Source organism: Micrococcus sp. HOU01 (assembly GCF_035609305.1).
GTDB classification, from domain to species: domain Bacteria; phylum Actinomycetota; class Actinomycetes; order Actinomycetales; family Micrococcaceae; genus Micrococcus; species Micrococcus luteus.
In genome coordinates this window covers 227933-340140 of sequence record NZ_CP141211.1, presented here as the reverse complement: position 1 = coordinate 340140, position 112208 = coordinate 227933, and the positions used below count along the sequence as shown (strand labels likewise).

Genomic DNA, 112208 nt, shown 5'->3' with positions numbered 1-112208 from the left:
CGGGACCACCCCGAAGACCGTGGAGTCCGAGGTCGGGCCGATCGAGCTGGACGTCCCGCGAGACCGGGGCGGGTTGTTCACCCCGCGCCTGGTGCCCAAGGGCCAGCGGCGCCTCGGGGGCCTGGATGACATGATCATCAGCCTCTATGCCGGCGGAATGACGATCCGGGACATCCAGCACCACCTGGCCTCCACGATCGGCACGGACCTGTCGCACGAGACGATCTCCAACATCACCGACGCCGTGAGCGAAGAGGTCCTGGCGTGGCAGTCGCGGCCGCTGGAGGAGTTCTATCCGGTGATCTATCTCGACGCAATCCGGATCAAGATCCGAGAGAACAGCCAGGTCCTCAACCGTGCCGCCTACATCGCCGTCGGCGTGGACCTCGAGGGCATCAAGCACGTGCTGGGGATCTGGGTCCAGGACACCGAGGGCTCGGCGTTCTGGGCCCACGTCTGCGCCGATCTCGCCAACCGGGGCGTGCAGGACGTGCTGATCGTGTGCTGCGACGGGCTCAAGGGCCTGCCGGAGGCGATCGAGGCGACGTGGCCGGACTCGATGGTCCAGACCTGCGTGGTTCACCTGATCCGGGCCGCGATGCGGTTCGTGGCCTACCAGGACCGCAAGAAGGTCGCCGCCGCGCTGAAGCCGATCTACACCGCCCCCAACGAAGAGACCGCGAGGAAGGCGCTGGCCGAGTTCGAGGCCTCCGAGCTCGGCACGAAGTACCCGTCTGCAGCCGCGACCTGGGCGAACTCCTGGGAGCGGTTCATCCCGTTCCTGCAGTTCCCACCCATGCTCCGCAAGGTCATCTACACGACCAACAGCATCGAGTCGCTGAACTTCCAGCTACGGAAGGTGACCAAGAACCGCGGCCACTTCCCCTCGACCGAGGCGGCGGTGAAGCTGCTCTGGCTGGCGATCTGCAACATCGAAGACAAACGCGCCGCCGAACGCGCTCGGGACCGGGGCAAACCCGCCGGCCAGCGCAAAGCCCAGGGCCGGCTCGTCGAAGGTCAGGCCGTCACGAACTGGAAGCAGGCCCTCGCCCAGCTCGCCGCGGCCTACCCCGACCGGATCAACCCCTACCTGTGACCACCCCGCTTACACAGACAAGTTGACACGCCCTCATGCCCAGGACCGGCCGGTCAGCACTCCCTGATCCTGCCGGATCCAGGAGCCACGAAGAAGGTAACGGGAGCACTCCCCTGCGGCGGCGAAGGCCATCCTGGCGGTGGGCTCATCCCCGCTCGCGCGGGGAGCACTGGCTGCCACGACGGTTCCGGTGCCCCCGCTGGGCCTCATCCCCGCTCGCGCGGGGAGCACGCCGCCTCCGAGTAGAAGATGCACGGGCGGGCGGGCTCATCCCCGCTCGCGCGGGGAGCACACCCTGACCGCGACCGCGACCGGGAACTTCCCGGGCTCATCCCCGCTCGCGCGGGGAGCACTGGGTGCGGGCCTGGGACGCGCTCTCACCCGAGGGCTCATCCCCGCTCGCGCGGGGAGCACTCGCTGGCCGCTATGGGTGCCGGTGCCCTGGCGGGCTTGTCAAGGGCCATTGAGTTCTGCCCATAGGCGGCCAGTGTTTCTTCCCGCTGGTGGCCATCAGAACTGCCCACTGGTGGCCAGCTGGTTTGCCCGTTTGGGTGGTGGTGCTGGCCACCGTGATGGGATCAGTTCAGTGGCATGACTCCCTTCCCGGCCATTGCCTGGGTCATCCGTACGGAGTCTCCGGTGGTCTGGCAGACGTGGGCGTGGTGCAGGAGCCGGTCCACGGTGGCGGTGGCCAGAGTCTTGGGCATCAGCTCGTCGAAGCCGGCCGGGTGCAGGTTCGAGCTGATCGCTACGGAGCGTTTCTCGTAGGCGGCGTCCACGATGCGGTAGAGGCCCTCGGCGGCATCGTCGGCGACCGGCAGCAGGCCGATGTCGTCGATGACGATCAGGTCGGCGCGCAGGATTCGGGCGACGGCTTTGGTGATGGTGTCATCGGGCCGGTGGGCCCGGATCATCGCCCCGAGGTCCTCCAGGGTGAACCAGGCCACCCGCTTGCCCTCCTCCACGGCCTGCTGGCCCAGGGCCTCGAGGAAGAAGGTCTTGCCGGTGCCGGAGGGCCCGCAGACCACGAGGTTCTCTCTGCGCGAGAGCCATTCCAGGGTGCGCAGGGACTGCTGGGTCGGGGCCGGGATCGAGGAGGCGCCCGGATCCCAGGTTGTGAAGGTCTTGCCGGTGGGGAACCCGGCGGCCTTGCGCCGGGCGGCGAGCATGGATCGGGCCCGACCGGTGGTCTCCTCGACCAGCAGGGCCTTGAGGACCTCGGCCGGCTCCCAGCGTTGGGCCCGGGCGGTGGCCAGTACCTCGGCGGCGATACCGCGGGCGTGGGGCATCTTCAGCTGCCGCAACAGCGCCTCCAAATCGGCCGGCAGCGCCGGTGCGGCGGTGTTCGGGGTGTGGATGCTCACCGGGCTGCCCCCTCGGTGTTGGAGGTACCGAGGCCGGCCCAGCCGGCGGTGCCCTGGGTCAGGGACCGTTCCTCGGTGGCGGTGTGCATCCCGGTGCGGTGGCCGGCGGCGGTGAGCAGGGAGGCCAGGTCGCCGTGGGCGAAGCGCTGGTGCACCGCGGCCACCCCGAGGGCGCGGTCGACCTGGTCGGTGCCGGCGAGCTTGGCCAGGGTGACGGCCTCGGCCATCTTCTGACCGATCCGGCTGGTGCCGGCCGCGGCGGCCTCCACCAGCCAGGTCCTCGCTCCGGCCCCGATGCCCAGGAACTCGGCCTCCGCCGCCGAACGGGGCACCGGGGTGTAGTCCCCGGGCACCTTGTCCGTCTCGTGGCCGGGGAAGTGCGCGTCGTCGATGGCCGGGGACCCGGGCCGGGCCACCCGGTGCCGGGCGACCTCCACCGGCCCCTGCGCACCGGCGTGCATGATCACCACCATCGAGTCCGGTCCGGTGCCGTGATGGCGCACGAACACCTCGGCCCCGAGCAGGTGCGCGGGCACCGAGTACTGGGCGTTTTCGAAGGAGACCATCGGCGTGTTCTCCGGCACCTTCCGTCCCACCCCGTAGGCCACGGTGTGCGCCGTGGCGGGGATCCGATGCAACGCGCTGGTCTCCTCGGCGAGCATGTGGTCCGGGCGGCGCCGGGTCACCCGGTGCTCCCGGGAGTTCACCATGGCCATGAACCCCGCGCAGGCGGCCTCGAGCTCAGCGAACGAGGCGTACTGGTCCCGCAGGTTGGTGTCCTTCGGGACCAGGTCGGCCTTGGCCAGCTTCACCGCGTTCTCCACCCCGCCCTTGGCGGCCGGATCCGCTGGCTGGCAGGTCAGCACCTCCACGCCGTAATGCCGAGCGAACGCCACGGTGGCCTGGTTACGCACCGGCACCCCGGCCACATGAGAGACCGTCACTGTCTTCTCGTTATCCGTCAGCACATAGGTCGGCGCGCCCCCGATCAGCCGGAAGCACCGGTCCAGGGCGGCGAACACACTCGGAGCCGTCCTATCACGCAGGGCGATGACGATCCGGTAGCGGGACCAGGCCAGCCAGGCCACGAACAGCACCGTCTTGGCCCCGTCGATCGCCGGCCCATCGCCGAAGTCGTACTGCAGCCATGCGCCCGGCTCGGTGATCCAGGGCCGGTGCACCCGGCGCTTCCCGGCCCGCCAGGCGGCCTTCACCTCGGCCACCGCCCGCCGGGTGGAGCGCTCAGAGCCGGTGTAGCCCATTGCGGTGAGCTTGGCGTGCACGACATCGGCGCGGATCCTGCCCGTGGAGGCCTCGACCCATTCCTCGATCTTGGGCAGCCAGACATCGGTGACCTTCGGGCGGCTGGCTCCGGATCCAGGGGTCTGGCCGGCGTCGCGGGCCCGCACCAGCCGGGCCACGGTGTGATGGGAGCAACCGGCCAGCTCGGCGGCGCCCCGCAATGACTTGGTCAGGTCATAGGCACTGAGTATTTTCATGGTTTCTGCGGCATCCTTCATTCAGGGCCTCTTCCTCGCTGGATTCGATTCGACACCGATATCCAACCCGGGGAGGAGGCCCCCGCCGGCGCACGACGCGGCGGGCAACGAGCAACGCGGGCAAACCAGATGGCCAGCACCGGGCAGTTCCCGTGGCCATCACTGGGCAGTCCTCATGGCCGTCAGCGGGTCATTCCCTGGCCACCTATGGGCAGCTTTTCATGGCCGCTTACACGGGCTCATCCCCGCTCGCGCGGGGAGCACATGCCACTCCACGTACCGGAATCCTCGGACGCAGGCTCATCCCCGCTCGCGCGGGGAGCACCCAGGGTGACGGGCATGATGCCGGTCCTTTCCGGGCTCATCCCCGCTCGCGCGGGGAGCACGCGGACCCGAACCGGCTTCTCGACTCCCGCGCGGGCTCATCCCCGCTCGCGCGGGGAGCACTTGATCTTGTCGGTCATCTGGAAGGCGACCTCGGGCTCATCCCCGCTCGCGCGGGGAGCACGCGGACCCGAACCGGCTTCTCGACTCCCGCGCGGGCTCATCCCCGCTCGCGCGGGGAGCACCGTGGCGGCGTGTTCGAGGTGTCCGCCACGGGGGGGCTCATCCCCGCTCGCGCGGGGAGCACTGCCCGAACTGGAGGCCCCGGACCTTGCCGATGGGCTCATCCCCGCTCGCGCGGGGAGCACGGCCAGACCGTGGACGCCCGCTTCTTCCCCGTGGGCTCATCCCCGCTCGCGCGGGGAGCACTCTTCGGGGTGGGGCTGTTCATCGTGTGCTCCGGGCTCATCCCCGCTCGCGCGGGGAGCACGGCGTGGAGGACGCGGGCGAGGGTGTCGAGCTGGGCTCATCCCCGCTCGCGCGGGGAGCACGTTCTACGGTGACGCGGACCGTATCACTCACCGGGCTCATCCCCGCTCGCGCGGGGAGCACGGGCCGTTGCGACGGCGGCGGATTACCTGATCGGGCTCATCCCCGCTCGCGCGGGGAGCACTCATTCCACCTAGCCTGCGCCTCCGCCTGCGGGGGCTCATCCCCGCTCGCGCGGGGAGCACATCATCATGCACGGTGAGTGGCAGCCGGTCGGCGGCTCATCCCCGCTCGCGCGGGGAGCACGTTGTTCTCGGCCACGGTCAGGCCTCCTTCTTGGGCTCATCCCCGCTCGCGCGGGGAGCACCCGGCGGTCCCGCCGGACATGGGCGGGCGCTCGGGCTCATCCCCGCTCGCGCGGGGAGCACGAGGTCCAGTACCCGCACACGTCCGACTTCCAGGGCTCATCCCCGCTCGCGCGGGGAGCACACCCGCGTGGGCGCTACCGGGCAGACAGTCGGGGTGAAGCGCCCCGGGTTCGGTGGGGGCTCTCAACTCACGGAGGATGAGAGTCATGGCAGCACCGAAGAAGTACCCGGATGAGTTGCGTGAGCGCGCGACGCGGCTCGCGGTCGAGGCGAGGCAGGACCGCGCACGGAGGGCCGGTGCGCTGCAGCGTATCGGCGAGCAACTCGGGATCAACCCGGAGACGCTGCGGGGCTGGGTGAAGCAGGCCGAGATCGACGCCGGGCAGGCGCCCGGGGTGACGACCGCGGAGGCGCAGCGGATCAAGGCGCTTGAGGCCGAGGTGCGGGAGCTGCGGCGAGCGAATGAGATCTTGAAGACCGCGTCGGCGTTTTTCGCCGCGGCGGAGCTCGACCGCAAGCTGAAGTAGCCGAGGTGCCGACTGCGATGCTCGTCGAGTACATCGACGAGCACCGCGACCGGTTCGGGGTCGAGCCGATCTGCCAGGTCCTGCGTGACGCGGACGTTCAGATCGCCCCGAGCACCTACTACGCCGCCAAGGCGCGTCCGCCGTCCGCGCGGGCGGTCAGGGACGCGGAACTGACCAAGGACATCCGGGGGTCAAGCCCCTTGTGGTGGTGTAGCGGTTGGATCCTTCGTTGGGGTTGTCAGGCGCTGAGCTCGAGGGCAGTGTCGGTGTCCACCTCGCTTCCGGTGTCCTCGACGGGGGTGAGGCGGCAGCGGGCGAGGACCTCGAGGCCGAGGTAGCGGCGCCCTTCGGCCCATTCGTCGGTCTGCTCGGCCAGCACCGCCCCGACCAGCCTGACGATGGCTGCCCGGTTGGGGAAGATGCCCACCGCGTCGGTGCGGCGGCGGATCTCCCGGTTGAGCCGCTCGGCCGGGTTGTTCGACCAGATCTGCGTCCAGACGTCCTTCGGGAACGTCGTGAAGGCCAGGATGTCCGCCCGGGCATCACCGAGGTGCTCGGCCACCGCCGGGAGCTTCTCGCTTACGTAGTCCAGCAGCCGATCGAACTGCGCGTTCACCGCCGTGGCGTCGGGCTGGTCGTAGACCGAGTGGAGCATGGCCTTCACCGCCGGCCACATGGACTTCGGGGTGATGCCCATCAGGTTCGCCGCGTAGTGGGTCCGGCACCGCTGCCAGGTGGCGCCGGGCAGGTTGGCGGCGATGGCGTCCTTGAGCCCGGCATGGGCGTCACTGGTGACCAGGCGGACCCCGGCCAGGCCCCGGGCCACGAGGTCCGCGAAGAACTCGTTCCACGCCGCACCGGTCTCACTGGTCGCCACGCGCATCCCCAGGACCTCGCGGTGGCCGTCACCGTTGACCCCGGTAGCCAGCAGCACCACCGCGTTGACCACCCGCCCGCCCTCGCGGACCTTCATCGTCAGCGCGTCCGCGGCCACGAACGTGAACGGACCGGCCTCATCCAGGGGCCGGTGGCGGAAGGACTCCACGTGTTCATCCAGGTCCGCGGCCATCCTGGAGACCTGGGACTTGGAGAGGGCATTGATCCCCAGGGTCTTGACCAGCTTGTCCATCCGCCGGGTACTCACCCCGGCCAAGTAGCAGTCCGCCACCACGGTGATCAGCGCCGACTCCGCTCTCTTTCGGCGTTCCAGCAGCCACTCCGGGAAGTACGTCCCAGAGCGCAGCTTCGGGATGGCTACATCGACCGTGCCGACCCGGGTGTCCAGGTCCCGGTGCCGGTACCCGTTGCGCTGGGCGGACCGTGTCGGGGTGGGCTTGCCCCATTCGGCGCCGACCACCGCGTCGGCATCGGCGGAGAGCAGGGTGTTGATCATGGTCTGCAGCAAGTGGCGCATCATGTCCGGGGACGCTTCGGACAGGGCTTCGCTCAGCAGGCCGGCAGGGTCGAGAATATGAGGAGCGGTCATCGTGATGACTCCATTCGAGGGTGCTGTGAGAGGTTCACTCGAAGGATCACACGGTGGCCGCGTCCACGTCTGAGACGACGTGCCCGACCACCGGGCGCTACACCACTATGCGGGACTCAACTCATCCGGGTGGTCCACAAGGCGAACCTTGGCGTCTACGGCGCCCGGAAGATCCACGCGGCCCTGAACCGGGAGGGCGTCGAGGTCGCCCGTTGCACGGTCGAGCGGCTGATGCGCGCCGCGGGCATCCAGGGCATCCGGCGCGACAAGACCCGCAAGACCACCTTCGGGGACGGCGCGGAGACCGATCGGCCCGCCGACCTCGTGAAGCGCGCGTTCACCGCGACGGCACCGAACCAGCTCTGGGTTGCGGACCTGACCTACATCCGCACCCACGCCGGGTGGACCTATGCCGCGTTCGTCCTGGACGTGTTCTCCCGCCGTGTCGTCGGCTGGCAGGTGTCCACGTCGCTGCGCACCGATCTCGCCCTCGACGCGCTCGAGATGGGCCTCTGGGAGCGCCGCAGAGCGGGTCAGGACATCACCGGGCTGATCCATCACAGCGATGCCGGAGTCCAATACCGTGCGATTCGCTACACCGAGCGACTCGCCGAAGCCGACGCGGTCGCGTCCATCGGAACGGTCGGCGACAGCTACGACAACGCGATGGCCGAGGCGCTGAACTCGCTGTTCAAGGCCGAGTGCATCCGCAACCCGGTCATGCGCCCCAAGGGCGGGTGGGCGTCGGTCCGCGACGTCGAGATCGCGGTCGCCGAATACGTCGACTGGTACAACCACCGGCGCCTGCACGGCGAGATCGGACACGTCCCGCCCGCCGAGTTCGAGGCCGCCCACTGGGCATCCCACAAGCCCGTCAGCTACGTTGGAGAACAGGTTCCCCTCGGAGCCGGTTCCAGATAACCGAGCCTCCACGAAACCCGGGGCGATTCAAACACGCGCCCGATACGCACGCCCGTCGAGGGCTCATCCCCGCTCGCGCGGGGAGCACGCTGTCGAGTGCTGCACGGATGAGGCGTGCGGCGGCTCATCCCCGCTCGCGCGGGGAGCACATCCACAACCAACCGCCCTGAGCGGCACCGCCGGGCTCATCCCCGCTCGCGCGGGGAGCACGGCCCGGACGGGTCATCACCCGTGCCACGAGAGGGCTCATCCCCGCTCGCGCGGGGAGCACCCGCTGGGCATCGTCACCCCGGACGGCTACGAGGGCTCATCCCCGCTCGCGCGGGGAGCACGCCGACCCCAGCCACGCGGAGATCGTCTCCCAGGGCTCATCCCCGCTCGCGCGGGGAGCACGGCGACGCACGGTGGACCTGGACGGGCCTCGTGGGCTCATCCCCGCTCGCGCGGGGAGCACGTCACCGAGCCCGCCGCCGGCGGACTTGAGGCCGGCTCATCCCCGCTCGCGCGGGGAGCACCCCTGGGGCGGGAGCGTTCTCGAGCGGGACCGGCGGCTCATCCCCGCTCGCGCGGGGAGCACGCTGATGGCGACTTCACCGCCCTGGATGACCTGGGCTCATCCCCGCTCGCGCGGGGAGCACGGCGACCCATCGACCCACACCGCCCAGTCGTAGGGCTCATCCCCGCTCGCGCGGGGAGCACACGATTTGGCGTCAGTTCGCCACGGGTGGCGGCGGCTCATCCCCGCTCGCGCGGGGAGCACCCACCCAACAGCGCAGAGGGGGGACGGGACCACGGCTCATCCCCGCTCGCGCGGGGAGCACCGGTCCGGTGACTGACCCGGTGACTGGTGTGGCGGCTCATCCCCGCTCGCGCGGGGAGCACCCCTGCGAGGCGTGGATCTCCGGGCTCCACACGGGCTCATCCCCGCTCGCGCGGGGAGCACGCCCCGCTGGTCCCGGCCAGGCCGGTCGCCACGGGCTCATCCCCGCTCGCGCGGGGAGCACCGCCCGCGAGGCCGGCGCAGGTGGCGGCGATGCGGCTCATCCCCGCTCGCGCGGGGAGCACCCCGTGGACGTGTGCAACGACGGTTCCCCCGACGGCTCATCCCCGCTCGCGCGGGGAGCACCCACCCACAGGCTTATCGCCCGTGCCGCGAGAGGGCTCATCCCCGCTCGCGCGGGGAGCACTCGCCCGAGGGGCCCCAACCGAACCATGTGCCGGGCTCATCCCCGCTCGCGCGGGGAGCACACTTGAGAATTGGCCCAACCACTAGCCTACTGACTCATCAGCCCAGACGAATCATTCACTTTCGCGGTGTTGATCTCGTCGCCACGACGGTCGCAACGCACGCTGCCCTCGACGGGCAACACTCCATCCAGTCCGTCTCTGGGCCTCCATGGAGGGCGGGCCGTCCGGCAGTGGACGTCTCATCAAGGTGAGGCCCTCCACGTCAACTGGACGCCAGTGGTGGCGGTGCGTCTCAACGCGGAGCCGTTGCTCCGTGGCCGCCGAGTAGATCAACAACGCACGACCTTCTTTGATTGATTCTCTGGTCTTCTTCCAGAGCTCCTCCCGGATGCGGGCAGAGGGGTTCCCCACGAAAACGCCCGCATCGACTTCCATCAGCCACCGAGTCAGCTCGCCTCGCAGCCCTGCCGGGGCAGCTGTCAGAACGAGCACCATCACAATTCGTCCCCATAGCTCACGCCGCCCGGGACAACCTGGCCCCCTCGGCCGCTCCATAGCGAGAGCACTTCATCCTGCTCCCAACCCTCCATCAAGACGTCCTCACCGAGGAGCAGTTCCGTAACATCCCGGGCGATCCGTTCCATAAGCCTCAGCCGGACAACCGCATCTCGAACAGCCCGCCGGACGTCCGTCTCCACATCGGCGCCCGCGGTCGCCGCCACCTCGAATGCCGCTGGTATCGCGACGTCTGCCTTGTACAGATCGGCGATGTCGTACACGAATGACCTGTCATTGCCGGTGTGCACAAACCCGAGTCCGGCAGAGCAGCCGAGCGCCACCACGACGGCATGCACCACGCCATAGAGGGCCGTGTTGGCCACCGTGAGGGCACGGTTCGCGACGTCGCCATCATCGAAGCTCTCAGGGTCGTAGTCTCGACGGGTCCACTCCACGTCGAAACGCTCCGCCATCCGCCGATAGGTTTGTCTGACCCGCGCACCTTCGCGCCCCCGCAGTTGTTGCATCGTCATCGACGAAACGTCCTCTCCGGGGAAGCGCATCGCGTACATTCGACGCGCCACGGCAAGGCGCGAACGGGTGGTGGCGACCAACTCCGCCTGACGCATCAGCAGCCTCGTTGAACGTGCCAGGCCACGGCCGTGCGCGTAGTAGCGCACGCCGTTCTCCCCGACCCACACGACGGACGCACCGGAATCCCCCAGCAGAGACATCGCGGCGTGCGTGACCCGGGTGCCCGGCCCGAGCAGAAGGCAGCCCAGAGCAGCAGAGGGGATGTGGAGCACCCCGTCCTGGTCCGTCGCCGTGATTGCGTTCCCGTCACGGTGGATGGTCGCCCGTTCGAGATACACAAAAGAGAGGCGGTCCGTCACCCGTGTCAGTTCACGAGCCTCCATACGTGGGCGGGCCGGACTCATACTCAGCTCGCCACCGGCCGCAGCGTCATGAGACCGCACCCGTATCCCTTGGCCCGTCCCATGCCGTCCTGCAACGACTGCCGCAGACGGTCGGCGTCCTCGACCGTCAGGACTCCGTCGAACTGCACCACCCGCAACGTCACCCGATGGCGAGGCTTCTCTGCGCCCTCTCGGCCACGGCCGAAACGTTCATCCCGGCGCCGGGTCACTGTCAGCGCCGCCAGGCCACCTTCTCCAGCTCGGGGGACCGTGAAGCCCCAACCGGGAGCGCGGGCTTCCAACCACGCCATCTGTTGTTCCGGCGTGACGTGAGGGAGCAGGCGGCTGCGGCGTCCGTCTGCCTGCGCCTTGGCCTTCACAGGATTGGCTGCCAGGCGAAACGCCCAGTGCTGGCCCCGCGCGAGACGTCCCAAGAACGGGCCGTAGTCCGCAGACTGCCATGTCTGTCCCGCCCATCCAGCCTGTTCGACGAGATGTGTGAGGTCTGGCTCCACGGGGCTGGTGACGTAGAGGGTGTGCCGGTGTCCATCGCGATCCACGCGCCATAGCACTCGACCGTCCATGTCATCGTGCGCCTCAGGGGAGAAGCCGGCCATCACGGCCGCGTGCATGGCCTGCCGGTCTCCCAGCAGACGCCGCCCACCACGTGTGGCCCCATTGATCGACATCCTCGACAGCACGCTCACGCGCCCACCACCGCCTCCCAGAAGGGGTCCACCCGGTCCCGCCCCTCCATGTTCGCCACGACGTGCGGCTCCGGCATGTGCACCGACCGCCAACCGTACTCCCGGCGGGCCGGGTCGAAGCTGAGGGGGAGGTCCTGCACTCGCTCTTCGACCGGTTCACCTGGGCGGGCATCCCGATAGATCGACAGGGGCACCTGAGTCCCCCGGGTCTTCCGGTACCAGCCGGATGCCTGCCAGGCAACACTCCGCAAGGCCTCCTCGACCTCGAGATCACTCACCCCCAGTACCAGGTCTGGGCCAGCGGGACATGCGCGACGCCCCAGATACAGCGGATAGGAGGGCGCCGCGAGGGCACCTTCAAGTGACTCGATGAGTTCCACCGGCCCACTGATGGCGGCGACGAAGCATGCGTCCTGGAGGTAATAGCGTTCGCTCAGTCGCGCGGATGATCGTTTCTCCCAGTCGGTCGCCGTCTGGTAATCGCGGAGCAACGTTCCCGGCTGGTCCACCCGCACTCCGAATTCCAGTCCGGCGAGGTCCTCGACAGGGTCAGTCCGACGCCGGCCCTCTGAGGCTGCCAGCAGGCCCACTACCCCGGACTTCGTCGGAACCAGATGCGTCTCTCGACGCTGGTATCGGCTGGACGACCCCCACGCCTGTGACGGAGCCTTCAACTTCAAAAGCAGCGTCGTCACGCCATCGCCTCGCTCAGCTCCGCTTCGAGCTCCGTGAGCATGCTCTGACGATTCACCACGGGGCCCAGGGTCTCCACTGTGTCGACGAGGCTCGGCGGCGCGATCACCCACGTCCGGCGAGCGGGCGACGCGTACATGCCGTCGAGTGCGGCCGCCTCAGCGGCCAGGCGGGCTGCGGCCTCACGACGGCGGCCCCCTTCCACCTCGTTCGGCACCGGCTCCTCGAAGGCGTTGACCCAAGAGACAGGCCGATCTTCGCGCAGGGCAACGACCACAAGGTCGGGCAGGGTGGTGTTGGCGAAGGTGTTCTGCTTGCCCGTGGGCATGGAACGGATGAACGAGGTCACGAACGCCTGTGCCGCACGCAAGGCGGCCTCCTCTGAACCGAGGTTCGATGCCAACGCTTCCATGTTCACGTTGGCGTAGCGATAGAGGGTCGACGAGGTGAAGGTGACGGTGCCGATCATGCCGGCCCCTGCCTCCTCAACATCCTCCCGGGCGTCATCGACGGCCGTGAAGTAGTCGAACTCCGGTTCGGATGCGCTCACACCGATGGCATGGGCCACCTGAACCGAGGCGTCCACGTTGAAGTCGGCCGCATCGGCGATCATCCGCCCGAACATGGCGATGTCCACCGAATGCGCGTCGTCAAGGAGAGCCGCTGCCGCCTTCTTCGACCACGGCCCCTCCGGGGTGGCCACGATGGCCTCAGCCGCGGCGGTGATCTGCTTGTCACTCAGGAACATCAGATACCCCACCTCGGCGAACAGCGCTTCAAGCTGCTCTTCCTCGGCGGCTGCCGCCCTGCCCTTGGTCTTCTTCTCCGGCTTGAAGCCTGCAGCCTTCAGGAGGGCCTCCACCCGTCCCGCAGCCTCGGCCAGTGCTTCCCGCTGGGCCTCGTCATGGATGTCGGCGTCCGGGGTCCCCTGCAGAGCGAGAACTCGTCGGGCGATCTTCTCCACCACACGCTTGGTGCGGACGCCGAGTTCGTCTGGCCGCAGCAGCTCTGCGAAGTCCTTTCGGATCGCACGCTTCCACGCCTGCGAGGAGACGCGTTGCCGAGGCACACCCCCGAAGACGGCGGTCTTCGGGGCACCGGTGTCGTCCCGGTTGATGTTGTTCGGCGGCAGGGTCTGCAAGGCGTGGATGTCGATGTACAGGCTCATGATGTCCTCCAGGGGCTGGTCGTGAGGGAAGAAGGGGATGGGGGGTCAGTTGTCTGTGGTCTCGGTGCCGGGGGCCCTGCTCAGACCGGCGGCGTAGTCACGCCCCCACCGCAGCACCACACCCCTGCGATGCTCTGGGTGGCGCAGCCGCCGCAGGTCTTCCGCCAGCCGCCCGTAGTCCAGCGGGACCCCATGGGCGCCCAGCAGTGAAACCAAAGAACGCAGGTGATAGCGCAGAGCGCGGGGTGTCGATGCGACCATCACTGCATCGAGACGTGCTTTGATCGACCCGCCGTCGGTCGCTCGGCGGAGTCGGGCGACAGCGGAGCCGACGCTGACTCCCTGGACATGCATCGGGGCCCGCTGGGACTGCTGATGGGAGGCGAAGAGCGTGATCGCCACGAAGGCGGCCCATTCCGCAGGCGAGGGCGCGTCTCCACGCCCGACATCACGCGACGGAAGTTCGCCCAGAATGTCCTGGGCGACCGCGTTCCAGACCAGCGGGTTGTCTCCCGGTTCCTGGGCGACCGCCCGTCTGAGCAGGCTCAGGATGGCCCTCGCACCGGCCTGCGCATGGGAGTCCCCGCTCAGGATGTTGCGCTGCAGCCGGTAGGCAGCGGAGGCGACGGCTTTGTACAGCGTCGGTTCTTCCGTCTCACGGGAGGCCAGCACAGGGTCCGCCTCTCGGCCTGGTGTCGCGGGGGTGGTCATGGGGTCCTCCTTGAATCCTGGGGTGATCGTGGGCGCATCGGCGCTGGTCATGCCTGGCCACGTGGCTGGGCCGGCTCGGTTTCGGCTGCACGACGGGACCGCCGACCCTCCCCGTCGAGGGCCTTGTGCAGGCCCCGGACGAATGTGGCCCAGGCCGTGGGTGCGGAATGAAGGCGGCCGTCGGCGTCCTCCCGTCCAACGGCGGCGACCGGCCCCGCGCCGTTCACCAGAATCCGTCCATGCTCACGCAGATGCCTCTCGACGGAACCGAACCACTGGTCCCGGAGCTGAAGCAGGTCGGTCCCGGGCCGGACGCGGAGCAACCACTTCTTGAACGGCTCCGTGAGACCGGCCAAGGCCGCCTCCGTGGCCGCAGGAACGAACGCATACTCCCCGCCGGCGGCCTCGTGAAGGTTCCCGGCCAGTCGGCCAAGCCCGACGGCAGCATCCATCGTCAGCTCCGCGGCGGTGACGACCGTGTCCGCCACCGCGGGGTCGGAGTCCATCAAGGCGGCCAATCGGAAGGGCATCTCCTCGCGGATTGTTGCTGTCACCACGGCATCTTGGGTTCCGTAAACGGCACCGACGAGCTCCACTCCGACCACCAGGTCGGCCATGTCCTCGTCCCGTACTGCGTCTCGGACGTCCTGCAGGCCGGTCACCGTCGCCGGTGCGCGATCTCGCGTCTTCACTGCTTCCATGCCGTCACGGACCAGCAACGGCTCCACACCCCGCCACAGCGAGCGTGATTCGCTGTGGGCCTTCGGCATCGAGACGTCGTGCCCCGCCTTCTTACTCTGGGGTTCGCTGTGCCGGTACGCCGTCATCGGATCGGCGAAGGTGTTCTTGAGCTCGATCCGGTCGCCGTTCGCCACCACCACGCCGGTGACCCGGCCGTCTTCGACGCGTAGCCGGACGCGGCGGATCTGCCAGGTGAGGAGTTCTCGAGGCCCTGCCGGCACTTCGACACCTCGGGGTGCAGCCGTGTCCGGTTCGCGTTCCCATACGGGCAGGTCAGACGCCGAGTCCTGCGTGAACACGGTCTTGACCGGAGTGTTCAAGGCGAGCGTCTCGGCCAGGTTGCGGCCGTGAAGGACGACTCCCCCGGCCTTGCCGCTCCATCCGGTGCCGATGGGATAGCCCCTCCCTCCCTTGACTCGGGGGTCTCCGACGGCACCCGATTTGATGCCCGAGTAGTTCCAGGCATGCAGGTGCACCAGCCAGCGCGCCGCTTCATCGAGGGTCAACGACTCTGCCGCGGCCCCCGCGCGCAACGTGAAGTAGGGGGATTCGGCATCGGGCACGAGTTTGCGCACACTCGCCCACTCATCCTTGGCCGTGCGCAAGCCCGCAACCTGCATGAACGGGGTGCGGGCATCCAGGAGGTCCCATCGCGGCCGCACCCGCTCCCAGTAGTCGTCCAGCACTGCCAGACCCTGTTCGTCCTCGGTTCCCGTGAACTGGGCGAGCCACCATCGGCGCGCGTCTCGGGCGTTCCAGCCGGACAAGCGGGGATCGTCACGGTGCGCGCTCCACCAGGCGGCGAGGAGCGCCCTGAGGACCGCAATGTCCTGCTGGGGGCTCTCCCCGGCAATCCGTTCGATACGCCGGGCTTCCTGGAACACCTCACGCACAGAGAGCAGACGTTCTGATCCGTCTAAGGTGAGGACGCGCACCCACGGGCGGTCCACCAGGTTGAAGCTCTCCACCGTCAACTCGGTCATCGCATTCCTTCGTTCGCTGGGCTGTTCCGGGCGCCGTCGATGAGTCCCAGTTCCACGTCGTAGCGCAAAGGGATGCCGGCTACGGTCGAACGACCCTCGTCGTCCACCGTGAGTTGAAGCTGGCCTCGCAGAAGCGGGGACTGCTGCCAGGCCGGGTCGGTCCGGCTCTCGAGTTCGTCCAGGGCCTTTTCGAAAAGCCACGGCCGTGAGAACCGCGCGGGCAGCCGAACCGAGCACTCCGCCACTGCGCGGGCCTGGTGTCGCGAAGGCACCTGTTGCGCAAAGATGACCTCTGTGTCCGGCCCGGCTCCCCATGGCACGTAGCCGCCCTCGGCCTCCTTGACGAGCAGGACCTCAAGCGTGGGCTCTGTGTCTCGGACCTGAGCCACGCCGGCGGCCTCGCCGCGCTCCGTGGCCGGATCCTCCGCCGGACCGGCCCAGAGGTCGGCGAATGACTCCGCAGAATGCCCCCCGGGAAGAAGGAAACTCGCAGCTCGCCGACGAGACTCCTCCTGTTTTGCCGCCCAGCCAGACCGTTGCACCGCCCAGCCGTCACGCCACGCCTCGGGGACCACAGCGTCGTCTGTGTAGACCGAGCGGACCAGGCTCGGAATCTCTGTCGGCACTGACACTTCCCGCCCACCGTGGTGGAGGTCCAAGGCGGCCCACGTCGCAGTGAGAATCGCGGGCGGGTAGATGGTCTCCATCGCGGAGTCGAACACCGGCGCAGTCTGGCCGCATCCTCCATCGTCCGCGCCCCTAACCCATACCTGCGGCACTCGGCCCCACGCAGGGCGGTCATGCACGGGGCGATCGTGCCGGTAGACGCGGCCTGATCTCTGCAACAAGAGGTCCATTGGCGCGATGTCGGTGATCATGCCGTCGAAATCGAGGTCCAGCGATTGCTCCACGACCTGGGTAGCGACGACGACCCGACGCCAAGGGCGCCCCTCACCCCGAGTCGCCCTCGGCCCCAGTTCCGCGACCAGAGCGGACTCCTGAGCGATACGGTCGCGCGAGATGAACCGAGAATGCATGAGCACGGCATCGTCTCCGACGAGCCCGCGTGCGAGGGCGTAGGCATGTTGAGCCCGGGCCACCGTGTTGCAAACGACCACCAGGCACCCACCCTCGGCAGAGCAGGGGGCGAGCAGTTCCGCGAGCGTCGCATCGTCGTCTGACACGGGAGCGAAGCGCACCTCAGAGCGCCTGCCCGATGGGGCTGATGCGACGGCGCGCACGCCGGCGTCGTCCGCCGAGGTCAACACCGGGTATGCCACACCCAGGTCGGGGACGGCGTCGAGGGACGGAGCCCCCCGCTTCCCGGAGGCGTACGCGCTCACAAGCTGATCCTTGACGGCGGGGGGCAGAGTCGCTGAGAGCAGGATCACCGGCACGCCGTATGCGCCGAGCCACTGGAGGGAACGAGCCAGGTATTGGTTCATGTACGCGTCGTAGGCGTGGCACTCGTCGATGACCACCACCTTGGATGCGAGTCCCAAGTGCCGCAGCATCATGTGTTTCGACTGCAATGCCATGAAGAGCACCTGGTCCACCGTGCCCACCGCCACCGAGGAGAGAATGCCCTTCTTCCGCCCGCTCAGCCATTGATGCGCCACCACGGACTGCGACCCTGCCTCCGGTTCATCGAGACCCACCCCGCGAGCTCCCATGCCGACGAGTGGCAAGCCGGCGGCTTCCTCATTGAGGGCGGCCTTCGAATGGGCGAGCACGAGCGAGACCGGTCCAGCCCCACCGAGGTTGCGCTCAGTCCACGCGCGCACCCTGTGGAAGAGCGCGTCCGACGTCGCCATCGTGGGGGCGGCCACGATGACACCGCTCCTCCCCGTACGCTCCATCAGCACGTGCGCGGCCATCAGCGCGGCCTCAGTCTTGCCCACCCCCATGGGAGCCTCGATGCAGAGAAGGCCAGCCCCCTCCATTTCGCGCGCTACGCGCAGGACGTCCTCCTGGACAGGCCACGGTCGCCGCCCATTCGGCCACGAAAAGGACGACTGGTAAGCATCCATGGCCTCCGTGGGCAACGATCGGCCCTTGACCGCCCCCGTGAGCTCCAGGCACCCCATTGCCCGGGTCAGACGCGCCGGTTCATCAACCTCAGCTGCCGGCGTCAGGGAGAAGAGGTCCGGGTTGGAAGCGATCCAATCCGCCATGATGACAAGCCCGGTCAGCAACATCTGGTGGAATGCGGTCACGTCCGCTCGCAAGACCCGTTCCACCACGGCGCGCGCCCCGAGGCGCTCGGTCATACCAGCCAGAAGCTCATCTTGGACCTCGGTCCAAGCGGGGGCCATTGCGCCCGCAGCTTCGGCCTTGCGCAGATGCGGCCGGGCAGAGGGCAGGCCGTGATGCGTGCCCGCGACGGCGGCAAGCGCGTCGGCGGCGGATCTCGACCGGGTAAGCCCTTCGCTCACCAACCATCGCTTCACGGCGACCTGGCTCCCCGCCGCGTGAGGGAACCAATCAGCAGGTCCCGCAGGCCTGACCAGGGGAAGGCCTGCGTCGCGGATTCGCATGGCGAACGCACTCCGGCTCGGGTCCGACATGAGCTGCGCGGCGAACGCTGGTGTCGCCTTGCCGACGTCATGCACACCCGCCAGCCAGGCCGCGAGCACCTCACCCTCGCCCTGGAGCTCGAGATCGGCGTCCAAACGACTCCGCAGCCCATGGGAGAGCCAGTTGCTCCAGAGCCATTTCCCGACCGCAGCGCTATCGGTCAGGTGCCGTGGGAGGTCCAGCCATTCCTCCGACTCTGCCCCTGTCTTCGCCCACAGGCTGAGTGCCTGCGGGGACCATCCGGCCCGCGGTGTCATGCCCCCTCCTTAACGTGTCCGGCCCAGCAGCTTTTCTCATGCACGGCTCCCGCGCATGCCTGACACTAGCGCCCACTTGTGTGGAGCGCCACAATTTTCCACCCCCAGACCCCCGTACACAATACTTTTTAGGTCTTGCCAGGGGGATTAGTGTCGTGCCTGGCAGAAGGTCATTAGGCCGAGCCGAGCACCGCCGTCCGCGGTGATGAGCCCTATTGCGTACGAGGGCGGGCGCGAGGGTCCGACTGCTCCCGGAGCCATCCGGGATCCCGCCCAGGATGTGACGGTGCCTCGACGGCGATGTCGTCGCACGCTGCTCCACCCTCGCACCGGCGTCGGGCTCTCCCTACTGTGGGAGTCCAGCACCCGATCGAACCGAAGGAGAGATCCCCATGACCCGCACCGTGATCATCGGCGGCCACGGCAAGGTGGCCCTGCTCGCCGCACCTCTGCTGGCGGAGGCCGGCCACGACGTCGTCTCGATCATCCGCAACCCTGATCACGCCGAGGACGTCCGCGCCGCCGGCGCCGAACCGCTCGTCCTGGACATCGAGAAGGCGGACCAGGAGGAGCTGCTCCACGCGCTGCGCGACGCGGACAACGTCGTGTTCTCCGCGGGCGCGGGCGGCGGGGACGCCCAGCGCACCCGGGCCGTGGACCACGACGCCGCCGTCGCCAGCATGCGCGCCGCCGAGGCCGCGGGCGTGCGGCGCTACGTGATGGTGTCCTACCTCGGCGCGTCCCTGCACCACGACGTGCCCGAGGACGACCCCTTCTACACCTACGCGCAGGCCAAGGCCGAGGCGGACGAGGCGCTGCGGGACTCCGGGCTGGCCTGGACCATCCTCGGCCCCGGCGCCCTCACCGAGGAGGAGCCGTCCGGCCGCATCACCGTGGACCCGGACCTCTCCGACTCCGACGCCTCACAGCGTGAGGTCAGCCGCGGCAACGTCGCCCGGGCGATCGTGGCCGTGCTCAGCGAGCCGGGCACGGTGGGCCGGAAGATCGACTTCGTGGACGGCGACGTGCCCGTGGCCGAGGCCGTCCGCGGCGACTGACGCGCCGCCGCCGTCGTCAGCCCCGCCCACCCGCGCTTTCGAACGTGAAAGGGGGCGAATGGGGGCTTTCGAACGTGAGATAGGCCCTATCTCACGTTCGAAAGCGCCGGGCGCCGGCCGCCAGCGCCGGGCGCCGGCCGCTCAGGCCGGGCCGAGGCGGCGGTCCACGGTGCCGAGCACGCCCATGAGCCCGGTGAAGCCGGCCAGGATCCCGGCGAGCACGACGCCCACGCTGCGTCGGCCGAGCCGCGGCACGTCCAGGAACGGGTACGGGTACCAGTCGATGCGGGGCCCGCGCGCCATGGTCGCCGCCGCCCACATCAGCGGGATGACCGAGGCCAGCCCGGCGCGCCGCGGCGTGATCTGCCCGCGGGGGTCGCACAGCGCCCACACCGCCGGGGCGAGCACGGGGTTGACGATGTGCTGCAGCGCGTCGTTGAACCGGTAGAGGAAGGTGTCCTGCTCGCGGCCGCGCAGCACCGCGTTGTAGACGATCCCCGTGACCATCACCGAGCCGAGTCCGGCGGTGCGCACGGCCCAGAACGCGTCCGACGTGGGCGCCTCACGACGCGCGGCCAGCGTCAGCGACGTGCCCGCGACCAGCGCGTTGGACAGCCACGTGAAGTACGCCGGCTGGTTGAGGGCGTGGGACCAGCCCGCGGGGAACCCGCCCTGATAGCCGACGCCCGGGATCACCATGGAGTCCTTGGACATCCCGATGGGGAACGAGGTCAGGCACCCGATCAGCGGCAGTGCCCCCGAGACCTGCCACGCCAGGCGGGTCCGACGGTCCACCGGCGGCACGGGACGCGGCTGCAGCCGGGTCACGACGGCGTGCGCGATCCGCCCACGGACCCCCTGCGGGGCGGGGCGGGTGCGGCGGAGGGAGGGCAGGCTGACGCGGAGGGTGGAAAGGGGCATGGGGGTCGTCCTCGAACAGCGGGGTCAAGGGATGAGACCGCCCATTGTCACATGAACAGCAGTTGAACGAAAGGGAGCGAGACGGAGAACACCGCCACGCCCCCCTCCTGCCCGCCCCGCCGCCTCAGTGGGCGCCGGCCTCCTCCAGCGGCAGGATGCGCTCCGGATCCTCGACCTCCACGCGCACGCCGTCGGCCTGCAGCCGGCGCACGCCCTCGGCGATCAGCCGTCGGCCGACGTCGTCGATCCGGTCCACCCGCGTGAGGTTGAGCACCACGGTGCGGATGGGCCCGTCGTTCTCATCTCGGGCGGCCACGGCGGCGGCCTCGTGCACCGCCCCGCCGCCGGTCGCGGCCGAGAGCGCCGCGCTGTCCGCCGCGGCCTCCTGCCACCGCGGGTAGACGGCGGCGTCCCACCCGGTGCCGGGCTTCTCCGCACCGGTGCGCAGGTCCGTGAGCGCGTCCAGCACCGCCTCGGCGCCGCCGAACCGGATCACGCCCTGCAGGTGCAGGAACACGCGGTCACCCTCGCGTTCCACGAAGCGCACGGCGGTGCCGCCCAGGCTGTCCCCGTCCATGAGATGCAGCCGGAAGTCCTCGGAGAGGCGGCGGCACGCCAGCACGCCGCGCGCCGAGTTGCCCACCTCGTCCAGGCGCGGCGAGAACACGCCGATCCCCACGCGGCCCGGCAGCGCGCCGAGCACACCGCCGGCCACCCCGGACTTGGCCGGGATCCCGACGTCGGCGAGCCACTGCCCGGCGGCGTCGTACATGCCGGAGGAGGTCATCACGGACACCACGCGCCGCGCCACGATGGACGGCAGCATCCGCTCTCCCGTCATCGGGTGGATGCCGCCGGTCGCCAGACACGCGCCCATCACAGCGAGGTCCTTGGCGGTGACGAGCACGGCGCACTGCGCCACGTACCCGGCCACGATCTCCTCAGCGGAGTCCTGCAGCACCCCGTAGCTGCGGAGCATGTGCCCCAGGGAGAGGTTGCGGTCCGAGACCGCCATCTCGGACTCGTACGTCTCCCAGTCCACCGAGAGCCGACGCCCGGCGAGCAGGGACATGATCTCCACGGCCCGGTCCAGCCGCTCCTTCCGGCTCGCCTCCGGTCCCACGAGCAGCTGGTGCACCGCGAGCGCGCCGGCGTTGATCATGGCGTTGTCCGGGCGGTGCGACTCCGCCTCGAGGGAGAGCTCGTTGAAGGCCTCGCCCGAGGGGTTCAACCCCACCTGCCGGTCCACGGCGGCGAAGCCCCGGTCCACGAGCGCGGCCGCGTACGTGAACGGCTTGGACGCGGACTGGATGGTGAACTCCACGTCCGCGTCGCCCGCGCAGTGCAGCCGCCCGGTGGGGGTGGCCAGCGCGATGCCGAAGCGGTCCGGGTCCGCCTCCGCGAGCACGGGGATGTACTGGGCCGTCTCGCCCGGGTTCACGGCGCCGAGCTCGGTGACCAGGCTCGCCAGGTAGTCGGGGATCGGGTGTCTCATCTCAGGCCTCCCAGCGCAGGCAGGTCAGGGGCTCGCCCCCGGGCACGGGCACGTGGCCGGTCGCACGGAAGCCGAGCCGCTCATAGAACGGGACGGTGGCGGGCACGGACGCCTCGAGGTGCACGGGCAGACCCGACGCGCGGCGCTGGCCGTGGCGCACCAGCGCACTCGCCGCCCCGCGCCCGCGGGCGGACGGGACGGTGCCGACCTCCTCAAGGTACCAGTGCCGGCCTGCCGGGCGGGCCCGCTCGCAGGCGGCCTGGATCCGCTTCAGGGCGAGGGTGTGGCGGCCGTGGACGGCGACGGCGGTGGGCAGCCCCGCCAGCAGGCCCGGCACGTCGACCCCGCGGGGTGCGGCGGGGGAGGTCCACACGGCGGCGCCGAGCAGCGTGCCATCGTCGGCGTCCACGGCGACGTCCACGGCGCCGAGCGGGGCGCCGTCGGCCCCCGCGCGCAGCCCGTGGCGCACGGCGGCGGTGAACTTGCGCTCGAGGCGGGCCTCGCGCCGGTCCTCGGGCACGAGCCCGAGCGTGTACGGGTCCGTGGCGAAGGCCTCGGCGAGGACGGCGCCCACGCGGCGGGCGGTGTCCTCGCGGGCTCCACCCGGGCGCAGGGTGAGCACGTGGACGCGGGGGCGCGGCGCAGCGGGGTCCGGGGAGGTCATGGTCGCCAGTCTAGGGACGGGGCCGGGCGCGTCATCGGACCGGCCGACGCACGTTCCACCCCGTGTGATCGGCGACACTGGTGGACATGGACTCCTCCGCACCCCTCGACCCGACCCGCGCCGCCCCGCCTGCCGCGGACGCCCCGCCCGCCGACGTCGTCGCCCGCCTGCAGGCGGAGCTGCCCGGCCGCGTGGACGTCTCCGCCGCCGCACTCGAGGCCGCCCGGGCGGACCGCTCGGGGCATCGCTCCCCCGCCGCGCCGCTGGCCGTGGTCCGCGCGCGGACGGTGGAGGACGTGCAGGCCGCGTGCCGGATCGCGCACGGGACCCGCACCCCGCTGGTCACCCGCGGAGCGGGCACGGGGTTGGCCGGCGGCGCCGTCGCGGGGGCGGGCGAGATCGTCCTGGACATGACCGCGATGGACCGGATCCTGGAGGTCTCCCCCGCGGACCGCGTGGCCGTCGTCGAGCCGGGGATCCTCAACGGGGCGCTGAACGCCGCGCTCGCCGAGCACGGGCTGTGGTGGGCCCCGGACCCCGCGTCGAAGGACATCTCCACGGTGGGCGGCAACATCGCGATGAACGCCGGCGGGCTGCTGTGCGCCAAGTACGGCGTCACGCGCGAGGCGGTGCTGGGCCTGGACGTGGTGCTCGCGGACGGCACCCTGCTGCGGCTGGGCCACCGCACCGTCAAGGGGGTGACCGGCTACGACCTGGTCGCGCTGATGATCGGCTCGGAGGGCACGCTCGGCGTGATCGTGGGCGCGACGCTGGCGCTGCGGCCGGCCGTGCGCGGCGTGCCCGTGACGCTCGGCGGGTTCTTCCCGGACGTCGTCGCGGGCGCCGCCGCGGCCGAGGCGATCACCGGGGCCGGTCACGTGCCCGCCCTGATGGAGCTGATGGACGAGGCGACGCTCGCCGCGGTGCGCGCGCACGCGGGGCCCGAGCGCGGGGCCGCCCTGCCCGAGTCCGGCGCGTTCCTGCTGGTGCAGGCCGACGGCGCCGGCGCCGAGGCGGACGGGGAGGCCATGGCCGCCCTCATGCGCGCCCACAGCGGGGACGTCACCGTGACCGTGGACCCCGCCGAGGGGGAGGCCCTCATGGCCCTGCGCCGCACCGCGTTCCCCGCACTCGAGCGCCTCGGCACCCCGCTCGTGGAGGACGTGGCCGTCCCGCGCAGCCGCATGGCCGAGATGTTCGCGCGGATCCGTGAGATCGAGGCACGCACCGGCGTCGCCATCCCCACCACGGCCCACGCCGGGGACGGCAACCTGCACCCGATCCTGCTGTTCGGCGCGGCGGCGCAGGTGGGCGGTGCGGCCGAGGACGCCGCGTCGATTCCGGCGGACGTGTGGGAGGCCGCCGGCGAGCTGTTCCGCGCGGGTCTGGAACTCGGCGGCACGCTCACCGGCGAACACGGCGTGGGCCTGCTCAAGCGCGCGTTCCTGCGGGACGAGCTCGGCGACGCCCAGCACGACCTCCAGCAGCGCATCAAGGCCGTGTTCGACCCGCACGGCATCCTCAACCCAGGAAAGGTGTTCACCCCGTGACGCAGCCGACCACCCCCGAGACCCCCGCCGACGCCGGCACGCCGACCCCGTTCGAGGTCGGGCTGCAGCTGCGCTGGTCCGACGAGGACCGCTACGGCCACGTCAACAACGCCCGCCTGCTCACCCTCACCGAGGAGGCGCGCGTGCGCGCCCTGGCCGCGTGGGCCACGACGACGGCGTCCCCGGACGTCCAGCGCGTCGTGCGGTCCATGGAGGTCCAGTACGAGGCGCCCGTGGTCTACGCCGGGCCCGAGGTGACGGCGCGGGTGTGGATCCTGCGGATCGGCCGGACGTCCTTCACGCTGCGCCACGAGCTGTGGCAGGACGGGCGGCGCTGCGTGCTGTGCGACGCCGTGTTCGTGCAGGTGGACCCGGCGGCCGGGCGGCCCGTGGCCGTCTCCGACGAGGAGCGCGCCGTCTTCGAACGCGTGCTGATCCCCGCCGAGGACTGACGGGCCGCCGTCGGGCCTGTGGACGGCCAGCCGTCTCGCAGGATCCCGCCGTAGGCTCTGAGGCCATGGAGCAGGACCCTTCCCCGGACGCGCCCGTGCCCTCGGCGGACGTCGAGGCGCTGCGCGGCACCCCCGTGTCCGCGTTGACGCAGCTCTCCCCCGTGATGTCCGTGGCGTTGGATCGGCTGCGCAAGGACGTCGAGCGTTTCGACCTCGAGTACCGCTCGGCCCTGCTCCAGGTGGAGGCGCGGCTCGAGGTGCTGCGGGACGAGTTCACGCACCTGCACGACTACAACCCCATCGAGCACATCGTCACGCGGGTGAAGTCGCCGGAGTCGATCCTGCGCAAGGCCTCCGCCCGCGGGCTGTCCCTGGACCTGGACGCGCTGCGCACCAACGTCACGGACATCGCCGGGGCGCGCGTGATCGTCAGCTTCGCCCGGGACGTGTACCGCGTGTTCCGCCAGTTCACGCAGCAGCCGGACATCCGGGTGCTCGAGGTGGAGGACTACATCTCCCGACCCAAGCCTTCCGGCTACCGCAGCCTGCACTGCCTCGTGCAGGTGCCGATCCACCTGTCCACCGGCACGATCCAGGTGACCGTGGAGATGCAGTTCCGCACGAGCGCCATGGACTTCTGGGCCACGCTCGAGCACAAGATCAACTACAAGTTCGACGGCGGCGTGCCCCCGGACATCGCGACCGAGCTCGTGGCCGCCGCCCGCGTGGCCGCGGACCTGGACACCCGCATGGAGCGCCTGCACGACCAGGTGCAGGAGACCGACAGGGACGACGACGCCGCCGCGGCCTGGGAGGACGACGGCGGTCCCGCCTTCGAGGACGAGCCGGCGGCAGGGCCGGGCGAGGCGCGGCCGGGCGAGGCGCGGCCGGGTGACGACGCGCCCGGCGCGTCCACCGTCTGAGCCCCTCCGTCCACACCTGGCGGGCCGCGTGCACAGGGTTCTCCACAGAGTTGTCCACAGGTGTGGATGAGTCACACGCGTGTGATCCGCCGAAGCCGAGCAGGGCGTGACCGCAGACCAGGGAGGACATGCGGAGGGAGCGGCTGCCGGTAGCCTGAGCCGATGCCCTCCACCGCCGTGCCGCCGCGCGACTCCGGCGCCGCCTCCACCCTGCCCGCCCGCACCGGGCACCGCGGGGTGTCGATCCTGCGCACCGCCGCCCTCGTCCTCGTGGTGGCGGCGTTCGTGTGGCTGGCACTCACCGTGCGCCTGCCCGGTGTGGACGAGCTGCGCGCCCAGCTGGACGGCTTCGGCTGGTGGAGCTGGCTCGCGTTCACCGTGCTGTACGCGGCCGTGGCGCTCACCCCCATCCCCGTGACGATCATGGCGGTCACCGCCGGTGTGCTCTTCGGCGCGATCGAGGGGACGGTGCTGTCCGTGGTCGGGGCCCTGCTGGGCTCGCTCGGGGCGTACGGCATCGCGCGCGCGGTCGGGCGCGAGGTGGTCCTGCGCTGGCTCGGCCGCCACGCCGGGACCGTGGAGCGGCGGCTCGAGGACACCGGGTTCCTCGCCCTGCTGACCCTGCGCGTCGCCCCGGGGCTGCCGTACTGGCCCGTGAACTACGGGGCGGGCGCGCTCGCCGTGCCGCTGGGGATCTTCGCCGGCTCCACCGCGGTCGGCGTGATCCCCGGGCAGCTCTCCCTCGTGGCGATGGGGGCGTTCGCGGTGCGCCCGGGCGTCGTGAACGGCGTGCTGCTCGGGGTGGGCTGGCTCGCCGTGGGCGGTCTGACCCTGTGGGCGGTGCGGCGCTGGCGACGGGCAGCCCGGGCCGCGGAGGGGCCGGCGGGCTCGGAGGGGCCGGAAAGCCCGCGGAGTGGTCAGGACACGCCGTCTCCGCGTGCGCGACGCGGCGTGTCGTGACCACTCTGCGCCGGACGTCAGCCGAGGGTTGTGTACCGCACGCCGAACTTGCTGCTGACCTGCAGGAACACGAGCACGTCCGTGCCGCGCGCGTAGGCGGGCATGCCGTACCAGGTGCGGGGTTCGAGCTCCGGGGCCACCTCCGTGACGATCCGGTGCACCCCCACCGCCATGGCGCGGTCCTGCTCGGGCATCTCCTCGATCTTCGCCAGCAGGTCCTGCAGGGCGTCGGCCTTCTTCCTGCCGCCGCGCTGGGCGCGCAGCTCCTGCGCGCGCTCGGCGATCGCGGCCTGCTCCGCGGCGCTGAAACCGGTGGACTCGCTCACGGTGCCTCCTGCGGTTCGAGGACGGGTCCTGCCCGGGTCTCAGCTCCGACGGCCCAGGCGACCGAGCAGGCGGGTCTGCCGGTCGGCGTCGTCAGCCACGGGGACGGGCTCGCCCAGGATGCCGGGCGTGTAGGCGGCGTCGCCGAACAGCTCCAGCGACTCCTCCACGCAGTCGATCTCCGCGTCCGTGAACCGCGCGTCCACGCCCTGCGAGCGGGCCAGGTCCCAACGGTGCACGATCAGGTCGAACGCGTGGAAGCGGATCAACGCCTCGCCCACGGTCATCTCCCCCAGCGCGGTCTTCATGGGCCGCATGATGAACTCCTCGTCACCGGCGAGGGCGGACATGGCGGCGGCGTGCTTGGCCCACTGGGTGGCCATCTGCTGGCGGGAGCCGTCGAAGAGGGGCACCTCCCGGCCCTGACGGGCGGCGAAGTCGCGCTGGCCGGCGATCACGTGGTCCAGCAGGTCCAGCGCGTCCCAGCCCTCGCACGGGGTGGCCGCGTCCCAGTCCCGCACCTCCCGGACGACGGCGGTGAACGGCTCGGCGGCCGCGTTCCAGCGGGCCTCGACCTCGGTGGCGGGGATGGACATGGTGCTCTCCTCAGGGTCGCGGGGTTCTCGGGGCCGCGGCGGACGACGACGGCGCCGGGCTCGGCGCCTTCGGGCCACGGATGGACTCGGGGCGGGCCGGGTCCAGGACGGACCGGGGGTCGAAGAACTCCTCCAGCACGGGCCGCTCGCCCGAGACGGCCGCGGCGAGGCTGATGCCGTCCACGTTGATGCGCGAGCCGCGGTAGTAGCCGGGCTCGAGCTGGCCCCACGCCTTGGAGGTGCCGTCCACGAGGAAGAAGGAGCGGTAGCCGAGCTCGCGGAAGTAGCGGTACCGCTCGTTGTCCTCCGTGTACGTGCCGGGGCCGGTGACGTCCGCGCCGAACGGGTAGATGAGCATGTCCGTGGGGCCGAGGATCGGCTCGACCTCCTCGTGCCAGTGCCCCATGTCGAATTCGAGCTCCTCCATGGTCAGCTTCGGCACCGTCCGGTGGCCCCACGTGTGGGAGGCGAACTCCCAGCCGCTGTCCTTGAGCGCGTCGGCGACCTCGGTGGCGGCCGCGACGTCGGCGTCGAACGTGGGGCTGTCCCCGAACTCGCGGGCCGAGGTGCGGTAGCCGAACACGCCGTCGTAGCCGGTCATGGCCAGCACGCCGCGGGCGCCGTTGAGGCTGAAGTCCGGGTGCTCGGCGAGGAACTCGTCCAGACGCGGGACGACGTCGAACGCCCCGACGTGCGTGGTGCCCTCGGCGTCCGTGTACTCGTTGCGGACGCGGCCGTCCTCGGCCACGATCAGGCGGTCCGCGAAGCCGTCGCCGTCCATGTAGAGGTAGTACGAGCAGTCGTCCAGGGAGAGGATCAGCGGGGTCCGGCCCTCGGGGACCATGAGGGTCTTCGGGCGCACGACGTCGTCCTCCCCCACCTCGTACAGCTCGTGCGGGGAGACCAGCACGTAGCCGCGCTCGTAGACCTGCCGGATGACGGCGTCGAACTCGTCCACCGTGACCATGAAGTCCAGGTAGCCGCCGGCCTTGTCGTCGCCGTCGAAGGCGCGGGCCGGGTCCACCACCAGGGAGTGGAAGAACAGGTGCGGCACCCGGGCCACGTCCGGCCAGGCCACCGGGTCGCCGGCGGGTGGCGGACCAGCGGGGGCGGCGGAGGTGGGCGCGGACGAGGTCGGCACGGACGACGACGCCGCGTCCTCCCCGTCCTGCCCGCAGGCGGCCAGCAGTCCTGATCCGAGCAGGGCGGAACCGGCCAGGAGCATCTGTCGACGGGTCGGCTGCGGCACGGGCGGGGGCATCGGGCACCTTTCTCCGGGGGCACCCATCATCCCAAGGCCGCCCGGCCCGAGACCACCCCTGCCGGGCGGGTGGAGGTGGGAACCGGCCGGGCATGGGAGGCCGGCCGGCGGCGGGGCTCGATCCGCCGTAGACGGCCCAGAGTGGTCACGCGGACGACCCGAGCTCGGCGCGGACCATGTTCGACCGCTTCGTGTTCAGCAACCACATCCGCAGCGTCAGCGTCGACTGAGCGCCGGCTGGGAGGAGCCTTCGACGCGCGCCGACGCACGCGCCCCTCGCGCCGTGCCGCGTGCCACACTGGCGAGCGTGACCCGACGTCCGGATGCGCCACCCCCGGCCGACCCGCGCATGCGTGCGGCCCTGCGCGCCGTGCTCACGGTCCTGGCCGTGATGGCGGTGCTGTTCGCCGCCGTCGTGCTGATGCTGGCCTACGGGCCCGCCCGCTGAACCCGCCCTTCCCCGATCCAGGAGCAGCCATGCCCCCCGCGGACCCCACCGCCGACGTCGCGGCCCGACCGACCGGCCCCGCCGCGGTGGCCGAGGCCTTCGCGGCCGCCTGGAACGCCGCCGACGCCGACGCGCTCGCCGACCTGTTCGCCGAGGACGCGGACTTCGTGAACGTGGTGGGTGTGTGGTGGACGCGGCGGCGGCAGATCCGGGTGAACCACGCGCTCGGCTTCCGCTGGATGTTCCCGGCCTCCCGGCTCGTGCTCGGGCAGGTGCGCGTGCGCGAGCTCGGGGACGTGGCGGTGGTGCATGCGCCGTGGACCATGACGGGGCAGACCGCGCCCGACGGCGACGAGGCCGGCGAGCGCACCGGCGTCCTGCTGCTCGTGGTGCGCCGCACCGAGGCCGGGGCGTGGGAGGCGGTAGCCGGGCAGAACACGGACTCCGTGCCCGAGGCGCAGACCCACCTGGCCGACGACGACGGGCTGGCCGCGGTGCACTACCACCCGTCGGCGTGGATCGATCCCGACGACGACCCCGACGGCCCGGAGGCCTGCTGAGCGGCGGCGGGCTCACTCCACCGTCAGCAGCCGCACCCAGTCGTCCTCGACGCGCTCCCCGCCGACCACGAACTGCCGCGCCCCGATCGTCGCGAAGCCAAGGCGCTCGTAGAACCGGTTGGCCCGTGTGTTCTGCGCGTTCGTGCCGAGCCACACGTGCCGGAACCCCAGCCGCCTCAGCCGCTCGACGCCGTCGTGCACGAGGGCCTCGGCCAGCCCGGTGCCGCGCCCCTCGGCGAGCACGTACAGCTTCGAGAGGTGGCCGGCCGGCACGTCGCCGAGCCGCTCCGTGACGGGTGCCTCGGGGGTCGCGGCGGTCTCGTACATGGCGTAGCCGAGCAGGGTCTCCGGGGCGTCGGCCGCGGCGCCCACGAGCACGATCCGCTCCGGGTCCGCGATCCACGCGGCCACGGCCGCCTCGCTCAGGTGCAGCGCGATGTGCGCGTCCACCGCGGCACGCGGCAGCGAGGCCGGGGAGGCGTCCGGGAAGGTGGCCGCGGCGATCGCGGCGATCGCGGGCGCGTCCTCGGGGCGGGCCGGACGGACGACGGCGGCGCGGGGTGCGGAAGTCATCCCCGCTCAGGCCTGCAGCGCGGGGTGCAGGTCCTTCATGCGGAACCGACGCCGGCGCCGCACCACGAGCACGTCCAGGGCGAGCGCCGCCGCCCCGATGCCCATCAGCACGACCACCGGCACCCAGAAGCGCTGGTCCAGACCGCCGGAGATCGCGTTGCGGAACGCCTCGATGGAGTAGCTCATCGGCATGAACGGGTGCAGCGCCTGGAAGAAGCCGGGCAGCACCTCGGCCGGGTAGGTGCCGCCGGTGGAGGCCAGCTGCAGGATCAGCAGGACCAGCAGCAGCGCCGAACCGGGGGTGCCGAGCGCCGTCTGCACCAGGTGCGCGATGAGGGAGAACACCACGGCCACGAGCACCGTCAGGGCCACGGCCCGCACCGGGTGGACGGGGGCCAGGCCCAGCGGCAGCGTGGCGGCCAGCATGAGCAGGCCGCCGCCCACGGCCACGATGCCCACGGGCAGCCACGCGGCCAGCGCGATCGCCACCGGGTTGCGGCGCCCGGCCAGCAGCCGCCCGCTGATGGGCCGCATGATGTTGAACGCGGCGATGCCGAACACCCACAGCGCGATGGAGAAGAACATCGGCGCCATGCCGCGGCCGTAGACCTCCGCGGAGTTGTCCACCTGCATCACGGCCTCCACCGGCCGGGACATCACCAGGGCGGCCTCGTCCCGCTCGTCCTCGGTCAGGGCGGGGACGCGGTCGACGCCGTCGGAGAGCCCGGAGGCGAGCTCGTGGGCGCCGTCGTCGAGGGTGCCGAGGCCGGTGTGCAGCTCCCCGGCGCCGTCCTGGAGCTGGGCCAGGCCGTCGTCGAGCTCGGTGGCGCCGGACTCCAGCTGGCCCGCACCGTCCTGCAGGGTCAGCGCCCCGTCGTGGAGCGCGGCGTTGCCCTCGGCGAGGGTGGTCGCCCCGTCCGTCAGCTCGCCGAGGCCGGACTGCAGCTCCCCGGCGCCGTCCTGGAGCTGGGCCAGGCCGCCGTCGAGCTCGGTCGCGCCGGAGCCCAGCTGCTCGAGGCCGTCCGCGAACTTCCCGGCGCCGTCGGCGAGGGAGTCGGCCCCGTCCTTCGCCTCACCGATCCCGCCCTGCAGCTTCTCCGCGCCCGCGGCCACGGCGTGGGCGCCGTCGTTGAGGTCCGTCAGATCCGCCTTGGCGGAGGCGGCGACGTCGTCCTCGACGAAGCCCTGGACGCGCTCGTTGGCGGCCGCGGAGGTCGCGGCGGCCTCCTCGGCGCGGCCGGCGACGGCGGTCACCCGCTCGTCCGCGCCGGTGAGCGCCTCCTGGAGCGCGGCGTACTGCTCGGACTCGGCGAGCGTCGGGTCCTCTTCGGCGAGCTCGGCCAGGGCGGCCTGCGCGTCGGCGATGCGGGCGCCCGCGCCGTCCTCGGCCGTGCCGGCCACCTCGGCGACCCGCTGGACGTCCTCGTCCACCGCGGCGACGTCGGCGGCCACCGCGTCCTGCCGCTCGATCACCTGGTCCAGGCCGGGGATCACCGTGTCGTAGAGCTGCTGGGTGCCGTCGGCCACCTGCGTGGCGCCGTCGGTGAGCTCGGCCGATCCGGTCTGCAGTTGGGCCAGCCCGTCGGAGAGGTCCGTGGCGCCCTGACGCAGGGCGGGGGCGTTCTCGGCGAGCTGCCCGGCTCCGTCGGCGAGGGCCTGGGATCCCTCGCGCGCCTGGTCGAGCCCGTCGGCCAGGCGGCCGGCCCCGTCCTGCGCGGATGCGGCGCCCTCGGCGAGTCGCTGGGCGCCGTCGTCGGCCTGGGCGGCGCCGTCCGCGAGGTCACCCGCACCCGTGGCGAGCTGGCCCGCGCCCTCGGCCAGCTTGCCCGAGCCGTCGTGGGCCTGGACGATCCCGTCCTCCAGCTGGCTCGCGCCGTCCTCCGCGGAGGCCGTGCCGTCGGCCAGCTGCGCGGCGCCGTCGGCGGCGTCCACCATGCCCGACCGCAGCTCGCCGAGGCTGGAGAAGACGGCCTCGAAGTACGCCTCGATCGCGGACCGGTTCACGGCGGCCTCGACCTTGGCCTGGCTCGCGTTCGTGACGGAGCCGATCACGAAGCCGTTGGCGTCGTCTCGGCGCAGGGTGATCTGCGCCTGCCGCGGTGTCCCGCCGCCCTCGGGGCTGACGAGGTCACGACTGAGCTCGGCGGGGATCTCCAGGACGAGGTAGTACCGGCCCTCCCGCAGTCCCTCCTCGGCCTCCTCGCGCGTGGTCTCGCGCCAGTCGAAGGCGCGGTCGTCCTTGAGGCGTTCGGTCATGTCCGCGCCGGTGCGCAGCGTGGTGTCGCCGCGCTGGACGGGTTCGTCCTCGTTGACGATCGCCACCGGCAGACGGTCCATGGCCCCGTAGGGGTCCCAGTTCGCGGACAGGTAGAGGGCGCCGTAGATGGCGGGGACGAGGAAGATGAACAGCAGGGCGAGCAGGGGCAGGCCACGGCGGAAGCGTCGCAGCTCGTAGCGGAACAGCATCAGTTCTCCCGGACGGGGGGCAGGGTGAGGACGACGGCGTCGCGCGGCACGGGCGCGGAGGCCACGGCGCTCACCGCGAACGGGTGGCCGTGGTCCTTGAGGACGTCCAGGGCCGCGTGGAGCGCGGCCAGCTCATCGAGGGTCAGGGTGGCGTCCACGTCGTCGAAGGTGACGAGGCGGGCCGGGCGCAGGCAGGCGACGACGGCGGCCAGCAGCGCGCGATCGGGCGCGGACAGCTCCCTGACGACGGCCTCCGGCGCCACGGTCAGCCTCACCGCGTCCGCGAGGAGGGCGAAGCGCGCGCGGCCGGCGCGGCGGCGCACGCCGTCGGCGAGGCAGCGCTCGTCCACGACCTCGGCCGCGGTCAGCGCCGGCTCGAGCTCCACCAGGTCGGTGGTGTGGGCGACGGCGGTGCGGGCGCAGAGGGCGTGCGGGTGGCGCGCGGCGTCGATCGGGGGCCGGTACGCACGGGCGGCGGGCCGCTCCGTGCCGTCCAGGGCGACGTCCACGGGGCCGCCCGTGAGCACGAGCTCGCCCCGCACGCCCTGCAGGCGCCCCGTGAGGGCGAGCAGCAGGGCCGAGCGGCCCGAGCCCTGGGTTCCGAGCACGGCCAGGTGGGTCTGCGGGGGCAGCACGAGGTCGAGGGGGCCGAACACCGGCCCGCGACCGCCGCGCAGGGTCAGACCGCGCGCCACGAGGGTGGCGGGCGGGAGGTCGTCGAGGTGCGCCGGGACGGGGGCGGGGCCATGGTGATCGGCGTCGGTGGGAGCGGAAGACATGGGCCCTCTTTGCCGAGTCGAGGCGGATTCAATACCATCGGTATTCAATACCATCGGCACCGAGAGGGCAACATGGCCACCCGACCCCGCCGCGAGGATGTCCGCGCGGCCATCCTCGACCACGCGGCCCGGGTGTTCGGACGGGAGGGCTACGCGCGCTCCTCCCTCGCCCGCATCGCGGCGGAGGCCGGCTACACGAAGGGCGCCGTCTATTCCGGTTTCGCGGGGAAGCCGGACCTCTTCGCCGCCGCCTGCACCGTCCAGTTCGAGCGGGCGGCCACCCGAGCCACGGACGGCGTCGCCGACGCCCTGGACGACCCCGACCTGCCCCGCGAGGACCTGGTGGCCCGCGTGGCGGAGGCCCTGGCCGACGTCGTGCTCGAGACCACGGGCTCCTGGCCCCTGCTCCTCCACGAGTTCCAGGCCGTGGGCCTGCGCGAGCCCGCCGTGGGGAGAGCCTACCGGACGCTGACCGTCCGGCGGCGGGACTTCCTGGCCGGCCTGCTGCGCGAGCACCGCGTGCTGGCCGACGTCCCGGACGAGCAGGTCACGCACACCGCGGCCATGCTCCTGATGCTCGTGCACACGCTGTCGGTCGAGCGGCACCTGGCCCCGGAGGACCTGACGGTGGACGACGTGCGGGACACGCTGGCCGCGGCCGTGCGCTCCCTCCTGCCCTGACGCCTGCGCGCCGGCCCCGCCTCAGCCCAGGGTGCCGGCCACACCGCGCACCAGCGCCACCGTGCCCCCGAGGCCGGCGAGGCAGATCGCGAGGACGCGCGCCTTCGCGGGGTCCACCCGGCGGGCCACCACCGAACCGAGCAGGACACCCAGCGGACCGCCCGCCACCACGGCGACCCACACCGGCCACGGCACGTGCAGCCCCGCGGGCACGGCCGCGCCGAACAGCGACTTGGTGACCAGCGAGGTGAGATTGGCCAGCAGGAACACGGGCTGGAGGGTGGCCGCCCACGAACGCTGGCCCCACCGGCTCGCCACCGCGTAGACCGCGAGCGCCGGCCCGGCGATGCCCGCGGTGGTGTTCATGAACCCGGCCACGGCGCCGGAGGCGAACACGGCCCCGTTCCCCTGGGCGGTGAAGCGCTGCTGCAGGCCCAGGACGGCGGCCACGGCCACCAGCACGGAGGACCCCAGGAGGATCTCGAGCGCGTGGGCGTCCAGGACCCGCACAGCCCACGCCCCCGCGAACGAGCCGGCCACGAGCAGGGGCGCGAGGCGGACGAAGCGCGGCCAGTCCACGTGCCTGTGGAGCACCGCGAACAGCAGCACCGCGGACACCGAGGCGGCCACGTTGGACAGCGTCACCCCCGCCACCGGGCCCAGGAGCAGGGACAGCGTGGGTGCGGCGATCATGCCGACGCCCATGCCGCTCACCCGCTGGAGCGTGCCGCCCACGGTGATCGCGGCCAGCGCGACGACGGCCGGCAGCCACACCAGGGAGGGGTCCATGCGGGCAGTATGCCGGAGCCGGGGTGTCCGTCGGCCCTGGCTTCCGCCCGTGACGGGTGCGCATGCTGGCCGCATGGCCCAGCACAGCTCCACCCCGTTCCCGCTCGTGATCGTGGGCAGCGGCCCCGCCGGCGTCAGCGCCGCCCGCGCCTACGTCGACGCCGGGGGACCCGGCCCCGTCCTCATGCTCACCTCGGACGTGGACCACCCCTACGAGCGCCCGCCGCTGTCCAAGGAGGTGCTGCGCGGCATGGCGGCCCCCGAGGGCACGCCGATCGCCGGGGAGGAGCTGCCGGACGGCGTCGAGCTGCGCCGCGGCACCACCGTCACCGGCGCGGACCTGGGTGCGCGGACGCTGTGGGCCGCCGAGGAGCCGATCCGCTTCGAGCGGCTCATCCTGGCCCTGGGCGCCCGTCCGGTCCCCCTGCCGGACGTCGAGGCCGACGCCGAGGTGCACCTACTGCGCTCCTTCGCCGACGCCCGCCGCCTGGTGACGTCGGCCGGGCACGCACGCTCCGCCGTCGTGGTGGGGTCCGGGTTCATCGGCTGCGAGGCGGCGGCCTCGCTGGCGCTGCGCGGGGTGGAGACCACGCTGGTCACCCCGGACGAGGTGCCGCAGCAGAAGCGGCTCGGCCGCGAGGCGGGCGATCGGATCGCGCAGTGGCTGATCGGCGCCGGCGTCGAGCTGCGCACCGGCGTGCGGGTGGGGCAGGTGCGCGCCCCGCGCACCGTCCACCTCGACGACGGCGCCACGCTCGCCCCGGACCTGATCCTCGCCGCGGTGGGGGTCGAGCCGGGGGGCGGGTGGCTCGAGGACTCCGAGCTGACCATGCACGAGGGGCGGATCGTGGCGGACGAGCACCTGGCGGCGGCGCCGGGCGTGTGGGTGGCCGGGGACGTGGCCCGCGCCCACCACGCCGTGGCCGGCCGGCCGATCCCCGTGGAGCACTGGGGCGACGCCCTCGGCATGGGCGAGGTCGCCGGGCACAACGCGGCCCGCACCGAGGTCGGCGTGCCGGGCGGCGCCGGCCAGGCCTCCGTGCTGGCCCACGCGGCGACGGCGGACCCGGAGTCCCTGCGGCGGTGGGAGGCCGTGCCCGGGTTCTGGAGCACCATCGGCGAGCACACGCTCAAGCACGCCGCGTGGGGCGACGGCCACGAGCAGGCCCGCATGGTGGAGCGCACCGGCGGGTTCACTCTCTGGTACACGGACGCGCAGGACCGCGTGGTGGGCGTGCTGACCTACAACGCGGACGAGGACTACGAGCGCGGGCGGGAGCTGGTGGCGGGCCGGGATGCCGTGGGCGAAGGCCGGGGCCGTCCCGACCCTGCATGACAGACTGAGGGGATGACCACCCCGACCCCCGGCGCCGGCTCCCCGGGCAGCGGTGTGGCCGGGGGCGTGCTGGCCGCAGTGGGGGCGCTGGCCCTGATCGCGACCGTCCTGGCGCTGGTCCTCGCGTTCGGTCCGGCCGGCCGGGACGACGCCGGCGCGGGCGCCGAGCGGCGGCGCTGGAACGGCGGCTTCACCCCCGCCCCGCCCACGGTGAACACGCAGGGGTACGCCGAGCCCGTGCAGGGCCGCGTGACCTCCCGCTTCGGGCCCCGCCCCAACCCGTTCGGCGAGGGCGTGGTGCCCTCGGGGGTGTCCGAGGAGGCCCTGACCCGCCACGACGGCGTGGACCTCGGCGGGGTGCCGGAGGGCACGCCCTTCCACTCGGTGTCCGACGGCCGAGTCCTATTCGTGGAGGCCGGCGGGGACGCGGGCGGCAACCTGCTCGCCGTGGACGCCGGGGACGGCCACGTGTGGCGCTACCTGCACGCCGCCCCGGACTCCACCGTGGTGGACGCGGGCCAGCGCGTCTCCGCCGGGGACCACCTGGCCGGCGTCGGGCAGACCGGCGCCGCCACCGGCGTGCACCTGCACCTGGAGCTGCGCGTGGACGGCGAGCCGGTGGACCCGGAGGCCTACCTGGCCGAGCGGGGCGTGGAGCTCGGCGGCTCCTACCCGGAGCGGCGCCGCGGCCTCAGCCGGTGACCGGGCCGCCGCCGTCGTCCACGGACCCGGCCCAGCGGACCTCCCCGTCCACGACCTCGTCCGTCGGCGCCAGGCCGATCGCCTGGGCGACCCGCTGGGAGGCCGTGTGCTCGGGGTGGACATCCGCCACGAGGCGCCGCACCCCCCGGTCCCGCAGCTCGCCCTTGAGGAGGCCGGCGGCCTCCTTCGCCAGCCCGCGGCCCTGCCACGGCGTGCCGATCAGCCAGGCGATCTGCGTGGGTCCCCCGTCCACGGGGATGGTGGCCTGGACGTAGCCGACCGGCAGGCCCTCCGGCTCCAGCACCACGATCCAGTTGGCCCAGTCCTCCGCGCCGTCCTCGGAGCGACCGCGCGCGAGGATCGCGTACCGCTGCCGCAGCTCCTCCTCGCCCGGCGGCGTCCCGCCGGTGTACGTGTACAGGTCCGGGTCGGCGAGGACCGCGGCCATGGCCTCGGCGTCATCCACCCGCAACGGGCGCAGGGAGAGGGAATGCGGCATGGGCACAGTCGACCAGCCCGGCCCCGCGCAGACAAGAGGCGGGGCGCATCCGCCCGCCGCTAGCCTGGGCGCATGCCGCCCGCCCCCACCGCCCGTCTGCGCTTCCGCGAGATGGCCGACGCCGACCTCGACCACCTGGCCGGCCTCCTCGCCGATCCCGTGGTGATGCGCTTCTACCCCGCCCCGCGCACGCGCGCGGAGGCGGCGGCGTGGATCGCGGGCAACCGGCGCCGGTACGCGCAGGACGGGCACGGGCTGTGGATCATCGAGACCCACGACGACGGCGGGCCCGGCTTCGTGGGCGACTGCGGCCTGACGTGGCAGGAGGTCAACGGGGAGCCTCGCCTGGAGGTCGGCTACCACGTGCGGGCCGACCTGTGGGGGCGCGGCTACGCCACCGAAGCGGCCGCCGCCTGCCGGGACCACGCCCGGGACGTGCTGGGGCACCACGAGCTCGTGGCGATCATCCACCCGGAGAACACGGCCTCGCGCCGGGTGGCCGAGCGGATCGGGATGACCGTGGTGGGCGAGGACCGCACCGGCGCGCCCGAGGCCCGCGCGGCTCTGGGGCTCGAGGCGCGCACCGTGCTGGGGATGAGGCTCCGGCCGGGCGCGTGAGGCGCGGCCCGGCCGGACGTCTCAGCCCCGGTCGCTCACTTGGCGTGGCGGGCGAGCAGCTCGCGGGCGGCGTCCAGGCCGCCGGCCTCGACGTCGTAGGAGCCGGTGGACGCGTGGTGGGCCTCGACCGCGTCCGTGATCCGGTAGTGGTCCGGGTTGCCGGGCGGATCGGAGGTCTCCAGCACGTGGATCAGGTAGGTCTCGCCGGCGGCCAGGGCCTGGCGGTCGTCGCGCTCGTGATGGGTCATGACGTCCTCTCGGGTCGGCGCCCGGCGGGTCTGTCCCACCGGGGCGTGCGCACCAGGGTGGCGCATCGACGGCGGCGGGGCACAGTCCTGCCCGCCCGCGGGCCGGATCCGGTCAGTAGGCGGGTCAGAGTCCGCTCAGGCCCCGACGTAGGAGCTGACGACGCTCCGCAGTGCCTCGGCGGATTCGTAGATGTCCTCCAAGTTCTCGAGGTCGGCCCGCGTCCTGTTCTTGTCCGCATCGAACAGCACCAGATATTTCACCTTCCCGTCGAAGTGAAGGCGCGCGATCGGCTTCCGATTGTTGTCGTCCAGGATGACGCTGCAGTACGAGGCTGCGTCGCGCATGTAGACGCGGTTCATCGGCACGATTCCGGCGAGAATCGCCTTGATGATGCGGAAACCCTCGATCTCCTCTTCGGTCGTCACCACGCCCGGCTTGAGCTGGCCCTCCTGACCGTTCTCCTCGTCGGACAGGACCGTCTGATCGCCGGTGGCCACGGGCTCAGCGGGAGCCGCCAGTACCGGAGCGACCTGGTCGCCCAGGGCAGTCTTCAGCCGCGCGTTGACGCGATCGTTGATGTACTGGCGCGCAGCCTCCTCGGTGAGCCGGGTGAAGGTCTCCACCGCCTTGGCGTTCATGTACCCGGAGTACACGCGCTTGGCGAGGACCTTCACCAACTCATCGCTCGGCGCAGCCATCTCGGCAGAAATCTCGCGCTTGATGGCCGATACGTACTTCAGCTCCTCGGCTGCGGCGATGACCGAGTCGAGATCGAAGGATCCCTTCGCCAGCTGCTCGAGCTTCGGCACGGTGACCGGGTCGATGTCCAGAAGATCGAGGACGAGGAACGGACGCTCGTCGAGGATGTTGGCCTTGTCGAGGTCCGTGTAGAAGTTCCACACCCGCCCGTTGGTGAGCACGCCGATCCGCGCTTCACTGGTGTGGAAGTAGCGCACCAGCTGGCTCGCGTGCGCCAGGGACAGCTCCGAGCCGACCTTCTTGGCCTCCACGAGGATGTTGACCTTCCCCTCCCGCATGATGGCGTAGTCGATCTTCTCCCCCTTCTTCAGGCCCAGATCTGCGACGAACTCCGGGACGACCTCCTGGGGATCGAACACGTCGTAGCCCAACACCTGCGAGATGAATGGCATGACGAGCGCGTTCTTCGTCGCCTCTTCCGTGTCCAGGGAGCTTGCGTAGTCGCGGGCTCGCCGAGCCACTTGCGCAAGCTTGTCCTCGAATTCAGTCATGCCGTTTCACCCATCCGTGAGTAGGAGCCGGACAGCCGGGAATCCGGCAGCCTCGCACGTCAGCGCCCGAAGGCCCGCCGCAGCTGTGTCGAAATATAACCCAGCTCACAAACACGCTACGGGGACCCTCGCAGGCGCTCCGTGGCCGGACCGCGGGATCGCCCGGAACGCGAGGCGGCCACGACGCGTCGCCTCTCACAGGAAGGAGACGGGGCGTCGTGGCCGCGTTCCGCGGGGGGCCGCCCTGTCAGGCGACGCCCGGCCGGCTCAGCGGTTGCCGGGGTGCTGCGGGTCGGCCGGGATGCCGCGGCTCAGGGGCTCCACGGGCGGGCCGCTCGTCTCCGGGGTCACGGGCGAGCCGGTGCGGGAGCCGCCGACCTCCGGGGTGTCCGGCACCTGATCGCCGGAGGGCTGGGCGCCGGAGCGCAGCGCCTCGAGCCGCGTCTCGAGGACCTGCACCACGGGCAGGCGGTCGCCGTGGGCGCGCTCGTAGGCGAGCAGCTGCTCCACCTGCGACTCGTCGAGGCCGGTGATCCGGGTCGGCAGCGTGCCGTTGGGGATGTGGTCGTAGTCCGGCAGGGGGAGCTCGTCGCGGTTCGGGGCGTTCGTCATGGCACTGTCCCTCTTCTCTCGTCGGGGTCCCTCGTCGGGATGCGTGGTCCACCCACGCTAGTGAAGGCCCCCGTCAGACGGCACCCCCTGCCGCCCCGCTCACCCGACCCCGTCCCGCCGCGCCCGCAGCACGATCTCCAGGTCGAACCGCGCGTCGGGGTCCTCGAGGGCCTCCCCGAACAGCTCGCGCAGCCGGCCCACCCGGTACCCCACGGTCTGGGGGTGCACGCCGAGCTCCGCGGCGATCGGCGCCCGCTGGCCCCAGTGCGTGAGCCAGGCGAGCAGGGTCTCCTCCAGCACCGCCCGCTTCGCCTCGCTCACCTCGTCCAGGGGCGCCAGCACGCGTTCGGCCAGCTGCGTCACGACGCGCGGCTCGGCCCCCAGCACCACGCGCGCCAGGTGGTCCGCGGCGAGGATCGGGGACGGGGCGCCGTCGTCGTCCTCCCCCTGCGCGGGCTCCGCCGTCCGGCCCGCCGCCTCCTGGACGGCCAGCGTGCGGGCCACCCGGTAGGAGTGGGGCACGAGCGGCCAGTCCACGGCCGGCCCGACGACGGCGGCCGTCCCCGCCAGCAGGCGCAGCATGCGCTCGCGGCGGCCCTGGGAGGGCGTCGCGTCGATCACGGCGACCACCTCCGAGTCCCGCTCCACCACGAGCCCGGCCCGGCCCAGCCTCTCCCGGACGGCGACGCCGGCGTCCGCGGGCAGCACCACCACCGCCAGCCGGCGCGGCAGCCGCCAGTCCGCGAGCGCGGCCAGCCGTTGCACCTCCTTCTCCTCGGTCCCGCCCCGGACCAGGGCGGTGGCGAGGGCGGCGCGGTGCAGCTCGAGCACGCCCGCCTGGGCGGACTGCGCCTCCGCGTACGCCTGGGCGCTGACCGAGGAGAGCTCGTCGATGTAGGCCCAGATGGACTCGCCGAGGTCGATCACCACGGACATGCCCATGCCGAGGTGGGCGCATTCGGCGGACAGGTCCCGGAACACGATCCGTGCGGAGGCCCGGTAAGCGCCGAGCAGGGCGTCCATCGTGCGGCCCTCCCGGAACTCCCCCGCGCCCAGGTAGGCCATGAGCGCCCGCGTCTCGGGGCTGAGCGCGGGACGGGCGGTGCCTGGCAGGCTCATCAGCTGCTCGAGCGCCGCGGTCACCCCGCGCGTCAGGTTCTCGCCGTAGCGGCCGTCCCGGGCGCTCACGTACGCCGGGATCTGCTCCGGCACCGTCTCGATGATGCGCTGCATGATGGCCGGGATCGCGGGGGCCAGCCGGCCGGGGAGGTCCGAAGGCAGGGACAGCCACGGCGGGTGCCAGTCGGTGCCGCGCGTCGGGGCGGGGGTTGAGGCCATGATCTTGTCTCCTCACGATGAATCCTGCGGGTCGATCGTACGTCCGACATGAAGAATCATGGCGCGCTGCGCCATAGCGTGGGGGCATGCCCGGCCCCTTCCTGCTCACCCGCCTGGTCACGACGCTCCTGCACCCGCTCACACCGCAGGACGTCCTCGGCCTGTTCGACCCCGTGCACTCCTCCCGCCAGCTGCGCGGGGTGGTCACCTCCGTCGCCCGCGCGACGCCCGGCGCCGTCACCATCGCGTTCCGTCCCGGACCGGGTTGGCGGGCCCACGACGCCGGCCAGTGGGCACGCATCGGCGTCGACGTGGACGGGGTGCGGCAGTGGCGCTCCTACTCGCTCTCCGCCCCCGCGGGCGCGGACCCGGAGATCACGGTGTCCGACATCGGCCTCGTCTCCGGCACGCTCGTGCGCCACACGAAGCCCGGCGACGTCCTCTTCCTCGACATCCCCGAGGGCGACTTCACCCTGCCGGACGAGCCGCGCCCGCTGCTCATGCTCACCGCCGGCTCAGGCCTGACCCCGGTGATGTCCATGATCCGCACGCTCGTGCCGACGCGCCGGGATGCCGACGTGGTGCTCATCCACTCCTCCCGCACCCCCGAGGACGCCCTGTTCCGCGAGGAGCTGGCCGAGCTGGCCGACCAGTTCCCGGGCCTGCGCGTGGTGCACCACCACACCGCGGAGGCGGGCCGCCTCGACCTCTCCTCCCCCGCGCAGCTCGAGGGCCTCTGCCCCGACTGGCGCGAGCGGGCCGCCTACGCGTGCGGGCCGGCCGGGTTCCTCGACGACGCCGAGGCCCTGTGGCGGCGCGAGGCGGCCGCGGACCTCACCATCGAGCGGTTCCAGGCCGACTTCGCCCCGGGCGTGGCGGGGGCCGGCGGCCGCGTGGTGTTCGAGCACGCCGACGTCGAGGTGGACGCCCCCGGCGACGTGCCGCTGCTCGTGGTGGCCGAGGACGCCGGCGTCGCCGCGCCCGCCGGCTGCCGCATGGGCATCTGCCACGCATGCCTCACGCCGCTGCGCTCGGGCCAGGTCACGGACCTGCGGACCGGACAGGTGCACGGCGAGCCCGGCGAACTGATCCAGACCTGCGTGAGCGCCGCCGCCGGCCCGCTGAGCCTCGGCCTGTGAACCTGACGCCCGGCCCGCGACCCGGGCCTCCCTGACCATCCCCGCCTCCCGCCCCCAGGAGCATCACATGACCCAGACCCCCACCGCCCCCGACCGCACCGGCGCCACCGCCCCGGACGATCTGGCCCTGGCCATCCCCGGCACCACCGTGCGCGGCCGCGCCGCCCGGGTCCTGCCGCAGGACCGCCCCGACACCACGAGCTGGGCTCCCCACACCGCCGAGTCCCGTGCCGCCACGTCCCGCTCCACCGCCGCCGCCACGACGCCGGGGCTGCCGGGCGTCGTCGGGAGCCCGGCGGTGCGCCCGCCCGGCGCCGCCCACCTGACGGACGCGCAGGTGGCCGAGCTGGGCCGTGAGCTGGACGCGATCCGCGACGACGTGCTCGCCCGCCGCGGCGCCTCCGATGCGGCCTACATCCGCCGCGTCATCCGCTGGCAGCGCCGGCTCGAGCTCGGCGGCCGCGCCCTCCTGCTCAACGCACGCCACCCCGCCGCGTTCGTGGCGGGCACAGCCATGCTCACGGTCGCGAAGATCGTGGAGAACATGGAGATCGGGCACAACGTGCTCCACGGCCAGTGGGACTGGATGCGCGACCCGGACATCCACTCCACCACGTGGGAGTGGGACTTCGTGACGCCGTCGCGGGCGTGGCAGAACACCCACAACGACCTGCACCACCGCTGGACCAACGTGGTGGGCAAGGACCGCGACGTGGGCTACAACGTCCTGCGCATGGACGAGTCCGAGCCGTGGCGGCCCCGCCACCTGCTCAACCCCGTGATCAATGCGGGGCTGGCGCCGATCTTCGAGTGGGGCATCGCCCTCTACGACCTCGAGCTGGACCGCGTGCAGAGCGGCGAGAAGTCCCGCGAGGAGCTGATGACGGATCTGCGCTCCGTGGGCGTCAAGGCGGCCCGGCAGTTCGCCAAGGACTACGTGGCCACGCCGGCCGTCGCCGAGGTGCTGACGGGCTCGGGCAAGGCCACGCTCGCGGGCACGCTGCTGGCCAACGGCCTGCGCAACATCTGGGCGCACGCGGTCATCTTCTGCGGGCACTTTCCGGAGGGTGCGGAGACGTTCTCCGAGGAGATGGTGGACGGCGAGACCCGCGGCGACTGGTACGTGCGGCAGATGATCGGCTCCGCGAACATCTCCGGTTCGAAGCTGATGCACTTCATGACCGGCAACCTCTCCCACCAGGTGGAGCACCACCTGTTCCCGGACCTGCCGTCCAGCCGGTACGCCGAGGTGGCGCCCAGGGTCCGCGAGATCTGCGCCCGCTACGGCCTGCCGTACACGACCGGCCCGCTGCTGCGGCAGGTGGGCTCCGCGTGGAAGAAGGTGTTCCGGCTGGCGCTGCCGTGAAGCGGCGCACGACGGGGCAGACCACGTCGGCACCGTCCCGCGCCCGGGCCGGGGCCGGGGCCGGGGCCGGATCTTCTGCGGATCTGACCCTTCTGGCCGCCGGTTCGGCCGTCAGAAGGGTCAGAACCGCAACGGATTCCGTATGAGCCGAGGCAGGCCGGTCAGCCCTGGCGCTCGGCCAGCTCCGCGAGCCGGTCGATCGACGCGCGGAGCTGCTCTTCGCCGGTCCGCAGCGCCTTCTGGATGCGCTTCGGGTCGGCGAGCCGCGTCCAGTCATAGGTGTGGGTGACGCGGCAGCCGCCGTCGTCGTCGCCGTCGACCTCCCACCGCCACAGCTGGCCGAACGGCTCCCCGCCGACCTCGGAGGGCTTCCAGGCGATGCGACGGCCCTCCTCGAACTCGACCACGTGGTTCGCGCGGTCCACGCCCTTCTGCAGGGTCATGACGAACACGTCCCCGACGGCGGTCACCCGCTGCCCGGGGGCGGCCTCGGCCAGGTTGTCGTTGCCGTCCCACTCGGGCTGGCGGGCCGGGTCCGCGATCAGCTCGAAGACGACGCCGGCCGGCGCGTCGACGTGACGGGTCGCGGACACGACGCGGTCCTCGGGGGCGGGCAGGGCGGTCTCGTCGATGTGCTCCATGGGGAGAGCGTAGACCCCGGTGCGCGCCCACCGAGAGCGCCGGCGGGGCTCGCGCCGGGGGCGGCCCGACCTCAGATCAGGCCCAGCGCGGTGAGCTTGGCCGCGGTCTCCTCGTTGGTCGGCTCCACCTGGTGGTCGCCGTCGGGGAACACGACCACGGGGATGTTCTTCCGGCCGGAGATCCGCTCGGCGGCATCGGCCTGGGCCGGGTCGGCGACGAGGTCCACGTAGTCGTAGGCGACGCCGAGCTCGTCGAGCTGGCGCTTGGTGCGCAGGCAGTCGCGGCACCAGTCGGCGCCGTAGACGGTGAGGACGTTCTGACTCATCCGTCCAGCGTACTGAGGGGTGGGATGCTGGGGGCATGCCCGCCCAGCCCTCCCCCTCCGGCCGCACCGTCCACCTGTCCACGTCGGGCGTGGACGCCCGCATCGCCCCCGACGAGTTCGGCGGGTTCGTCCTGGAGATCGGCGGGGCTGTCCAGTCCCACGTGGACCTGGCCGACCCCGCGCGCATCCGCTACGAGTACCTGCGCCGCATGGCCCACGTGCTCGACGGCGTCGCTCCGGCGGGCGCGCCGGTGCGGGTCCTGCACCTCGGCGCGGGCGCGCTGACCCTGCCGCGCTACCTCCAGGCGACCCGACCCGGCTCGGAGCAGACGGTGGTCGACCTGGACCGGGAGCTCGTGTCCTTCGTGCTCGCCGAGCTGCCCCTGCCGGCGGGCACGGACCTCGTCTCCGTGGTCGCGGACGCGCGCCTGGCCGCCGTCGACCTCGCGCTGGACGGGGAGCGGTTCGACGCCGTCGTGCTGGACATCGGCACCGGCGAGGAGGGCACCGAGCACCTGCGCGGCGCCGTGTTCTACGGGGAGCTGCTCGAGCTGCTGACGGCGGGCGGGGTGCTGCTGGTGAACATCGGCGACGACGCCGGCCTGCGCTTCCTGGGCGCCGAGCTGGGCGCCCTCGAGGAGGCGGCCGCCGAGGCCGGGGTGCCCGGCCCGTGGACGCTCGCGGACCAGGGGATGCTGGAGCGCCTGGACTGGGGCAACGTCGTTCTGGCCGCGGGGGCGCCGCTGGGAGAGGCCGGCTGCACGGAGCGCCTCGCCGCGGCGGGGCCGCATCCGGCGGCCGTGCTGGACCCGGCGGAGTCGGCCGCGCTGGCCGACCGCATCCGTCGCGCCTGAGGGCGGGCGCGGTGCTCAGAGCCGGGGGTCCTCCGCACCGGGGCCCGTCTGCGGTCGGGGCCACGGGTGGCCCCGGCGCTCCTCCGCCCCCTCGTTGAAACGCCGCAGGAGCCTGCTGAACTCGACGACGTCCTCGGCGGGCCAGGAGGAGACGATCTGCGCCACGTTGTCCGCGCGGGAGCTCAGCTCCGCGGCGAGGCGGGCGCGTCCCTCCTCCGTGGGACGGTGCAGCCGGGCGGAGCCGCCGTCGGGGTCCGCCACCCGCTCGACGAGGCCGGCCTTCATGGCGGCGGCCACCTGCCGGTGGACGGTGGAGACGTCGAGGTCGAAGGCCTCGGCCAGCTCGGCGATGCTCATGGCCCCGCCCGCCTCCAGGCGGGCGAGCAGCACGGTGGCGCTGCGCTCCAGCGCGCTCGACCGGCCGTAGGGGGCCACCCCCTGCGTGGCCACCCGCAGCAGGAGCATGTGCTCGTACATGATCCCTTCGACCGGGTCGACCCACGCCCCCTCAGATGATTGCATCATGCAAACGATGCTACCTTTTGCATCATGCAAATCGCCGAGCAGGAACGCATCGCCTCCCCCACCTTCGTCCTCGCCTGGGTGGTCTCCTTCCTCCAGTTCCTCGCGTTCTACGCCCTCGTCACCACCATGGCCGTGTACGCGGTCCGGCAGTTCGCCGCCTCGGACGCCGGGGCGGGGCTGGCCTCGAGCGCCTTCGTCATCGGCGCCACCGTCAGCCGCGTGGTCACCGGCCACGTGGTGGACCGCTTCGGCAAGCGCCGCGTCCTGGTGGTGGCCCTGGTCGCCGTCGCGCTGTCCTGCACGCTCTACCTCGTCGCCTCCTCACTGCCGGCCCTGGTGGCGGTGCGCATGCTCCACGGCGCCAGCTACGCCTTCGCCAGCACCGCCGTCATGGCCCTGGCCCAGGCGGCCATCCCCGACGGGCGACGCGCGGAGGCCACCGGCCACCTCGCGCTGGGCACCACCCTGGCCACCGCGATCGGCCCCGCCCTGGGGCTCTTCCTCGCCGGCTCCATCGGCTACGTGTGGCTGTTCCGGGCGACTCTGGGGATCACGGTGGTCAGCCTCGTGCTGGGCCTGCTGGTGCGCGAGGCGCCCGCCGCGGCGGGCGTCGACGGCGAGCGCGCCGCCGGCGAGGTCCCCCTGGAGCACCCCGCCCCCGCGGTGGGCTTCCGCCTGCGCTCCGTGCTGCACCCGGCGGTGCTGCCGATCAGTGGCTTCATGCTGCTGGTGGGCCTGAGCTACGCCGGGATCCTCACCTACCTGAACGCCTACTCGGTGGAGCGCGGGCTCACGGCCGGCGCCGGCCTCTTCTTCCTGGCCTACGCCGCGGCGATGCTCGTCATGCGCCTCACCCTGGGCACCCTGCAGGACCGCCGGGGGGACGACGCCGTCGTCTACCCCGCACTCCTCTGCTTCACGGCCGCGCTCCTGGTGCTGGCCTTCGCCACGCGCGACTGGCAGGTGGTGCTGGCCGGGGCGCTGAGCGGCCTCGGCTACGGCACGCTCATGCCCGCGGCCCAGGCGATCGCCGTGAACGCGGTGCCCTCCCACCAGCTCGGCGCCGGCATCTCCACCCTCATGCTGTTCGCGGACGTGGGGCTGGGCCTGGGCCCCGTGCTCCTCGGCGGACTCGTGGCCTCCGCCGGCTACGGCGCCATGTACGCGGCCCTGGCGGGTGTGCTGGTGATCGCCGCCGGGTACTACTTCGTGATGCACGGTCGCCGGCACGGGCGGCGGGGGACCGTGGCCCGCGCCTGAGTCCCGCGCGGTGACCGCGGGCTGTCGCCGCGGGCGGCGCTACCGGCGCCGCGCCGGCCAGGACGCAAGCGTGACGGCGGCGAGGGCGCCCAGGGTGCCCAGCACCGTCGTCGTGGTGACCGTGGATCCGTCGGTGGGGGCCACCAGGTCCACCATGAGGGAGCCCAGGAGGTTGCCCGAGACCAGGCCGAGGGTGGCGGCGAAGACGCCCAGGCGCGGGACGACCATGGCGCCCACCCCGATGAATACGCACCCCAGCGGGCCGCCGAGGTAGAGCCGCCAGTCGTGCGGCAGCGCGGGCATGCCGTGGCCGGAGGCCAGGACGATCCCGCCCCACACGATCCCGAGGAAGAGGACGCCGGCGGTGAAGTTGACCAGGGTCGCCGGGATGGCGGTGCCGTAGGCCGTGGTCTGACGGGCGTTGAACACCTGCTGTCCGGCGGTGGCCAGGCCGGCCAGCAGGGGCAGCAGGGCCAGCAGCGCCCAGCCGGGCCCGCCGCCGGCCTCGCCGAGCTTGGGCCACACCACGAGGGCGACCGCGGCCAGGGCGAGCGCCGCCCCCGTGAGGCGCCGCGGCGTCAGGCGCTGCACCCCGGCGGGGCTGAGCCCGAGCCGGTCCACGACCATCCCGCCGACCACCTGCCCGGTGACCACGGCGACCGTGAACACGGCCACGCCGAGGGGGCCGATCGTCGCGGACTGGGTGAGCACCAGGAGTCCGCCGATCACGCCCGCCACCGCGTACCACGGGCGCACGGACCCCGCGGCGAGGGCCGGGCGGATGCGGGCCAGGCCCCGGCGGCCCCGCGGCGTCAGCACGCTCACGAGCACCATGACGACCAGGCCCGCCGCGAAGGAGCACAGCGCGGCGAGGACGGGGTCGCCCGTCAGGTGGGCGAGGCGGGAGTTGATGCGGCCCTGCAGCGGCATCACGGAGCCGGCGGCCACCGCGAGCGCGAACAGCAGGGCGGTCGCCCGCGGGGAGGGGGCGTCCGGGCGGGCGGCGACGGCGGCCGGTCGGGAGCGGGAGGGTCCGCGCTCGGCGGACGGGGCAGAGGCTTCGGGTGGCATCCCCCCGTTGTACACCCCTAGGCCGCCAGGCGCGCCTCGAGCCCGGCGCGCACCGCGGGCCATTCCTCGCGCACCACGCTGAAGTAGTCGACGTCGGCGATCGTCCCGTCTGCCGCCGGACGGAAGCGGCGCAGAGTGCCCTCGAACGTCGCCCCCAGGCGGGCGATGGCGGCGTGTGAACGGGCGTTGCGGTGGTCGCAGCGCAGGGCCACCCGCTCCAGTGCCCATTCCTCGAACGCGTGCCCGAACAGCAGCAGCTTGCAGCCGGGGTTCACGGAGGTGCCCCACACCCGACGCGCGTAGACCGTGTGCCCCACCTCCACCCGCAGCCCGGGCACCAGGTCATAGAGGCTCGTGCGCCCCACCAGCTCCCCGCCCTGCTCGACGGCGAAGGCGAAGGTGCCCTCCCGCTCGATCAGCTCGGCGAGGTGCGCGGACATGGCCGCGCCGTCCACCGGCAGGGGCGCGCTGTTCCCCGCCCACATAGCCGCGTCGACGAGCTCGCACAGGGCGGGGCCGTCGTCGGGGGCAAGGGGGCGCAGGGTGAGGTCCCCGCGGGTGAGGACGATCTCGTGCTTCATGCACCCATCCTGTCAGCGGCCTCGGGGTGATCTCCCGGCACGACGAGACCGAGCGCCACGGACGAGGGCGTCGCCCGGGCGACCGGCCGGCTCAGAGCGTGGCGGACCGGCGGGCGGAGGCCCTCATGGCCGCGACCCGCTGCGCCACGGGGGCCTCCAGAGCGCCCGGCTGCAGGGCCGGGGCGAGGTCGGCGGCCACCTCTCGGGCGACCCCCTCGAGGGCGGAGGCGTCCTGGGCGACCCAGGCGCGCAGCGTCAGGTGCTCCCGCATCCACGCCGTGAGCGTCTGCTCGGACTCCGGGGTGAGGGTGAAGCCCGCCCCCGCCGCACCCGGGCTGGTGCGCTCCACGTCCAGGCCGAGCTCGCCCGCCAGCAGGGCGGCCAGGCCCTGGCGCAGCGGGGAGGCGCCGGTGCGGCCGGACTGGAAGGCGACGCGGACGTCGCGGTCGCGCAGGCCGTGCGGCGCCGCCGTCACGGCGAGCAGGCCGGTGTGCTGCGCGGGCAGGCCGAGGGCGGCACGGGCCGCGTCGTCGGCGACGACGGCGACCACACCCGGCAGGCTTGGGGCCTCGGCGAGGAACGTCTCGTAGGACACACCGGGCATCGCGGCCAGCACAGCGGCGGCCTCGGCGGTCAGGGACTGGGTGTCGACGGTGGTGACGGTCATGGATCCAGGGTGAATCGCGATTCACTGAGATGGGGAGCCGCGTCCACATTATGAGATTTGTAGCCACATGGTGAGACTCACGCCTGCCCCGACGTGCAGTACGCTGGCCCCATGCAGATGCACGCGCAGCAGTGGTGGACCGCCTGAGGGCGGCCCCGGTCATGCGCATCTGACACGACGAGCCGCTCGCCTGCCGGGCGGCTCCGTCATGAGCGGCTCCGGCGGGCCCCATCCCAGGAGGACCCCCGATGACCCACCGCAACCCCGAGGACAACGCCCTGAGAGGCGCCCCCGAGCCCCGCACCCTCGCCGAGGCCTGCGACCTCGTCACCACCCCGGACCTGGACGTCTCCGCGGACGGCATGTTCGGCCAGTATGGCGGCGCCCACCTGCCCCCGCAGCTGGCCGGCCCCATGGCCGAGGTCGCCCGCGCGTACGCCGAGGCGCGCCAGGACCCCGAGTTCTACGCCGAATACCGACGCCTGCTGCGCGACGCCGTCGGGCGCCCCTCCCCCCTGACCCCGCTGGACCGCCTCTCCGACGAGCTCGGCGGCGCACGGATCGTGCTCAAGCGCGAGGACCTGAACCACACGGGCGCCCACAAGATCAACCACACGATCGGCGAGGCGCTGCTCGCCAAGCGCATGGGCAAGCGCAGCCTGATCGCGGAGACCGGCGCCGGCCAGCACGGCGTGGCCCTGGCGACGGCGGCCGCGATGGTCGGCCTCGACTGCGAGATCCACATGGGTGCGATCGACGTGGCCAAGCAGCACCCCAACGTGGTGCGCATGCGCCTGCTCGGCACGAAGGTGGTCTCGGTGGAGCGCGAGGGCCGCTCCCTGAAGGAGGCCGTGGACTCGGCGTTCGAGGTGTACGCGGCGGACCCGGAGAAGTACCTGTTCGCGATCGGCTCCGTGGTGGGACCGCACCCGTTCCCCACGATGATCCGCGACTTCCAGTCCGTGGTCGGCCGCGAGGCCCGCGCCCAGTTCCAGGAGCGGTTCGGGGCGCTGCCGAGCGCCGTCGTCGCCGCGGTGGGCGGCGGCTCCAACGCGATCGGCGCGTTCACCGCGTTCCTCGACGACGCCGACGTCGCGCTCGTGGGCGTCGAGCCCGGCGGCCGCTCCGCGACCAAGGGCGAGCACGCGATGACCATGACCCAGGGCCGCGACGGCGTCCTCCACGGCATGGCCACCCTCGTCCTCGCCGACGACGACGGCACCCCGGATCCCGTGCACTCGATCGCCTCGGGCCTGGACTACCCGGGCGTCGGTCCACAGCACGCCCACTTCGCGAGCGTCGGCCGCGTCCGGTACGTGGCCGAGGACGACGCGGCCGTGCTCGACGCGTTCCAGCGGCTCACGCGGCTCGAGGGCGTCATCCCCGCGCTCGAGTCCGCGCACGCCGTGGCGCACGCGATCCGCCTCGCCCCGCAGATGGGCCGGGACGCGCGGATCCTGGTCAACCTCTCCGGCCGCGGAGACAAGGACGTGGACTACGTGGCCGAGAAGCTCGGGCTCACGGGCGAGGCGGACGAGGTCGTGCGGTGAGCTGAGGCGGCGGCCCGGCGTCGCCCCCGGTCAGCGCGTAGCCTGGCTGCCGTGATGACCCTGATGTGGGGCGCGGTCGCCGCGTCCTCCCTGCTCGTGGGCGCCGTCCTGGCGACCCTGCGCCGCTGGCACATGGGCACGATCGGACTCGTGCTCGCCTTCGGCGCCGGCGCCCTGATCGCGTCCGTGTCCTTCGAGCTCGCGGAGGCGGGCGTGCAGGCGGCCGGACCTGCCGCCGTCGGCATCGGGTTGACGCTCGGCGCGGCCGCCTACTTCCTCGGCGACCGTGCGGTGGAGCGCTCCGCCGCGAGGTCCGGGGGCTCGTCCTCGGGTGCGGCGCTGACCGTGGGCGCGCTGCTGGACGGCATCCCGGAACAGCTCGTGCTGGGCATCGGGCTGGTCGCGGGCGAGGGCGTGTCCCTCGCGCTGCTCGTGGCGATCTTCATGTCCAACCTGCCCGAGTCCATCGCCGCCACGGCCGACTCCCTCGACGGCGGCAAGACGCGCCGCCACCTGCTGATCCAGTGGTCGCTCGTGGCGGTGGTCTGCGCCCTGGCGACGTGGGGCGGCGGGCTGATCGCCGACGTCGCCTCCCCTGCCCTGACCGGCGGCATCCAGGGCTTCGCGGCCGGCGCCCTGCTGGTCATGCTGATCGACACGATGATCCCCGAGGCCCGAGAGAAGGGCGGGGAGAAGGCCGGGCTGCTCACCGTGGTCGGCTTCGCGCTCGGCGCGTTCCTGTCCCTGGTGGTGTGACCGCCCAGGGACAGGAACGCCCGGCTCCGGTCACGGGGTGGGCATGCCGCCGGTCACCGGGATGGTCGCGCCCACCACATAGGAGGACTCCGGCGAGGCCAGGAACACGTACGCCGGGGCCAGCTCGGTGGGCTGCCCGGCGCGGCCCAGCGGAGTGGACTGGCCGAACTCCGGCAGGTCCTCCGACTTCTGGCCGCCGGAGGGCTGCAGCGGGGTCCAGATCGGCCCGGGCGCCACGGCGTTCACGCGGATGCCCTTCGGGGCCAGCTGCTGGCCCAGGGCCTTCGTGAAGGTGTTGATGGCGGCCTTGGTGGAGGCGTAGTCCACGAGCTGCGGCGGGGCCATGTAGGTCACCACGGACGTGGTGTTGATGATCGTGGAACCCGGCTTCAGGTGCGGCAGGGCGGCCTTGACCAGGCGGAACTGGGCCAGGATGTTGACGTCGAAGGTGGCCTCGAGCTGCTCGTCGTCGATGTCCTCGATCGAGTCCTGCGCCACCTGCTTGCCGGCGTTGTTCACCAGCACGTCCAGCCCGCCGAGCTTCTCGACCGCCTGGGCCACGAGGTCGGCGCAGAACGTCTTGTCGCGGAGGTCGCCGGGGATCCCGGCGGCGGTGCGCCCCTCCGCCTGCAGGACCCCGAGGACGTGCTGGGCGTCCTTCTCCTCCTCGGGCAGGTAGGTGATCACGACGTCGGCGCCCTCGCGCGCGAACGCGATCGCGGTGGCCGCGCCGATGCCGGAGTCGCCGCCGGTGATGAGTGCCTTGCGGCCCTCGAGACGGCCGGTGCCGCGGTAGGACTTCTCACCCAGGTCGGCCTTCGGCGTCATCTCCGCGTCCAGGCCGGTGCCGGGCAGCGTCTCCTCCGGCGGGCTGATCACGGGGTAGCGCTTCGTGGGGTCCTGCAGGGTGAGCTGGTCGGTGGTGGTGGTGTTCGCGTCGTCGTGCGCCACGGGGTGCTCCTCACGGTCTCGGGGCGACGCGCGGTCTGCGCGCCGTCCTCCGAGCGTAGGGAGCAGCCCCCCGGCGGCGCCACGGCTGACCGCCGGGTCGCCGGACATGCCCCACCCGCTCCCCCGGATGACGAGCCCTGCGATATGGCCCCTAAACCACGCGTTTAGGGGCCATATCGCAGGGCTCGTCGCGGGGCGTCGGGGCCGGGGCCGGGCGTCACAGCCCGCCGTGCACGAACTCCCCGCCCACGGCGGTGGCGACGACGTCGATCGCCGCGATCTGGTCACTCGGCACCGCGTGCGGGTCCTCGCTGAGCACCGTGAAGTCCGCGAGCTGGCCTGCGGCGAGCCGTCCCTTGCGGCCGCCCCAGCCGGTCGCCTCCGCGGAGCCGACCGTGTAGGCGTGCAGGGCCTCGGCCACCGTGAGCCGCTCCGCGTCCGGGCCGTACTGCTCGCCGGTCTCGGTGCGGCGCAGCACGAAGTCCTGGATGACCTCCAGCGGGCGGCCGCCGGCCACGGGACGGTCCGAGCTGCCGGGCAGCACCAGGCCCGCGCGCAGCAGCCGCCCGGCCGGGTACGACAGCGCGGCCCGCTCCGGCCCGATCCGCTCCCGCACCGACCCGCCGAACGCGCTGATGAAGTTCGGCTGGGTGGCCATCACGACCTCCAGCTCGGCCATGCGGGCCACCTGATCGTCGCGGACCACCCCGCCGTGCTCCACGCGGTGCGGCATCACGGGCCGCCCGAACCGGCCCCGCGCCTCGGCGATCACGTCGAGGGCGAAGTCGAGGGCGGCGTCGCCGATCGCGTGCAGGGCCAGCGCCCATCCGGCGGCCGCCGCACCGAGGCACGCCCGGCGCATCTCCCCCGCGTCCTGCTGCAGGTAGCCGCGGCCGTGGCCGTGGCCGCAGTAGTCCTCGGTCATCGCGGCGGTCTGGCCCAGCATCGACCCGTCCGTGAACACCTTCGCCGGCCCGATCTGCAGCCACTCGTCGCCCACCCCCGTGCGCACACCGGCGTCGAGGGTGAGGTGCGTGCCGTCGTCGGGATGGCCGTCCACCGGGTGCAGCGCGTCCAGGGTGACCATCGTCTGGAAGCGGGTGCGCAGCAGCCCCGCGTCCCGGGCGCGCTGATACGCGCCGAACTCGAGCGGGCTGTGCCCGATCCACCCGCCGGCCACCCCCGCATCCGTCACCGAGGTGATGCCCTCGGCCGCGTACTCCTGCGACGCCCGCGCCAGGCACGCGCCGATGTGCTCGTGGGACTCCGGCTGCAGCAGCCGGGTCACCAGGCTCATGGCGGTCTCCTCCAACAGGCCGGTGGGGCGGCCGGCGGCATCCGTGAGGATCCGCCCGCCCTCGGGCTGCTGCAGCACCTGCTCCCCCACACCGGCCAGGACCAGCACCGCCCCGGACACCGTGACGGCGTGGCCCGTGTTGTGGCGGATGAGCACGGGGCGCCCGGAGGCGGCGGCGTCGAGGCTGTCCCGGTCGGGCTGGGGGCCGGTGAGGTGGCCGGGGTCGAAGCCGGTGCACGTCACCCAGGCGCCAGGGTCGAGCTCGGCGGCGCGGGCGCAGACCCGGCGGTGGACCTCCTCCGCGGTGCGCGCGCCCTCGAGGTCCACGTCCAGCCGGGACTGGCCGAACCAGACGCTGTGCGCGTGGGCGTCGTTGAACCCGGCGAGGACGGTGCGCCCCCGCGCGTCGAGACGTTCGCGCGTCGCGAGGCCGTCCAGCTCCTCGTCCACCCCGACGACGACGCCCCGCCACACCCCCAGCCGCGAGGCCGACGGGCGGGCGGGGTCGCCGGTGATGAGCCGGGCGTTCTCCACGATCAGGTCGAGCTGCATGGGGCGGGTCTCCTGGGACGGGGCGGCGGGGGATGGTTCGCGAGCGTAGCGGGCCGGGCTCAGGCGGGCAGGGCCGGGCTCAGGCGGGTCCGGCCGCCGCGTCCAGCGCCCGGGCCAGGTCGGTGAGCAGCTCCGCCGTCGGCTCGACGCCCACGGACAGGCGCACGAAGCCGGCCGGGACGTCGTCGCCCCAGCGGGCGCGGCGCTCGGCCGCGGTGTGGGTGCCGCCGAAGCTCGTCTGCGCCACCACGTACGTGGCCGCCCCGATGAACCGCTCCGCCGCGGCCGCGTCCGCGAACTCCAGCCCGACGACGCCACCTGCCGCCGTCATCTGGCGCGCGACGATCGCCGCGTCCGGGTGGTCCGGCAGCCCCGGGTAGGCCACCGCGCGCACGGCCGGGTGCCCGGTCGCGAGCTCGGCGAACGCGAGCGCCGACGCGCACATGCGGGCGAAGCGGACCTCGAGGGTCTCCAGACCGCGGTGGATCAGCCAGGCCTCGTGGGTGCCGAGGATCCCGCCGGCCAGGGTGCGCCAGCCGCGCACGCGCGCCATCAGCCCGGGGTCGCGGGACGCGACGTGCCCGCCGAGGGCGTCGGAGTGCCCGTTGAGGGCCTTCGTGTCCGAGGCGACGACGACGTCCGCCCCCAGGTCCAGCGGCCGCTGCCCCAGCGGGGTCAGGGAGGTGTTGTCCACGACGACGAGCGCCCCCTTCCCGTCCCGCCGCCCGTTCGCGTGGGCGCGGGCGGCGACGTTGGCCAGGTCCGCGACGCGCAGCCCGGGGTTGGAGGGGGTCTCGACGAACACGAGGTCGTAGGCGGAGAGGTCGGCCTCCGCGAGGCCCGGCGTGGACACGAAGTCCACGTGGACGCCGGCGGGCACGAGGTGCTCGGTGGCGAGGGCGCGGGTGGCGCCGTAGCCGTCCGAGGGCAGCAGGGCGCGGTCGCCGGGGCGGAGCACGGGCAGCAGGGCGGCGGCGATGGCCGCCATGCCGGAGGGGACGACGGCGACGTCCGCGTCCTCGAGCGCGCCGAGGGCGGCCTCGAGCGCGGCCCAGGTGGGCGTGCCCCAGCGGGCGTATTGGAAGGCGACGTCCGCACCGGGGGCGACGGGGGCGCCGTCGGGACCGGACCCAGGCAAGTGGAACGCGGAGGCGTGCACCAGCGGCGGGGAGATGGCGTCGCCGGGGGCCATGCCGTGGGCGCGGTGGTGGAGGACGGGGCCGAAAGCGGGGGGCTGCGGGGATGCCATGGAGTCATTCTGCCGGGGCGCCGTGCGCGGATTCACCAGAGCAGCTGGCGGCCCCGGATCTACCGCCCGAAGCAACGCTGGTTGACTTATCGCGGGTCCTGGGCGCAAAAACCCGTGATAACTCAACCGGCGTTGCGCAGGACCGGGCGGATCGGCGTGAGGTCGGTGCCCTGGAAGGGGCGCCGGGTGCGGTGATGCCGTGGCGCGCCAGCTCGATCGCCGCGGACCGCACGAAACCCAGCTGCGCCGCCTGCGCCGCGTGAATGGTTCCCTTCACGTTGACGTCGAAGATCAGGTCGACGTCCTCGTCCGTCATGTCCGCGATCCGGCTCGGGGGTAGATGCCCGCGTTGGACGCAAGCACGTCCAGCACGTACGCGGGGAACCCGGCCTCGCGGGCGGCCGCGTACTCCTCGTCGGTCAGCCCCGTGACGGCGACCCGCGCCGCGGCGTCCCGCAGCGACGCAGCGATGCCGAACCCGATGCCCAGGATGCCGCCCGTGACCAGCGCGGCCCGGCCGGCGAGCAGCACCGCGGCGACAGGGGGCGTCCGTGCGTTCGGCGGCGGGGCGGGTGTCCGAGTCGCCGACGGCGGTGTCGGTGGAGGTGGAGACGTCGGCCAGGGCGGAGTCCTCTCGGGTGCGGGAGCGGGCCGACCCCGTCCCGCTCACCCCTCCCCGCGCTCCGGGCCCCCGCGCACGATCGTGATCGCGCGGGTGTCCGGGGCGGTGTCGGCGACGTGCTCCATGGCGCGGTCGAGGTCGCCGGTCTGCTGGTACGCCGCGTGGATCTGCTCCCACAGGCGGGCGTTGCGGACGCCGATCGCGTGCGGATCCAGCACGGGTTCCTGGCCGGCGCGGCGCTGGCGGTCGTAGTCCTTGAGCAGCCGGATGGCCACGGGGCTCAGCAGGATGAGCGCCACGATGTTCACCCACGTGTAGAGGCCGACGCCGAAGTCGGCGTACGCCCACACGAGGGCCGAGCTCTGCACGGACCCGAACACCATGGAGCCGGCCAGCAGCAGCCGGGCGACCGCGATGACCGCGCGCTGCGCCGTCTTGTTCGGGATGAGGTAGGCGACATTCGTCTCCGCGTAGAACGCGAAGGAGAGCAGGGTGGTGAAGGAGAAGAGGAAGACGGCGATCGCCACGAAGGACGGGCCGAAGGCGGGCAGTGCCTCGTCGATGGCGATCTGGACCCATGCTGGGCCCTCCTCGACGCCGGGCACGTGCTCCGCGAGGAGGCTCTCCTCGTCCGGGCCCAGCACGTTGAAGCTGTTCGTGGCGAGGATCATCAGGCCGGTCATGGTGCAGACGAACAGGGTGTCCACGTAGGCGGAGAACGCCTGGGCCAGGCCCTGCTTCACGGGGTGGGAGACGTGAGCGGCCGCCGAGGCCTGGGCGCCCGAACCGGTGCCGATCTCGGTGGAGTACACGGCACGGCGCACGCCCCACGCGACGGCGGCGCCGAGGATGCCGCCGTAGACCGAGTCCAGGCCCAGCGCGCTGGAGAAGATCAGGCCGAACATCGCGGGGACCTGCTGCCACATCAGCCCGACGACGAGCAGCCCCACCAGGATGTACGCACCGGCCATGAACGGGACCACGAGGCCCACCGTGCGGCCCAGGCGGTGCATGCCGCCGAACACGATCACGCAGAACAGCACGGCCATCCCGAGACCCACCCACAGCGGGTCCCAGCCCCACGCCTCGGTCGTGGCGGCGGTGACGGCGTTGGCCTGGATCTGCGGGCCGGTGAAGACGGTGGCGAACACGGTGGCCGCGGCGTACGCGACCGCCAGCCACCGCCAGTTCCGGCCGAGCCCCTCGAGGATGTAGTACGCGGGCCCGCCGCGGTACTCGCCGCGGACCTTGTGCTTGTAGAGCTGTGCGAGCGAGCTCTCCACGAGCGCCACGGGGGCGCCGAGGATCGCCGTCGCCCACATCCAGAACAGTGCGCCCGGGCCGCCCAGGTAGATCGCGGCCGCGACGCCCGCGATGTTGCCGACCCCGATGCGCCCACCCAGGGCCATGGCGAACGACTGGAACGAGCTGATCCCCGCCGACGACGATCCTCCCCTGACCAGCTGACCCACCATGTCCTTGAGCAGCCGCACCTGGGGAGCTGCCATGCGGATCGTGAAGTACAGGCCCAGGGCGAGGAGCCCGACGACCATGGGCAGGCTCCACATGATCGAGTTGGCGGCGGTGACGAACTGCTCCATGGTCACTTCCCAGGTCGTGGACAGGATCCGTGCACTCCATCACATTCGGGCCACCTCCGGCACCCCTGAGCCCCCGGGGGGTCTGTGTGGGACCGGCAGGGTCGGCCGGCCAGACACGCCGTGCCGCCCCCGCACCGGCTCACCCCTGCCCCGCTCCCGCCTCCTCCTGCACCGTCACCGCCTCCTCCCGCACCGTCATCGCCAGCTCGACGTGGCCGGCGTCCGGGTCCGCGAGGATCTGGCGGATCTCCGGCGCGGCGCCGGCATCCTCCACGTCGAACGCGTCCATCAGTCCCAGCAGGTCCGGATGGGGCAGCGCGCCGCCGGGGGCGTCGTCGAGCAGGTCGACCTCGCCCGCATCGGCCCGCACGTCCACGTACCGCTCCACGCGGCGCGGCAGCGCCCCGGTCACCACCTCGTGCCCGCCGACCCTGAGGCCCGTGGGAGCCGGGCCGCTCAGCGGGACGGCCAGGACGGTCTCCACGACGTCGGCGGTGCCCGGCACCGGACGCAGTGCCGTCCACGGCGGCCCGGCCGGTGCCGACCCCGCCTCCGCGAGCGCCTGGAACAGCGTCGCGAAGGCGTCGTTCGCGCGCTCGGTGGTCGCCTCCTCACCGGCCTCGTCCAGGGCCACCCGCTGCACGACGCCGGCCCACGGCGTCGGCCCGACCGTGCGCTCCGCCACGGGGCCGGGACGGGCGGGGGCGCCGTCGTCGTCAGGATCCGGGGCCGCGTAGACACCGGCGACCGCGAGCGCGAGCGCGCGGTCCTCGAGGTCGCGGCGGCGTCGCAGCTCGGCCGCGTGTGTCTCGAGCCGCGCCGGCAGGGAGGCCGGGTCCGCGAGGACGGACCGGACGTCGTCGACCGTGAGGCCGGCCGCCCGCAGGACGCGGATCTGCGCGGCCGTCCGGATCTGGGCGGGTGCGTAGCGGCGGTATCCGGAGTGGGCGTCGACGTCGGCGGGGGCGAGGAGGCCGCGCTCGTCGTAGAAGCGCAGCGCCTTCGCGCTCAGTCCGGTGGCGAGGGCGAACTCGCCGACGGTCATCAGGGGGCTCATGGGGCGACCTCTCTCTCAGGTGATCCCAGCGTGGGCGTTCCCCCAAGGGGAGGGTCAAGCGTCGCCCAGCCTGCTCGAGACCGACGGCCTCAGACCTCCAGCAGCACCTTGATCTCGCGGCGCTCGTCCATGGCCCGATACGCCTCGGCGGCGTCGTCGAGCGGCATGCGCGAGGTGAACACACGGCCGGGCTGGATCTCCCCGGACTGGATGCGCTCGATCAGCTCGGGCAGGAAACGGCGGACGGGGGCGGGGCCGCCCTCGAGGTGGATCTGCCGGCCGAAGAGGTCGGAGCCGTCGAGGGTCTGGTCGTGGGAGACGCCCACGAACCCGACGTACCCGCCGGGGCGCACCGAGGCCAGAGCTTGGTCCATGGAGCCCTGCGTGCCGACGGCCTCGCACACCCCGTGCGCGCCGTAGCCGCCGGTGAGCTCGCGCACCTGGGCGGCACCCTCCTCGCCGCGCTCGGCGATCACGACGTCGGCACCGAACTCCCGGGCGAGCGCGGCCCGATCCTCATGGCGGGAGAACACGATGACCTGCTCCGCGCCGAGGGTCTTGGCGGCCAGGACGGCACACAGGCCGACGGCGCCGTCGCCGACCACGGCGATGGTCTTGCCGGGGCCGGCCTGCGCGGCGACGGCGGCGTACCAGCCGGTGCCGAGCACATCCGAGGCGGCGAGGTAGTCGGCCAGGCGGTCCGGGTCCGAGGGCTCGCCCCCGGGCACCTTCACGAGGGAGCCGTCGGCGAGCTCGACGCGCATGTACTGCGCCTGACTGCCCGTGTACTCGCCGGCGTTGACGCAGCGGGACTGGTAGCCGGCCTGGCAGATCTCGCACGTGTTGTCCGAGAGCATGAAGGAGCCGATCACGAAGTCGCCGACCTCGAGGGTGGCGACGTCCTCGCCCTTCTCCACGATCGTGCCGACGTACTCGTGGCCCATGCGCCGGTTGTCGACGTCGTTGTGGCCGCGGTAGGGCCACAGGTCCGAGCCGCACACGCACGCGGCGGCCAGCTTCAGGACCACGTCCGTGGGCTGGGCGACGCGCGGAGTGTCCACCTCCTCCACGACGACGTCGCCCGGCGCACGCATGACGACCGCCTTCATCGTCGCGGGGATGGCAGGGGTGGCGGGGGTCTGTGCGGTCATGGTCTGTCCTCCGGTCTGGCCCGGCGGTCCGGGCGGCGGTGTGCGGGGACCAGTCTTGCGCCCCTGGGCCGTGGAGACGACACATCGACGTCGCAGGCGGGGCCGGTGGATGACCGCGCGCCAGCGACATCACCGCCGGGCAGAACCGCGGTGATGTCGCTGGCGTGAGGTCGGCCGACACACCCCGCTCGGCTCACAGCGAACGAGCGCCGCCGGGCGTTACACTGTGGTTCCCATCACATCCGACTCCCCTCGGAGGCCCGTCGTGACCCCCACCCTGTCCGCCCGCCTCGAGCGCACCGCCGCCGAGCATCCGCACTCCACCGCCCTGATCCTCGGCGAGAACCGCATGACGTATGCGGAGCTCCAGGACCAGTCCCAGCGCCTGGCCGGGCTCATGCGGCAGGAGGGCATCGGCCCCGGGGACCGCGTGGCGCTCATGGTGCCGAACATCCCGGCGTTCCCGGTGGTGTTCTTCGCGGCCCTGCAGCTGGGCGCCGTCGTCGTCCCGATGAACCCGCTGTTCAAGCGCCGCGAGATCGAGTACTACCTGGAGGACTCGGGCACGTCGATGCTGTGGTCCGTGCCGTCCGAGGAAGCCGTGGAGGGCGCCCGCGAGCGCGGTGTGCCGCTGCGCACCCTCGGCGAGGACGGCCTCGCCCCGCACCTCGCGGAGAGCCCCGGCCCGGTGACCGAGACCGTCGAGCGGGACCTCGAGGACGACGCCGTCATCCTCTACACCTCCGGCACCACCGGCCGCCCCAAGGGGGCCCAGCTGACCCACCGGAACATGGGCACCAACGCGGACACCGCGGCGGAGACGCTGATCCAGCTCCAGCACGGGGAGACCGTGCTCGGCTGCCTGCCGCTGTTCCACGTCTTCGGCCTCACGTGCGCGCTCATGGCGTCCGTGACGACGGGCGCCAGCCTGGCGTTGATCCCCCGCTTCGATCCCGCCGTGGCCGTGCAGACCGTCCGGGAGTGCGCGGTGGACGTGTTCATCGGCGTGCCCACCATGTACGGGGCGGTGCTGGCCGCGGCCAAGGACCGTCCGGAGGACCTGGCCAGCCTGCGCCTGGGCGTCTCCGGCGGATCCGCCCTGCCCGTGGAGCTGCTGCGCCGCTTCGAAGCCACCTTCAAGTGCGAGATCCTCGAGGGCTACGGCCTGTCCGAGACCTCCCCGGTGGCGTGCTTCAACCATCCGGGTGAGAAGCATCAGCCGGGCTCGATCGGACGCGCCGTCCGCGGGTGCGAACTGCAGCTGGTGACGCCGGACGGGGCCGTCGTGCCCGAGGGCGACGAGGAGACCCTGGGCGAGGTGTGGATCCGCGGCGAGAACGTGATGAAGGGCTACTGGGGCAAGCCGGAGGCCACCGCCCAGGCCATCACCGAGGACGGCTGGTTCCGCTCCGGCGACCTCGCCCGGCGCGACGCCGCGGGCAACTACTACATCGTGGACCGCACGAAGGACATGATCCTGCGCGGCGGGCTCAACGTGTACCCGCGCGAGATCGAGGAGGTGCTCTACGAGCACCCGGCCGTCGCGGAGGCCGCCGTGGTGGGGGTGCCCCACCCGGAGCTCGGCCAGGAGGTCGCCGCGCACGTGGTGCTCGCCCCCGGCGCGCACGCCACGGAGGAGGAGCTGATCCAGCACGTGAAGTCCCAGGTGGCCCCCTACAAGTACCCGCGCACCGTGAACGTGCGGGACGGGCTGCCCAAGACCGCCACGGGCAAGATCCTCAAGCGGGAATTGACGCCGGCGGAGTGATCTCGGGATGACCGCCCGGGCCCGCGTGTGGGCCGAGGTGCTGGCGGAGGCGTGAGGGGGGCGGCGATGGATTCGGGATGACCTGTCGATCGCGACATGATCTGACGGCAGACCCCAGGTCGTGTCGCGGCCGTCAGGTCGGTCGACCTCGGGCCACCACCCCCGCCGTCACAGCCGCGACAACCTCCCGTGGTGGCTCGGCCCCGGCCCAGTCCCCCGCGGCGCCGCCCTCGAGGCTGGCGATCAACCCCTCGACGTCGGCGTGGTGCTCACCGCGCCCCGAGCGGCGGATCAGCGTCCAGGCGTCCCCCTCGAGCGTGAGTCGACATCCCGGGGCGAGCTCGCCGCGCAGCCGCGCCAGGGCCCGCCGTTTGAGGCCGTGCTCGTTGAGGAGCGCCGTCGTCGGGGACGCCACCCCGCGCCCGCACGCCCCGCACATCCGCGCTCAGCCGCGCTCGCGCGGGAACCGGCGGGCGAAGTCCGCGGCCACGTCCTTCATGAACGCGAACTCCACGCCGTCGTGCCCCTGGATGTGGTCGAACAGCCGTTCCAGCATGAGCAGGTTCTGCGGGCGGCCCGACACGTCCGGGTGGATCGTGATCGGGAAGACCGCGTAGTCCATCTCGCGGTGCACCCAGTCGAACTGGTCCTTCCACAGCTGCTCGATGTCCCGCGGGGAGACGAAACCGTGGCTGTTGGGGCTGGACTTGATGAACATCATGGGAGGCAGGTCGTCCAGGTACCAGGACGCCGGGATCTCGATCAGGTCGGTCTCCTCACCCCGGACGAGCGGCTTCATCCACTCGTGCGCCGACGCGGCCTCGTAGTCGATCTTCGTCCAGCTGTCCCCCACACGCACGTAGTACGGGGTGTGGTCATCGTGCATGAGCGAGTGGTCGTAGAGGAACCCCCGCTCGAGCAGGATCTCGTTGGTCACCTTGGAGAACTCCCACCACGGCGCCACGTAGCCCACGGGCTTGGTGCCCGAGCGGCGCTCGATCAGGTCCGTGCAGTAGTCCAGGATCTCGGTCTCCTGCTGCCGGGTCATGGCAATGGGGTTCTCGTGCGAGTACCCGTGCACGCCGATCTCGTGACCGGCGGCGACCACGGCGTCGAACTGCTCCGGGAACGTCTCGATCGAGTGCCCCGGCCAGAACCAGGAGACCGGCAGCTCGCGCCGCTGGAAGAGCTGCAGCAGACGCGGTACACCCACCTCGCCGGCGAACAAGCCGCGGGAGATGTCGCCCGGGGAGTCCTCGCCGCCGTACGAGCCGAGCCAGCCGCCGACCGCGTCCACATCGATGCCGACGCTCACGTAGATCTTCTTCGCCATGGGGGTTCCTCCTCGGAATCGTGGGTGGGGTCAGCGCAGCCGGGTGAACCGCGCCGCAAACTCGTGGGGATCCGGCCGATGCGCCAGCAGGGCGGCGGCCAGGATGCGGGCCTGGAACGGGGTCAGTTCGCCGGCCGCCACGGCACCGGCGGCCAGGATGTCCGCGCCACCGCCGTGGCCGTAGACGCCGAGGACGGGCCCGGCCAGGGTGCGGGTCGCCAGCACGACGGGCACCCCTCGCGCGACAAGGTCAGCCACCGCCTCCGCGTGTCCGGGCCCGGCGTTGCCCAGGCCAGTGCCGGCCAGCACGATGCCGTGGGCGCCGCGATCGACGGCGGCCGGCAGGGCCGCGGGGTCCGCGCCCGGGTACGCGGTGATCAGGTCGACTCGGACGCCGTCCAGCCCGGAGTCCGGGAGGTCGAGGGTGCCGGGTCGATGCGGGGGAGCGTGCAGGCGGAACTCATCCCCGTGCGTCGCGCCCACGAGCGTGCCGCCGGTGAACGGCTGGCTGACCATCGTGTGCCCCTTGCGGGTGCCGCGTGCCGAGAGCAGCACGCCGTCGAAGGCGACGAGGGCGCCGAGTCCGCGAGCGTTCGGGTGAGCAGCGGCGAGGACGGCCTGGCGGAGGTTGCGGGGTCCGTCGGTGTCCGGGTGGTCGGCGGCGCGCTGGGCCCCCGTGAAGACCACGGGGGTGTCCGTGCCGTTCAGCAGGTCCGTGAGGAACGCGGTCTCCTCCATGGTGTCCGTGCCGTGCGTGACCACGACGCCGTCGATGCCGGGGTCCGCCGCGCGCTCACGTGCGGTGCGGGCGATCGTGGCCAGCTCCGGCAGTCCGAGCCGGTAGCTGCCGACCGTCATCACGTCCTCGCCGGTGATCTCGACGTCGGCGGTCGTGTCCATGCCCGCGAGGAGGGCCTCCGCGGCGTGTGCGGCCGTGGCGCCGGAGCCCTCGCCGGAGCGCGAGGCGATGGTGCCGCCGGTGGCGAGGACGTGGACGCGGGTCATCGGGAGGCTCCTGCCGTCATGGTCTGACCTTGTCAGCGGCGGGAGGGGTGGGTCAACGGCCCGGCAACGGGGTTCGAGCGACGTGAGACCACCGTGATTTCGCGCCTTCGCTCGCCGTCAAGCAGTGCTTGAAGTCCGTCGTCGCCCCCGGCGATCCAGCACCTGCCACGCGTGTGCGTCAGGCGATGTAGACGGGACGCGTCCAGTTGAGGCTGTGCCGCATCTCCCTGGTCCTCGATCGGCCCGGCCACGGCGTCCAACTCCCCGATGAGACTCCCCGCGTCATCCACGAGGAAGCCTGCAGCTGCGCTCCGCCCGTGAGGGCGTTCATCTCGGCGCCGGCGTCGTCCGCGTAGGCCGAGGGGGCACCAGGTGGTTCCACGGAAGGCGATCGTCACCGTGATCAGGGTTCCATTCAATCACCCGCAACCCCTCGGGCGGAGCCGTTCGAGACGTCAGTTCGAGTGACGACTGCGGACTGAACATCCCCATATGACGCCAGAATCGGAGGGCGTCTCGGCGCTGAGCCCGCTGCGATGCTTCATGTCTCCGTGATGGACTGTGCCCTCCCACGTGCGGCTTGGGCTTACGACCCATGGGGAAACCAGCCGCGAGACGAGCACGAAGGGCCACGGGGTCTCCCCCGCGACCCTTGGTGCATGTCACCAGGGCCTCACGCCAGCGGCCTGCACACCTCCGTCACGAGATCCTCAGGCGCGGCCTGGTCCGGCGTCACGAGATAGCGGTTGAATACGTTGGAGGCCAGGGTCCCGTCCTGCCGGGCAGCCAGCCCCTCGGCCTCCATGCGCTGGACGATCAGGTCGTGTGCCTGCGAGATCTGCGTGTACGGGCCGATGACATGCGCCACCAGGCAGTCGCGCTCGGGAAGCTGGAGCACCACAAGCGGGCCCTCCGCCCAAGTCCCCGGCGCCACGGGGCAATAGACGGACAGGTCGACGTCGGCCTCGCGGTACTCGTCGTCGTGCTCGATGACGCCGCACGGGCCGACGGGCCTGATGCCTTGCTGCTGCAGGGCGGGCATGAGCCTCTCCCACAGGCGGCCCTCGTCGGAGTAAGACGGGACGGTGCCGCGCAGGGCGACGACGGTCATGGCAGGGACGGCGGTGCGGTTCAGCTGGATGGTCATGGGGATCTCTCCTGGGGTGAGCATGCGGTCGATGAGGGAAAGCCGTTCCCGGGCCGCGTGCAGCTCCTCGACCAGGGTGCACCGCTGCAGGGCGAGCGCATCGGTCCAGGTCGAGGTGCCGCGGGCGGCGAGGAGGGCGGTGATGGCCGAGACGCCGAGGCCGACGTCGCGCAGGTTCCGGATGTCCGCGGCGTCCCGCAGCTGGGCGGGGGCGTAGCGGCGGTACCCGCTGTGCGCGTCGACGTGCTCCGGCACCAGGACGCCGTGGGCGTCGTAGTGGCGGAGCATCCGCACGGAGAGGCGGGAGAGCGAGCTGAACTCGCCGATCGTCATGAGGTTCGTGTGCGTGACCATGGCAACAGCGTGTGGGGTGACACGGTGGAAGGGTCAAGGCCGGGTCTAGATGTTGTGGGTCATGAGGTTCTTGGCATGACCAGCGGCCTGAGATGAGACGAGCGGGCCCCGTCCCGCGGGATGGAAGTTCCTCAACTACCACATCCACGGAGAACAGAGCCCGCTCGTGACCCACGCTCACGCACCCCTGACCCCCACCGGGGAAGAGCTGCGCCAGCCACCGCAGAAGATCACCGCCCGGGCCCCGGGACACATGGTGCACCTGGACGTGAAGAAGATCGGCAAGATCCCCGACGGGGGCGGCCCGCGCGCCCACGGGCGGGGCACCGAGGCCGCACGGGCCGTACGGGCCGCCAAGCATGGACCCGGCGCGAAGGTGGGGTACACCTCCCTGAACTCGGCGATCGATGGGCACACCCGGCTGGCCTACACCGAAGCGTTGGAGGACGAGCGCCCCGCCGCCGTGAACGCGGCGATCCCGATCAACGAGTGCGTCCCCTGCCGGCGTCCGCCGGCGAGAACCCGCCCGTGAGGGCCAACCAGGCTGCGGCACCGGTGGCGGCGTGCGATGCGCCCCTCCCCCAGCACGTCCCCCGGCACCCTCGCCTGGCCCCCGTCCCGGGTGCTCTCCTCTACGATGCAGTGATGACCACCACCCTCACCCTGCTGGACCCCGCCGGCCCGGACCGCGAGGCGCTCACCGACCCCACTCCCCTCTTCGACCTGCGCGTGGCCGAGCGGTTCCGCGGCCGAGGCCTCGGCGTCGAGATCCTCACCGCGCTGACCCGTCACGTGTTCGAGACGATGCCGGACGTCGACCGGTTCGAGGGCCAGACCCGCGAGGACAACTCGCCGATGCTCCGCACCTTCCAGCGGGCCGGCTGGGTCAAGGAGGCCCACTACCGGCGGGGCTGGCCCGTGGAGGGTGGGGAGCCGGTGGCCTCCGTGGCCTATGCGATGCTCCGCCAGGACTGGGAGAACGGCACGACGACGCCCGTGCCGTGGGAGTGAGGCTGCCGGCGAACAACCTGGACTGACACCCACCTGGAACACTGGTCCCATGTCCTCTCTCGCCCAGGCGCTCCGGGTCCACCGCCTCGTGCAGGACGACGTCGCCCTGCGCATGCTGCGCATGGACTCCCTGCCCCTCGTGGCCGGCGTCCTCGCCACCCATCTGGGCGCCCCGAACGCGAGCCTGCCCACGCACGAGCTGCATGACGCCCTCGACGCCGAGCTCGACACCCTGCGGGACCACCTGGACCTCTCGGGGCGGACAGCCAAGGCGTACTGCGAGGACTGGCGGCAGGCGGGACTGCTCGAGCGGCGCATCGCGGACGAGGCCCGCGAGGAGGTCTACGAGCTGACGCCGGCCGCGCGGCAGGGGCTCCGCGTCGTCGAGCAGCTCCTCGCACCGCGCGCGAGCGTCACCGAGTCCCGCCTCGTCTCCCTCCTCACCGCGCTCCATCAGCTGGCCCTCGAGACCGACCCGGACACCTCCCGCCGGCTGGCCGCCCTGCGGGCTGAGCAGCAGGCCCTGGCGGAGCGCATCGAGCGCATCGCCTCCGGTGAGGACACCGTGCTGGATGAGCGACGCGCGGTGGAGCGGCTCGACGACGTGCTCACCCAGGCGGCCGACCTCCCCGTGGACTTCGCCCGGGTCCGGGCACGGTTCGGGGAGCTCAATCAGGAGCTGCGGCGTCGCATCCTCACGGACGAGGGGCTTCCCGGCGACGTCCTGGAGAACGTGTTCCGCGGCGTGGACCTCATCGAGTCCTCGGACGAGGGCCAGACCTTCGCCGCGTTCTCCCGCATGGTGCGGGACCCCGCGATGTCCGCGGCGTTCCAGGCCGACATCCGGGCCGTCCTCGAGCGCGACTTCGCCGCGGATCTGCCGCCCGCCACGCGGCGTGCGGTGCGTGGCCTCGCACGCACCCTGCAGGACGGCTCGTCCGCCGTGCAGGACACGCTCACGGAGTTCGCCCGCGGCCTGCGCCGCTACGTCCTCTCCCAGGAGTACCACCGGGACCGCCGTCTGCACGTGGCCCTCCGGGAGGCGCTCAGGGCCGCCGCCGACGCCGCCCCGGCCACGCGTCCCTACCGGCAGACGGGGCGGGACCTGGACCTCACCGGCATGTCCCTGCGCTCCGTCGGGGAGATCTCCCTGCACGATCCCCGCGAGTTCGACGTCGGTCCTGCCCTCGAGGACGCCGCCGTGGCCACGGTGGACATGGCCGCCCTGCGTGCGCTCGCCCGTGAGACGGAGATCGACTTCACGGAACTGCGCGAGAACGTGAACCGCACCCTCGAGGGGAAGGACGGCGCGCCGGCCTCGGCCACGGTCGCCGACGTCCTCGAGCTGCACCCCGCCACGCAGGGGGTGGCGAGCGTCGTCGGACTCCTCTCCCTCGCCGCGCAGCACGGCCAAGTGGACCCCGACGCCGTCGACCTCCTCCGCTGGCCCGCCGCCGCCGGGATGCACTCCGCGCACGTGATCCGCCACCGCTTCACCGAAAGGCTCCCCTGATGACCCCGGATTCCGACGACGCGGCGACTCCGCCCGCCACGGACGCTGCGCATACCGCCGGCGCCGCGCCCACGCTGTGGGAGGGCGATCTCGGCACGCTCGGAGAGCAGTCACGACGCGCACTGCTCGAACTCCTCCAGGGTCCGTACCTCTCCGGCCGCCGTCGCCCCCAGCTGTGGCAGGCCCTGATCGCCGACGAGGCCGCCATCCGCTCGCGGCTGCACGACCTGTTCCTCGACGTGGTGATCGACCAGCATGACGAGTTCGCGTTCACACGCAGGGTCGCGACGGACGAGATCGCGGTGCCGGCCGCCCTGCGCTCCAAGTCCATGACGTTCCTGGACACCGCGATGCTCCTGGTCCTGCGCCAGCACCTGCTGACGGCGGCCGGCGAACGCCGCGTGATCGTGGGCCGGGACGAGGTCTTCGAGCAGCTGGCCGTGTACCAGCAGGGTGACGACTCCGGGTGGGCGCGCCGACTGAACAGCTCGTGGACCAAGATGCTCAACAGCTTCTCCGTCCTCCAGCAGCTGGAGGACGACCGCGCCGAGGTCTCGCCGGTGCTCAAGGTGATGATCGGCCCGGAGGAGGCCCGGGCGTTCACCGAGCTGTACCGCGAGATCGCGGCGGGGCAGAACGACGACGACGCGGATGTCACGACCCAGGAGGACGACCGATGACCGCACCTCATCCCGCGCAGGAGCAGGACACGTTCGACCTCGGCATCGAGTTCCCCGGCCGCGACACAGCGGACATCCGCCAGTGGCGCCTCGAGGAGGTCCAGATCGCCAACTGGGGCACCATGGACGGTCGCATCCACCGCTTCCCCGTCTCGCGCCGCGGGCACCTGATCACGGGGCCCTCGGGCTCGGGCAAGTCCTCGATCCTGGACGCGATCGCCGCCGTCCTCACCCCGGACAAGTGGCTGCGCTTCAACCAGGCCGCGCAGGGCGGGGCGGAGCGGACGGCCACGCGCGGCCTGGTCTCCTACGTGCGCGGCGCGTGGACCCGCCGGCAGGACGAGGACGAGGACCGCGTGGTCTCCGCGTACCTGCGCCCCGGGGCCACGTGGGCCGGCGTCGTCCTCACGTATCGCGACGGCGCGGGCGGCGTCGTCTCGCTGTGCCGACAGTTCTTCCTGCGCGGCACCGCGATGTCCCGGGCCGACATGAAGGACCTGTGCCTGCTCGAGCGCTCTGCCGTGGACCTGGCCGAACTGCAGACGCTGATCGACGACGGCATCAGGACCCGCCGTGTGCAGGCACGCTGGCCGCAGGCCGTCGTCACCACGAACGGCGGTCACGGCCCGTTCTACGCGCGCCTGCGCTCGGTGTTCGGCATCCGCGACGACGCCGCGCTGCACCTGCTGCACCGGACCCAGTCCGCCAAGGGGCTGGACTCGCTGGACCAGCTGTTCCGCAACCACATGCTGGAGCGGCCGCCGACGTTCGCCATGGCGGACCGCGCGGTCGAGGAGTTCGGCGCGCTGCGCACCGCGTACGAGCGCGTCGTGGACCTGCGCCGGCAGCGGGACCACCTGCTCGAGGTGCGCACGGCCGCACAGGAGTACGAGGCCGCCGTCGCCGAGGAGTCCAGGCTGCGCCGCCTCGAGGCCGCCATCCACCCCTACCACCAGGCCAGGTTCCTGGCGGAGATCCGGCGGGCGCTCGAGGAGGTGCAGGCCTCGCTCGCGGGCCTTCACGCGGCGCGCACCGAGGCCGACGCCGAGCAGGAGCGCGCGGAGCAGCGGCGCCAGCACGCCCTGATCGCGCTCGCCAGCGTGGGCGGGGACCGCGTCGGGGAGCTCGGACGGCAGATCGACGCGGCACGGGAGCAGCACCGGGAGCGTCTGGCTCGGCGCGCCGTCCTGGCGAACCGCCTCCGCGCGGCGGACGTGGACGCGGAGCCGAGTACCGCCGTCGAGTTCGGCGAGCTCCAGGCGGCCATCGCCGCGGACCTGGAGGCGCCGCCCGAGCACCCGGGGCCGAGCCACGCCCAGCTGACCGAGCTCAGCCGCCTGCGGGAGGCGGTGCGCGAGCTCGAGGCGGACATCACGGCCCTGCGCCGCCGCGGCAGCACCGTGCCCCGGCACCTGGCGTCGGTCCGGGAGGACCTGGCGGAGCACCTGGGCGTGCGGACGGACGCGGTGCCCTTCGTGGCCGAGCTGCTCGACGTCGACGCGCGCCATCAGGAGTGGACCGGCGCGATCGAGCGCGTGCTCGCCCCGCTCTCGCTGACCCTGCTGATCCCCACGCGGCTGCTCTCGGCGGCCCGGACCTGGATCGACCGGCGCCACCTGGGCGTGCGACTGCGGTTCGAGGAGGTCAGGCCGACGCGGGCCGCCATCCGGCCCGCGAGCAGTCAGGACTCCCTCGTGCACAAGGTGACGGTGAAGCAGGGCGTGTTCCACGACTGGCTCCAGGCCCGCCTCTCCGAGCGGTTCGACCTGGCGTGTGTCAGTACGGCCGCCGAGCTCGCGCGGCACGAGCGGGCCGTGACGGCGGCCGGCCAGGTGAAGCTCTCCGCCACGCGGTACGAGAAGGACGACCGGTTCCGCGTGGATGACCGCTCCCGTTGGGTCCTCGGCGATCCGGCGGCGAAGCTGGAGGTGCTGGTCGAGGAGCGCGCCGCGCGCCAGGCGGCGTTCGCCGTCGTCGAGGGCGAGGTCCAGCGGGCCCAGGAGCGGGCCGATGCGGAGCGCCGGCGCCGCGCCACTCTGCGCAGCGTGCTCGAGACCCCGTGGACGGACGTGGACCACGCGGCACTGGAGCGCCGGATCGCGGACCTCCGGGCGCAGGCGGATGAGCTCAGCGCCGCCAGCGGCGATCTGCAGGCCGCCCGTCGCAGGGACGAGGCCGCCCAGCAGGACCTCCGGACCGCCCGCCAGGCCGCTGACGAGGCCCGACTGGCCGCCGCCCAGGCCGAGCGCCGCCGAGCCGAGCTCACCCAGGAGGCGCGAGAGCTCGAGGCGGAGAGCACCGGCCGCGAGCCGCTCCCAGCGGAGCTCACCGCCGAGCTCGACGCCCGCTTCCGGGCCGTGCGCCGCTCCGCCACGCGTTCCGCCCTGACGGAGAGCGCCGACCTCGTGCGCCGGGACGTGAGCGCGCTGGCCGAACGCGCGCGTTCCGCGGGTGCGCAGGCGGGGGAGCGCTGCACCGTGCTCACCACGCAGTTCTCCCGCCAGTGGGCGGTGGCGGCCGCGGACGCCTCGCCCGGCGTCGAGGACCGCGGCACGTACCTGGCGATCCTCGAGCGCATCGTGGGGCAGGGGCTGCCCGAGCACGAGGACCGGTTCCACCAGATCCTGCACGAGCGCTCCTCCGTGCTCTTCGGCGAGCTCCACCGGGCCATCAGCACCGCGCCCGGGGAGATCGAGGACCGCGTGGACCCCATCAACTCGGCGCTGCGGCGCTCCCCCTTCGACGAGGGGCGGTTCCTGCACCTGCGTGTGCGCGTGCGTCGTCCCGAGGCGGCGCAGCAGTTCCTCCGCGACCTCTCCGCCGTGGCGGAGAACGCGTGGGCCGACGACTCCCTCGACGATGCCGAGCGGCGCTACACCGCGCTGGCCGGGATCATGGACCGCCTCGCCTCCTCGGACCACGTGGACCGGGTGTGGCGGCAGCAGTGCCTGGACACGCGCGAGCACGTCACCTTCCTCGCGCAGGAGGTCGACGACGCCGGCGCCGTCCACGCCACGTACGACTCGGGCGCCGCGATGTCCGGCGGGCAGCAGCAGAAGCTCGTGGTCTTCTGCCTCGCCGCGGCTCTGCGCTACCAGCTGGCCGCCCCCGAGGACCCGCGCCCGCGGTACGGGACGGTGATCTTGGATGAGGCGTTCGACAAGGCCGACGCCCGCTACACGCGCATGGCCATGGACGTGTTCGTGGAGTTCGGCTTCCAGATGGTGCTCGCCACCCCTCAGAAGCTCCTGCAGACCATCGCCCCCTACGTCGGCGGCATCACCACGGTGGAGAACCCGACGCGGCGGCTCACCCAGATCGCCGAGGTGATGTGGGAGGACGAGGAGAAGTGAGCGGGGCGACGGGACGGGGCCGGGATGGGACGGGGGCCTGGCCGATGGTGGCTCCGGAGGCGGCGCGCGAGCTGGCGCGTCGGGCCCTGGCCCGGTCGCATCGCGGGTGGACCCTCGGCGAGGTGCCCACCCCCGCGTGGTCGCTGCCGCTCAAGCCGCCCACGGAGCAGGTTGTCCTCGCCGACCCGCAGGCCGCGCAGTCCTGGGCACGGGGCTGGCGGGCCGCCACCCTGCCCGCGGGCATCCGGGTGGAGTGGGCCGAGCGCAGCTGGCGCAGCGTCGGGCGGCAACAGGTGCCCGTACGCGTCCACGCGGTCACCCCGGACGCGCTCGTGGCGTGGGTCGGCGGGCGCGAGGCGCGGGAGCAGCGGGTCTTCGCGGAGCGCGTCGCAGCGATGCGGCGGCTGGCCGAGGCGTGGGGCGGGTCGGGCCCGTCAGCTGCGGGTGGGGCGGGGTCAGCCCCGCAGACACAGGACGACGACGGCGAGGCCGCCGCCGACCCCCGCGAGCTGACACTCGCCGCGGCACTGCGGCGCCACGCGCAGCGCCTCACCGACCTGAGCGAGCCGGACTTCCTGCGCGTGGTCGCGGTGCTGGAGTGGCTGCGGACCACGCCCGTGCAGGGCCTGCGGCCGCGTCAGCTGCCGATCCGCGGGGTCGACTCGAAGTGGTTCGGGGCGCACCGCACCCTGCTGGAAGCGCTGCACGCGCCACAGGAGGGCGGTCTCGGGATCGTCGACGCCCACCCGACGGTGCGCGTCCGCATCCTCGATCCGGCCCTGCGCCCGGAGGGACTGCGTGATCTGGAGGTCCCGCTGGAGCAGGCCGCCGCGTGGCCGATCGCGCCCGCGCGCGTGCTCGTGGTGGAGAACAGCGAGACGCTGCTGTGTCTGCCGGACGCCCCGGGCGCCGTCGCCGTGTGGGGCCGGGGCTTCGACACCGCGGCAACAGTGCTGCCGTGGCTGCGGGGCGCGGAGCTGCACTACTGGGGCGACCTGGACTCCCACGGCTTCGCGATCCTCCACCGGTACCGCACCCGCCTGCCGCAGCTGCGCAGCGTGCTCATGGACGTCCGGACCCTCGAGGCGTTCCGCGACCTGTGCGTCCCGGATCCCACGCCCTTCCGTGGCGCGCTGGCCACGCTGACCTCGGACGAGGCGCGCGCGCTGGAGCGGCTGCGTGCCGAGGGCGACGTGCGGCTCGAGCAGGAGCGGGTCGGGTGGGACCACGCGCTCTCGGCGCTGGACGCGCACTTCGTCTTCTGCGACGCGGGCGATCGTGCCGCCGGTGGCGAGGACGCGGACGGTCGGCGGATCGCGTCATGACGGGGCCCCCGCTCCCAGCAGCCCGACCACCCCGCGGGCCGCGGGCGGGGCCAGGTGCACGGCGCGCACGACGGTGAACGCGGTCAGCACGGAGACGAACGCCCATTCCCGCCAGGACCCGGTGGAGCCGAGCAGGGGGAGCCGGAACCGCCCGCCCGGCTGCCAGCACCAGAGGCGGCAGGGCGGGTCCGGCCGGAGGGGCCAGAGCAGGGCCACCCCGTTGTTGGTGAGGGCGTCGCCGAGGATGTGCACGCTCACGCCGACGGCCACGGAGGCGGGGATCCACCACAGCCCGTCGCTGAGGACGGTCGCCGACACCGCGACCAGGATGCCGAGCGTCCACGCGGCCCTCCATCCCCGGTTCGGGAGCAGTCGGAGGGCCTTGGCGGCCACGGCCGCCAGGAACGCGGCGATGACTCCCTGCCCCGGCGTGTAGACGTGCCCCGCGATCGGCACCTGGATGGAGGCGGCCGCCGTCGCGATGGCGGTGAACGCCGCGACCCCCACCAGCGAGTGTGTGCCGCGCCGATGCCCGCCGGCCACGTGGCGGATGCCGCGGCTCAGCCACTCGGTCAGGGGCGGCAGGGCGTGGACGACGGTGGCGCGGGGGTGGTCCCAGTCGCTGATCATGGCCGCGCCGGCGGTGGTCGCGGCGCCGAGCAGCTGGAGTTCGGCGGGCAGGTGCAGCACGGCGATCGGCGACTGCCAGTGCGTGAGCGCCAGCCAGGCCGCGGCGCCGGTGGCCGCGTGGGACGGGCCCATCATGGGTGGGGTCCTCTCGTTCGCAGGACCGGGCCGCGTCACTGCGCCTGCGAGGGCCGGCGGACGGCCCGCGGGGAAGGAAGAGGACCAGGGTGGCAGGCGGGGCGGACACGGTAAGGACGCCGCCGCGGCTGGAGCGGGTCGAGGCGGCTGCCCGGCCGGGGGCGGCCACCCGGCCCCTCACCCCGTCATCGCCAGCACCAGCGGGGCCAGCAGGGCGGTGAGCACACCGGAGCAGGCCATGGCGAGGGCGGAGAACGCGCCGGTCTTCGGCCCCTCGGCGAGGGCACGGGCGGTGCCGATGCCGTGGGAGCTCACCCCGATGGCCAGGCCGCGCACACGGGGGTCGCGCACGCGCAGCCGGTCGAGCACCCAGGGGGCGAACACGGCGCCGAGCACGCCGGTGAGCACGGGGAGCACGGCGGCGAGGGAGACGATCCCGCCGCCGGCGTCGGCCACCGCCATGGCGATCGGCGTCGTCGCGGACTTGGGGGCGAACGTGGCGGCCAGCGCGGCGTTCCCGCCCATCAGCCGCACGATCAGCACGGCGCTCACCATGGCGGTCAGCGAGCCGACGGTGACCCCGACGGCGACCGGCAGCAGCAGCTTCCGGATGTCAGGGCCGGCCCGGTACAGGGGGACGGCGAGGGCCACGGTGGCGGGACCGAGCAGGAAGGTGAGGTAGCTGCCGCCGATCATGTAGGTCTCGTAGTCGATGCCGGTCAGGGCCAGGAACGCGGCCACCAGCACGATCGTCACGAGCACGGGCGTGAGCAGGGCGGTCTGCCGGGCGGCGAGCCACAGGCGGCGGGCGAGCACGGCGACGGCGAGGGTCAGCGCGATGCCGAACAGCGGCGTGTGCAGGAGCGCGTCCCAGGCCTCGGCAAGGGAGTCGGTCAGTTCGGCGGCGTTCACTGTGCGTCCTCCTTGTCCGTGAGGCGGCGGGCGAGCGGGGCGGCGACGCCGGCGGTGACCACCAGCCCCAGCAGCCAGGGCACCACAAAGCCGACCAGCATCAGCGCCCGGTGTTCCTGGATGAGGCCCAGCACCGCGACGACGCCGACGCCCGCCGGGACGAACAGCAACGGCAGGTGCTGGAGCAGGTGATGGCTCGCCGTCATCACCGGCGCGTCCTCGGCCGGCCGGCGCCACGCGAGCAGGCCGAGCAGCAGGAGCATGCCCAGCACGGCCCCGGGGATCGGCAGGTGCAGCGTGTCGGCCACGAGCGTGCCCGCCAGCTGGCAGAGCAGCAGGATCAGCAGGCCCTCGATCATCGGGGCTCACCTGCCTTGGACGGGCCCACGGACGGCAGGCCGGGGACGACGCCGCTCCCCGCGGCGTCGAGGTGCGCCTGCAGGGCGCGCTGGGCGTCCGCGGCGCGCCCGGCGGCCAGCTGAGCGCAGATCTCGGCGTGCCCATCGAGCAGTCGGCGGGCGGCGTCGACGGATCCGCCGGTGGCGGCGTGGATGAGGCGGGCCAGGCGGGGGGCGAAGGTGCGCACGACCTCGTCGAAGGCGGCGTTGCCGCAGGTGGCGATCACGTCCCGGTGGAAGCGCACGTCCAGCGCGGAGAACGCCGCGAGGTCGCCGGCGTCCAGGGCGGCGCGCTGCTGCTCCAGGTTGGCGGTGAGCGTGGCGACGAGGGGCCCGACGGCGTCGGGCCGCGCGGCGACCGTGGCGAGGGCGGTGGACTCGAGGAGGCCGCGCAAGGCCGTGAGGTCGGCCACGCTCTGCGGCGTGAGGGCCTGCACGGCCGCGCCCTTCTTGGGGAGGAGCCGCACCAGGCCCCAGCGCTCGAGCTGGAGGAGGGCCTCCCGGGCCGGCGTCCGGGAGATGCCGGCCTCCGTGGAGAGCTGGACCTCGGTGAGCATCTCCCCCGCGGCGATCTCACCGCGGACGATGCGCCAGGCGACGTCGTGGGCCAGGCGTCCGGCAGCCGTGGCACGACTGCCCCATAAGGGGTCGGAGAGTGGAGACATGCGGGCCAGAATAATCGGATGCATGCATGGATGTATGCATTGTGTCGGACTCGGATGAGGTCCGGGTGGGGAGGGGCCCAAGATGCCGGCGCCCACCCTCGCCCCATGACCGTCGCCATCACCCGTCTCGACCCCGCCGGCGCGGACCGCGCGGAGCTCATTGCGCTGCTCACCGGCAACGCGTGGCCCTTCCCTGTGCGCCCCACGTCACCCGGCCGGTGGCGAAGGAGGCCATCGAGGACGGCGGCAGGCACCACACACTGTCGGGTCACCAGCTCCCGATGTAGTCCTCCGGGCCGAGGAGACCCCGGGTGTCCGCCCAGGCTCCCCAGCGGTCGAGGAGGAGGGGGATGGCCTGGTCCTCCCACCAGGGCAGATGGACGAGGCCCTGACTCATGCCTCCGCGGTTGAACCGCTCCACGTTGACCTTGTCCTCCTCGTAAGGCTCGGCCCCCTCGAGGGAGCGATCGAGCGCATCGCGCAGGAGCCGGCCGAGTTCATACTCACTGGTGGGCATGGGGGTGTCGTCGAGCCGTTCAGCGAGCTCCTCCCAGAGACCCACGCTTCCCCGCAGCCCGTACTGGCGGGGGCGGCGGCGGAACAAGTCGCCGACGGTCGCGCGCGCCGACGAATCGGCCCCCACCACGTCCACACCACGCTTCGCCTGCTCCGCCATGGCCGTGCGGGCCTTCCGGATGCGCTGGCGGAGCAGCTGTGCTTCGGGGCTGGTGCCGCCGTAGGTGAGGTTCAACGGCGGGGTGTGCGTGTCGATCACAGGCTTCTCAATGTCTCCGAGCGGTGTCACTTCCGCGAACCCGGCGGGTGCCTGCCACACGCGGACGGCGAGGTGACGCCGCATCCAGGTGGTCAGCTGCTCGCCGCTCTCCGGGGTGAGGGTGAATCGACCCGCGGAGGCGACGGCGACCGGCTCCAGGTCCAGCCGATCCACCAGGAGTGCGGCCAGGGTGCGGCGCAGAGTGGAGTGCGCGGTGCCGCCGTCCGCGAAATGCTTGCGTTCCAGGCGGGCCCGCAGGCTGCCCTCGGCCTTGCCGATGTAAAGCACATCGCTTCGACTGACAGACGTGTCCAATCGCAGCTCGGCTCGCGCCGCGTCAGGATCCTGCGCGACAACCGCGTATAGCCCGGTCGAATCCGGCACGACCTCGCCGCTACGCCCACCGATGACCACACCGCCGTCCTCGACGCGTGCGAACAGCTGGGGACCGTTCTGCAGAGCATGGGAAGCGGCCGCGATGAACCCCACCTTAGTGGTCATGCCAATGTCCTCTCTTCGTCCGGGACATCTACCCCGGCTGCGCCTCGAGCCTACGGAGGGTACTGGACACGGTAGGCGCCCTTGCGATGGATCGCTGACCCCTCACCGCGCCAGGATCCACCGGTCCTCGGGGTCGAAGACGTGGAGGTTGTCGCATGCGAAGCCGCGCAGCCACGGGACGTGGTCCACGACACGCAGGTACAGGCCGCGGTGCACACCGGACTCGTCGCCGATCAGCTGCTCAGCGGACACGTTCATCCCGACGCCAACCGCGCACAGGCGGGCGAGGAGGTCGGCGGGGTCCTCCGGTGCGAGGTCGAGCGTGAGGGAGTCCCCGGAGAGCAGGCGCGTCATGGGGCCATCCTGCTTGGAGGGGAAACCGGCTGTAGGCCGGGTTCTGTACGGGTCAGGTGCGGGATTCCCCCGCAAACGGAGAGAGGAGCTGCTCCAGGCACTCGGCTATGCCGCCGCCGCTGAGCCGCACCTCCAGCGAGGAGCCGGAGCCCGGCGAGCCACGGGAGCAGGCCCAGCCGTCGATGGGAACCGCCGCGGACAGCCCGTGGCCAGGCCACGCGTCAACCAGTGCCGCGTCGAGCATGCGGCACGCCCACCTCTGCCGGCCGACACTCCGGCGGGCGGGGCTTCACGCCTCGTCGGGCGCCCGGTCCTCCGCGTCGCCGATGACATCCTCCAGCGCCTGCAGGTGGGGTTCGGCGTCGTCCCCGGCGCCCAGGTCGGCTAGCGCGAGGCGGAGGGCCTCGAGCAGCTCGCCGGCCTCCGGGTCCGCGGCGGCGGAACTCCAGCTCTCCCGCCAGGGCTCCTGGGTGGCGTCCTGCTGCTGGAGGAAGATGAGCCGCTCGACGTCGTCGGCCGGGATCTTGAGTTCCCCACCCCACGCCTGCATGGTCGTGACGTACGTCCGGTACCTGTCGGGGTAGGTCCAGCCGGCGCCGATCCGGACGTCGACGTCCTTCACATGCTCGGCGAACCAGGCGCGCACCACGGAGTCGAGGACGGGGGCGATGTCGGACTCCCGGTGGGCCTTGGTGAGGAAGTAGAGGTACTTGGTGCCGAAGGCCGCGCCGAGGTGCTTGAGGCAGCCAACCCCGCTCTTACGCTGCTGCCGGATGTGCTCGAAGGCCGCGGGCCCGCCCTGCTCGAGGGTGATGCGGGTGACGTCGGCGAGCTGCTCCTCAAACCCGGGCTGCGCCATGATGCGCTCCACCCGGGAGGGGCCGTAGCCGACCCGTCCGTATCCCCACACCATCGCGGCGATGAAGGCGTCCCGCTGCACGGCGCGGTCCTCGGCGGTCACCTTCGAGGCGTAACCGGTGACGACGGCGCGGGTCAGCGGCTCGCGCTCGAGGCAGGCGGGCAGGTCGGGCACGTGGGCCGTCCAGTGATCGAAGGACCAACGCGTCGGCTCGTCGGCGGGCCTGCCGGCGGCAGCCCACGCATCGAATGAGCGCTGGAGGGCAGGGGGTACGGCGGCAGCGGGAGTACTCGTCATGGCCACAGCGTAGGCCCAGCGGCGGAACGGGAGGCATGTGCCTTCAGTTCCGGCCCGGCCTGCCGCTCCCCTCCGCGATGGCGGTCAGACGGTCCACGTGGGCGGCCCAGCGGTCGGCGTCCCACGGGGGCAGGTTGTTCCCCGGGGCGCGCAGGCCGGCCTGCCCGTCGATCTGCTCCCGCAGGATGTCCGCGTGGCCGGCGTGCCGGGCCTCGTCCAGGGCGACGTGCGCGATGATCTGCGCGAGCGTGACCTCCGCCTTGTCGTCGGGCCACCACGCCACCCGCCCGGGGGCGTCGGCGTCGAGGGTCGTGATGGTCGCGTCCGCGTGGGCGAAGCAGCGGCGGGCGAACGCGAGGACGTCCTCGAGGGACTCACCCTCGGCGGCGAACATGTCCACGTTGTCCTCCTCCGGCTGCCCCGCCGCCGCCCAGGGCAGCTGCACCTCGGCGGGGCGGCCGAACGTCTCGCCGAAGTACGCCAGCTCGATGACGGCGGCGTGCTTGACCAGTCCCAGCAGGTTGGTGCCGGTGGGGGTGCGCGGCAGGCGGGCGTCGCGCTCGCTGAGGCCCTCGAGCTTCTGCAGGAGGGCCGCACGCTGGCGGTGCAGCCCGTCGTGGAGGATCTGCTTGTGGTCCATGGGGTGATCCTGCCGCAGATCGATCAGGCCGCGAACCCCCGCACGAGCTCGGCCACCCGCTCCGGCGCGTCCAGGTGCACGTCGTGCCCCGCGCCGGGCACCTGCACGTGCCGCACATCCGGGCGCCGCCGCATCTCGTCCAGCTCTCCGGCGGGCACGTACCCGTTCTCCCCGGTGATCAGCAGGGTTGGCGCGGTGATCTGCCCCCATTCCTCCCACCGGGGCCGCGCGTGGACGGGCCGCAGGGCGGTCTCCAGCACGTCGACGTCGAAGCGTGGCACCCAGCCGGCGTCGGCGTCCCGGGTGGAGCGCGGGGAGGGCGCGGTTGCGGGCGGCCCCGCCCCCGACTGGCCGTTGCGCACCGCGCGCCTGACGCTGCGCCCACACCGGGAGGACGACCTCGGCTGGCCCTGCCGGATCGGTGTCTCTGGTGGTGGGGAACGTGGGCATGCCCGTGGGGACGTGATCCTGTGGCTGACGGACCGCGAGTCATCCCGCGGGCCTCACCTCGTGTGTTCGCCCGCCCGGATGGCCGGGACACTACATACGGCACTGAGGCTGGTCAGCCCGGTAGACCACCCCCGTCAACCTCGCCGGCCCGCACGCGCGGCGAACTCGTCCAGACAGGCGAGCACCTCGGTGGCCAGCCACACCCGGTTCCGACGCTGAGCGGACACGGCCTGCAGAGCGCCGGCCTCGACAAGCTGGTCCACGGCCCGCTGGGCGGCCGGGCGCGAGACACCCAGCGCCTGGGCCAGATGGTCCACGGTCACGGCGGGTTGCGCGATGATCACCGCGAGCGCCCGCCAGACCGCCGCGTCCCGCCGGGCGGTGAGCCGCTCGCGCCAGCCGGTCAGGGCCTCGTCCAGGTCCGCGACGAGCTCTCGGCCGTTGCCGACGGCGGCCAGGGCGGCCTGCGCGAAGCGGCGCACGATGGGCGCGGGGTCGCCGTCGCGGTAGGCGGTGAGGGCGTCGAAGTATCCGGCCGTGTCCGTGAGGAGTCCCGCGGAGAGGGGCACCCCCATTCGGGTGATCGCGCCGGCCCGGTGCAACACGGCGTGCACGAGGACGCGCCCGGTGCGGCCGTTGCCGTCCGCGAACGGGTGGATGGTCTCGAACTGGGCGTGCGCGATGGCGGCCTGCACGAGGGCGGGCACATCCGTGCGTCGCAGGTAGGCGAAGAGATCGTCCATCCCGGCACGCAGGCGCTCCGGGTGGGGCGGGACGAACTGCGCCGTGTGCGGCGTGGGCGCCCCGCCCCCGGTCCACCCCTGCGCATCGCGGTAGGCGCCCGGGCGGGAATGCTCCTGGCCGTCCATGAGGGCACGATGGGCGGCCAGCAGGGCGGGCTCGTCGAGGTCGGCGGCCAGCCGGGAAGCAGCGCCCATGGCCCTCACGTTCGCCGCCACGAGCGCTGCGTTCGGGCGGGTGCGTTCACCGAGAGTCGCCAGGGCGAGGGCTCGCGCGCCCGCGGTGATGTGCTCGATCTGCGAGGAGGACGCGGACTCGGTGCGCAGGAGCACCGCGTTGATCGGGGCGATCTCGCCGGTGAGCCCCGGGAGGGCGTGGCTGATCTCGGCGTCGAAGCGCACGACGGCGGCCGTCGCCTCCTCGACCTCGGTCGCCAGATCAGAGGGCAGGTCGAGCCCGAGTCGGGCGATGCGGGCCGGGAGCGCGGCTCGATACGGGCCCGAGGCGCGCACGCGAGCGCGCCGGGTAAGGATGCCGGCGTCGTCGGGGTCCGCGGTCCAGGGGCGCTCCTCCGAGCCGATGGCCGTACTGGTAGTCCGATCCGTACCCATACGGGCATCCTACGCAACGATATGGATCGATCGTTGCGTAAGAGCCATCATTGTGCACGGACACTGCTGAGCCGCGCGATCGCCTCGGCGCGCGCGGCCGGGCACACTGCTACGAGCCCGGGAGCACGTAGTGCGCTGCGCGCCGCTCCCCACGCAATTCGAGGAGGCCTTCTTCCGTCATGCTCTTGAGCACCGCTCTCGCTGCCGTGGGCGCGATCTGGCACAGTTCCGCGGCTTTGCTACGGGTAATGGACCCGAACTCGCGGACGTAGTCAGCGATCAGCCGGCGCTGCTGGATTCGGTCGACCGGACGCAGGCGCAGGTAGGCGGCTCGGTCTTCGGCCAGCTCATAGAACCGCGCGGTCAGCATGTACCGCTGCGCCCGGCCGTTCCCACGCGCCTCCAGGACGCCGGCCTCGACGAGTGCGGTGGCAGCTCCGCGCACGTCCGCCACGGGCAGCCGAAGGCGTTCCGACGCCTCCGCCGCCCCCGCAGGCCCTCCGTGCTTGATCCCGTGGACCATTCGCAGCTCGGTCAGGGTGAGTGCGCGCTGGCCCTCGTTCTGCCTGCGGGCAAGGAAGATCAGCAACTCCCTGTCCTCGTCACCCAAGGGGACGTCGACGATCACGGACCGCTGCGTGGAGCGTCCGTAGTCCGGTGCGCCACGGCCGGCTCGGAGCTGCGAGGCGAACATGTCCTGCACGCCCTTTCCCCTGCGCTCGACGAGCCCGGCGCGCTTGAACACATTCGCCAGGGCGGGGCTGCGGGGAGCCGAGCGGTTCAGGATGTTGGCCGGTGAGACGTCACGGGGGAACCCGCCAGGGCTTGCGACGGAGAACGTGGACCCGGTGAGGGTCACCTGAATCGGCCCCACTTCGGCGTAGTCGCGGTGTACCAGTGCATTGGCGATCGACTCGCGTCGCACACTCTCTGACAACAGGGGGACATCCACACGGACGAGACCCACCTCTACGGGTGTGACGGAGTTCCGCAGTGCCAAGCGCGCCTCGATCTCCTCGAATGCACTCAACAGGGGAAGCAGCAGGTCTTCGTTTGCCTCTAGACCATGGGGCCGGGAGTCCTGGAAGAGGACTTCTGCGGTGGGCGCCCACCGGCGCAGGGCCTCTGACGTGCCGAAGACAAGAATCGCGCCGAGGCTGATGCCGCCGTCGGGGGTGAGGAGGTCCAACGCCCGCAGCAGCTCCGCATCGGCGAGCTCCGCCAGCCCTTTGTCGCCGGCGGACTGGGCGGCGAGCCGCCGGAACCGATCGAACTCGCCTGGATCGAGGTGTGCCCACTCTGCTCCGCGCGCTTCCGCCCGGGCATAGTCCAGCCCGATCCCGTCGAACCCGGCCCGCAGGACGTCCATCGGTGTCATCGGCATGCACGCGGGGCGACCGTCCGGCCCCACGAGGCGCTTGACGAACAGCCCCTTGCGCGTACCGACGAACGAGGACTTCGCCTGGGGGACGGTGATGACCGCCACGTCTTTGCCCTCCCAGGGGACCACCTCGACGTCCACGCTCAACGGTGGCACGATGCCGTTCTGGATGCGTCCAGCCAAGAGGTCTGCGTCCACAGGGCCGCCGTGGTCCCCCGTCGCCCCGACGACGGTGCCGTCGTCATCAACACCGACGAGGATCAGGCCCCCGGTTCCGTTGGCCATGCAGACGACGGCCTGGTAGAGGTTGTCCTTCCCCAGCCGTCGTTTGAACTCGACGTCCAGGGTCTCGCCCGCGGCGAGGAGAGGTCCAAGATCCATGCCATAAGTATCCATAGTTATGGAGCGATGAACCATCGTTCGCTCGTGCTTGCCATAACTTTGAGCATCTTTGGTGCGCGAAACGCCCCGTAGCTCCTCTCGCGCCCCCTTTCACCCCGCCGGGCGCAGCCGCTCCGCGGGCAGGGTCAGGGTGATGCTCGCGGCGGGGTCGATGCTCTTGGCGACCTCCCCGACGGCGCCGTCCACCGTGGGTGCGATGGTCACCTGCGTGCGCGTGACCTCCTGGATGCGCACCCGCACGGGTTCGCCGATGCCGTCGGCCGGGTCGAGCAGCCAGTCCTCAGCGAGCGCACGCAAGCCGATCGTGTCGAGGACAGCCTCAGCCTCGTGCAGTTCCATGGGCTCGCCTCGGCGTCGGTGGAGGAGGTCGTGCGGCACGAAGAGGTCACCGACCATCTCGATGTAGCCGACGTGCTCGCCGTCGTCGGAACGCAGGTGGTCGAAGATGGCGGACATGGGGCCAGAGTAGCCGCGGGGATCGAACGTCCGAGGGGAGCCGTTCGCGTCACAACGTGCGCGTCACCCGGGGTGTGCCGTCCTCGTTCCACCGGAACAGGGTCAGGTGCCACAGCCCGGGGGCCGTGCGGGACGGGTCGATCAGCCCGTGCGCGCCGGCCTCCTCCAGGCGGCGGCGGACCGCCCACGACGACGGCTCCTCCCCCACCTCCGCGGCCGGCTTCCACGGGGCCATGGCGTCGGCGAGGTCGACGCCGAGGGCCGCGAGTGCCTCGGCGTCGCGCAGATCCACGATCCGTTCGGCGTGGACGTCGAAGGTCAGCAGCTCGCGCGGCGGGGTGGTCGCGTCCGTGTGAGCAACCATGGCCGCGTCCACTCCTTCCGGTGAGGAGCTGAGGTAGAGCGTGGGTGCGTCCGGCGGCGAGTACCGACCGGCGGAGCGGGAGCCGCGAAGGGCGCTATCGACGAACCGAGCCTCCACGGCGCGGTAGAACGTGCCAGCGACCGCGGTGAAGGGCGAGGGGGTCATGAGGTCACCCTGCCGGGGAGACGGACCGGCTGTAAGCCGGGTTCTGCGCGCCCGCCTCACTCCCCCAGCGGCCGCATGGCATCCTCGAGCCGCTCGGGGCTCATGTGCACCTCGGGAATGAGCAGCAGGCTGGGCTCGTCGGGGTCGATGCACTCGCGCCAGTAGGCGGCGTGGCGCTCGTCGAGACAGTGGGTGGAGTCGCTGAGCTCGGCACCGTCCTCGCCCTGGAGGGTGTACCACCACAGATACAGGGCGTCCCCGACGGTCTCGGAGAAGATCGTCTCCACGTACATCCGCTCGGGCTCCACGGTCTCGCGGAACGCCTCGGGGTTCTCCCGCAGGAACGCGATCCACTCGCGGGCACGCTCCTCCTTGCCGGCGCGGACGCGGAACCTCTCCATTTCGATCCTCATGGGCCGCCAGCCTACGGATCCTCCCGACGACGGCGGCGGGCCGCGGCCGTCTCCCTGGGATGAAGGACTCCCGCACTGGCCGCGCTCATCGGAGGTGACGAGACCAGAACGGATCCGAGGACCAGCCCACCGGAACGCCCATCCCGTGGAGGTTCATCTCGGGCCTGTCATGCAGGAGCTCGTACAGGCGGTCGGCCCAGCGGCTGCGCGGCGAGACCGTGTCCAGAAGGGACTGGAGCGAGACGAGCACCGGGTACAGACGCTGGCGGGACGCCTCGGGAACGGCCTCGGCACCGGAGAGCCACGAGATGGCGGGTGACTTGGGGATCATGGGGGTCACGCCGAGGCCCACATTCCAGAGGCGGCCGTGGTGGGCGCAGATGTTCCGCACGCGCACGTAGACCTGCAGCCACGAGGTGAGCACCGTGTCGGTCGACCCCACGCTGGCCGCCACCGCCACACGATCTGAGCGACGCGCGAGGTTGCGGTACAGGCCCGCCAGCTGCCCGATGGTCAGGGACTCCACCATGAGCCAGGACGGGGGCAGCTCCGGCTTCCGATAGGTCATCAGGTAGTGCTCCAGCGCCGAGGGGTGGTGGATCCGGTCATGACCGGACTCGGCCAACCCCAGCAGCCGGCTCCGTACCAGACGGCGGACGACGTCGAGGAGGTCAGCGTGCCGCTGTCGGTCGCGGAAGTGCGCGGCGTCGATGTACCAGTGCGCGTCGTCATAGGTCGTGGACATGTGGTCGGTCAGGGCTGCGCGGACCGCGACTTCCACACGCTCGAGGGCGTCGAGGCAATGAAGCCGCAGCTTGCGATCGAAGACGTACAGGTCCAGGACGTCGTCGAACTCGGCACCGGGGGTGAAGGTGTGAGTGGATCGCTCCGCCTGGAAGGGGATCGTGTAGGGGGAGAGCCGGTAGTACCCGAGGTGCCGCAGGTATCGGAGAGCGCGGTCCCGGTCCGGAACCACGAGCCCCCGGCTCTCAAGCTGCTCGAGCATCCGCTCGTGGGAGAGAGGGGGCTTCGTGAAGGTCTCCGACCCCCGTGCCCGCATGGTCCGTCCCACTTCACCCTCCCGTTCCGGCACGAAGCAGCGCCAGGCAAAGAAAAATCCCCCAAGTGCGCATCGTGGAGAGGCGTGGGGGATGTAGTGGGTTCAGTGTAGCACCTGAGAAGTCCGTGCCGATGCCGGGCCGGTGGAGCGGTCTGGGCACCCGGCCGCGCCCCCTCACAGCGCCAGAATCCAGCGGTCCTCGGGGCCAAAGACATGGAGGTCATCGCACGTGAAGCCGCGCAGCCTCGGGACGTGGTCCACCACGCGCAGGTACAGGCCGCGGTGCACGCCGGGCTCGTCGCCGAGGGACGGGCTGAGCACATGCGCGGAGCCGTCGGGCGCGCGGCCGTGCCGAAGCACGGAGTCCGGCGCGTTCGCCTGGTCCAGGGTGGCCATGCGCAGCAGCGGGGCGACGGTGGGCGGGCACTCCCGCAGGCCCGCCGCCTCAACCGCTCGCCGCAGCTCGGGGAGGGTGCCGCCGTCGGGCAAGCCGAGCTCGGCGAGCGTGCGCTCGACGACGGTCACTCGGATCGGCGCGTCGACGCGCACCCACGCGTCGGCGATCAACTGCTCGGCGGACGCGTTCATCTCGACGCCAACCGCGCGCAGGCGGGCGAGGAGGTCGGCGGGGTCCTCCGGTGCGAGGTCGAGCGTGAGGGAGTCCCCCGAGAGCAGGCGCGTCATGGGGCCATCCTGCCTCGACAGAAAACCGGCTGTAAGCCGGGCTCTGTGCGGGTCAGGTGCGGGATTCCCCCGCAAACGGAGAGAGGAGATGCTCCAGAGCCAGCAGTGACACCGCCCGGGGCACGCGTCACCCGGGGCGCGCCGTCCTCGTTCCGCCGGAACAGGGTCAGGTGCCACAGCCCGGGGGCCGTGCGAGACGGGTGTCGATCAGCCCGTGCGCACCGGCCTCCTCCAGGCGTCGGCGAGGTCGATGCCGAGGGTCGCGAGCGCCTCGGAGTCACGCAGGACCACGATCCGTTCGGCCTCCACATCCCGAACCGAGGCAGCGACCGGAGGAGCACTGCGCCGGCCCCAGCCAGGTCAGAGGGGGCGGCTCGTTCGACGGAACCGGTCCGCCCCGACGGTGAACGTGCGACCCTCGACGGGTTCCGGCAGCTCCTTGCCCTCGACGGCCTGGGGCGTGACGCGAGCGAGCACATGGCGGTTCTTCTCCTCCACCAGGTAGTAGGCGTCCCGGTTGCTGAGGCTGTCGCTGAGACCGAAGAGTCCGTAGGGGGTGTCGAAGGCGAGCATCAGCCCCCACTCGAGGAACTCCTGCACCCGGTTATTGGACCGCATCCGCGCGAGGGGGTAGATGGCCGCGTCAGGGAAGGCGTCGCGCACGGCCCGGTGACTCTTCGCGCCCAGGGGTCGACCGGCCGGCTTGTACGGCTCAAGGGAGGCGACGTCCACGGGATGCCGAAGCACGGCGGGCGCCGCGCCGTCCCCGGTGCCGTCCAGCAGATGGTCCACGCTGACGCCGAACAGGGCTGCCATCGCCCGCAGGTTGTCCACGTCGGGGATGCCGCGTCCCGCCTCCCACTTCGTCACTGCCTGCCGGGAGACGTGCAGCCGGTCCGCAAGCGCGGCCTGGGAGAGCCCGTTGCGGGTGCGGAGCTCCTTGATGCGCTGGGTGAGTGCCATGGCCCTGTCCTTTCCTGGAGGAGACGGTCACAGTCTGCATCGGGTTGTCCACCCAGGGGTATGCGGCGGGACGGAAGGGGGCGCTACCTGCCGGCGCACACCGGCTACGCCGCGTTGCCCCCGCTCTGACATGGGCGTTTATGGGGTGGGGCGGGTAAGGCAGCTCAGACTCGCGCGAGGAAGTCGGAGGCGAGCATCGCGTAGGTGACGCCGTCGACCCAGCCGCGCGTGAGGTGCAGCGACTCCTCCCGGAAGGTGCCCTCGTGTCGCAGGCCGACCTTCTCCATGACGCGCAGGCTGGGCGCATTGTCCGCGAAGGCCTCCGCCTCCACGCGGTGCACGCCCAGGCCTGTGAAGGCCAGCTTCAGCAGGGCGCCGGCGAGCTCGGTGGCGTAGCCCTGGCCGGCATGGGCCGGGTGGATGGTCCAGCCGATCTCCGCCTGTGCGTCGCGGGCCTCCTCGCGAGGGCCGCCCTGGCTCCACGCGTCCTGCACGGCCAGCTTCCCCACGCCGATGATCGCCTCGCCCGCGCGGACCGTCAGTCGGTCGCCGGCGGCGAGGTAGCTCTCCCGAAGCTCGGCGGCGGACCCAGCCCGCCCCGACGTCCACGTCCAGACCTCCTGGAGGCAGCAGAAGTCGAAGACGGCAGGGGCGTCGTCGGCGGCGAACGGGGTGAGCGTCAGGCGCTCGGTGCGCAGCGGGAAGACGACGCCGCGGCGCGCGGCGAGGTCGGCGAAAGGGGTGGGCATGGGGCCACGGTAGCGGGCGGCGGTGACGTCCCCTCCCCTACTCTCGGCCCCATGGACGTCACCTTCACTCCACTCGACCCGGCAGGCGCCGACCGGGACGCGCTCGTCGCCCTGCTCACCGAGAACGCGTGGCCGTTCCACACGCGCCCGCGCGTCACCCGGCCGGAGGCGGAGAAGGCCGTCGATGGCGGCGCCTGGGAGGATGAGGACCACCGCACCTTCTGGATCGAGCATCCCGAGCACGGCCGCGTCGGCGTGGTGCGCCTGGAGGACCTCACGGACCCCACCCCCTTGTTCGACCTGCGCGTGGCGGAGCGGTTCCGCGGGCGCGGGCTCGGCGCGCAGATCCTCACCGCGATCACCCGGCACGTCTTCGAGACGATGCCTGCGGTGGACCGCTTCGAGGGCCAGACCCGCGAGGACAACGTCCCCATGCTGCGCACCTTCCGCCGGGCCGGCTGGGTCAAGGAGGCGCACTACCGGCGCGGCTGGCCCGTGGACGGCGGCGAGCCGCTCGCGTCCGTGGCCTACGCAATGTTGCGCCAGGACTGGGCGTCCGGCACGACGACGCCGGTCCCCGCCGACGTCGACGCCCCGCCCCCGGCGGGGCGCAAGGAGGGCGCGGCTGCGGGCGGCCGCGCCCCTGACTGGCCGTTGCCCACCGCGCGGCTGACGCTGCGGCCGCACCGGGAGGACAACCTCGGCTGGTTGCAGGAGATGTACACGCAGCCCGAGGTGGTGCGCCACCTGCTGGACGAGCCCTGGGACGAGGCGACCGCGCGGGCGAAGCTGGCCAAGCGGATCACGTGGGACGACCTCGGCGGCCCATCCGGGGCGGTGTCCCTGGTGGTGGAGCACGCGGGCGTCCCCGTGGGTGACGTGATCCTGTGGCTGACGGACCGCGAGCGCGGTGTCGCGGAGATCGGCTGGGCACTGGATCCGCGGCATGCCGGTCAAGGCTTCGCCCGGGAGGCCGCGGCTGCGCTGCTGGACCTGGGGTTCGAGACGTCTGGCCTGCACCGGGTGGTGGCACAGATGGATGCCCGCAACACGGCGTCCGCCCGACTGGCCGAGACGCTCGGGATGCGTCGAGAGGCACACCACCGGCAGGACCTGTGGAGCAAGGGCGAGTGGACGGACACCCTCGTCTACGCGATGCTCGCGAGCGACCGGGGGGTGAGGGGCCATCTATGACGACGAAGGCAACGTCAGCTCCGGAAGAACCGCCTCGGGCCCCGTGGCGAAAGAGAAATCCCCCACGTGCGCATCGTGGAGAGGCGTGGGGATGCGGTGATGTGAACGTTCGCATCCATGCGCACCGAGGTCGGCGTGTCGGGCGCAATCCGTGCCGCCGAACGGACTTCTACGCTCACCCCATGCAGCTCGAGACCGTGAGGGGGTGGACTCGCGAGGCTCACCAGGTGTGCGGACCGAGGTCCTCGAGGATCTCCAGGTCGAGAAGCCACTCGTCAGGGCGGGGAGTCTCGGGGAGCACCGGCTCGTAGGCGCCGACGTAGACGACCTCCCCCAAGCCGAGGCCGGTGGCCTCCTCTGGCTCAAGGATCGTCAGGTCAGCGTGGCCGGGGACGCGGTCGATCTCGGCGAGCCGCCCCGAGGGCCACACCTTGTGTGCCGCCCTCACCACGGCCCGCACACGACGCAACGGGATCGACCCGGCGGGGCTGCCGTCGTCGTGATGGGTGACGACCCAGCCTGCAGAGACCAGGGGCCCAGCCTGACTCACTCCCCGGGAGGGCAGCAGGATCAGCTCGTGGACTTCCCCCACGGCGATCGGGTCACCGCAGCATTCCTGCTCCCAGTCCGAGAGCGAGGCGCGGCCGACGGCGCCGACGGTGATGTCCATGGTCGGAGTGTAGGGGCGGGGCCTCACCCGTGGGCACGCGTCGCCCGAGGCGCTCCGCCCTCGTTCCAGCGGAACAGGGTGAGGTGCCACAGTCCGGGGACCGTGCGAGACGGGTCACCTCCACGCGGGCCAACGTGCCCCTGTACGAGCCGCTCGGGTTCCGCGAGACCGTACCCGACGCGTGCATACCCGCGACCCGGGAGTGACATCATGGACCTCGGCTCGCGCTGATACCGGATCTCGTGATATGACACCAGGTATCGTGAGCCACGCCACTACACTGTGCCTCCACCGATAAAGGAGCAACCCCTCCATGCCGACCCTGCGAACCGTCCCCCTCTCCGCCGCCACGCGGGAGGATCACCTCGCCCGCCTCCGGGCCACCAGCCCGGAGGCCCCCCTCGACATCCTGATCGTGGGCGGCGGCTCCACCGGCGTGGGCGCCGCGTTCGACGCGGCCACCCGCGGCCTCGACGTGGGCATCGTCGAGGCCCGCGACTGGGCCTCCGGGACGTCGTCCCGCTCCTCCCGCCTCATGCACGGTGGCCTGCGCTACCTCGAGATGCTGGACGTCAAGCTGGTGTACGAGGCGCTGCGTGAGCGCGACCTGCTGCTCACCCAGACCGCGCCCCACCTGGTGCGCCCCCTGCGCTTCGTCTTCCCGTTCTTCCACAAGGTGATCGACCGCGGCTTCATCGGCGCCGGGGTCACCATGTACGACGCCATGCAGTCGCTCGGACGTCGCCGCGCGATGGGCGCGCACCGCCATCTCAGCCGCCGCTCCATGGCCGCGACCTTCCCCTCCCTCGATGACGAGAAGATCGTCGGCGCGGTCGAGTACGCCGACGCCCAGTTCGACGACGCCCGCCTGGCCATGATGCTCGTGCGCTCCGCCGTGGACCACGGCGCCGTGGCCGCCAACTACACCGCCGTCACCGGCTACCTGCGCGGCGACGACGGCCGTGTGCAGGGCGTGCGTGTCCGCGAGGAGACCTCCGGCGAGGAGTTCGACGTGCACGCGCGCGCCGTCATCCTGGCCGGGGGCGTCTGGACCCAGGAGCAGCAGGAGCTGGCCGAGGCCGACGGCGGCCTCGAGGTGCTCGCCTCCAAGGGCGCCCACATCACCGTGCCCCGCGACCGCATCCGCGCCGACGCCGCCACCGGCGTGATCACCAAGACGGAGAAGTCCGTGCTGTTCCTCATCCCGTGGGACGAGTACTGGGTGATCGGCACCACGGACACCCCGTGGGCGGAGGACGTGGCCCATCCGGCCGCCACCGCGGACGACATCGACTACATCCTCGAGCACGCCAACGCGGTGCTGAAGGAGGACCTCACGCGAGACGACGTGATCGCCACGTACGCCGGCCTGCGGCCGCTGCTGCAGCCGGTCACCGGGTCCGACGGCGGCTCCACCAAGATCTCCCGTGAGCACACCGTCACCGAGGTGGCCCCCGGCCTCACCGCCGTGGCCGGCGGCAAGTGGACCACGTACCGGGCCATGGCCGAGGACGTCGTGGACTTCGTGGTGCGCGAGACCCACCCGACCCGTCCCAGCCTCACCGAGCGCATCCCCGTGCTCGGCGGCCTCGGCTACTCGGAGATCGAGGCGGAGGCGGACCGCATCGCCGCCGACTACGGCCTGGACGAGGCCCGCGTGGACCGGCTCCTGTTCCGCTACGGCACCGTGCTGCGCCACGTGCTCGACCTGATCGACGCAGACCCGTCCCTGAGCGTCCCTCTCGCCGAAGCGCCGCGCTACCTGCGCGCCGAGATCGTCCACGCGGCCCGGGCCGAGGGCGTCGTCCACCTGGACGACGTCATCGAGCGCCGCACGCGCCTGTCCACCGAGGTCCGCGACCGCGGCGTCGCGGCAGCCGAGGAGATCGCGTCCCTCGTGGCCCCCGAGCTGGGCTGGGATGACGAGCGCATCGCGGGTGAAATCCGCGCGTACAAGAGCCTCGTCGCCGCCCGCCTCCGCGGCGAGACCGCCCACGACGACGTCACCGCCGCCGCCGCACTCGCAGCCGCCGACGCCACCCCCACCCACTGAAAGGAGCCCGTCCATGGGCACGATCTTCCTGTATGAGATCGCCGGCACGGCGATGCTCATCCTGCTCGGCGTCGGCGTCGTCGCCAACGTCGTCCTGACGAAGACCAAGGGCAACGGCGGAGGCTGGCTGCTCATCAACTTCGGCTGGGGCCTGGCTGTCTTCGCGGGCGTCTACGTCGCTTCCGCGACCGGCGCGCACCTGAACCCCGCCGTGACCGTCGGCCTGCTCGTCAGCGGCGCCGAGGAGTACGCCCCCGGCATCGCCGTGACCCTCGGCACCACGCTCGCATACTTCGCGGCGGAGCTGATCGGCGCCTTCCTCGGCGCGGCCCTGGCCTGGCTGGCCTACCGCGACCACTACCAGGCGGAGACGGATCAGGGGGCGATCCTGGGCACCTTCGCCACAGGCCCCGAGATCCGCAACCCGCTGTGGAACATGGTCACCGAGGTGATCGCCACGTTCGTCCTGGTGTTCGTGATCCTGCTCTTCGGCTCCACCCCCTCCGGGCTCGGCCCGCTCGCGGTGGCCCTGCTCGTCGTCGCGATCGGCGCGAGCCTGGGCGGCCCCACGGGGTACGCCATCAACCCGGCTCGAGACCTGGGCCCCCGCCTGTTCCACGCCGTCGCGCCGATCCGGCACAAGGGCAGCTCGGACTGGGGCTATTCCTGGGTGCCGATCGTCGGCCCGCTCGTCGGCGCCGCCCTGGCCGGCCTCGCCGCGCCGCTGTTCGTCTGAGCGGTCTGCCCGTCCAACCCCGGCGGGCACGTTCCCCTGCGGGAACGTGCCCGCCACCCCCACACCCCCGTGACCACCTACGAAGGAGTAGGACATGACCACCCCCCGCTACGTGATGGCCATCGACCAGGGCACCACGTCCACGCGCGCGATCCTCTTCGACCACAGTGGGGCCATCGTGTCCACTGGTCAGCGCGAACACGAGCAGATCTTCCCGCGCGCCGGCTGGGTAGAGCACGACCCGGTGGAGATCTGGACGAACACCCGCGAGGTCATCGGCGAGGCCCTGGCCCGCGCCGAGGTGACCCGACACGACGTTGCCGCCGTGGGCATCACCAACCAGCGTGAGACCACCGTGGTGTGGGACCGCAACACCGGCAAGCCGGTGTACAACGCCATCGTGTGGCAGGACACCCGCACCGACCGCATCTGCGAGCGCCTGGCCGGCGACGACGGCGCGGACCGCTACAAGGAGCGCGTCGGACTGCCCCTGGCCACGTACTTCTCCGGCCCCAAGGTGGCCTGGATCCTGGAGAACGTGGACGGTGCCCGGGAGGCCGCCGAGAACGGCGACCTCATCTTCGGCACCACGGACTCGTGGCTCGTGTGGAATCTCACCGGCGGCGGCGACGGCGGCCGACACGTCACCGACGTCACCAACGCCTCCCGCACCATGCTGATGAACCTGGACACCCTCGACTGGAACGAGGAGATCTGCGCGGACATGGGCATCCCGATGTCCATGCTCCCGGAGATCGTCAGCTCCTCCGCCGAGGTGGGCACCGTGTCCGGCCAGCAGCTGCTGCGCGAGACGCCGATCACCGGCATCCTGGGCGACCAGCACGCGGCGACCTTCGGCCAGGCGTGCTTCGAGGTCGGCCAGGCCAAGAACACGTACGGCACCGGCAACTTCATGCTGATCAACACCGGCGAGAAGCCGGTGCACTCGGACAACGGCCTGCTCACCACGGTGGCGTACCGCATCGGCGACCAGAAGCCGGTGTACGCGCTGGAGGGCTCGATCGCCGTCACCGGCTCGCTGATCCAGTGGCTGCGGGACAACCTCGGGATGATCGGCAGCGCCCCGGAGGTCGAGACCCTTGCCGCCGGTGTGGAGGACAACGGCGGCGTGTACTTCGTCCCCGCGTTCTCCGGCCTCTTCGCCCCGCACTGGGACGCCACGGCCCGCGGAGCCATGGTGGGCATGACCCGTTACGTCAACAAGGGGCACATCGCCCGCGCAGCGCTTGAGGCCACCGCCTTCCAGAGCCGCGAGGTCCTGGACGCCATGAACGCGGACTCCGGCGTGGACCTCACCGAACTGAAGGTCGACGGTGGCATGGTCGCCAACGAGCTGCTCATGCAGTTCCAGGCGGACCTGCTGCGCGTGCCCGTCGTGCGCCCCAAGGTCATCGAGACCACCGCCCTCGGCGCCGCCTACGCCGCAGGCCTGGCGGTGGGGTTCTGGGCGTCCCAGGACGAACTCGTGGCCAACTGGGAAGAGGACAAGCGCTGGGAGCCCACCATGGACGAGGAGGATGCTGAGCGCGCCCTGCGGCTGTGGAAGAAGGCCGTGGAACGCTCCCGCGACTGGGTCGACGAGGACGTCGTAGCGGCCCAGGGCTGAGCCGTCCGGCCCGTAGGTCGGTCCGGCCGGCCCCGTGCGCCCCGGGCCGGTCCGGGCCGGTCCGGGCCGGTCCGGCCCCCTCCGGAAGGACCCCGTGCAGCACTACCCCCTCGTCGGCCGCCTGCGCGCGGAGCAGGGCGGAGTCGGTGCCGTTGCCATCGGCGCAGTGGCCAGGCCCGAGGTGCCCGGCTGCTCCGACGTCAAGCTGTCCTCACCCAGGGCGTCCTCTTCCCCCGCCGCTTCCGCCCAAGGCGGCGGTGGCCAGGCAGGCGAAGTAGTCCGCATCCACGTGTCGGCCGTCCTTGGTGGCGCTCCGATGTGGAATCTCCTCGGAGAGGTTCTCCTCGTCCGCGTTGTTCGCCGAGGCCACCACCTTTTCGAGGCCGGCCACCTCGGGCCGGAGTTCGCGCGCCCGTCGTCGCATCCTGCCCTAGCCGGTCCACTCATGGGTGCGTTCGGTGAGGGCGTCGAATGGGTTCTCACACGCCGACAATCGGCGTGCTCGTTCGACGACGTTGGACGCCAGGATGTCCCGGAGCATCGTCGTCTTGCCGGTTCCGGGTGGGCCGTTCACACCCATCAGACCCGCCCGCGCGACGACATCAATGCGGGCGGCTTGCAGATGCCCCGTGTGCTCGTGGGCAGTCACATTCGAGGAACTCAGCGATGGCTGCAGTGCCGGGATGGCGCGCTTGTCCTCTTCCCCGAGGCTCGGCGCGGGCAATCCATCCCCCGTCTGACCTTCGCCCTCTCCCCCAGGACAACGAAGTCCGTTCAGTTCCGGTTCAGTCCGAACCGGCGCGTCATCAGAGCCTCCTTGTAGTGCTTCTCCGCGGCGTCGATCTGGGCCTGCGGGGTGTTGGAGCCGAACACGCGCAACAGGCTGAACGTGTACCGCTCCGGTTGGGCGGGGTCGAGCTCCAGGGCATCCCGGAGGGCGACGTTCCCACCATGCCCGTCACGGGCGTAGGCCGCCCACCGTCCGAGCACACCACCCTCGCCGTCGGCCTTGCCGACGTAGCACTGGCCCGCGGTCTCGTCGGCGATCAGGTAGATCCCGCGTACGGCCTGCAGGGCAGTGCGCCAGCCTGCGTAGCGGGTCTCGGCCACCATTGACTGCAGGTCCCCGTAGCTGAGCAGCACGTGGTCGAAGCCGGGGAACGCCTCGGTGGTGGGGTCGGCGATCTCCAGGACGGGGAACCGCGCCGCCAGGGGGCCGCGCTTGGCCCAGTTCACGGGATCTGCGGACCACTCCACCACCAGGCGCTCCTCGAGGGAGGCCAGCAGCGGCACCGGCGCAACGTCGTAGTACCGGTGCCGCTCCGTGCGCTCAGCCACGGCTTCCCCGCGGTTCTCGTACACGGCGGTGAGGCGAGAACGACGCCCGCCCTCCCCCATGAAGATGAGCCAGTGGCGGGCAGGCTCCTTCGGGAACTTCCCCACGTGGTGCTGCTCCCGCGTGTAGGCGAGCACGCGCTCCGGAGTGGCTGCCGCCCGCGATGGCAGCCCCGACTCCTTGTAGGTGTGACGGATGGCAAGAACCTCGTGCGGGTCCAGGCCAGCGGCGTCGAGCACCGACCCGAGAGTCAGGACGAACGGCTCGGGAACCGGATCAGAGTGCGGCATAGGACCTCATTCTGCTCATGGGACGGATCCACATCGACAGATTGACACTTCAGACTCACAGTCGACCACCAAGGGGGGCTCTCAAGAGCGGCAGTGTCAGTCTCCCGCCCCTCTGGCCGACACCAGTCGGTACCGGGTGTCCTTGTGGCCCTGACCGCCGGTCATCTCCGCCAGCCCGTCGAGCAGCGGCTGGCGGAGCGCGTAGCGGATCTGCCGCGCGGTCAGCATGGTGGCCTCCTCCAGGTCGCGGATGCCCACCGCCTCCCCCGCGGCCAGGGCACCGAGGACGCGCCCCTCGTGGCGGGTGGGCGCGGAGCTGGGCGGCACGGCCGATGACGGCGCATCCGCCTTCACGTCGGGCACCTCCTCCACGGGGGGTGTCCGCGCAACCTCCACGGCGGGCTCCCGCCGATGCGGCCGAGCCTCGTCGGGCCGCGGCCGCCAGAGGAGGGCCTTGAACTGGACCCCCGTGTCGATGAGCTGGGGCCGGCCCAGCCCCCACTGACGAGCGGACCGGAACACCTCGTGGATGCCGCCGCCCTCGCCCTCGATGACGGAGGCGCCGTCCGGCGTCGTGAGCTTCTTGGCGATCTGGTACAGCCGCTGATTGACGGCGGCCTGGGCGTGTTCGTCACTTTCGAGCTGGGTGAGTGACACTCCGCGGAGGCCGCCCGGGCTCTGGATGAACAGGGCCCGGTCCGTGAGCCGCACCTGGATGGCCTTGCCCGCGCCGAGGGTGTCGGGGCCGAGGTCGCGGTGCACGAGGGCGTTGCCGAGGAGTTCACGGACGGCGGCGAGCGGGAGCTCGGGGCGGCGCTCGAGCTGACCGTCGGGGCGGTACACGTGCTCGGTCCCGAGGTTCTGGCGCACCCAGGCCATCACCTCGTCGAACAGCACGGGGACGGGGCCGGTGAAGTCCGTGAGGTTGCGGCTGCGCGCCTGCCCCTCTCCGCCGCGCACCTGGACGGCGGCGGTGACGGTGAGCCCCGGATAGCGGCCCTGCGGGTAGTCGCCGAGGGCGTAGAGGCCGGCCAGGGTGGGCTCCCCGGCGGCGGTGAGGACGTTGGTCTGGCGGAGGATCTCCTGGTGCGTGCGGTCGCGGAGGCGGCGGTCCCGCTCGCGCACGGCCGCCACGTAGTCGGTCACGAGCTCGGGGACCAGGTCCTCCTCGCTCATCCCGGTGACGGGCTTGACGTCGTAGTCCACGCGCTCGTCGGCGTGGAGCTTGGCGACCTCCAGCATGCGCAGCTCGTGCGCGTGCATCACGTAGTCGCCGTCGGACTGGCGGAGATAGGCCTGCCCTCGCACCGTTGCGGGCCGGTCCGTGAGGCGCAGGGGCACCACGTGGGCGACGAGCACGTCCTTCCCGTCCAGGCGGAAGACCTGGGGCAGGAGGGTCGGGCTGGGCGTGACGGCCTCGCGCGCCTGGGCCACGAGCCCCGCCTCCAGCACGGCGACGTCGGGCACGCCCACCACGCGGAACTCGCCGTGCGCCTCGTCGACGCCGCAGACGACGGTTCCACCGGCGGGCATGTTGGCGAAGGCGCCCAGCGTCTCCGGCATGGAGGGGACGCCGCCCGTGGCCCGCTCGACCTCGACCGAGGTGGTGTCGCCACGACGCGCGCGGAGGGCTTCGAGGGTGGCCGTCAGAGCGTCAGATGACCAATTCACAGTGACAACTGTAAGTCACGGTGTCAGTGTCGGGCTGACGAGTCCCCATCACCCCTCCGCCAAGACGCCGACCGCCAGCTCCTCATCGGCCCCCACGCGAGAGCAGGTGGCCGATAAGTTCGCTTCGCCGCCGCTCTTCGATGTCGGGATCCGCCGCCTGGATGAACTCCACAGCGTTGAAGCCGTCACCCTGGCGGCGATTCTGCGGGGGCTCGATCCCCTCGATCAGCAACGCCTCCATCGTGGCGATGAGGGTGTCCACGCCGATCCCGGCTGCCGGCACCGCTCCGAGGGTGCCGTTCTCCTCGACGGGGCGGACCCCGAACCAGGAGAAGCGGTCCCACCGCGCGGAGAGGCGGTCACGCGTGTGCTCCGCAAGACGGTGCCCCAGGCGAGTGGCGGTCACCCTGCCGACGTACACGACGCGGTTGCCGTCGTAGAGGATGTACACCCCGGCCTGTCCTGCGAAGTCCGTGGGAGTTGCCCCGTCCTGCTGCACACCACGGAGGCGGGTGGCCTTGCCCTGCCAGTGGACCTCCTCGCGCCGCCAGAACATGCCGAAGGCGTTGATGAGGCCCATGTCGTCGTCGGCGGCTCCCTCGCCTGGAGCCACCGACGGGGGCTGCGCGACCGGCTGGTCGGCATCCCCCGCCAGCGACGTCGTCGACGGCTTCTCATCCAGGAGGCGGTAGCGGCCAGGTGAGACCTTGAGCAGCTGCTCCTTGAGGTGCATGGAGATGTTGGCGGCCACCGTGTTGGCCGGCGTCGCACCGATGCTGTCCTTCGACCGGTATCCGCGGTCGATGATCTCCTGAGCGATGTCCGCGTAGTGCGCCTCGCCGCCGAGGTCGTTGAGGGCGCGGAGGATCGCCTTCCGCCAGGTCATGTCTGCCATGGCTCGAGCCTAGGGGTTGCTCATGAGCGGTGCCCGCTACTGTGTCTGCCAGGCCCGGTACGGTGTCGGCAGTCGGACCAAGACGTGCGGTCGCATGCGAAGAGAGGACACTCATGCCCGAGCTGACCTGGGTGGGCAAAGACAAGGTCATCACCCACCATCTCGACGTTCCCCTGCGAGTGCTGGACCGGAAGTACTCGTTCGACGAGGTCGGCCAGAGCGAGACGGACAACGACTCCCCCAACATGATCATCCATGGGGACAACCTCGAGGCCCTCAAGGCCCTCCTGCCTCGCTACGAGGGACGCGTGGACTGCATCTACATCGATCCGCCCTACAACACCGGCAACGAGAGCTGGGTGTACAACGATAACGTCAGCGACCCCCGCCTCCAGAAGTGGCTGGGGGACGTCGTAGGCAAGGAGGGTGAGGACCTCACCCGTCACGACAAGTGGCTGTGCATGATGTACCCCCGGCTCCGGCTGCTGCACCGCCTGCTCGCGCCCACCGGTGCCATCTTCATCTCGATCGACGACAATGAGGTTGCCGCGCTCCGCCTGATCTGCGATGAGATCTTCGGCGCGCGTTGCTTCATCGCAGACATCTCCTGGCAGCGCACTTACGCCACCCGCAACAACTCCAAGGGCATCCCCGCCGAAGTGGAGCACCTACTAGCCTTTTCCAAGGAACCGGACTGGAAGCCCAACACCCTGTCGCGAACCGCCTCGATGGATTCGAAATACAAGAACCCTGACAATGATGTCAGCGCATGGCGGACCGACAACGCCACCGCGCCCGGTGCGGCAACTCACCAGGGCATGGTGTACGCCATCCAGAGCCCCTTTACGGGAGAGCTGGTCTACCCCGCTCAGGGGCGATGCTGGACCTTTGAACAGCCAGAAGTCATGCGCATTATGGCAGGGTGGACTGACTATGAGCTCAAGGATCTCAACGACGCAGTCGAGCGCGCCCGCGTGTGTGGGATCAGCCCAGATAAGGTCAAGCCGGGTGTCCCGGCCCTGGTGCTCGCCAAGCCGCTCGCAGAGGCCCGCCAGGACGCCCAGACCGTCTACGAGAAAGGTCCTTGGCCGCGTTTTTTCTTCACTCGCAACGGGCAGGGTGGGATTGCGCGCAAGACCTATCTGGACGCCGTCGGCGGCCTTCTTCCCACCAACCTCTGGACCCACCAGGAGGCTGGCCATACGGACGAGGCCAAGAAGGAGATCCGCGCGATCTTCAACGGCCGCGTCGCCTTCGACACCCCCAAGCCCTCCCGGTTAGTGGAGCGGGTGCTCGCGATCGCGTCGAAGCCGGGTGATCTGATCCTGGATTCCTTCGCCGGGTCTGGCACCACCGGCCAGGCCGTCCTCAACGTGAATGCCCGGGACGGCGGGGGGCGGCGTTTCATCCTTGTGGAGCTCGGCGACTACGCGGAGACAGTCACCGCCGAGCGGGTGCGTCGCACCATCCGGGGATACAAGGGCACCCGGTCCCAGGAACATGTCCTCTTCGATCAGAAGCTCACGGTCGCCACCGTCAAGCGCGGCGCAGACGTTTTTGCGGAAGCCATGAAGGTGTATGAGGAGGCACTCGGCACCTATACGAAGGTGTCTCGTCCCAAGGTCACCACCACCGTCACGGGAAAGACCGGCGTCCCCTCCGTCCGCGTTGTCGCCATCCAGGAGCACGAGCAGGACGTCTCCGGCACGGGCGGGTCGTTCTCCTACTACGAGCTGGGTGAACCCCTTCTGCGCGAGGGAGACCTGAACCCGATCCTGCCCCTGGAGCGACTGCGAGAGTACATCTGGTTCACCTCGACGGGACAGCCGTACCAGGGCGGCGCTGAGAAGGTCCACCCTGACTTCCTCGGCACCCACGCGGGGGTGTCCTACTTCTTCGCCTACGACGCCTCGGAGACCACGGTGCTGGACCGCTCCTACCTCGCCTCGATCCCCACCACGTGCCGGGCGGAGGCGTACGTCGTCTTCGCTGACGTGTGTGTCCTCCCCGAGGGGCAGCTGGCGACGCATGGCGTCACTTTCAAGAAGATCCCGCGGGACATCGCCCGCCTGTGAGGGGCAGGAAAGGACAACGATGGAACTGAAGAAGTACCAGAAGCGGGTCATCGCCGACCTCAAGGACTACTTGGAACATCTGAGCCGCGAAGGCTCCCTGGAGGGCGCGTTCCGGTCGTTCTGGGCGACGCGAGGGGTCACCGTCGGCCAAGGTGGGGCCGCCGGATACCAGAACACCATCGAGGGCGTCCCCCAGGTCTGCTACAAGGTGCCCACGGGCGGCGGCAAGACCCTGCTGGCGTGTGCGTCGGCCCAGCCGATCTTCCAGTCCCTGCCCCCAGCGCGCCACCAGGCGGTCGTCTGGCTCGTACCGTCGGAGTCCATCCTCACGCAGACCTTGGCCGCGCTGAAGAACCCTACGCATCCCTACCGGCGCCAGCTCGACGCTGACTTCGGCGGGCGCGTCCACGTGTATTCCAAGGAGGAACTGCTCGCCGGGCAGAACTTCAATCCGGTCGCCGTGGCCGAGCAGCTCAGCGTGATGGTGCTCTCCTACGACTCGTTCCGCGCACGCAGCAAGGATGGCCGCAAGGCCTACCAGGCCAATGGGAATCTCATCCCCTTCAGCACAGCACTGGGAGTGCCGGAACAGCCGATTCCCACCGCGGATCAGAGCGCCCTGTTCCAGGTCATCAATCAACTCAATCCGATCGTGATCGTCGACGAGTCCCACCACGCGACCAGCAGTCTCAGCCTGGAGATGCTGGGGAACTTCAACCCATCCTTCATCCTCGAGCTCACCGCCACCCCCAAGAAGCAGGCCAACGTCATCTCCTACGTCAGTGCGTTCGAACTGAAGGCCGAGCACATGGTCAAGCTCCCCGTGGTCGCCTACAACCGCGCATCGCAGACGGACGTGATCACGGACACCATCGACCTACGGCAGTCGCTGGAGACTGCCGCCAGCGAAGTGCGCGAACAGGACGGCCGCTATGTACGTCCCATCGCACTGTTCCAGGCTCAGCCGAAAGCCCGCGAGGACGCCACTTCTTTCGAACGCCTTCGTTCCAAGCTGGTGGCGGCCGGCATCCCGGCGGCGCAGATCGCCATCAAGACCGCGGAGGTCAACGAGCTGCGCGGCGTGGACCTCCTCAGCCCGGAGTGCGAGATCCGGTACATCATCACCGTCAACGCCCTCAAGGAAGGATGGGACTGCCCCTTCGCCTATGTCCTTGCGTCCTTGGCGAACAAGACGAGCCAGGTGGATGTCGAGCAGGTCCTCGGCCGGGTGCTCCGACAGCCTCACGCGACACGCTTCAGCAACCCTCTCCTCAACATGAGTTATGTGCTGACGTCCTCCCGCGACTTCAACGACACCCTCACCAAGATCATCTCCGGCCTGAACGCCGCCGGCTTCAGCAAGGACGACGTTCGCGCCGTTGACGTTCCTGACACGGCGATCGTCCCGGAACCCAGGCCCGTCGACGATCCCGAGGAAGACCGGGGCCACCAGCTGCCAGACAGCGCTCCTGATACCACAACCGAGGAGTTCCTGGAGTTCGATGAGCAGCAGATCTCCACTCGGTTGAACACCAAGGATTCATCATCGTCGGAGGGCGCTGCACAGTCCGGAGTCTCATCCCTGCTCGCCGAGGCGCAGCAGCGCGAGGCCTCCTATGGCAGAGCGGCTGACGCGGCCGCTCACACGAACGCGCCCATAGTGCCTGCGGAACTGGAGGACGCCGTCGTGAGCAGCCACATGTTCCGAGAGCTCGCCGACGAGTTCGCCGGGTACGCATTGCCACAGTTCGTGACCCCGGAGGAAGGGAGCGCTCTCTTCTCCGAGATGGAGAGCGGGCTGGTGGCACTCCACCACGAAGCGCTGGGCGCCGGCTTCACCCTGCGAGGCAAGGACACGCGAATCAACCTAACGGTGGATGAGCAGATGTTTCAGATCGACGTCCGCTCCGCCAAGGATGTCCCGCGCGCTTTCCGAATGAGCGTTCAGGATCAGCGCATCATGCGGGAACATTTTGGGAACCTCGATCTCGACGCGCAGAGGCGAAGTGCCGCAGGGGACATCTTCACGAGGTTGAAGCCCATCAATGCGATTCGCGATGCCGACCTTCGCGCGTACGTCGCGCAGGTGGTGGAGAACTTCGATGCCACAGCCATGGCCGCCTACCTTGAACACCCCCAGAGGGCGGCCGAGCTCATCCAGCGCAAGATCAATGGCTTCCTGGACGAGCACAAGGCCCAGAAGTTCAAGGACGACCTCGAAATCGGCCGGATTCGGGTGGACTTCACCTACTACCTCCCGGAGACCATCAACCCCGTCGACGCGACGACCACCATCGGCGGTTCCCTCTACGAAGCCGAAGACCGCATGAACAAGGACGAGGTCGAATTCGCCACTCGCTTCTCGGCGATGAGCAACGTCCGGTGGTGGCACCGCAACATCGAGCGCCGAGGCTTCTGCATCAACGGCCCCATCAACCACTACCCGGATTTCCTCGTGATGACTACGCGCGGTCACCTGGTCGCAGTTGAGCCCAAGGGTGCACACCTCAAGAACGACGACTCCCGCATGAAGCTCCGGCTCGGCCAGAAGTGGGCCGAACTGGCCGGCCCGGACGTCCGCTACTACATGGTCTTCCAGGATGACACGGCGCCCCTCGAAGGAGCTCACACGATGAGCAAATTCTTTGAGCTTCTGAGTCAACTCTGAGCCAGGCTCGGATGACGACCGCAAGACCCAGAGACAAGGACGTCCTCACTTAGGAGCTCCGGGCCCCTTAATACGTCGGTGCCGGACCTACGTTTATGGGCCGACCCGGCAATCAAGAAGGGGACGCAATGTTCACCATTGAGATCTACTTCATGGATGGCCTGACCGGCTGGGCTGACCCCGTTTCGTAGGTCCAGTCGTTATGAGAGTCGTCCTGTTGCCCGCGGTCGCGGGCAGGGAGACTGGTCAGATCATGACGAACAGCAGGAAGCGTCACACCCCCGAGCAGGTTGTCCGTAAGCTCGGGCAGGCCGACAGGATGCTCGCCGATGGTCAGGACGTCGCGGCGGTGTGCCGGGAGCTGGGGGTGTCCGAGCAGACGTACTACCGGTGGCGGAACCAGTACGGCGGCCTCAAGGCCGACGACGCAAAGCGCCTGAAGGAGCTGGAGAAGCAGAACGCGACCCTGAAGCGTCTGCTCGCGGAAGCGGAGCTGGAGAAGGCCGCGCTCAAGGAGCTGGCTGAGGGAAACTTCTAAGCCCGGACAGGCGCCGCGCCGCCGTCGATCACCTCAAGCGCAAGTTGCGGGTGAGCGAACGGATGGCGTGCCGTCTGGTCGGGCTGAGCCGCTCCGCGTACCGGCGACCGCTCAAGGGCGACACGGTCGCGGACCCGGATCGGGCGCTCAGGGAGTGGCTGCGCGCCTGGGCGAAGGACCATCCCCGCTACGGGTATCGGCGGGCGTATCACGACGCCCGCGCCGAGGGGTGGGTGGTGAACCACAAGAAGATCCAACGCCTGTGGCGTGACGAAGGGCTCCGGGTCCCGCAGCGGCGTCGACGCAAGCGCGTCGGGTCCTCGACCGTCGACGCGCCGACGGCGGACGCGCCGAACGTGGTGTGGGCGGTGGACTTCCAGTTCGACGCCGACGAGCACGGACGACCGATCAAGATCTGCTCGATCGTCGACGAACACACCCGGGAGTGCATCGGCGGGCTCGTGGAGCGCTCGATTACCGCCGACCGACTCACCGCCCACCTCGAGGACCTCGTCGCCGCCCGGGGCGCCCCGGCGGTGCTCAGGTCGGGCAACGGGCCGGAGTTCATCAGCGAGGCGGTGGTCGACTGGGCCGGCACCCGCACCGGCCTGTCCTACATCCCTCCGGGCTCGCCGTGGCGCAACGGGTACGTCGAGTCGTTCAACAGCCGGATCCGCGACGAGTGCCTCAACATCAACAGCTTCTACTCGCTGCTGCACGCACAGGTCATCATCGGCGACTGGAAGGACGAGTACAACCACCACCGCCGGCACTCCTCGCTCGGCTACCTAACCCCAGCCGAGTACGCTCGGCAGTGCACCCATCAAATGGAAACCGACGACTCACAGAACGTCCGGACCGAATGAAGGGGGCGGCTCACCGTCGTGGACGCTTCTCGAAGAATCGCGCCGAGCGCTCTCACGACACCGGGCACAGCCGCTCCGTGGGCAGGGTCAAAGTGACGCCCGCGGCGAGGCCGCCGAGGGATGAACCGACTGTAAGCCGAGTTCTGTGCCCGTCAGCCAGCTCTCCTTGCATCGGCCCACTTCTGCCAGCGGCCGAGGATCATCGGCACGGCGGTCTCCCGCCACCACGGCAGGTGGACGAGCCCCTGGCTCATCCCGCCCACGTTGTATCGGACCATGTGCACGCTCTCCCGGTCGTAGGGCATGGCCTCGGCCAGGATCTCCTCGATGGCGCTTTCCACGAGGCCCTGCAGCTCGGCGCGCGACGCTGGCATCGGCTCGCTCGCGAACCGCACCCGCAGTTCGGTCCAGAGCCCGACGCTCCCACGGAGCCCGTACTGCTCGGGGCGCACACGGAAGAGGTCGCCGAGGGTCGCGGGTTCCCAGTCCGCCTGCGGCTGCTCCTCGTCCTGCGCAGCGGCCAGTGCGACCATCCAGGCTCGAGCCGCCTTGATGTGGGGGCGGGGGCCTGCGTGGGTGAGGTTCAGCGGCGGGCGCCACGCCGTGATCACGTGCTTCTCGACGTCACCGAGGGCCACGGGCACTTCGGGCACCCAGACGCGAAGGACCAGGTGGTCGACCATCCACCTGGTCAGCGCTTCTTCCGAGCGCTCGCTGAGGTCGAAGGTCGCCGGACTCTTGCTGGAAGGCTTGCCCCCGGCCCGCAGCACCGGCCAGAGGAGCGCGGAGTGCTCCAGCAGCGCTGCGAACGTCCTGCGCACGGTGGACCGGCCGGTCTTGCCCGTGCCGAAATGCTGCCGCACGTCCCGGGCGGCCAGGCTCCGCTCGGCCTTGCCGACGTACAGCAGGCCGGCCTCCCCCACCGGCACCTCCGGGCCGAGCTCTCGACGCACACGGGACACGTCCTTCGCGTACACGGCGTAGAGGCCTGGGGCGTCCGGGACAGGGCCGCCCTCCTCCGACCAACCGGTCACGCCCCACTCCGGGCCAACGTCTCCGAAGAGATGCAGCTCGAACACCGGCCCGCGGCCCAGAGTGCGCACCGCGTCCTGAACGGTCGCCTCCAGGCGCGCCGGCGTCAGTTCGTACGTCATGGCTCCATGATGGCGAACATCCGGACGCGTTAGCGCCCCACAGCTGTGCTCAGGGTGCCCCGCTCGCCACAGCGCGGCATCATGGCCCCATGGTCTCCGCCCCGTTGCCCTTCCGCCGCTGGGAGACCCCAGCAGGGCTGGCACCTTCGCTGATCTTCGAAGACGGCGTCGGCCCTGGGATCTACGTCCTCGAGTTCTCGAACGGGGATCAGTACGTGGGCCAAAGCATCCATCCCGCCACCCGGTTCGCGAGCCACCGCCGGCGGTGGCAGGACATCGTGGCCGTGAACTTCACCCCGGTGCCTCCGGAGGAGTTGGATCGGGTCGAACAGGACATGATCACGGAGAAGCGACGCGCGGGCGTCCGCCTTCGTAACCGCACGCTGCTCGCCCAACCGTTCGGAGACTCCCCCCTCGACTTCATCGTCACCCAGGAGGAACAAGCCAGGTGGATCGGGGACGATCCCTTGACCGCGGAGCGGGAGATCGCCCCGCAGCGGATCGTTGAGGCCCGCGCCCGACGAGGCGCGGACGGAGGACGCCTCCCTGAACCGGTCCGAGCCCACCCGCATCTCGCAGAGGCCGTCGACTCGATCGCCGGCTACCTGTACTACGTGATCCCCCTCCCCACGGAGACGGAAGGGCGCGGCTGGGTGCTCAGCGCGTGGCCCTCCACGAACCGCACACGGAACCACCGCCGGTTCGCGACCCTGAGCATCCACAACGTGGAGATGTTGTACCTCTACGAGGACCGGACCGAGGACGGCGAGTGGGAGCAGACCATGGTCCTGAACGTCCACGACTCCCTGGAGATCGACGACGAACTCCGCCCCCTCTTCTCTCGGAACACCTACCGGACCACCGGCCCGGTGTGGAGCGCCACCGTCCACGGGTGGGAGGACATCGGCGTTCTCCTCGGACACCCCGCAGTGCTCCTCGCCGCACGCAAGCTGGCTCTCTCACAGTTGCGGAAGGGACGGGCGATGTTCTCCCGAGCCCACAGCTGGGCCCTCGCCGACGCGGCGTTCGACCACATCGGGAACGTGCTGGACGGGTGGGCCACGGCCGGGAACGACTAAGCGGCTCACCCTGGCTCGTCATTGGATGAAATTCGAGTCCGTGTAGCTGATTGAGGAGTAAACACCATGCCCGTCGAGATGAAGATGTGGCGGATGGGCGATGGCGGGACCCCGCGCCCTCTGGCTCACACCAGCATGTCGTCCGAGGCCCAGTTGCAGGCGTTCCTCGCCGAGGACCCCACGATATTGGGCGAGCCCTTGCTGGTGATCGGACGAGAGGTGCCCACGCCATACGGCACCCGCATCGACATCCTCGCAATGGACGTCGAGGGCAATCTGCACGTCCTCGAGCTGAAGAGGGATCGAACGCCCCGAGAGGTGGTGGCCCAGATTTTGAAACCTCCGCTATCAAAGGGCTCACAGTTGCCAAACCTCGGCGTGTTAGGTCAGCGCAAGCCTCTCCAAGACCAGTCGGTGCTCGTTAACAAATTTATCAACCACGGCCTCAAGATCATCCTCATAGAACGCCCCAGAATCATAACCGTGTGACTCGTCAAGTCTTAAATTCGCCCTGACGCGCTTTACATCCGCCACTCCCACGTTGAAGTCCGGGCGCGGGTAGCCCAGCTTCGCCGTATAGGTTGCCCCACCAACGGACCTTCTGACCTTAATAAAGTTGTTTTTGGGCTTTTCGAATTCACAACCGAGTCCCTCGAGCTGAGACTTGAATTCCTTGAACTTAAGACTGCGATCCCCTCTCTCAAGCGCCCGCGTACGTGTCTTAAGCCAGGCGCTGATCTTTGCAACCTCTTCGTCTACATCGTGGGTCTCGGGGGTGCCCCCTTGGAAAGTGTGGCCAGCCACCTGGGTCGACATCTCATATAATTCATCCTCGTTGGCACCCACCAAAAGGATTCGATTTCTTTGCAGGAAAACGAGTAGAACGACCAGCGCAGTCCTCTTGTTTCCATTCTCAAATGGGTGGTTCAGGGCCATTCCATAGAAAAGCGTGGCCGCGACGTCTAAAACGTCAGTGTACTTAAACGCTGATCCCAATCCGGTCGTTTGTCGAGCCACGGCACTCGCCAACCCGTTTGGACGCAGTGCCTTAACGGCTCCGAAGTCTTGTCCAGCGAGAGGACCCGTGGCCAGCCTCTCGCGAATGGTGATAATCTCTTCTTCGTCAAGGTACTTCACGTAGGCCTCCGAATTATAAAACGGCTAAAATTGCTCCGGCGGGCTAAAATCCGCCCGAACCCCCACCATCCTGTGCGAGGTTACTGAAGCGACTGTAATGTCCCTGGAACCCCACCACAATCGTCTTCGTGGGCCCGTTCCTGTGCTTGGCCACGATCAGGTCGGCCTCGCCGGCGCGCGGGGACTCCTTGTCGTACACGTCCTCGCGGTGCAGCAGGATCACCATGTCCGCGTCCTGCTCGATCGAGCCCGACTCACGCAGGTCGGACACCTGCGGCCGCTTGTCCGTCCTCTGTTCGGACCCGCGGTTCAACTGGCTCAACGCGATCACCGGCACGTCGAGCTCCTTGGCCAGCAGCTTCAACGCCCTAGAGAACTCGGCAACCTCCTGCTGACGGGACTCCACCTTCTTGCCCGAGCTCATGAGCTGCAGGTAGTCCAGCACCACCATCTTGAGGTTGTTCTTCTGCTTGAGCCGCCGGCACTTGGCGCGGATCTCCATCATGGTCATGTTCGGGGAGTCGTCGATGAAGAACGGCGCCTCGTTCAGCCGCCCCACGGTCGCGGCGATCTTGGACCACTGGTTGTCCCGGATGGTGCCCTTGCGCAGGTCCTGCAGCGCGATCGTCGCTTCGGCGCTCAAGAGCCTCATGGCGATCTCGTTCTTGCCCATCTCGAGGCTGAAGAACACGGTGGCCATGTTGTGGTGGATGGCCGCGGCCCGCGCGAAGTCGAGCGCCAGCGTGGACTTGCCGACGGCCGGGCGCGCCGCGATCACGATCATCTGCCCGCCGTGCAGGCCCTGCGTCAGCTCGTCGAAGTCGTAGAAGTCGGTGGGGACGCCCGTCAGGCCCTCCCCCTGGTTGCCGGCCGCCTCGATCTCGTCGACGGCGTGCTCCATGATCTCCGCGAGGCGCACGTAGTCCTCGGACTGGCGGTTCTCCGCCACCTTGTAGATCTCGGACTGCGCCTCGTTGACGATCTCCTCGACCTCGCCGTCGCCCTGATACCCCAGCTGGGTGATCTTGGTGCCGGCGGTCACGAGGCGCCGCAGGACGGCCTTCTCCGCCACGATCTCCGCGTAGAAGCTCGCGTTGGCGGCGGTGGGCACGGACTGGATCAGCTCGTGCAGCACGGCGGGGCCGCCCACGCGGCTCAGCTCCTGCCGCTTGTTCAGCAGGTCCGCCACGGTGACGGCGTCCGCGGGCTCACCGCGGCCGTAGAGGTCGATGATCGCCTCGTAGATCATCTCGTGGCTCGGCCGGTAGAAGTCGTGGCCGCGCAGCAGCTCCACCACGTCCGCGATCGCGTCCTTGGAGAGCATCATGCCGCCCAGCACCGAGCGCTCCGCCTCCACGTCCTGGGGCGGCAGGAAGCGTTCAGAGGAACGGCCGCCGTCGTAGGAGCCCGAGTCTCCGTAGTTCTCAGTCAACGTCCGGAGACTCCCTTCCCACAGCCCGCACGACGGCGGCCCTCGCCGGTCTTCCCGGCCCTGATTCCTCTGTTGTCACCGCCCGTGCCGCCGCACCCTCCTGCAGGCGGACGGTGCGACGGTCCCCGGGGCGACGGTCCGAGCGGATGCGCGCCTGTCAGTGGTCACCTGTGGCCAATACCCGCCCTCGCGTTGGGGATACCACGGGACCCTACGCGCGCCGTGGAGGCTGGGCAACCGCGTTTCCCACAGGCCTTGTGGACAACGTGTGGATTCGGCGGCGTGTCGTGTGGATCGCCTGGGGACCACGCTGGGGACAACCGCTCGGCCAGTCCCAGAATCCGGCTCTGACCTGGGACGATGCGATCCCCAGCGCTGTGGAGGAAGATTCTCCACCCCCCTTTGGCCCCGGCCGCGGGACTTGACAGCACCCTCGTTTGCGCCCTCATCACACGGCCTGGTACACGCCTATCCACACCATCGTCCACACCCTCCACATCTGTGGACAACTCCTGTGGACAAGGTGCACGGATCTGGGGACGGCGAAGTTGACAGCCTCTGCGCGCGGCCCCAGGTCCTCCCCGCGCCCACCTCTCCCGGCCGCCCCGGACCGCCCGGCACCGATGACTCACGCACGTCAGTGACCCGCCCCAGAGTCATTGGACGGAACGCGAGCACGGTGCTTGGGTGGAACCCGTCGTCGTGTCGTCCGCCACAGTGAGGAGCCCGCCGTGCCCCCGGCCACCACCGCCCCCTCCCCGGCCTCGCTCCCCCTCGACGGCGTCCTCGTCGCCGACTTCTCCCGCGTCCTCGCCGGCCCGCTCGCCACCATGACGCTGGCGGACCTCGGGGCGCGCGTCATCAAGGTGGAACACCCCGAGCGCGGCGACGACACCCGCGGCTGGGCCCCGCCCCGCTCGGCGACGGGCGCCACCTACTTCGAGTCCGTGAACCGCAACAAGGAGTCGGTCGGCTGGGACCTGAAGGACCCCGAGGACCAGCGGCGGGCCGCCGCCCTGGCCGCCCGGGCCGACGTCGTGGTCCACAACCTCAAGCCCGGCACCATGGAGCGCCTCGGCCTGGGCTACGACGACGTCGCGCGGGAGAACCCGTCCGTGGTCTACGCCGCCGTCTCCGGCTTCGGCGACCGCGAGGGCCGGGACCTGCCCGGCTACGACTTCATCGTCCAGGCCGCGGGCGGGCTCATGAGCATCACCGGCGAACCGGACGCCCCGATGAAGGCGGGCGTCGCCCTGGTGGACGTGCTCACGGCCAAGGACCTCACCGCCGGCGTGCTCGCCGCCCTGCTGCGCCGCGAGCGCACCGGGGAGGGCGCCCACCTGCGGCTGAACCTGCTCTCCTCGCTGCAGGGGGCGCTCGCCAACCAGGGCCAGGCATGGCTCGGCGCCGGCGTCGTCCCGCGGCGGATGGGCAACGACCACCCCTCGATCGCCCCCTATCAGCTGCTGGCGTGCCGGGACGCGCTCTCGGCGCAGACGGCGGCTCACTGGCGGGACGTGCTGCAGGCCGAGCGGCTCCCGGTCGGCCTCGTGTCCACCGTCGCCGAGGGCGTCGAGCTGGCCGAGTCCCTCGGCCTCGAGCCGACCGTCGAGGTCCAGGACCGCTCCGGCGCCCCCGCCGGCCGGCAGTTCCGCCACCCGGTGCAGTGGGACCCGCCCGTGGCGCACCCGCGCCACGCGCCGCCCGCGCTCGGCGCGGACACGGCGGCCGTCAACACCTGGCTCGACGCCCACTGACCACCCCGCAGAGAGGACCCCCGCCATGACCACCCCGTTCCACGCCGAGGCCGACTCGTTCCTCGGCCGCGCCGACGTCGTCGGCCTGGACTCCCTGTTCTC

The 112208-nt window shown here is 71.6% G+C and carries 106 protein-coding genes, 1 pseudogene, 3 CRISPR repeat arrays and 1 other annotated feature (2 of these 111 running past the window's edge); of the genes and pseudogenes, 38 read left to right on the top strand and 69 right to left on the bottom strand.

Going from position 1 to position 112208, the window contains the following annotated elements; genetic code table 11:
* Positions 1-1096 carry the 3' portion of an IS256-like element ISMlu11 family transposase gene (locus SOY78_RS01595; RefSeq protein WP_324701919.1) on the top strand. 248 nt of this gene lie to the left of the window's left edge, so 1096 of the gene's 1344 nt are visible here — the last part of the coding sequence; its start codon lies off the left edge, out of view; its stop codon occupies positions 1094-1096.
* Between the two features lie 140 nt (positions 1097-1236).
* A CRISPR array of direct repeats spans positions 1237-1510; the repeat unit is 30 nt; unit sequence CGGGCTCATCCCCGCTCGCGCGGGGAGCAC.
* A 164-nt stretch (positions 1511-1674) separates the two neighbouring features.
* Here SOY78_RS01595 and istB read toward each other — a convergent pair.
* Positions 1675-2460, bottom strand: coding sequence for an IS21-like element helper ATPase IstB (gene istB / locus SOY78_RS01590; protein WP_010078636.1), 786 nt, complete (start codon positions 2458-2460; stop codon positions 1675-1677).
* Positions 2457-3980 carry an IS21-like element ISMlu14 family transposase gene (locus SOY78_RS01585; RefSeq protein WP_324701464.1) on the bottom strand — a complete coding sequence of 508 codons (1524 nt, stop codon included), beginning with the start codon at positions 3978-3980 and terminating at the stop codon, positions 2457-2459. Before SOY78_RS01585 ends, istB begins: the two co-directional genes overlap by 4 nt.
* A gap of 215 nt (positions 3981-4195) precedes the next feature.
* Positions 4196-5261: a CRISPR direct-repeat array (repeat unit 28 nt; unit sequence GGCTCATCCCCGCTCGCGCGGGGAGCAC).
* An 85-nt stretch (positions 5262-5346) separates the two neighbouring features.
* On the opposite strand from SOY78_RS01585, the gene SOY78_RS11760 reads away from it, so the two are divergent.
* Entirely contained in the window at positions 5347-5667 is a 321-nt protein-coding gene (locus SOY78_RS11760) for a transposase (RefSeq protein ID WP_020624492.1), read from the top strand.
* Positions 5625-5777 (top strand) — a sequence feature (AL1L pseudoknot). It overlaps the preceding gene by 43 nt.
* A 128-nt stretch (positions 5778-5905) precedes the next feature.
* On the opposite strand, the gene SOY78_RS01575 is transcribed toward SOY78_RS11760, so the two are convergent.
* A complete protein-coding gene (locus SOY78_RS01575) occupies positions 5906-7153 on the bottom strand; it encodes an IS256 family transposase (protein WP_200968712.1) in 1248 nt (415 codons plus the stop codon).
* A gap of 129 nt (positions 7154-7282) precedes the next feature.
* Here SOY78_RS01575 and SOY78_RS01570 point away from each other — a divergent pair, with 129 nt between their 5' ends.
* Positions 7283-8074 carry an IS3 family transposase gene (locus SOY78_RS01570; RefSeq protein ID WP_324701683.1) on the top strand — a complete coding sequence of 264 codons (792 nt, stop codon included), beginning with the start codon at positions 7283-7285 and terminating at the stop codon, positions 8072-8074.
* Positions 8075-8134: 60 nt separating this feature from the next.
* Positions 8135-9322: direct repeats of the CRISPR family, unit length 28 nt; unit sequence GGCTCATCCCCGCTCGCGCGGGGAGCAC.
* 51 nt (positions 9323-9373) lie between these two features.
* On the opposite strand, the gene SOY78_RS01565 is transcribed toward SOY78_RS01570, so the two are convergent.
* The 8 genes from SOY78_RS01565 to cas3 are packed head-to-tail and all read right to left on the bottom strand — an operon-like array spanning position 9374 to position 18514.
* Entirely contained in the window at positions 9374-9697 is a 324-nt protein-coding gene (locus tag SOY78_RS01565; protein WP_324701938.1) for a type I-E CRISPR-associated endoribonuclease Cas2, read from the bottom strand.
* A gap of 59 nt (positions 9698-9756) precedes the next feature.
* Positions 9757-10653, bottom strand: coding sequence for a type I-E CRISPR-associated endonuclease Cas1e (gene cas1e, locus SOY78_RS01560; protein ID WP_324701682.1), 897 nt, complete (start codon positions 10651-10653; stop codon positions 9757-9759).
* 47 nt (positions 10654-10700) lie between these two features.
* Positions 10701-11384, bottom strand: a complete 684-nt coding sequence (gene cas6e / locus SOY78_RS01555; protein WP_317676676.1) for a type I-E CRISPR-associated protein Cas6/Cse3/CasE — start codon at positions 11382-11384, stop codon at positions 10701-10703.
* Complete coding sequence (gene cas5e / locus SOY78_RS01550) at positions 11381-12079, bottom strand: type I-E CRISPR-associated protein Cas5/CasD (RefSeq protein WP_317676674.1); 699 nt, start codon at positions 12077-12079, stop codon at positions 11381-11383. Before cas5e ends, cas6e begins: the two co-directional genes overlap by 4 nt.
* Positions 12076-13245, bottom strand: a complete 1170-nt coding sequence (gene cas7e / locus SOY78_RS01545) for a type I-E CRISPR-associated protein Cas7/Cse4/CasC (protein ID WP_101963263.1) — start codon at positions 13243-13245, stop codon at positions 12076-12078. Before cas7e ends, cas5e begins: the two co-directional genes overlap by 4 nt.
* Before the next feature lie 45 nt (positions 13246-13290).
* Positions 13291-13956 (bottom strand): type I-E CRISPR-associated protein Cse2/CasB, encoded by a 666-nt coding sequence (casB, locus tag SOY78_RS01540; RefSeq protein WP_324701681.1) that lies wholly within the window; start codon positions 13954-13956, stop codon positions 13291-13293.
* Between the two features lie 47 nt (positions 13957-14003).
* Positions 14004-15680: a type I-E CRISPR-associated protein Cse1/CasA gene (casA, locus tag SOY78_RS01535; RefSeq protein ID WP_317676670.1), complete on the bottom strand. Its 1677-nt coding sequence runs from the start codon at positions 15678-15680 to the stop codon at positions 14004-14006.
* Positions 15677-18514 (bottom strand): CRISPR-associated helicase Cas3', encoded by a 2838-nt coding sequence (gene cas3, locus SOY78_RS01530; RefSeq protein WP_317676668.1) that lies wholly within the window; start codon positions 18512-18514, stop codon positions 15677-15679. Before cas3 ends, casA begins: the two co-directional genes overlap by 4 nt.
* Before the next feature lie 392 nt (positions 18515-18906).
* Here cas3 and SOY78_RS01525 point away from each other — a divergent pair, with 392 nt between their 5' ends.
* The gene (locus SOY78_RS01525; RefSeq protein WP_144786548.1) at positions 18907-19572 is read left to right on the top strand and encodes an SDR family oxidoreductase; all 666 of its coding nucleotides are present in this window, start codon (positions 18907-18909) and stop codon (positions 19570-19572) included.
* 141 nt (positions 19573-19713) lie between these two features.
* Here SOY78_RS01525 and SOY78_RS01520 read toward each other — a convergent pair whose 3' ends face one another.
* The 3 genes from SOY78_RS01520 to SOY78_RS01510 all read right to left on the bottom strand — a co-directional run bounded on the left by SOY78_RS01520 (position 19714) and on the right by SOY78_RS01510 (position 22652).
* On the bottom strand, positions 19714-20493 hold the full coding sequence (locus tag SOY78_RS01520) for a Pr6Pr family membrane protein (protein WP_063189392.1): 780 nt from the start codon (positions 20491-20493) through the stop codon (positions 19714-19716).
* A gap of 124 nt (positions 20494-20617) precedes the next feature.
* Positions 20618-21988, bottom strand: a complete 1371-nt coding sequence (gene glsA, locus SOY78_RS01515) for a glutaminase A (protein WP_063189390.1) — start codon at positions 21986-21988, stop codon at positions 20618-20620.
* A gap of 1 nt (position 21989) precedes the next feature.
* Entirely contained in the window at positions 21990-22652 is a 663-nt protein-coding gene (locus SOY78_RS01510; protein ID WP_020622112.1) for a GNAT family N-acetyltransferase, read from the bottom strand.
* An 80-nt stretch (positions 22653-22732) separates the two neighbouring features.
* On the opposite strand from SOY78_RS01510, the gene SOY78_RS01505 reads away from it, so the two are divergent.
* The 4 genes from SOY78_RS01505 (at position 22733) to SOY78_RS01490 (ending at position 26537) form a co-directional block, all read left to right on the top strand.
* Positions 22733-24202 (top strand): FAD-binding oxidoreductase, encoded by a 1470-nt coding sequence (locus SOY78_RS01505; protein ID WP_231866295.1) that lies wholly within the window; start codon positions 22733-22735, stop codon positions 24200-24202.
* Positions 24199-24654, top strand: a complete 456-nt coding sequence (locus SOY78_RS01500) for an acyl-CoA thioesterase (protein ID WP_036382344.1) — start codon at positions 24199-24201, stop codon at positions 24652-24654. Before SOY78_RS01505 ends, SOY78_RS01500 begins: the two co-directional genes overlap by 4 nt.
* Positions 24655-24719: 65 nt before the next feature.
* Positions 24720-25577 carry a GTP pyrophosphokinase gene (locus tag SOY78_RS01495; RefSeq protein ID WP_063189389.1) on the top strand — a complete coding sequence of 286 codons (858 nt, stop codon included), beginning with the start codon at positions 24720-24722 and terminating at the stop codon, positions 25575-25577.
* 162 nt (positions 25578-25739) lie between these two features.
* Positions 25740-26537 (top strand): TVP38/TMEM64 family protein, encoded by a 798-nt coding sequence (locus SOY78_RS01490; protein WP_036382340.1) that lies wholly within the window; start codon positions 25740-25742, stop codon positions 26535-26537.
* A 17-nt stretch (positions 26538-26554) separates the two neighbouring features.
* Here the strand turns inward: SOY78_RS01490 and SOY78_RS01485 are convergent, their stop codons facing one another.
* From SOY78_RS01485 to SOY78_RS01475, 3 genes are read right to left on the bottom strand one after another with little or no spacing between them, the layout of a single operon-like run.
* On the bottom strand, positions 26555-26863 hold the full coding sequence (locus SOY78_RS01485; protein WP_036382387.1) for a hypothetical protein: 309 nt from the start codon (positions 26861-26863) through the stop codon (positions 26555-26557).
* 39 nt (positions 26864-26902) lie between these two features.
* A complete protein-coding gene (locus SOY78_RS01480) occupies positions 26903-27457 on the bottom strand; it encodes a TIGR03086 family metal-binding protein (RefSeq protein ID WP_036382338.1) in 555 nt (184 codons plus the stop codon).
* A gap of 10 nt (positions 27458-27467) precedes the next feature.
* Complete coding sequence (locus SOY78_RS01475) at positions 27468-28718, bottom strand: polysaccharide deacetylase family protein (RefSeq protein WP_036382336.1); 1251 nt, start codon at positions 28716-28718, stop codon at positions 27468-27470.
* Positions 28719-29025: 307 nt separating this feature from the next.
* Here SOY78_RS01475 and SOY78_RS01470 point away from each other — a divergent pair, with 307 nt between their 5' ends.
* A complete protein-coding gene (locus SOY78_RS01470) occupies positions 29026-29166 on the top strand; it encodes a hypothetical protein (protein WP_179288595.1) in 141 nt (46 codons plus the stop codon).
* Positions 29167-29195: 29 nt separating this feature from the next.
* Positions 29196-29726 carry an SgcJ/EcaC family oxidoreductase gene (locus SOY78_RS01465; RefSeq protein WP_036382333.1) on the top strand — a complete coding sequence of 177 codons (531 nt, stop codon included), beginning with the start codon at positions 29196-29198 and terminating at the stop codon, positions 29724-29726.
* Between the two features lie 12 nt (positions 29727-29738).
* Here SOY78_RS01465 and SOY78_RS01460 read toward each other — a convergent pair whose 3' ends face one another.
* The 3 genes from SOY78_RS01460 to SOY78_RS01450 are packed head-to-tail and all read right to left on the bottom strand — an operon-like array spanning position 29739 to position 33544.
* Complete coding sequence (locus SOY78_RS01460) at positions 29739-30299, bottom strand: GNAT family N-acetyltransferase (protein ID WP_036382331.1); 561 nt, start codon at positions 30297-30299, stop codon at positions 29739-29741.
* Between the two features lie 6 nt (positions 30300-30305).
* Positions 30306-32765, bottom strand: a complete 2460-nt coding sequence (locus tag SOY78_RS01455) for a YhgE/Pip family protein (RefSeq protein WP_036382329.1) — start codon at positions 32763-32765, stop codon at positions 30306-30308.
* Positions 32765-33544: an ATP-binding cassette domain-containing protein gene (locus SOY78_RS01450; protein WP_324701680.1), complete on the bottom strand. Its 780-nt coding sequence runs from the start codon at positions 33542-33544 to the stop codon at positions 32765-32767. Before SOY78_RS01450 ends, SOY78_RS01455 begins: the two co-directional genes overlap by 1 nt.
* A 72-nt stretch (positions 33545-33616) precedes the next feature.
* On the opposite strand from SOY78_RS01450, the gene SOY78_RS01445 reads away from it, so the two are divergent.
* The gene (locus tag SOY78_RS01445) at positions 33617-34225 is read left to right on the top strand and encodes a TetR/AcrR family transcriptional regulator (protein ID WP_324701679.1); all 609 of its coding nucleotides are present in this window, start codon (positions 33617-33619) and stop codon (positions 34223-34225) included.
* A gap of 21 nt (positions 34226-34246) precedes the next feature.
* On the opposite strand, the gene SOY78_RS01440 is transcribed toward SOY78_RS01445, so the two are convergent.
* Positions 34247-35014: a sulfite exporter TauE/SafE family protein gene (locus SOY78_RS01440; protein ID WP_324701678.1), complete on the bottom strand. Its 768-nt coding sequence runs from the start codon at positions 35012-35014 to the stop codon at positions 34247-34249.
* Positions 35015-35087: 73 nt separating this feature from the next.
* Here SOY78_RS01440 and SOY78_RS01435 point away from each other — a divergent pair, with 73 nt between their 5' ends.
* Together SOY78_RS01435 and SOY78_RS01430 are read left to right on the top strand one after the other, a co-directional pair.
* On the top strand, positions 35088-36350 hold the full coding sequence (locus SOY78_RS01435; RefSeq protein WP_324701677.1) for an NAD(P)/FAD-dependent oxidoreductase: 1263 nt from the start codon (positions 35088-35090) through the stop codon (positions 36348-36350).
* A 12-nt stretch (positions 36351-36362) separates the two neighbouring features.
* A complete protein-coding gene (locus tag SOY78_RS01430; protein WP_020624712.1) occupies positions 36363-37052 on the top strand; it encodes a M23 family metallopeptidase in 690 nt (229 codons plus the stop codon).
* On the opposite strand, the gene SOY78_RS01425 is transcribed toward SOY78_RS01430, so the two are convergent.
* Entirely contained in the window at positions 37042-37551 is a 510-nt protein-coding gene (locus SOY78_RS01425) for a GNAT family N-acetyltransferase (protein WP_324701676.1), read from the bottom strand. The genes SOY78_RS01430 and SOY78_RS01425 overlap by 11 nt on opposite strands.
* 72 nt (positions 37552-37623) lie before the next feature.
* On the opposite strand from SOY78_RS01425, the gene SOY78_RS01420 reads away from it, so the two are divergent.
* Positions 37624-38169 carry a GNAT family N-acetyltransferase gene (locus SOY78_RS01420; RefSeq protein ID WP_020624710.1) on the top strand — a complete coding sequence of 182 codons (546 nt, stop codon included), beginning with the start codon at positions 37624-37626 and terminating at the stop codon, positions 38167-38169.
* A 35-nt stretch (positions 38170-38204) separates the two neighbouring features.
* Here SOY78_RS01420 and SOY78_RS01415 read toward each other — a convergent pair whose 3' ends face one another.
* The 4 genes from SOY78_RS01415 to SOY78_RS01400 all read right to left on the bottom strand — a co-directional run bounded on the left by SOY78_RS01415 (position 38205) and on the right by SOY78_RS01400 (position 41618).
* On the bottom strand, positions 38205-38417 hold the full coding sequence (locus tag SOY78_RS01415; protein WP_010079881.1) for a hypothetical protein: 213 nt from the start codon (positions 38415-38417) through the stop codon (positions 38205-38207).
* Positions 38418-38552: 135 nt separating this feature from the next.
* Positions 38553-39668: a type I restriction endonuclease gene (locus SOY78_RS01410; protein WP_036314529.1), complete on the bottom strand. Its 1116-nt coding sequence runs from the start codon at positions 39666-39668 to the stop codon at positions 38553-38555.
* A 267-nt stretch (positions 39669-39935) separates the two neighbouring features.
* Positions 39936-40280: a hypothetical protein gene (locus SOY78_RS01405; RefSeq protein WP_010079880.1), complete on the bottom strand. Its 345-nt coding sequence runs from the start codon at positions 40278-40280 to the stop codon at positions 39936-39938.
* Between the two features lie 99 nt (positions 40281-40379).
* On the bottom strand, positions 40380-41618 hold the full coding sequence (locus SOY78_RS01400) for a PucR family transcriptional regulator (protein WP_036314531.1): 1239 nt from the start codon (positions 41616-41618) through the stop codon (positions 40380-40382).
* Positions 41619-41704: 86 nt separating this feature from the next.
* On the opposite strand from SOY78_RS01400, the gene SOY78_RS01395 reads away from it, so the two are divergent.
* Together SOY78_RS01395 and SOY78_RS01390 are read left to right on the top strand one after the other, a co-directional pair.
* Positions 41705-42757: a ferredoxin reductase gene (locus SOY78_RS01395; protein WP_036314533.1), complete on the top strand. Its 1053-nt coding sequence runs from the start codon at positions 41705-41707 to the stop codon at positions 42755-42757.
* A 67-nt stretch (positions 42758-42824) separates the two neighbouring features.
* Complete coding sequence (locus SOY78_RS01390) at positions 42825-44123, top strand: fatty acid desaturase family protein (protein WP_061873189.1); 1299 nt, start codon at positions 42825-42827, stop codon at positions 44121-44123.
* 161 nt (positions 44124-44284) lie between these two features.
* Here SOY78_RS01390 and SOY78_RS01385 read toward each other — a convergent pair whose 3' ends face one another.
* On the bottom strand, positions 44285-44764 hold the full coding sequence (locus SOY78_RS01385) for an SRPBCC family protein (protein WP_051995337.1): 480 nt from the start codon (positions 44762-44764) through the stop codon (positions 44285-44287).
* A 71-nt stretch (positions 44765-44835) separates the two neighbouring features.
* Positions 44836-45090: a glutaredoxin family protein gene (locus SOY78_RS01380; protein ID WP_020624868.1), complete on the bottom strand. Its 255-nt coding sequence runs from the start codon at positions 45088-45090 to the stop codon at positions 44836-44838.
* Positions 45091-45125: 35 nt separating this feature from the next.
* Here SOY78_RS01380 and SOY78_RS01375 point away from each other — a divergent pair, with 35 nt between their 5' ends.
* A complete protein-coding gene (locus tag SOY78_RS01375) occupies positions 45126-45944 on the top strand; it encodes a spermidine synthase (RefSeq protein WP_063189381.1) in 819 nt (272 codons plus the stop codon).
* A 15-nt stretch (positions 45945-45959) separates the two neighbouring features.
* Here the strand turns inward: SOY78_RS01375 and SOY78_RS01370 are convergent, their stop codons facing one another.
* On the bottom strand, positions 45960-46469 hold the full coding sequence (locus tag SOY78_RS01370) for a MarR family winged helix-turn-helix transcriptional regulator (protein ID WP_063189379.1): 510 nt from the start codon (positions 46467-46469) through the stop codon (positions 45960-45962).
* 24 nt (positions 46470-46493) lie between these two features.
* On the opposite strand from SOY78_RS01370, the gene SOY78_RS01365 reads away from it, so the two are divergent.
* A complete protein-coding gene (locus tag SOY78_RS01365) occupies positions 46494-47729 on the top strand; it encodes an MFS transporter (protein WP_063189377.1) in 1236 nt (411 codons plus the stop codon).
* A 39-nt stretch (positions 47730-47768) separates the two neighbouring features.
* On the opposite strand, the gene SOY78_RS01360 is transcribed toward SOY78_RS01365, so the two are convergent.
* From SOY78_RS01360 to SOY78_RS01350, 3 genes are all read right to left on the bottom strand, one after another.
* A complete protein-coding gene (locus SOY78_RS01360; RefSeq protein WP_082836637.1) occupies positions 47769-48800 on the bottom strand; it encodes a DMT family transporter in 1032 nt (343 codons plus the stop codon).
* A 17-nt stretch (positions 48801-48817) separates the two neighbouring features.
* The gene (locus tag SOY78_RS01355; protein ID WP_141844158.1) at positions 48818-49381 is read right to left on the bottom strand and encodes a GNAT family N-acetyltransferase; all 564 of its coding nucleotides are present in this window, start codon (positions 49379-49381) and stop codon (positions 48818-48820) included.
* A 91-nt stretch (positions 49382-49472) separates the two neighbouring features.
* Positions 49473-50048, bottom strand: a complete 576-nt coding sequence (locus SOY78_RS01350) for a GIY-YIG nuclease family protein (RefSeq protein ID WP_063189372.1) — start codon at positions 50046-50048, stop codon at positions 49473-49475.
* Positions 50049-50296: 248 nt separating this feature from the next.
* Between SOY78_RS01350 and trpB the strand changes: the two genes are divergently transcribed.
* Positions 50297-51598 carry a tryptophan synthase subunit beta gene (trpB, locus tag SOY78_RS01345; RefSeq protein ID WP_197458574.1) on the top strand — a complete coding sequence of 434 codons (1302 nt, stop codon included), beginning with the start codon at positions 50297-50299 and terminating at the stop codon, positions 51596-51598.
* Between the two features lie 54 nt (positions 51599-51652).
* Complete coding sequence (locus SOY78_RS01340) at positions 51653-52354, top strand: ZIP family metal transporter (RefSeq protein WP_036337122.1); 702 nt, start codon at positions 51653-51655, stop codon at positions 52352-52354.
* A gap of 30 nt (positions 52355-52384) precedes the next feature.
* Here SOY78_RS01340 and SOY78_RS01335 read toward each other — a convergent pair whose 3' ends face one another.
* The 8 genes from SOY78_RS01335 to SOY78_RS01300 form a co-directional block, all read right to left on the bottom strand.
* Entirely contained in the window at positions 52385-53305 is a 921-nt protein-coding gene (locus SOY78_RS01335; RefSeq protein WP_036382428.1) for an SDR family oxidoreductase, read from the bottom strand.
* A gap of 217 nt (positions 53306-53522) precedes the next feature.
* Positions 53523-55154, bottom strand: a complete 1632-nt coding sequence (locus SOY78_RS01330; RefSeq protein ID WP_036382432.1) for an amidohydrolase — start codon at positions 55152-55154, stop codon at positions 53523-53525.
* A 79-nt stretch (positions 55155-55233) separates the two neighbouring features.
* On the bottom strand, positions 55234-56403 hold the full coding sequence (locus SOY78_RS01325) for a cystathionine gamma-lyase (protein WP_036382424.1): 1170 nt from the start codon (positions 56401-56403) through the stop codon (positions 55234-55236).
* 4 nt (positions 56404-56407) lie between these two features.
* Complete coding sequence (locus tag SOY78_RS01320) at positions 56408-56719, bottom strand: hypothetical protein (RefSeq protein ID WP_235186486.1); 312 nt, start codon at positions 56717-56719, stop codon at positions 56408-56410.
* Positions 56716-56934, bottom strand: coding sequence for a hypothetical protein (locus SOY78_RS01315; protein ID WP_052007004.1), 219 nt, complete (start codon positions 56932-56934; stop codon positions 56716-56718). Before SOY78_RS01315 ends, SOY78_RS01320 begins: the two co-directional genes overlap by 4 nt.
* A gap of 135 nt (positions 56935-57069) precedes the next feature.
* On the bottom strand, positions 57070-58626 hold the full coding sequence (locus SOY78_RS01310; RefSeq protein ID WP_324701675.1) for an alanine/glycine:cation symporter family protein: 1557 nt from the start codon (positions 58624-58626) through the stop codon (positions 57070-57072).
* A gap of 139 nt (positions 58627-58765) precedes the next feature.
* Positions 58766-59683, bottom strand: a complete 918-nt coding sequence (locus SOY78_RS01305; protein ID WP_036382422.1) for a MerR family transcriptional regulator — start codon at positions 59681-59683, stop codon at positions 58766-58768.
* 89 nt (positions 59684-59772) lie between these two features.
* Positions 59773-60834 carry a zinc-binding dehydrogenase gene (locus tag SOY78_RS01300; RefSeq protein ID WP_036382420.1) on the bottom strand — a complete coding sequence of 354 codons (1062 nt, stop codon included), beginning with the start codon at positions 60832-60834 and terminating at the stop codon, positions 59773-59775.
* Positions 60835-61099: 265 nt separating this feature from the next.
* Between SOY78_RS01300 and SOY78_RS01295 the strand changes: the two genes are divergently transcribed.
* Positions 61100-62602, top strand: coding sequence for a long-chain-fatty-acid--CoA ligase (locus tag SOY78_RS01295; RefSeq protein ID WP_036382418.1), 1503 nt, complete (start codon positions 61100-61102; stop codon positions 62600-62602).
* Positions 62603-62735: 133 nt separating this feature from the next.
* Here the strand turns inward: SOY78_RS01295 and SOY78_RS01290 are convergent, their stop codons facing one another.
* The 4 genes from SOY78_RS01290 to SOY78_RS01275 all read right to left on the bottom strand — a co-directional run bounded on the left by SOY78_RS01290 (position 62736) and on the right by SOY78_RS01275 (position 66441).
* On the bottom strand, positions 62736-63017 hold the full coding sequence (locus SOY78_RS01290) for a hypothetical protein (RefSeq protein ID WP_235186485.1): 282 nt from the start codon (positions 63015-63017) through the stop codon (positions 62736-62738).
* Positions 63018-63047: 30 nt separating this feature from the next.
* Positions 63048-63935: a polysaccharide deacetylase family protein gene (locus SOY78_RS01285; RefSeq protein WP_036382414.1), complete on the bottom strand. Its 888-nt coding sequence runs from the start codon at positions 63933-63935 to the stop codon at positions 63048-63050.
* A gap of 30 nt (positions 63936-63965) precedes the next feature.
* The gene (locus SOY78_RS01280) at positions 63966-64940 is read right to left on the bottom strand and encodes an asparaginase (protein WP_036382412.1); all 975 of its coding nucleotides are present in this window, start codon (positions 64938-64940) and stop codon (positions 63966-63968) included.
* A gap of 673 nt (positions 64941-65613) precedes the next feature.
* Complete coding sequence (locus tag SOY78_RS01275; RefSeq protein ID WP_036382410.1) at positions 65614-66441, bottom strand: MerR family transcriptional regulator; 828 nt, start codon at positions 66439-66441, stop codon at positions 65614-65616.
* 187 nt (positions 66442-66628) lie between these two features.
* On the opposite strand from SOY78_RS01275, the pseudogene SOY78_RS01270 reads away from it, so the two are divergent.
* The 6 genes and pseudogenes from SOY78_RS01270 to SOY78_RS01245 form a co-directional block, all read left to right on the top strand.
* Positions 66629-66904 (top strand): annotated as a pseudogene (locus tag SOY78_RS01270) (IS481 family transposase); the annotation flags it as partial.
* A gap of 182 nt (positions 66905-67086) precedes the next feature.
* Positions 67087-67452, top strand: a complete 366-nt coding sequence (locus tag SOY78_RS01265) for a GNAT family N-acetyltransferase (protein ID WP_036382406.1) — start codon at positions 67087-67089, stop codon at positions 67450-67452.
* Positions 67453-67501: 49 nt separating this feature from the next.
* The gene (locus SOY78_RS01260; RefSeq protein ID WP_135019550.1) at positions 67502-68965 is read left to right on the top strand and encodes a DUF3375 domain-containing protein; all 1464 of its coding nucleotides are present in this window, start codon (positions 67502-67504) and stop codon (positions 68963-68965) included.
* Positions 68965-69645 carry a DUF4194 domain-containing protein gene (locus SOY78_RS01255; protein WP_010079828.1) on the top strand — a complete coding sequence of 227 codons (681 nt, stop codon included), beginning with the start codon at positions 68965-68967 and terminating at the stop codon, positions 69643-69645. The genes SOY78_RS01260 and SOY78_RS01255 overlap by 1 nt, the downstream gene beginning before the upstream one ends.
* A complete protein-coding gene (locus SOY78_RS01250) occupies positions 69642-72998 on the top strand; it encodes an ATP-binding protein (RefSeq protein WP_135019549.1) in 3357 nt (1118 codons plus the stop codon). The genes SOY78_RS01255 and SOY78_RS01250 overlap by 4 nt, the downstream gene beginning before the upstream one ends.
* A gap of 122 nt (positions 72999-73120) precedes the next feature.
* Complete coding sequence (locus tag SOY78_RS01245) at positions 73121-74323, top strand: Wadjet anti-phage system protein JetD domain-containing protein (protein WP_233263227.1); 1203 nt, start codon at positions 73121-73123, stop codon at positions 74321-74323.
* On the opposite strand, the gene SOY78_RS01240 is transcribed toward SOY78_RS01245, so the two are convergent.
* The 18 genes from SOY78_RS01240 to SOY78_RS01155 all read right to left on the bottom strand — a co-directional run bounded on the left by SOY78_RS01240 (position 74318) and on the right by SOY78_RS01155 (position 88928).
* On the bottom strand, positions 74318-75088 hold the full coding sequence (locus SOY78_RS01240; protein ID WP_036384513.1) for a metal-dependent hydrolase: 771 nt from the start codon (positions 75086-75088) through the stop codon (positions 74318-74320). The two genes, SOY78_RS01245 and SOY78_RS01240, sit on opposite strands and share 6 nt — an antisense overlap.
* Positions 75089-75265: 177 nt before the next feature.
* Positions 75266-76000, bottom strand: coding sequence for an LrgB family protein (locus SOY78_RS01235; RefSeq protein ID WP_036384512.1), 735 nt, complete (start codon positions 75998-76000; stop codon positions 75266-75268).
* A complete protein-coding gene (locus SOY78_RS01230) occupies positions 75997-76359 on the bottom strand; it encodes a CidA/LrgA family protein (RefSeq protein WP_036384510.1) in 363 nt (120 codons plus the stop codon). The genes SOY78_RS01235 and SOY78_RS01230 overlap by 4 nt, the downstream gene beginning before the upstream one ends.
* Complete coding sequence (locus SOY78_RS01225) at positions 76356-77063, bottom strand: GntR family transcriptional regulator (protein ID WP_036384508.1); 708 nt, start codon at positions 77061-77063, stop codon at positions 76356-76358. Before SOY78_RS01225 ends, SOY78_RS01230 begins: the two co-directional genes overlap by 4 nt.
* 268 nt (positions 77064-77331) lie before the next feature.
* Positions 77332-78339: a GIY-YIG nuclease family protein gene (locus SOY78_RS01220; protein WP_052007111.1), complete on the bottom strand. Its 1008-nt coding sequence runs from the start codon at positions 78337-78339 to the stop codon at positions 77332-77334.
* 102 nt (positions 78340-78441) lie between these two features.
* Complete coding sequence (locus SOY78_RS01215; RefSeq protein ID WP_324701674.1) at positions 78442-78693, bottom strand: hypothetical protein; 252 nt, start codon at positions 78691-78693, stop codon at positions 78442-78444.
* 289 nt (positions 78694-78982) lie between these two features.
* Positions 78983-79849 (bottom strand): hypothetical protein, encoded by an 867-nt coding sequence (locus SOY78_RS01210; protein WP_182488582.1) that lies wholly within the window; start codon positions 79847-79849, stop codon positions 78983-78985.
* Between the two features lie 43 nt (positions 79850-79892).
* The gene (locus tag SOY78_RS01205) at positions 79893-80489 is read right to left on the bottom strand and encodes a DinB family protein (protein ID WP_324701673.1); all 597 of its coding nucleotides are present in this window, start codon (positions 80487-80489) and stop codon (positions 79893-79895) included.
* A gap of 23 nt (positions 80490-80512) precedes the next feature.
* Positions 80513-80851, bottom strand: coding sequence for an alpha/beta fold hydrolase (locus SOY78_RS01200; protein WP_324701672.1), 339 nt, complete (start codon positions 80849-80851; stop codon positions 80513-80515).
* A gap of 222 nt (positions 80852-81073) precedes the next feature.
* Entirely contained in the window at positions 81074-82291 is a 1218-nt protein-coding gene (locus tag SOY78_RS01195; protein ID WP_324701671.1) for a Fic family protein, read from the bottom strand.
* A gap of 109 nt (positions 82292-82400) precedes the next feature.
* Positions 82401-84053 (bottom strand): RNA-binding domain-containing protein, encoded by a 1653-nt coding sequence (locus SOY78_RS01190; protein WP_324701670.1) that lies wholly within the window; start codon positions 84051-84053, stop codon positions 82401-82403.
* A 111-nt stretch (positions 84054-84164) separates the two neighbouring features.
* Positions 84165-84530: a serine/threonine protein phosphatase gene (locus SOY78_RS01185; protein ID WP_088477507.1), complete on the bottom strand. Its 366-nt coding sequence runs from the start codon at positions 84528-84530 to the stop codon at positions 84165-84167.
* A 49-nt stretch (positions 84531-84579) separates the two neighbouring features.
* On the bottom strand, positions 84580-85059 hold the full coding sequence (locus SOY78_RS01180; protein WP_324701669.1) for an RES family NAD+ phosphorylase: 480 nt from the start codon (positions 85057-85059) through the stop codon (positions 84580-84582).
* A gap of 56 nt (positions 85060-85115) precedes the next feature.
* Positions 85116-85472 (bottom strand): DUF6176 family protein, encoded by a 357-nt coding sequence (locus tag SOY78_RS01175; protein WP_324701668.1) that lies wholly within the window; start codon positions 85470-85472, stop codon positions 85116-85118.
* An 85-nt stretch (positions 85473-85557) separates the two neighbouring features.
* On the bottom strand, positions 85558-86478 hold the full coding sequence (locus SOY78_RS01170) for an Abi family protein (protein ID WP_236601310.1): 921 nt from the start codon (positions 86476-86478) through the stop codon (positions 85558-85560).
* A gap of 228 nt (positions 86479-86706) precedes the next feature.
* Entirely contained in the window at positions 86707-87216 is a 510-nt protein-coding gene (locus SOY78_RS01165; protein WP_135019596.1) for a hypothetical protein, read from the bottom strand.
* A gap of 360 nt (positions 87217-87576) precedes the next feature.
* Positions 87577-88179 carry a helix-turn-helix domain-containing protein gene (locus SOY78_RS01160; RefSeq protein ID WP_141843698.1) on the bottom strand — a complete coding sequence of 201 codons (603 nt, stop codon included), beginning with the start codon at positions 88177-88179 and terminating at the stop codon, positions 87577-87579.
* Positions 88180-88343: 164 nt separating this feature from the next.
* On the bottom strand, positions 88344-88928 hold the full coding sequence (locus SOY78_RS01155; RefSeq protein ID WP_135019597.1) for a GNAT family N-acetyltransferase: 585 nt from the start codon (positions 88926-88928) through the stop codon (positions 88344-88346).
* Positions 88929-88979: 51 nt separating this feature from the next.
* Between SOY78_RS01155 and SOY78_RS01150 the strand changes: the two genes are divergently transcribed.
* Positions 88980-90122 (top strand): GNAT family N-acetyltransferase, encoded by a 1143-nt coding sequence (locus SOY78_RS01150; protein ID WP_324701667.1) that lies wholly within the window; start codon positions 88980-88982, stop codon positions 90120-90122.
* Positions 90123-90342: 220 nt separating this feature from the next.
* Here the strand turns inward: SOY78_RS01150 and SOY78_RS01145 are convergent, their stop codons facing one another.
* A complete protein-coding gene (locus SOY78_RS01145; RefSeq protein WP_141843699.1) occupies positions 90343-90792 on the bottom strand; it encodes a hypothetical protein in 450 nt (149 codons plus the stop codon).
* A gap of 313 nt (positions 90793-91105) precedes the next feature.
* Here SOY78_RS01145 and SOY78_RS01140 point away from each other — a divergent pair, with 313 nt between their 5' ends.
* From SOY78_RS01140 to glpK, 3 genes are all read left to right on the top strand, one after another.
* Positions 91106-92845 (top strand): glycerol-3-phosphate dehydrogenase/oxidase, encoded by a 1740-nt coding sequence (locus SOY78_RS01140; RefSeq protein ID WP_145951258.1) that lies wholly within the window; start codon positions 91106-91108, stop codon positions 92843-92845.
* A 13-nt stretch (positions 92846-92858) separates the two neighbouring features.
* Complete coding sequence (locus SOY78_RS01135; RefSeq protein WP_145951259.1) at positions 92859-93581, top strand: MIP/aquaporin family protein; 723 nt, start codon at positions 92859-92861, stop codon at positions 93579-93581.
* Positions 93582-93675: 94 nt separating this feature from the next.
* A complete protein-coding gene (gene glpK, locus SOY78_RS01130) occupies positions 93676-95208 on the top strand; it encodes a glycerol kinase GlpK (protein ID WP_324701666.1) in 1533 nt (510 codons plus the stop codon).
* 774 nt (positions 95209-95982) lie between these two features.
* Here glpK and SOY78_RS01125 read toward each other — a convergent pair.
* The 3 genes from SOY78_RS01125 to SOY78_RS01115 all read right to left on the bottom strand — a co-directional run bounded on the left by SOY78_RS01125 (position 95983) and on the right by SOY78_RS01115 (position 99400).
* On the bottom strand, positions 95983-96834 hold the full coding sequence (locus SOY78_RS01125) for a GIY-YIG nuclease family protein (protein WP_237069447.1): 852 nt from the start codon (positions 96832-96834) through the stop codon (positions 95983-95985).
* A gap of 96 nt (positions 96835-96930) precedes the next feature.
* On the bottom strand, positions 96931-98505 hold the full coding sequence (locus tag SOY78_RS01120; protein ID WP_237069448.1) for an ATP-binding protein: 1575 nt from the start codon (positions 98503-98505) through the stop codon (positions 96931-96933).
* A gap of 82 nt (positions 98506-98587) precedes the next feature.
* On the bottom strand, positions 98588-99400 hold the full coding sequence (locus SOY78_RS01115) for a GIY-YIG nuclease family protein (RefSeq protein WP_196773867.1): 813 nt from the start codon (positions 99398-99400) through the stop codon (positions 98588-98590).
* Between the two features lie 113 nt (positions 99401-99513).
* On the opposite strand from SOY78_RS01115, the gene SOY78_RS01110 reads away from it, so the two are divergent.
* The 3 genes from SOY78_RS01110 (at position 99514) to SOY78_RS01100 (ending at position 105547) form a co-directional block, all read left to right on the top strand.
* Positions 99514-101475 (top strand): site-specific DNA-methyltransferase, encoded by a 1962-nt coding sequence (locus SOY78_RS01110; RefSeq protein ID WP_324701665.1) that lies wholly within the window; start codon positions 99514-99516, stop codon positions 101473-101475.
* Between the two features lie 19 nt (positions 101476-101494).
* Entirely contained in the window at positions 101495-104143 is a 2649-nt protein-coding gene (locus tag SOY78_RS01105; RefSeq protein WP_237069450.1) for a DEAD/DEAH box helicase, read from the top strand.
* A gap of 253 nt (positions 104144-104396) precedes the next feature.
* Positions 104397-105547, top strand: a protein-coding gene (locus SOY78_RS01100; RefSeq protein WP_324701664.1) for an IS3 family transposase whose coding sequence is annotated in 2 segments (ribosomal slippage) — positions 104397-104667 and positions 104667-105547 — 1152 coding nt in all. Because the reading frame shifts where the segments join, the coding sequence is not laid out codon by codon here.
* A 152-nt stretch (positions 105548-105699) separates the two neighbouring features.
* Here SOY78_RS01100 and SOY78_RS01095 read toward each other — a convergent pair.
* Complete coding sequence (locus SOY78_RS01095; RefSeq protein WP_237069391.1) at positions 105700-106701, bottom strand: GIY-YIG nuclease family protein; 1002 nt, start codon at positions 106699-106701, stop codon at positions 105700-105702.
* 89 nt (positions 106702-106790) lie between these two features.
* On the opposite strand from SOY78_RS01095, the gene SOY78_RS01090 reads away from it, so the two are divergent.
* Positions 106791-107780 (top strand): GIY-YIG nuclease family protein, encoded by a 990-nt coding sequence (locus tag SOY78_RS01090; RefSeq protein WP_152744298.1) that lies wholly within the window; start codon positions 106791-106793, stop codon positions 107778-107780.
* Between the two features lie 66 nt (positions 107781-107846).
* On the top strand, positions 107847-108269 hold the full coding sequence (locus tag SOY78_RS01085) for an endonuclease NucS domain-containing protein (protein ID WP_135030547.1): 423 nt from the start codon (positions 107847-107849) through the stop codon (positions 108267-108269).
* Here the strand turns inward: SOY78_RS01085 and SOY78_RS01080 are convergent.
* A complete protein-coding gene (locus SOY78_RS01080; protein ID WP_098471014.1) occupies positions 108162-108917 on the bottom strand; it encodes a type II toxin-antitoxin system death-on-curing family toxin in 756 nt (251 codons plus the stop codon). The genes SOY78_RS01085 and SOY78_RS01080 overlap by 108 nt on opposite strands.
* 43 nt (positions 108918-108960) lie before the next feature.
* Positions 108961-110349 carry a replicative DNA helicase gene (dnaB, locus tag SOY78_RS01075; RefSeq protein WP_416383414.1) on the bottom strand — a complete coding sequence of 463 codons (1389 nt, stop codon included), beginning with the start codon at positions 110347-110349 and terminating at the stop codon, positions 108961-108963.
* A gap of 731 nt (positions 110350-111080) precedes the next feature.
* Here dnaB and SOY78_RS01070 point away from each other — a divergent pair.
* Both SOY78_RS01070 and SOY78_RS01065 read left to right on the top strand, forming a co-directional pair.
* Positions 111081-112106 (top strand): CaiB/BaiF CoA transferase family protein, encoded by a 1026-nt coding sequence (locus SOY78_RS01070; RefSeq protein ID WP_237069392.1) that lies wholly within the window; start codon positions 111081-111083, stop codon positions 112104-112106.
* A gap of 25 nt (positions 112107-112131) precedes the next feature.
* On the top strand, positions 112132-112208 hold the start of the coding sequence (locus SOY78_RS01065) for an acyl-CoA dehydrogenase family protein (protein WP_141842961.1). It continues 1150 nt past the right edge of the window; the window shows 77 of its 1227 coding nt (coding positions 1-77); its start codon is at positions 112132-112134; its stop codon lies off the right edge, out of view.

Coding starts and splice junctions, on each gene's coding strand:
- SOY78_RS01480 (WP_036382338.1), bottom strand. CDS start 27,457: ATGTCCATCCCCGCCACCGAGGTCGAGGCCCGCTGGAACGCGGCCGCC.
- SOY78_RS01175 (WP_324701668.1), bottom strand. CDS start 85,472: ATGAGGATCGAAATGGAGAGGTTCCGCGTCCGCGCCGGCAAGGAGGAG.
- SOY78_RS01495 (WP_063189389.1), top strand. CDS start 24,720: ATGGAGCAGGACCCTTCCCCGGACGCGCCCGTGCCCTCGGCGGACGTC.
- cas7e (WP_101963263.1), bottom strand. CDS start 13,245: ATGAGCCTGTACATCGACATCCACGCCTTGCAGACCCTGCCGCCGAAC.
- glsA (WP_063189390.1), bottom strand. CDS start 21,988: ATGAGACACCCGATCCCCGACTACCTGGCGAGCCTGGTCACCGAGCTC.
- SOY78_RS01115 (WP_196773867.1), bottom strand. CDS start 99,400: ATGGCAGACATGACCTGGCGGAAGGCGATCCTCCGCGCCCTCAACGAC.
- SOY78_RS01585 (WP_324701464.1), bottom strand. CDS start 3,980: ATGAAGGATGCCGCAGAAACCATGAAAATACTCAGTGCCTATGACCTG.
- SOY78_RS01280 (WP_036382412.1), bottom strand. CDS start 64,940: ATGACCCGCGTCCACGTCCTCGCCACCGGCGGCACCATCGCCTCGCGC.
- SOY78_RS11760 (WP_020624492.1), top strand. CDS start 5,347: ATGGCAGCACCGAAGAAGTACCCGGATGAGTTGCGTGAGCGCGCGACG.
- SOY78_RS01250 (WP_135019549.1), top strand. CDS start 69,642: ATGACCGCACCTCATCCCGCGCAGGAGCAGGACACGTTCGACCTCGGC.
- SOY78_RS01190 (WP_324701670.1), bottom strand. CDS start 84,053: ATGGATCTTGGACCTCTCCTCGCCGCGGGCGAGACCCTGGACGTCGAG.
- SOY78_RS01400 (WP_036314531.1), bottom strand. CDS start 41,618: ATGGCCTCAACCCCCGCCCCGACGCGCGGCACCGACTGGCACCCGCCG.
- SOY78_RS01415 (WP_010079881.1), bottom strand. CDS start 38,417: ATGACCCATCACGAGCGCGACGACCGCCAGGCCCTGGCCGCCGGCGAG.
- SOY78_RS01205 (WP_324701673.1), bottom strand. CDS start 80,489: ATGGACCACAAGCAGATCCTCCACGACGGGCTGCACCGCCAGCGTGCG.
- SOY78_RS01225 (WP_036384508.1), bottom strand. CDS start 77,063: ATGTCTCCACTCTCCGACCCCTTATGGGGCAGTCGTGCCACGGCTGCC.
- SOY78_RS01085 (WP_135030547.1), top strand. CDS start 107,847: ATGCCCGTCGAGATGAAGATGTGGCGGATGGGCGATGGCGGGACCCCG.
- SOY78_RS01285 (WP_036382414.1), bottom strand. CDS start 63,935: ATGGCGAAGAAGATCTACGTGAGCGTCGGCATCGATGTGGACGCGGTC.
- SOY78_RS01490 (WP_036382340.1), top strand. CDS start 25,740: ATGCCCTCCACCGCCGTGCCGCCGCGCGACTCCGGCGCCGCCTCCACC.
- SOY78_RS01385 (WP_051995337.1), bottom strand. CDS start 44,764: ATGGAGCACATCGACGAGACCGCCCTGCCCGCCCCCGAGGACCGCGTC.
- SOY78_RS01405 (WP_010079880.1), bottom strand. CDS start 40,280: ATGACGAACGCCCCGAACCGCGACGAGCTCCCCCTGCCGGACTACGAC.
- SOY78_RS01305 (WP_036382422.1), bottom strand. CDS start 59,683: ATGAGCCCCCTGATGACCGTCGGCGAGTTCGCCCTCGCCACCGGACTG.
- SOY78_RS01180 (WP_324701669.1), bottom strand. CDS start 85,059: ATGACCCCCTCGCCCTTCACCGCGGTCGCTGGCACGTTCTACCGCGCC.
- SOY78_RS01355 (WP_141844158.1), bottom strand. CDS start 49,381: ATGAAGCACGAGATCGTCCTCACCCGCGGGGACCTCACCCTGCGCCCC.
- SOY78_RS01145 (WP_141843699.1), bottom strand. CDS start 90,792: ATGGACATCACCGTCGGCGCCGTCGGCCGCGCCTCGCTCTCGGACTGG.
- SOY78_RS01105 (WP_237069450.1), top strand. CDS start 101,495: ATGGAACTGAAGAAGTACCAGAAGCGGGTCATCGCCGACCTCAAGGAC.
- SOY78_RS01260 (WP_135019550.1), top strand. CDS start 67,502: ATGTCCTCTCTCGCCCAGGCGCTCCGGGTCCACCGCCTCGTGCAGGAC.
- SOY78_RS01370 (WP_063189379.1), bottom strand. CDS start 46,469: ATGATGCAATCATCTGAGGGGGCGTGGGTCGACCCGGTCGAAGGGATC.
- SOY78_RS01255 (WP_010079828.1), top strand. CDS start 68,965: ATGACCCCGGATTCCGACGACGCGGCGACTCCGCCCGCCACGGACGCT.
- SOY78_RS01450 (WP_324701680.1), bottom strand. CDS start 33,544: ATGTCTTCCGCTCCCACCGACGCCGATCACCATGGCCCCGCCCCCGTC.
- glpK (WP_324701666.1), top strand. CDS start 93,676: ATGACCACCCCCCGCTACGTGATGGCCATCGACCAGGGCACCACGTCC.
- SOY78_RS01435 (WP_324701677.1), top strand. CDS start 35,088: ATGGCCCAGCACAGCTCCACCCCGTTCCCGCTCGTGATCGTGGGCAGC.
- SOY78_RS01420 (WP_020624710.1), top strand. CDS start 37,624: ATGCCGCCCGCCCCCACCGCCCGTCTGCGCTTCCGCGAGATGGCCGAC.
- SOY78_RS01125 (WP_237069447.1), bottom strand. CDS start 96,834: ATGCCGCACTCTGATCCGGTTCCCGAGCCGTTCGTCCTGACTCTCGGG.
- SOY78_RS01465 (WP_036382333.1), top strand. CDS start 29,196: ATGCCCCCCGCGGACCCCACCGCCGACGTCGCGGCCCGACCGACCGGC.
- SOY78_RS01475 (WP_036382336.1), bottom strand. CDS start 28,718: ATGCCCCCGCCCGTGCCGCAGCCGACCCGTCGACAGATGCTCCTGGCC.
- SOY78_RS01265 (WP_036382406.1), top strand. CDS start 67,087: ATGACCACCACCCTCACCCTGCTGGACCCCGCCGGCCCGGACCGCGAG.
- SOY78_RS01240 (WP_036384513.1), bottom strand. CDS start 75,088: ATGATGGGCCCGTCCCACGCGGCCACCGGCGCCGCGGCCTGGCTGGCG.
- SOY78_RS01170 (WP_236601310.1), bottom strand. CDS start 86,478: ATGCTCGAGCAGCTTGAGAGCCGGGGGCTCGTGGTTCCGGACCGGGAC.
- SOY78_RS01135 (WP_145951259.1), top strand. CDS start 92,859: ATGGGCACGATCTTCCTGTATGAGATCGCCGGCACGGCGATGCTCATC.
- SOY78_RS01520 (WP_063189392.1), bottom strand. CDS start 20,493: ATGCCCCTTTCCACCCTCCGCGTCAGCCTGCCCTCCCTCCGCCGCACC.
- SOY78_RS01090 (WP_152744298.1), top strand. CDS start 106,791: ATGGTCTCCGCCCCGTTGCCCTTCCGCCGCTGGGAGACCCCAGCAGGG.
- SOY78_RS01325 (WP_036382424.1), bottom strand. CDS start 56,403: ATGGCATCCCCGCAGCCCCCCGCTTTCGGCCCCGTCCTCCACCACCGC.
- SOY78_RS01095 (WP_237069391.1), bottom strand. CDS start 106,701: ATGACGTACGAACTGACGCCGGCGCGCCTGGAGGCGACCGTTCAGGAC.
- SOY78_RS01215 (WP_324701674.1), bottom strand. CDS start 78,693: ATGACGCGCCTGCTCTCCGGGGACTCCCTCACGCTCGACCTCGCACCG.
- SOY78_RS01430 (WP_020624712.1), top strand. CDS start 36,363: ATGACCACCCCGACCCCCGGCGCCGGCTCCCCGGGCAGCGGTGTGGCC.
- trpB (WP_197458574.1), top strand. CDS start 50,297: ATGACCCACCGCAACCCCGAGGACAACGCCCTGAGAGGCGCCCCCGAG.
- SOY78_RS01230 (WP_036384510.1), bottom strand. CDS start 76,359: ATGATCGAGGGCCTGCTGATCCTGCTGCTCTGCCAGCTGGCGGGCACG.
- SOY78_RS01310 (WP_324701675.1), bottom strand. CDS start 58,626: ATGGAGCAGTTCGTCACCGCCGCCAACTCGATCATGTGGAGCCTGCCC.
- SOY78_RS01380 (WP_020624868.1), bottom strand. CDS start 45,090: ATGAGTCAGAACGTCCTCACCGTCTACGGCGCCGACTGGTGCCGCGAC.
- SOY78_RS01220 (WP_052007111.1), bottom strand. CDS start 78,339: ATGACCACTAAGGTGGGGTTCATCGCGGCCGCTTCCCATGCTCTGCAG.
- SOY78_RS01155 (WP_135019597.1), bottom strand. CDS start 88,928: ATGCCCACCCCTTTCGCCGACCTCGCCGCGCGCCGCGGCGTCGTCTTC.
- SOY78_RS01525 (WP_144786548.1), top strand. CDS start 18,907: ATGACCCGCACCGTGATCATCGGCGGCCACGGCAAGGTGGCCCTGCTC.
- SOY78_RS01195 (WP_324701671.1), bottom strand. CDS start 82,291: ATGGGTACGGATCGGACTACCAGTACGGCCATCGGCTCGGAGGAGCGC.
- SOY78_RS01455 (WP_036382329.1), bottom strand. CDS start 32,765: ATGCTGTTCCGCTACGAGCTGCGACGCTTCCGCCGTGGCCTGCCCCTG.
- SOY78_RS01565 (WP_324701938.1), bottom strand. CDS start 9,697: ATGGAAGTCGATGCGGGCGTTTTCGTGGGGAACCCCTCTGCCCGCATC.
- SOY78_RS01320 (WP_235186486.1), bottom strand. CDS start 56,719: ATGACGGACGAGGACGTCGACCTGATCTTCGACGTCAACGTGAAGGGA.
- SOY78_RS01275 (WP_036382410.1), bottom strand. CDS start 66,441: ATGGTCACGCACACGAACCTCATGACGATCGGCGAGTTCAGCTCGCTC.
- SOY78_RS01390 (WP_061873189.1), top strand. CDS start 42,825: ATGACCCAGACCCCCACCGCCCCCGACCGCACCGGCGCCACCGCCCCG.
- cas3 (WP_317676668.1), bottom strand. CDS start 18,514: ATGACACCGCGGGCCGGATGGTCCCCGCAGGCACTCAGCCTGTGGGCG.
- SOY78_RS01110 (WP_324701665.1), top strand. CDS start 99,514: ATGCCCGAGCTGACCTGGGTGGGCAAAGACAAGGTCATCACCCACCAT.
- casB (WP_324701681.1), bottom strand. CDS start 13,956: ATGACCACCCCCGCGACACCAGGCCGAGAGGCGGACCCTGTGCTGGCC.
- SOY78_RS01425 (WP_324701676.1), bottom strand. CDS start 37,551: ATGCCGCATTCCCTCTCCCTGCGCCCGTTGCGGGTGGATGACGCCGAG.
- SOY78_RS01350 (WP_063189372.1), bottom strand. CDS start 50,048: ATGACCGTCACCACCGTCGACACCCAGTCCCTGACCGCCGAGGCCGCC.
- casA (WP_317676670.1), bottom strand. CDS start 15,680: ATGACCGAGTTGACGGTGGAGAGCTTCAACCTGGTGGACCGCCCGTGG.
- SOY78_RS01165 (WP_135019596.1), bottom strand. CDS start 87,216: ATGACGCGCCTGCTCTCGGGGGACTCCCTCACGCTCGACCTCGCACCG.
- SOY78_RS01510 (WP_020622112.1), bottom strand. CDS start 22,652: ATGACCTCCCCGGACCCCGCTGCGCCGCGCCCCCGCGTCCACGTGCTC.
- SOY78_RS01330 (WP_036382432.1), bottom strand. CDS start 55,154: ATGCAGCTCGACCTGATCGTGGAGAACGCCCGGCTCATCACCGGCGAC.
- SOY78_RS01360 (WP_082836637.1), bottom strand. CDS start 48,800: ATGCCACCCGAAGCCTCTGCCCCGTCCGCCGAGCGCGGACCCTCCCGC.
- SOY78_RS01460 (WP_036382331.1), bottom strand. CDS start 30,299: ATGACTTCCGCACCCCGCGCCGCCGTCGTCCGTCCGGCCCGCCCCGAG.
- SOY78_RS01185 (WP_088477507.1), bottom strand. CDS start 84,530: ATGTCCGCCATCTTCGACCACCTGCGTTCCGACGACGGCGAGCACGTC.
- SOY78_RS01445 (WP_324701679.1), top strand. CDS start 33,617: ATGGCCACCCGACCCCGCCGCGAGGATGTCCGCGCGGCCATCCTCGAC.
- SOY78_RS01365 (WP_063189377.1), top strand. CDS start 46,494: ATGCAAATCGCCGAGCAGGAACGCATCGCCTCCCCCACCTTCGTCCTC.
- SOY78_RS01340 (WP_036337122.1), top strand. CDS start 51,653: ATGACCCTGATGTGGGGCGCGGTCGCCGCGTCCTCCCTGCTCGTGGGC.
- SOY78_RS01160 (WP_141843698.1), bottom strand. CDS start 88,179: ATGGCACTCACCCAGCGCATCAAGGAGCTCCGCACCCGCAACGGGCTC.
- SOY78_RS01395 (WP_036314533.1), top strand. CDS start 41,705: ATGCCCGGCCCCTTCCTGCTCACCCGCCTGGTCACGACGCTCCTGCAC.
- SOY78_RS01140 (WP_145951258.1), top strand. CDS start 91,106: ATGCCGACCCTGCGAACCGTCCCCCTCTCCGCCGCCACGCGGGAGGAT.
- SOY78_RS01210 (WP_182488582.1), bottom strand. CDS start 79,849: ATGACGAGTACTCCCGCTGCCGCCGTACCCCCTGCCCTCCAGCGCTCA.
- SOY78_RS01300 (WP_036382420.1), bottom strand. CDS start 60,834: ATGACCGCACAGACCCCCGCCACCCCTGCCATCCCCGCGACGATGAAG.
- SOY78_RS01375 (WP_063189381.1), top strand. CDS start 45,126: ATGCCCGCCCAGCCCTCCCCCTCCGGCCGCACCGTCCACCTGTCCACG.
- SOY78_RS01575 (WP_200968712.1), bottom strand. CDS start 7,153: ATGACCGCTCCTCATATTCTCGACCCTGCCGGCCTGCTGAGCGAAGCC.
- SOY78_RS01150 (WP_324701667.1), top strand. CDS start 88,980: ATGGACGTCACCTTCACTCCACTCGACCCGGCAGGCGCCGACCGGGAC.
- SOY78_RS01410 (WP_036314529.1), bottom strand. CDS start 39,668: ATGACTGAATTCGAGGACAAGCTTGCGCAAGTGGCTCGGCGAGCCCGC.
- SOY78_RS01440 (WP_324701678.1), bottom strand. CDS start 35,014: ATGGACCCCTCCCTGGTGTGGCTGCCGGCCGTCGTCGCGCTGGCCGCG.